This is a genomic window from Dermatophilus congolensis, assembly GCF_900187045.1.
GTDB classification, from domain to species: domain Bacteria; phylum Actinomycetota; class Actinomycetes; order Actinomycetales; family Dermatophilaceae; genus Dermatophilus; species Dermatophilus congolensis.
Genome location: NZ_LT906453.1, coordinates 2,360,789 through 2,476,131, shown reverse-complemented (window position 1 = coordinate 2,476,131; position 115,343 = coordinate 2,360,789). Strand labels below are relative to the sequence as shown.

At 60.0% G+C, this 115,343-nt stretch carries 105 protein-coding genes, 4 tRNA genes and 1 pseudogene (2 of these 110 running past the window's edge); 85 read left to right on the top strand and 25 right to left on the bottom strand.

The genetic code is table 11. From position 1 onward, the window contains the following. On the top strand, window positions 1-129 hold the 3' portion of the coding sequence (locus CKV89_RS10790; RefSeq protein WP_028326674.1) for a hypothetical protein. The gene continues 57 nt to the left of window position 1, outside the view; only the last 129 of its 186 coding nucleotides appear in the window; its start codon lies beyond the left edge, outside the window; it ends in the stop codon at window positions 127-129. Window positions 130-274: 145 nt separating this feature from the next. After that, window positions 275-739, top strand: coding sequence for a hypothetical protein (locus CKV89_RS10785; RefSeq protein WP_028326673.1), 465 nt, complete (start codon window positions 275-277; stop codon window positions 737-739). 141 nt (window positions 740-880) lie between these two features. Here the strand turns inward: CKV89_RS10785 and CKV89_RS10780 are convergent. Continuing rightward, window positions 881-953: transfer RNA gene (locus CKV89_RS10780), tRNA-Arg, on the bottom strand. Between the two features lie 35 nt (window positions 954-988). Continuing rightward, the gene (locus tag CKV89_RS11980) at window positions 989-1,972 is read right to left on the bottom strand and encodes a MinD/ParA family ATP-binding protein (RefSeq protein ID WP_154657581.1); all 984 of its coding nucleotides are present in this window, start codon (window positions 1,970-1,972) and stop codon (window positions 989-991) included. Between the two features lie 283 nt (window positions 1,973-2,255). On the opposite strand from CKV89_RS11980, the gene CKV89_RS10765 reads away from it, so the two are divergent. After that, window positions 2,256-6,170, top strand: coding sequence for an ATP-binding protein (locus CKV89_RS10765; protein WP_051277198.1), 3,915 nt, complete (start codon window positions 2,256-2,258; stop codon window positions 6,168-6,170). A gap of 297 nt (window positions 6,171-6,467) precedes the next feature. Here CKV89_RS10765 and mscL read toward each other — a convergent pair whose 3' ends face one another. Both mscL and CKV89_RS10755 read right to left on the bottom strand, forming a co-directional pair. Further along, window positions 6,468-6,872: a large conductance mechanosensitive channel protein MscL gene (gene mscL, locus CKV89_RS10760; RefSeq protein ID WP_028326669.1), complete on the bottom strand. Its 405-nt coding sequence runs from the start codon at window positions 6,870-6,872 to the stop codon at window positions 6,468-6,470. A gap of 156 nt (window positions 6,873-7,028) precedes the next feature. Beyond that, window positions 7,029-7,601 (bottom strand): SAF domain-containing protein, encoded by a 573-nt coding sequence (locus CKV89_RS10755; protein WP_154657580.1) that lies wholly within the window; start codon window positions 7,599-7,601, stop codon window positions 7,029-7,031. A gap of 53 nt (window positions 7,602-7,654) precedes the next feature. Here CKV89_RS10755 and CKV89_RS12620 point away from each other — a divergent pair, with 53 nt between their 5' ends. After that, window positions 7,655-7,840, top strand: a complete 186-nt coding sequence (locus CKV89_RS12620; RefSeq protein WP_051277196.1) for a hypothetical protein — start codon at window positions 7,655-7,657, stop codon at window positions 7,838-7,840. A 14-nt stretch (window positions 7,841-7,854) separates the two neighbouring features. Here the strand turns inward: CKV89_RS12620 and CKV89_RS12615 are convergent. Next, window positions 7,855-7,995, bottom strand: a pseudogene (locus tag CKV89_RS12615) (FmdB family zinc ribbon protein); the annotation flags it as partial. A gap of 132 nt (window positions 7,996-8,127) precedes the next feature. Here CKV89_RS12615 and CKV89_RS10745 point away from each other — a divergent pair. From CKV89_RS10745 to CKV89_RS11975, 6 genes are all read left to right on the top strand, one after another. Next, window positions 8,128-9,381, top strand: coding sequence for a molybdopterin molybdotransferase MoeA (locus CKV89_RS10745; protein WP_161626186.1), 1,254 nt, complete (start codon window positions 8,128-8,130; stop codon window positions 9,379-9,381). Then, a complete protein-coding gene (gene moaC / locus CKV89_RS10740; protein WP_028326666.1) occupies window positions 9,378-9,872 on the top strand; it encodes a cyclic pyranopterin monophosphate synthase MoaC in 495 nt (164 codons plus the stop codon). The genes CKV89_RS10745 and moaC overlap by 4 nt, the downstream gene beginning before the upstream one ends. Further along, entirely contained in the window at window positions 9,869-10,471 is a 603-nt protein-coding gene (locus CKV89_RS10735) for a MogA/MoaB family molybdenum cofactor biosynthesis protein (protein WP_324603341.1), read from the top strand. Before moaC ends, CKV89_RS10735 begins: the two co-directional genes overlap by 4 nt. Before the next feature lie 513 nt (window positions 10,472-10,984). Beyond that, entirely contained in the window at window positions 10,985-11,641 is a 657-nt protein-coding gene (locus CKV89_RS10730; protein ID WP_154657579.1) for a hypothetical protein, read from the top strand. Window positions 11,642-11,695: 54 nt separating this feature from the next. After that, window positions 11,696-11,771, top strand: a tRNA-Ala gene (locus CKV89_RS10725). Between the two features lie 126 nt (window positions 11,772-11,897). Then, window positions 11,898-12,377 (top strand): hypothetical protein, encoded by a 480-nt coding sequence (locus CKV89_RS11975; protein WP_154657578.1) that lies wholly within the window; start codon window positions 11,898-11,900, stop codon window positions 12,375-12,377. A gap of 5 nt (window positions 12,378-12,382) precedes the next feature. On the opposite strand, the gene CKV89_RS10720 is transcribed toward CKV89_RS11975, so the two are convergent. Beyond that, complete coding sequence (locus CKV89_RS10720) at window positions 12,383-13,975, bottom strand: dolichyl-phosphate-mannose--protein mannosyltransferase (protein ID WP_028326663.1); 1,593 nt, start codon at window positions 13,973-13,975, stop codon at window positions 12,383-12,385. An 82-nt stretch (window positions 13,976-14,057) separates the two neighbouring features. Between CKV89_RS10720 and rsmI the strand changes: the two genes are divergently transcribed. The 10 genes from rsmI to CKV89_RS10670 all read left to right on the top strand — a co-directional run bounded on the left by rsmI (window position 14,058) and on the right by CKV89_RS10670 (window position 26,449). Beyond that, window positions 14,058-14,888, top strand: coding sequence for a 16S rRNA (cytidine(1402)-2'-O)-methyltransferase (gene rsmI, locus CKV89_RS10715; protein ID WP_028326662.1), 831 nt, complete (start codon window positions 14,058-14,060; stop codon window positions 14,886-14,888). 300 nt (window positions 14,889-15,188) lie between these two features. Continuing rightward, window positions 15,189-15,887, top strand: a complete 699-nt coding sequence (locus CKV89_RS10710) for a succinate dehydrogenase cytochrome b subunit (protein WP_028326661.1) — start codon at window positions 15,189-15,191, stop codon at window positions 15,885-15,887. Window positions 15,888-15,904: 17 nt separating this feature from the next. Next, a complete protein-coding gene (locus CKV89_RS10705) occupies window positions 15,905-17,920 on the top strand; it encodes a fumarate reductase/succinate dehydrogenase flavoprotein subunit (RefSeq protein ID WP_028326660.1) in 2,016 nt (671 codons plus the stop codon). Continuing rightward, on the top strand, window positions 17,917-18,675 hold the full coding sequence (locus CKV89_RS10700) for a succinate dehydrogenase/fumarate reductase iron-sulfur subunit (protein WP_028326659.1): 759 nt from the start codon (window positions 17,917-17,919) through the stop codon (window positions 18,673-18,675). The genes CKV89_RS10705 and CKV89_RS10700 overlap by 4 nt, the downstream gene beginning before the upstream one ends. Before the next feature lie 290 nt (window positions 18,676-18,965). After that, window positions 18,966-19,829: a hypothetical protein gene (locus tag CKV89_RS10695; RefSeq protein WP_154657577.1), complete on the top strand. Its 864-nt coding sequence runs from the start codon at window positions 18,966-18,968 to the stop codon at window positions 19,827-19,829. A 154-nt stretch (window positions 19,830-19,983) separates the two neighbouring features. Continuing rightward, window positions 19,984-21,843 (top strand): methionine--tRNA ligase, encoded by a 1,860-nt coding sequence (gene metG / locus CKV89_RS10690; protein ID WP_028326657.1) that lies wholly within the window; start codon window positions 19,984-19,986, stop codon window positions 21,841-21,843. Window positions 21,844-21,881: 38 nt separating this feature from the next. Beyond that, a complete protein-coding gene (locus CKV89_RS10685) occupies window positions 21,882-22,706 on the top strand; it encodes a TatD family hydrolase (protein WP_051277385.1) in 825 nt (274 codons plus the stop codon). Further along, window positions 22,703-23,617 carry a 16S rRNA (adenine(1518)-N(6)/adenine(1519)-N(6))-dimethyltransferase RsmA gene (rsmA, locus tag CKV89_RS10680; RefSeq protein WP_084440867.1) on the top strand — a complete coding sequence of 305 codons (915 nt, stop codon included), beginning with the start codon at window positions 22,703-22,705 and terminating at the stop codon, window positions 23,615-23,617. Before CKV89_RS10685 ends, rsmA begins: the two co-directional genes overlap by 4 nt. Before the next feature lie 73 nt (window positions 23,618-23,690). Beyond that, window positions 23,691-24,614: a 4-(cytidine 5'-diphospho)-2-C-methyl-D-erythritol kinase gene (locus CKV89_RS10675; RefSeq protein WP_028326655.1), complete on the top strand. Its 924-nt coding sequence runs from the start codon at window positions 23,691-23,693 to the stop codon at window positions 24,612-24,614. Window positions 24,615-24,625: 11 nt separating this feature from the next. Then, window positions 24,626-26,449: an ABC-F family ATP-binding cassette domain-containing protein gene (locus tag CKV89_RS10670; RefSeq protein ID WP_028326654.1), complete on the top strand. Its 1,824-nt coding sequence runs from the start codon at window positions 24,626-24,628 to the stop codon at window positions 26,447-26,449. Window positions 26,450-26,504: 55 nt separating this feature from the next. On the opposite strand, the gene CKV89_RS10665 is transcribed toward CKV89_RS10670, so the two are convergent. Further along, window positions 26,505-27,017 carry a MarR family winged helix-turn-helix transcriptional regulator gene (locus CKV89_RS10665; RefSeq protein ID WP_028326653.1) on the bottom strand — a complete coding sequence of 171 codons (513 nt, stop codon included), beginning with the start codon at window positions 27,015-27,017 and terminating at the stop codon, window positions 26,505-26,507. After that, window positions 27,014-27,658 (bottom strand): TetR/AcrR family transcriptional regulator, encoded by a 645-nt coding sequence (locus CKV89_RS10660; protein WP_034400701.1) that lies wholly within the window; start codon window positions 27,656-27,658, stop codon window positions 27,014-27,016. The genes CKV89_RS10665 and CKV89_RS10660 overlap by 4 nt, the downstream gene beginning before the upstream one ends. Window positions 27,659-27,814: 156 nt before the next feature. On the opposite strand from CKV89_RS10660, the gene CKV89_RS10655 reads away from it, so the two are divergent. The 11 genes from CKV89_RS10655 to CKV89_RS10615 all read left to right on the top strand — a co-directional run bounded on the left by CKV89_RS10655 (window position 27,815) and on the right by CKV89_RS10615 (window position 36,726). Continuing rightward, window positions 27,815-27,896: transfer RNA gene (locus CKV89_RS10655), tRNA-Gln, on the top strand. Window positions 27,897-28,078: 182 nt separating this feature from the next. Continuing rightward, complete coding sequence (locus CKV89_RS12570; protein ID WP_269148689.1) at window positions 28,079-28,897, top strand: BCCT family transporter; 819 nt, start codon at window positions 28,079-28,081, stop codon at window positions 28,895-28,897. Next, entirely contained in the window at window positions 28,839-29,882 is a 1,044-nt protein-coding gene (locus CKV89_RS12090; RefSeq protein ID WP_407919576.1) for a BCCT family transporter, read from the top strand. The genes CKV89_RS12570 and CKV89_RS12090 overlap by 59 nt, the downstream gene beginning before the upstream one ends. 302 nt (window positions 29,883-30,184) lie before the next feature. Next, window positions 30,185-31,291, top strand: a complete 1,107-nt coding sequence (locus tag CKV89_RS10645; RefSeq protein WP_084440866.1) for a bifunctional UDP-N-acetylglucosamine diphosphorylase/glucosamine-1-phosphate N-acetyltransferase GlmU — start codon at window positions 30,185-30,187, stop codon at window positions 31,289-31,291. Further along, entirely contained in the window at window positions 31,288-32,268 is a 981-nt protein-coding gene (locus CKV89_RS10640; RefSeq protein WP_028326651.1) for a ribose-phosphate diphosphokinase, read from the top strand. The genes CKV89_RS10645 and CKV89_RS10640 overlap by 4 nt, the downstream gene beginning before the upstream one ends. A gap of 215 nt (window positions 32,269-32,483) precedes the next feature. Then, window positions 32,484-33,119 (top strand): 50S ribosomal protein L25/general stress protein Ctc, encoded by a 636-nt coding sequence (locus tag CKV89_RS10635; RefSeq protein ID WP_028326650.1) that lies wholly within the window; start codon window positions 32,484-32,486, stop codon window positions 33,117-33,119. Window positions 33,120-33,237: 118 nt separating this feature from the next. Next, a complete protein-coding gene (gene pth, locus CKV89_RS10630; protein ID WP_028326649.1) occupies window positions 33,238-33,831 on the top strand; it encodes an aminoacyl-tRNA hydrolase in 594 nt (197 codons plus the stop codon). A gap of 378 nt (window positions 33,832-34,209) precedes the next feature. Then, window positions 34,210-35,151 carry a nucleoside-diphosphate sugar epimerase/dehydratase gene (locus CKV89_RS12365; protein ID WP_231935388.1) on the top strand — a complete coding sequence of 314 codons (942 nt, stop codon included), beginning with the start codon at window positions 34,210-34,212 and terminating at the stop codon, window positions 35,149-35,151. Further along, window positions 35,090-35,770, top strand: coding sequence for a sugar transferase (locus tag CKV89_RS12360; RefSeq protein WP_231935387.1), 681 nt, complete (start codon window positions 35,090-35,092; stop codon window positions 35,768-35,770). The genes CKV89_RS12365 and CKV89_RS12360 overlap by 62 nt, the downstream gene beginning before the upstream one ends. A gap of 502 nt (window positions 35,771-36,272) precedes the next feature. Further along, on the top strand, window positions 36,273-36,551 hold the full coding sequence (locus CKV89_RS10620; RefSeq protein WP_034400434.1) for an ArsR/SmtB family transcription factor: 279 nt from the start codon (window positions 36,273-36,275) through the stop codon (window positions 36,549-36,551). A 22-nt stretch (window positions 36,552-36,573) separates the two neighbouring features. Next, window positions 36,574-36,726 (top strand): hypothetical protein, encoded by a 153-nt coding sequence (locus CKV89_RS10615; protein ID WP_034400433.1) that lies wholly within the window; start codon window positions 36,574-36,576, stop codon window positions 36,724-36,726. 74 nt (window positions 36,727-36,800) lie between these two features. On the opposite strand, the gene CKV89_RS10610 is transcribed toward CKV89_RS10615, so the two are convergent. The 4 genes from CKV89_RS10610 to CKV89_RS10595 form a co-directional block, all read right to left on the bottom strand. Continuing rightward, a complete protein-coding gene (locus tag CKV89_RS10610; protein WP_161626185.1) occupies window positions 36,801-38,669 on the bottom strand; it encodes an asparagine synthase-related protein in 1,869 nt (622 codons plus the stop codon). A gap of 18 nt (window positions 38,670-38,687) precedes the next feature. Then, window positions 38,688-38,936, bottom strand: a complete 249-nt coding sequence (locus tag CKV89_RS10605) for a hypothetical protein (RefSeq protein WP_034400432.1) — start codon at window positions 38,934-38,936, stop codon at window positions 38,688-38,690. A gap of 87 nt (window positions 38,937-39,023) precedes the next feature. Then, on the bottom strand, window positions 39,024-39,971 hold the full coding sequence (nadE, locus tag CKV89_RS10600; RefSeq protein WP_028326645.1) for an NAD(+) synthase: 948 nt from the start codon (window positions 39,969-39,971) through the stop codon (window positions 39,024-39,026). After that, window positions 39,968-41,203: an AMP-binding protein gene (locus CKV89_RS10595; RefSeq protein WP_161626184.1), complete on the bottom strand. Its 1,236-nt coding sequence runs from the start codon at window positions 41,201-41,203 to the stop codon at window positions 39,968-39,970. Before CKV89_RS10595 ends, nadE begins: the two co-directional genes overlap by 4 nt. Before the next feature lie 375 nt (window positions 41,204-41,578). On the opposite strand from CKV89_RS10595, the gene mfd reads away from it, so the two are divergent. The 5 genes from mfd (at window position 41,579) to CKV89_RS10570 (ending at window position 48,194) form a co-directional block, all read left to right on the top strand. Next, window positions 41,579-45,226, top strand: coding sequence for a transcription-repair coupling factor (gene mfd, locus CKV89_RS10590; RefSeq protein ID WP_028326643.1), 3,648 nt, complete (start codon window positions 41,579-41,581; stop codon window positions 45,224-45,226). A gap of 147 nt (window positions 45,227-45,373) precedes the next feature. Then, complete coding sequence (locus tag CKV89_RS10585; protein WP_028326642.1) at window positions 45,374-45,712, top strand: PadR family transcriptional regulator; 339 nt, start codon at window positions 45,374-45,376, stop codon at window positions 45,710-45,712. After that, complete coding sequence (locus CKV89_RS10580) at window positions 45,709-46,443, top strand: hypothetical protein (protein WP_028326641.1); 735 nt, start codon at window positions 45,709-45,711, stop codon at window positions 46,441-46,443. Before CKV89_RS10585 ends, CKV89_RS10580 begins: the two co-directional genes overlap by 4 nt. A gap of 132 nt (window positions 46,444-46,575) precedes the next feature. Further along, window positions 46,576-46,941: an ArsC/Spx/MgsR family protein gene (locus CKV89_RS10575; protein WP_034400430.1), complete on the top strand. Its 366-nt coding sequence runs from the start codon at window positions 46,576-46,578 to the stop codon at window positions 46,939-46,941. A 107-nt stretch (window positions 46,942-47,048) separates the two neighbouring features. Next, window positions 47,049-48,194: a hypothetical protein gene (locus tag CKV89_RS10570; protein ID WP_154657576.1), complete on the top strand. Its 1,146-nt coding sequence runs from the start codon at window positions 47,049-47,051 to the stop codon at window positions 48,192-48,194. 119 nt (window positions 48,195-48,313) lie between these two features. Here CKV89_RS10570 and CKV89_RS10565 read toward each other — a convergent pair whose 3' ends face one another. Continuing rightward, window positions 48,314-48,577 carry a metal-sensitive transcriptional regulator gene (locus CKV89_RS10565; RefSeq protein ID WP_028326638.1) on the bottom strand — a complete coding sequence of 88 codons (264 nt, stop codon included), beginning with the start codon at window positions 48,575-48,577 and terminating at the stop codon, window positions 48,314-48,316. A 377-nt stretch (window positions 48,578-48,954) separates the two neighbouring features. Between CKV89_RS10565 and CKV89_RS10560 the strand changes: the two genes are divergently transcribed. From CKV89_RS10560 to CKV89_RS10545, 4 genes are all read left to right on the top strand, one after another. Then, entirely contained in the window at window positions 48,955-50,595 is a 1,641-nt protein-coding gene (locus CKV89_RS10560) for an FAD-dependent oxidoreductase (RefSeq protein WP_028326637.1), read from the top strand. 193 nt (window positions 50,596-50,788) lie between these two features. Beyond that, the gene (locus CKV89_RS10555; protein WP_028326636.1) at window positions 50,789-52,072 is read left to right on the top strand and encodes a M20 metallopeptidase family protein; all 1,284 of its coding nucleotides are present in this window, start codon (window positions 50,789-50,791) and stop codon (window positions 52,070-52,072) included. A 223-nt stretch (window positions 52,073-52,295) separates the two neighbouring features. Further along, the gene (locus CKV89_RS10550; protein ID WP_028326635.1) at window positions 52,296-52,811 is read left to right on the top strand and encodes a hypothetical protein; all 516 of its coding nucleotides are present in this window, start codon (window positions 52,296-52,298) and stop codon (window positions 52,809-52,811) included. Beyond that, entirely contained in the window at window positions 52,811-53,968 is a 1,158-nt protein-coding gene (locus CKV89_RS10545) for an SGNH/GDSL hydrolase family protein (RefSeq protein ID WP_028326634.1), read from the top strand. The genes CKV89_RS10550 and CKV89_RS10545 overlap by 1 nt, the downstream gene beginning before the upstream one ends. Window positions 53,969-53,980: 12 nt before the next feature. Here the strand turns inward: CKV89_RS10545 and CKV89_RS10540 are convergent, their stop codons facing one another. From CKV89_RS10540 to CKV89_RS10515, 7 genes are all read right to left on the bottom strand, one after another. After that, complete coding sequence (locus CKV89_RS10540) at window positions 53,981-54,895, bottom strand: family 1 glycosylhydrolase (RefSeq protein WP_231935505.1); 915 nt, start codon at window positions 54,893-54,895, stop codon at window positions 53,981-53,983. Between the two features lie 52 nt (window positions 54,896-54,947). Further along, on the bottom strand, window positions 54,948-56,471 hold the full coding sequence (locus tag CKV89_RS12355; RefSeq protein ID WP_028326632.1) for an O-antigen polymerase: 1,524 nt from the start codon (window positions 56,469-56,471) through the stop codon (window positions 54,948-54,950). A 13-nt stretch (window positions 56,472-56,484) separates the two neighbouring features. Further along, the gene (locus CKV89_RS12045) at window positions 56,485-57,732 is read right to left on the bottom strand and encodes a YveK family protein (protein ID WP_028326631.1); all 1,248 of its coding nucleotides are present in this window, start codon (window positions 57,730-57,732) and stop codon (window positions 56,485-56,487) included. Between the two features lie 111 nt (window positions 57,733-57,843). Beyond that, on the bottom strand, window positions 57,844-58,962 hold the full coding sequence (locus CKV89_RS10530) for a glycosyltransferase (protein ID WP_034400429.1): 1,119 nt from the start codon (window positions 58,960-58,962) through the stop codon (window positions 57,844-57,846). After that, on the bottom strand, window positions 58,959-59,531 hold the full coding sequence (locus CKV89_RS10525; protein ID WP_051277190.1) for a DapH/DapD/GlmU-related protein: 573 nt from the start codon (window positions 59,529-59,531) through the stop codon (window positions 58,959-58,961). Before CKV89_RS10525 ends, CKV89_RS10530 begins: the two co-directional genes overlap by 4 nt. Continuing rightward, window positions 59,528-60,559: a GDP-mannose 4,6-dehydratase gene (gmd, locus tag CKV89_RS10520; protein WP_028326630.1), complete on the bottom strand. Its 1,032-nt coding sequence runs from the start codon at window positions 60,557-60,559 to the stop codon at window positions 59,528-59,530. The genes CKV89_RS10525 and gmd overlap by 4 nt, the downstream gene beginning before the upstream one ends. A 72-nt stretch (window positions 60,560-60,631) precedes the next feature. Beyond that, on the bottom strand, window positions 60,632-61,237 hold the full coding sequence (locus tag CKV89_RS10515; protein WP_051277188.1) for an acyltransferase: 606 nt from the start codon (window positions 61,235-61,237) through the stop codon (window positions 60,632-60,634). Between the two features lie 358 nt (window positions 61,238-61,595). Between CKV89_RS10515 and CKV89_RS11965 the strand changes: the two genes are divergently transcribed. The 16 genes from CKV89_RS11965 to CKV89_RS10410 all read left to right on the top strand — a co-directional run bounded on the left by CKV89_RS11965 (window position 61,596) and on the right by CKV89_RS10410 (window position 78,705). Continuing rightward, on the top strand, window positions 61,596-63,437 hold the full coding sequence (locus tag CKV89_RS11965) for an alpha/beta hydrolase family protein (RefSeq protein WP_154657575.1): 1,842 nt from the start codon (window positions 61,596-61,598) through the stop codon (window positions 63,435-63,437). A gap of 51 nt (window positions 63,438-63,488) precedes the next feature. Then, a complete protein-coding gene (locus tag CKV89_RS10490) occupies window positions 63,489-64,799 on the top strand; it encodes a glycosyltransferase family 4 protein (RefSeq protein WP_051277186.1) in 1,311 nt (436 codons plus the stop codon). Then, a complete protein-coding gene (locus CKV89_RS10485) occupies window positions 64,796-66,055 on the top strand; it encodes a lipopolysaccharide biosynthesis protein (protein ID WP_028326625.1) in 1,260 nt (419 codons plus the stop codon). The genes CKV89_RS10490 and CKV89_RS10485 overlap by 4 nt, the downstream gene beginning before the upstream one ends. 77 nt (window positions 66,056-66,132) lie before the next feature. Next, window positions 66,133-67,050, top strand: a complete 918-nt coding sequence (locus tag CKV89_RS10480) for a glycosyltransferase family 2 protein (protein ID WP_084440865.1) — start codon at window positions 66,133-66,135, stop codon at window positions 67,048-67,050. Window positions 67,051-67,082: 32 nt separating this feature from the next. Further along, entirely contained in the window at window positions 67,083-67,718 is a 636-nt protein-coding gene (locus CKV89_RS10475) for a rhomboid family intramembrane serine protease (protein ID WP_231935386.1), read from the top strand. Between the two features lie 207 nt (window positions 67,719-67,925). Beyond that, window positions 67,926-68,495 (top strand): hypothetical protein, encoded by a 570-nt coding sequence (locus tag CKV89_RS10470; RefSeq protein WP_154657574.1) that lies wholly within the window; start codon window positions 67,926-67,928, stop codon window positions 68,493-68,495. Between the two features lie 5 nt (window positions 68,496-68,500). Further along, on the top strand, window positions 68,501-69,214 hold the full coding sequence (locus CKV89_RS10465; protein WP_084440864.1) for a MazG family protein: 714 nt from the start codon (window positions 68,501-68,503) through the stop codon (window positions 69,212-69,214). Window positions 69,215-69,329: 115 nt separating this feature from the next. Then, on the top strand, window positions 69,330-70,610 hold the full coding sequence (gene eno / locus CKV89_RS10460) for a phosphopyruvate hydratase (RefSeq protein ID WP_028326623.1): 1,281 nt from the start codon (window positions 69,330-69,332) through the stop codon (window positions 70,608-70,610). A gap of 31 nt (window positions 70,611-70,641) precedes the next feature. Beyond that, window positions 70,642-71,364 (top strand): FtsB family cell division protein, encoded by a 723-nt coding sequence (locus CKV89_RS10455; protein WP_084440863.1) that lies wholly within the window; start codon window positions 70,642-70,644, stop codon window positions 71,362-71,364. A gap of 141 nt (window positions 71,365-71,505) precedes the next feature. After that, window positions 71,506-72,054 (top strand): DUF501 domain-containing protein, encoded by a 549-nt coding sequence (locus tag CKV89_RS10450; RefSeq protein WP_084440933.1) that lies wholly within the window; start codon window positions 71,506-71,508, stop codon window positions 72,052-72,054. Window positions 72,055-72,075: 21 nt separating this feature from the next. Further along, window positions 72,076-73,044 (top strand): Ppx/GppA phosphatase family protein, encoded by a 969-nt coding sequence (locus CKV89_RS10445; RefSeq protein ID WP_028326621.1) that lies wholly within the window; start codon window positions 72,076-72,078, stop codon window positions 73,042-73,044. 51 nt (window positions 73,045-73,095) lie between these two features. Next, window positions 73,096-73,168, top strand: a tRNA-Leu gene (locus tag CKV89_RS10440). Between the two features lie 212 nt (window positions 73,169-73,380). Beyond that, on the top strand, window positions 73,381-74,244 hold the full coding sequence (locus CKV89_RS10435) for a Bax inhibitor-1/YccA family protein (RefSeq protein ID WP_028326620.1): 864 nt from the start codon (window positions 73,381-73,383) through the stop codon (window positions 74,242-74,244). Window positions 74,245-74,455: 211 nt separating this feature from the next. Further along, window positions 74,456-74,605 (top strand): hypothetical protein, encoded by a 150-nt coding sequence (locus tag CKV89_RS11960; protein ID WP_169714604.1) that lies wholly within the window; start codon window positions 74,456-74,458, stop codon window positions 74,603-74,605. A gap of 311 nt (window positions 74,606-74,916) precedes the next feature. Further along, window positions 74,917-77,655: a hypothetical protein gene (locus CKV89_RS11955; protein ID WP_034400425.1), complete on the top strand. Its 2,739-nt coding sequence runs from the start codon at window positions 74,917-74,919 to the stop codon at window positions 77,653-77,655. A 123-nt stretch (window positions 77,656-77,778) separates the two neighbouring features. Further along, window positions 77,779-78,705: a hypothetical protein gene (locus CKV89_RS10410; protein ID WP_154657572.1), complete on the top strand. Its 927-nt coding sequence runs from the start codon at window positions 77,779-77,781 to the stop codon at window positions 78,703-78,705. A 66-nt stretch (window positions 78,706-78,771) separates the two neighbouring features. Here CKV89_RS10410 and msrA read toward each other — a convergent pair whose 3' ends face one another. The 3 genes from msrA to CKV89_RS10395 all read right to left on the bottom strand — a co-directional run bounded on the left by msrA (window position 78,772) and on the right by CKV89_RS10395 (window position 81,041). Further along, complete coding sequence (gene msrA, locus CKV89_RS10405) at window positions 78,772-79,497, bottom strand: peptide-methionine (S)-S-oxide reductase MsrA (protein WP_034400424.1); 726 nt, start codon at window positions 79,495-79,497, stop codon at window positions 78,772-78,774. Between the two features lie 144 nt (window positions 79,498-79,641). Continuing rightward, window positions 79,642-80,139, bottom strand: a complete 498-nt coding sequence (gene greA, locus CKV89_RS10400) for a transcription elongation factor GreA (protein ID WP_028326615.1) — start codon at window positions 80,137-80,139, stop codon at window positions 79,642-79,644. Window positions 80,140-80,576: 437 nt separating this feature from the next. Next, window positions 80,577-81,041 carry a DUF4307 domain-containing protein gene (locus CKV89_RS10395; protein WP_028326614.1) on the bottom strand — a complete coding sequence of 155 codons (465 nt, stop codon included), beginning with the start codon at window positions 81,039-81,041 and terminating at the stop codon, window positions 80,577-80,579. 243 nt (window positions 81,042-81,284) lie between these two features. Between CKV89_RS10395 and mca the strand changes: the two genes are divergently transcribed. Genes mca through mptB form a run of 4 tightly spaced genes read left to right on the top strand, consistent with a single transcriptional unit; the run spans window position 81,285 to window position 85,029 of the window. Beyond that, complete coding sequence (mca, locus tag CKV89_RS10390; protein WP_028326613.1) at window positions 81,285-82,223, top strand: mycothiol conjugate amidase Mca; 939 nt, start codon at window positions 81,285-81,287, stop codon at window positions 82,221-82,223. After that, a complete protein-coding gene (locus tag CKV89_RS10385; RefSeq protein ID WP_028326612.1) occupies window positions 82,223-82,477 on the top strand; it encodes a hypothetical protein in 255 nt (84 codons plus the stop codon). Before mca ends, CKV89_RS10385 begins: the two co-directional genes overlap by 1 nt. Before the next feature lie 39 nt (window positions 82,478-82,516). After that, entirely contained in the window at window positions 82,517-83,278 is a 762-nt protein-coding gene (locus CKV89_RS10380) for an isoprenyl transferase (RefSeq protein WP_028326611.1), read from the top strand. A 32-nt stretch (window positions 83,279-83,310) separates the two neighbouring features. Beyond that, window positions 83,311-85,029 (top strand): polyprenol phosphomannose-dependent alpha 1,6 mannosyltransferase MptB, encoded by a 1,719-nt coding sequence (gene mptB / locus CKV89_RS10375; protein ID WP_154657571.1) that lies wholly within the window; start codon window positions 83,311-83,313, stop codon window positions 85,027-85,029. Window positions 85,030-85,103: 74 nt separating this feature from the next. Here mptB and coaA read toward each other — a convergent pair whose 3' ends face one another. After that, the gene (coaA, locus tag CKV89_RS10370) at window positions 85,104-86,012 is read right to left on the bottom strand and encodes a type I pantothenate kinase (RefSeq protein WP_324603340.1); all 909 of its coding nucleotides are present in this window, start codon (window positions 86,010-86,012) and stop codon (window positions 85,104-85,106) included. A gap of 150 nt (window positions 86,013-86,162) precedes the next feature. Here coaA and glmS point away from each other — a divergent pair, with 150 nt between their 5' ends. From glmS to menD, 10 genes are all read left to right on the top strand, one after another. After that, window positions 86,163-88,016, top strand: a complete 1,854-nt coding sequence (glmS, locus tag CKV89_RS10365) for a glutamine--fructose-6-phosphate transaminase (isomerizing) (protein ID WP_028326609.1) — start codon at window positions 86,163-86,165, stop codon at window positions 88,014-88,016. Window positions 88,017-88,020: 4 nt separating this feature from the next. Continuing rightward, window positions 88,021-88,371, top strand: a complete 351-nt coding sequence (locus CKV89_RS10360) for a holo-ACP synthase (protein WP_028326608.1) — start codon at window positions 88,021-88,023, stop codon at window positions 88,369-88,371. Window positions 88,372-88,476: 105 nt separating this feature from the next. Further along, a complete protein-coding gene (locus CKV89_RS10355) occupies window positions 88,477-89,295 on the top strand; it encodes a DUF4352 domain-containing protein (protein WP_084440862.1) in 819 nt (272 codons plus the stop codon). A 104-nt stretch (window positions 89,296-89,399) separates the two neighbouring features. Then, on the top strand, window positions 89,400-91,061 hold the full coding sequence (locus CKV89_RS10350) for an NAD(P)H-hydrate dehydratase (RefSeq protein WP_051277177.1): 1,662 nt from the start codon (window positions 89,400-89,402) through the stop codon (window positions 91,059-91,061). A gap of 77 nt (window positions 91,062-91,138) precedes the next feature. Next, on the top strand, window positions 91,139-91,642 hold the full coding sequence (gene tsaE / locus CKV89_RS10345; RefSeq protein ID WP_028326606.1) for a tRNA (adenosine(37)-N6)-threonylcarbamoyltransferase complex ATPase subunit type 1 TsaE: 504 nt from the start codon (window positions 91,139-91,141) through the stop codon (window positions 91,640-91,642). A 14-nt stretch (window positions 91,643-91,656) separates the two neighbouring features. After that, entirely contained in the window at window positions 91,657-92,385 is a 729-nt protein-coding gene (gene tsaB, locus CKV89_RS10340) for a tRNA (adenosine(37)-N6)-threonylcarbamoyltransferase complex dimerization subunit type 1 TsaB (protein ID WP_028326605.1), read from the top strand. Beyond that, window positions 92,382-92,873 carry a GNAT family N-acetyltransferase gene (locus CKV89_RS10335; protein ID WP_034400423.1) on the top strand — a complete coding sequence of 164 codons (492 nt, stop codon included), beginning with the start codon at window positions 92,382-92,384 and terminating at the stop codon, window positions 92,871-92,873. Before tsaB ends, CKV89_RS10335 begins: the two co-directional genes overlap by 4 nt. Beyond that, window positions 92,870-93,922: a tRNA (adenosine(37)-N6)-threonylcarbamoyltransferase complex transferase subunit TsaD gene (gene tsaD / locus CKV89_RS10330; RefSeq protein WP_028326603.1), complete on the top strand. Its 1,053-nt coding sequence runs from the start codon at window positions 92,870-92,872 to the stop codon at window positions 93,920-93,922. Before CKV89_RS10335 ends, tsaD begins: the two co-directional genes overlap by 4 nt. Continuing rightward, window positions 93,922-95,583 (top strand): glycoside hydrolase family 3 protein, encoded by a 1,662-nt coding sequence (locus CKV89_RS10325; protein WP_051277176.1) that lies wholly within the window; start codon window positions 93,922-93,924, stop codon window positions 95,581-95,583. The genes tsaD and CKV89_RS10325 overlap by 1 nt, the downstream gene beginning before the upstream one ends. After that, the gene (menD, locus tag CKV89_RS10320) at window positions 95,580-97,316 is read left to right on the top strand and encodes a 2-succinyl-5-enolpyruvyl-6-hydroxy-3-cyclohexene-1-carboxylic-acid synthase (RefSeq protein ID WP_084440861.1); all 1,737 of its coding nucleotides are present in this window, start codon (window positions 95,580-95,582) and stop codon (window positions 97,314-97,316) included. The genes CKV89_RS10325 and menD overlap by 4 nt, the downstream gene beginning before the upstream one ends. 11 nt (window positions 97,317-97,327) lie before the next feature. Here the strand turns inward: menD and CKV89_RS10315 are convergent, their stop codons facing one another. Beyond that, window positions 97,328-98,608, bottom strand: a complete 1,281-nt coding sequence (locus CKV89_RS10315; protein ID WP_231935385.1) for an isochorismate synthase — start codon at window positions 98,606-98,608, stop codon at window positions 97,328-97,330. Between the two features lie 208 nt (window positions 98,609-98,816). Between CKV89_RS10315 and CKV89_RS10310 the strand changes: the two genes are divergently transcribed. From CKV89_RS10310 to CKV89_RS10240, 15 genes are all read left to right on the top strand, one after another. Continuing rightward, on the top strand, window positions 98,817-99,509 hold the full coding sequence (locus tag CKV89_RS10310; protein ID WP_084440860.1) for a demethylmenaquinone methyltransferase: 693 nt from the start codon (window positions 98,817-98,819) through the stop codon (window positions 99,507-99,509). Window positions 99,510-99,612: 103 nt separating this feature from the next. Continuing rightward, window positions 99,613-100,923, top strand: a complete 1,311-nt coding sequence (locus CKV89_RS10305) for a geranylgeranyl reductase family protein (RefSeq protein ID WP_197697050.1) — start codon at window positions 99,613-99,615, stop codon at window positions 100,921-100,923. 186 nt (window positions 100,924-101,109) lie between these two features. Beyond that, window positions 101,110-101,469 (top strand): NADH-quinone oxidoreductase subunit A, encoded by a 360-nt coding sequence (locus CKV89_RS10300; protein WP_028326598.1) that lies wholly within the window; start codon window positions 101,110-101,112, stop codon window positions 101,467-101,469. 19 nt (window positions 101,470-101,488) lie between these two features. After that, a complete protein-coding gene (locus tag CKV89_RS10295; RefSeq protein ID WP_034400681.1) occupies window positions 101,489-102,064 on the top strand; it encodes an NADH-quinone oxidoreductase subunit B in 576 nt (191 codons plus the stop codon). Continuing rightward, entirely contained in the window at window positions 102,061-102,798 is a 738-nt protein-coding gene (locus CKV89_RS10290) for an NADH-quinone oxidoreductase subunit C (RefSeq protein ID WP_028326596.1), read from the top strand. The genes CKV89_RS10295 and CKV89_RS10290 overlap by 4 nt, the downstream gene beginning before the upstream one ends. Further along, window positions 102,798-104,171, top strand: coding sequence for an NADH-quinone oxidoreductase subunit D (locus CKV89_RS10285; RefSeq protein ID WP_084440859.1), 1,374 nt, complete (start codon window positions 102,798-102,800; stop codon window positions 104,169-104,171). The genes CKV89_RS10290 and CKV89_RS10285 overlap by 1 nt, the downstream gene beginning before the upstream one ends. Then, the gene (nuoE, locus tag CKV89_RS10280) at window positions 104,168-104,896 is read left to right on the top strand and encodes an NADH-quinone oxidoreductase subunit NuoE (RefSeq protein ID WP_051277174.1); all 729 of its coding nucleotides are present in this window, start codon (window positions 104,168-104,170) and stop codon (window positions 104,894-104,896) included. Before CKV89_RS10285 ends, nuoE begins: the two co-directional genes overlap by 4 nt. Further along, window positions 104,893-106,206 (top strand): NADH-quinone oxidoreductase subunit NuoF, encoded by a 1,314-nt coding sequence (gene nuoF / locus CKV89_RS10275; RefSeq protein ID WP_028326594.1) that lies wholly within the window; start codon window positions 104,893-104,895, stop codon window positions 106,204-106,206. Before nuoE ends, nuoF begins: the two co-directional genes overlap by 4 nt. After that, complete coding sequence (locus tag CKV89_RS10270; protein WP_028326593.1) at window positions 106,203-108,689, top strand: NADH-quinone oxidoreductase subunit G; 2,487 nt, start codon at window positions 106,203-106,205, stop codon at window positions 108,687-108,689. Before nuoF ends, CKV89_RS10270 begins: the two co-directional genes overlap by 4 nt. 5 nt (window positions 108,690-108,694) lie before the next feature. Then, entirely contained in the window at window positions 108,695-110,062 is a 1,368-nt protein-coding gene (gene nuoH / locus CKV89_RS10265) for an NADH-quinone oxidoreductase subunit NuoH (RefSeq protein WP_034400677.1), read from the top strand. 2 nt (window positions 110,063-110,064) lie between these two features. Further along, on the top strand, window positions 110,065-110,823 hold the full coding sequence (gene nuoI, locus CKV89_RS10260) for an NADH-quinone oxidoreductase subunit NuoI (protein WP_231935384.1): 759 nt from the start codon (window positions 110,065-110,067) through the stop codon (window positions 110,821-110,823). Next, window positions 110,820-111,578: an NADH-quinone oxidoreductase subunit J gene (locus CKV89_RS10255; protein ID WP_028326592.1), complete on the top strand. Its 759-nt coding sequence runs from the start codon at window positions 110,820-110,822 to the stop codon at window positions 111,576-111,578. Before nuoI ends, CKV89_RS10255 begins: the two co-directional genes overlap by 4 nt. Then, window positions 111,575-111,874: an NADH-quinone oxidoreductase subunit NuoK gene (gene nuoK / locus CKV89_RS10250; protein WP_028326591.1), complete on the top strand. Its 300-nt coding sequence runs from the start codon at window positions 111,575-111,577 to the stop codon at window positions 111,872-111,874. Before CKV89_RS10255 ends, nuoK begins: the two co-directional genes overlap by 4 nt. A 12-nt stretch (window positions 111,875-111,886) precedes the next feature. Further along, entirely contained in the window at window positions 111,887-113,833 is a 1,947-nt protein-coding gene (gene nuoL / locus CKV89_RS10245) for an NADH-quinone oxidoreductase subunit L (protein ID WP_407919575.1), read from the top strand. Then, window positions 113,833-115,343, top strand: partial view of an NADH-quinone oxidoreductase subunit M gene (locus CKV89_RS10240; RefSeq protein ID WP_028326589.1) — the 5' portion only. It continues 13 nt past the right edge of the window; the window shows 1,511 of its 1,524 coding nt (coding positions 1-1,511); the start codon lies at window positions 113,833-113,835; its stop codon lies off the right edge, out of view. The genes nuoL and CKV89_RS10240 overlap by 1 nt, the downstream gene beginning before the upstream one ends.

The window sequence follows — 115,343 nt, the reverse complement described above, 5'->3', positions numbered from 1 at the left end:
ATCGTTTCAGTGTTCTTCGCCGTCGCCTACCTGGTATGCGGGTTACTTCTCCACTCGGCCGCTGATCGTGAACCCTCCAAAAGACTTGCTGCCTCGACCACGATCGCTCACGACGTGCGCGAAGGTTAACTGATGAGGCGAGATAGGCGCTCGCACTGTTTCATTGGGGGAGAAACGTGTATGAGTTGTGCTGGTCCCTAGCCTGTGGCTGGGTGTTGGTTCCTGTGTGCGCAGTGCCCTGCGCCTTGCGAGATAAGTAACGGATGGTGAAGTGATGCGGGATGAGATGCCGGATGAAGTGCTGGCAGGTTTTGTCGAACGTGTGGAGAGCGGGGATGTTGCTGGCGTAGTGGCACACCTGATCTCGGCTGCGCCTGAAGACTGGGGAAATGGGTGCAACTGGGATTGGAAAGAGGCCAATGGTGAGCGTTTCGACAAGTTCATCCAAACCGTGCTCGCCGCTTCTGGTGCGAAGCTCTCACCCGAGCTGGTATCAGAGCTTTTGGGGCACTATGAGACTGTGCTGGTCGATCAGCCGGATGCGACAGATCGCGGGCTTGTGATGTTTGGCCGCTACCTTGCAGCGAGGGTGGATGAGATAACTGAATATGTCACGGTCAATATAGTTGACGTCTCTAAATCGCCGGACGCTAGCTGGCCTACAGCGGATTTGGAAGAAATCGCGCGAGACAGCGCGAAGCTTTCCAAACGCCTCTCGCAGAGACCAACGGCCAACTGATCGCGAAGTGACTGGCCTCCCTGCCCGTCAACGCCGCGGAGGCTGTCACGGGACGCCCGTGCGCCATAGCAAGGCTTTAGAACCTTTAGAAGATAGACAAGCCGTGACGTCATATACGCCCTGACCAGTAGATTTAATCTGCGCCCCCGGCAAGATTCGAACTTGCGACACCCGCTTTAGGAGAGCGGTGCTCTATCCCCTGAGCTACGAGGGCAAATGGCCTGCAAAGACCACGACCACGCTAGTCTCTCATGACTGCAGCACCAGATCCGAACCTGTGGACGCTGCGTGGTCATTGCTTTGCTGCGTCGCGAATCGCCGCGACACCGCTTCAGCAATATTTAAAAACGCCTCACGCGTTTTGGGCTTCAAATGCTCCCAATCGATCTGCCCACCATCAGCCATATGCGGATCTGCGGGCACCACGATCAGTTCCGAACGAGCAGCCAAATGACGCTGCACCGACTTCTTATCCACGTGCGAAGACACGATGTCTTTCGACGTCAACACCACCACGCAGTTATCAGCCAGGTGCACAAACCCACTGTCACGCAACCACTGGATCGACTCCATCGCACGCCGCGCCCCCGTCACCGACCACGCAGCCGGAATCACCACCGTCGTCGCATGCCGCAAAATTCCACTCATCAACGGATGCGTCACCCCGGTGCCGCAGTCCACATGTACATTCGAATAAAACCGCTGCACCGTCCCCAAGATCCGCTCAAAATCCTGAGACGACAACGAATCACCCAACACAGGGTTCGGCTCACCAGGCAACACCACCAGCCGCCCAGCCGACACCGTGAACTGCGCCAAATCCTCTACCGAGTGCACGCTCTCGATGTTGCGCGCCAATTCCGTAATGCCCGATAATTTTTTACCAACAAGACGTTCCGAAAGATCACCGGCATCAGGGTTGGCATCAATCGCCAACACCGGGTCCGGGCGCAAATTCGCCAACGCAGTCGCCACCGCAGCCGTCGTCGACGTCTTCGAAATCCCACCCTTCAAGCAGAAGTACGCCGTCACATGCTTGCCATTTAACGCCGCACCGATCTGCGCCTCCCGAGCACGGCGACGCTGCTCGGCACTCGAAACCCCCGGATTCCAGCGCCCATCAGTTACCCGGTAAGCAACCCCCCTCCACCCCGTGCGAGGCACAGGAGGAGCAGGACGCAACATATGGGCGTCGATGTGCTGATCCGGCGAAATAGATGATTCCGAAGGCATGTACCGAACTTTCCTAGCGAAGACAGTGGACGACGGTTCGCGTGATATGTGGGACCTTGCCGTTAACTTCAACATTGTCAAGGAGATTCACGCAATCGTCCAGAACGACCGCCCCACACCGCAGCATCCCTAAAACCCACCCGACACGCCCTGCACCATCACCCCGACTACCCCACCGGCACCCCCGCTCACACAGCACCCACACAGCAACACACACACCACGACAACAACCAGTACCCATACGTTCCAAAGAGAAACCCCCGCCAGTGGATAGGATTTCAGCGTGAGTTCAACGCCTAACGAGCCCAACGGCACCGGCACCTCCCCCGACAACACCCACGTCGCCCAGGCCCCCGCCCGCGACACCCTCAACGACCACACCGAAACCGGCCGCCCCGGCCGCGCCAACCGCGTCGCTACCGCCGTGCGCCGCTGGCAACGCGAACTCTCCGAACTTGGCGGCCCCAACACCCTCCTCTGGCACAAAGACTCCGTCGAAAGCGACCTCGAACTCACCACCGCCCACCCCGGCGGAGTCTCCATGCTCATGGCCGGCCGCGCCACTCGCCTCTCCGACCTTGTCCGCGAGCGCAGCGCATTCCTTCAAGCCTGCCGCACCGTAGAACTCATCCGCGGAAAAGCCATCGAACTCGAAGAAGAACGCGGCCTACGCACCTGCTTCATGGCCATCGGCATGGCCACCTGGAACGTACCCGGCGCCCAGCAGCGCGCCTGCGCCCCCGTTCTCATCCGCTCCTGCACCCTGCACCCCGTCGATCCCGCCCACCGCGACTACGACATCGACCTGGGAGATGATCTCGACCTCAACCCCGTCCTCGTCAACTATCTCGCTAGCCGCGGCATCACCATCGACCCCGAAAACATCGTCGACCTCGCCTACACTTCGCAACGCTTCGACCCTCAACCGGTCTTCCGTGAAATCCAACGACTCGGAGCGGAACTCGATGACCTCAAAGTCATCGACCGCAAAGTCGTCAGCACTTTCTCGCCAGCCAAACTGCCCATGATCGCCGACCTACGCGACCTGGGCGACACCCTCGTGGACCACGACGTCATCGCCGCCCTCGCCGGAGACACCCAAGCTGGCGCGCTCCTAGCCAACGACGACGTCACCGACAACCACGGCGACATCACTGCCGTGCGCGAACTCCTTGTCCTAGACGCCGACTCCCACCAAGAAAACGCCATCAACGCTGTCCGTGCAGGCGTATCCCTAGCCATTACCGGCGCACCTGGCACCGGCCGCACCCAAACCGTCGCCAACATCGTTGCCGGAGCCCTCGCCGTCGGTAAACGCGTCCTCGTCGTGGCGAACAAGCGTACAGCGCTGGTCGACCTACATAAACGGCTCAACCAATGCGAACTTGGCGGCTTCGTCCTGGACTTTCCCGACGGAGCCCACTCACCTGCAGAACCCAGCCGCGCCTACGTCGACTCCATCTCCACCCAAACCAACGACGACGAACCCGACATCACCGACCTCACCAAACGCCACGAGCACTACCGAGCCCGCCTCGCCGCGCACCGCGAACACCTCCACGCCCCCCGAACCCCCTGGGGCGTCAGCATCTTCGACGCACTCAGTGCCCGTACCCGCCTAGCTCGACGCAGCATCCCACCCACCTCAACCGTGCGCCTGCCCGCCGAGGTCCTCAACCACATGGACCGCGCCACCTGCGAAACCGCAGGGGCAACACTCAAACAAGCAGCGCTAGCAGGTGCCTGGACACACGGCCCCCAAGACCCCTGGGCGGGGGCCCGCGTCACCGAACAAACCCAGGTCGATAGCCTCACCACCCTCGTGCGTGACCTGGCCGGTAAACGCTTCACCAACGACACCACCCGACTAGACGCCATATTCGCCGACGTCGGCCTACCTGCCGCCACCTGCCCTGCTGACTGGGCCGAAGCTCTCGCCGTCCTCACCTCAGCCCGCCGCACCATGGGCATATTTTCCGAGGACGTCTACACCGCAGACCTTGACTCGCTTGTTGACGCCACTGCCGACCGAGAACAACGCGAACGTGCAGGAATCACCCTGGGCTGGTGGGCCCGCAACTCCCTGACCCGCCGCGCCAAAGATCTACTACGCGAAAACCAAAACAGCCACATCAAACTCCACGACCCCCTCGTCAGCGCCCGCGACGAACGCACCCGCTGGCAAACACTCGGCGGACGAGGCGGGCCACGCATCCCCGACGCACTCGACGAAGCAATCCGCCTCTGGAACGGGCTCGCTTCGGACATCGCCCGACTCGAAGAAGTCCTCGCAGCCAGCCGTGAAGGCGCAGATCTCCTACACCAGCCGGTCCCGCAGGTGGGTGACCGGCTCACGCGCCTCGCCGAACACACCGACCGGCTCACCATCTTGCCCACCGTCACGCCACTACTGGACGAACTCACCCGCCTGGGCCTGCAACCCCTCGTCGATGATCTCGCCAACCGCAACGTCAAACCCGACGATGCCGTCGAAGAACTCGAACACGTTTGGTGGGAGTCAATCCTCGAAACTCTCGGTAACGAACCCACACATGAGGAAACCATCGCCGAGGCACTCGCCGAGTACATCCGCCTCGACCAGCAGTACATCCGCACTGGTGGGCGTCGCGTCGCGGCACGCGCCACCAGCCGTATGAAGCACGCCAAAGTTGTCTACGCAGACCAAGCTGCCTACCTCGCTTCACAAGCACGCCAAGTCAGCCACCACGACCGGCCTCGCGACCTACTCACGTACACCGCTGACGCGCTCTTGGCTGCCCGCCCCATCTGGACGATGAGTCCCCTCGTCGTCGGTGCCACCGTTCCGCCCGGGCAATGGTTTGACCTGGTCATCATCGAAGGTGCCGAGCAAATCACCACAGCTGAATCCATCTCCGCTATCGCACGAGCTGGACAAGTCGTTCTTGTTGGTGACACCCATGGCCTGCCCCCGGCCCCCTTCTCTCTCACCGCATCCACCCCGGCACGTGGCGACATGGTTGCTACCAGCCAACACGCGGAGTCTGTCCTTAGCCAGCTCGCCTCGGTCCTGCCTCAGCATCGACTCGGTTGGCAATATGGATGCGACGATGAACGTATTTTCGGGTTCGCTAACCTGCACGAATACAACGAGGAGTTCGTCACCTTCGCGAGTACCCGCTCGGATCGGCCTATCGATTTGGTCACCGTCAGCGCCCCGGAAGAGCACCCTGGAGACACCAGCACTGCCTTCAGCCGCGATCTCACTCGCCTTGAAGTCGCCGAAGTCGTCCGCCTGGCCCTTGAACATGCCAGGAACACGCCAGAACTCAGTCTCGGTATCGCTACGGTCAGCGCTGAGCACACCGTGCATATCCTCAGCGAACTGCGTCACCGACTCACCGATGAGCCTGACCCGGTTGTTCTGGCCTTCTTCGAGGCGCAAGAACATTCCACCGCAGGCCCTGAAGGTGAACCGTTCTACGTCAAAAACCTTGAACGCGTACCCGGAGACATGCGTGACCGCATGATTTTCGCTATTGGTACCGCTGCTGGCCAAGACGGGCGAGCTTTGCACCGGGCAGGCCCGCTGGGCCTCGACGGAGGCGAACGTCGCATCAACTGTGTTGTTGCTGCAGCACGTTCCCGCTTGACCGTAGTCACCTCACTGACTGCCAGTGACCTCGACGGCGGACGCATGACAAGTCGGGGAGCCCGTGCCCTGCACGACCTCATTGCCTATGCAGACTCCGGGGGCGATCGTGAGGTGCTGCGTCGCCAAGTCGGTGGACACGCCTCCAACGTCACCCCACTGCGTACTATCCGACGCAGCGATGACGCCATCCTCGGCGAATTCGCGCTCCAGCTCCGCAAAGAGGGACTTGTTGTGCATGAGCGCCTCGGCAGCTCGTGTGCGCCACTGGACCTGGCTGTTGAAGATCCGTACGTGCCAGGACGCATCGTTGTTGCGATCGAGTCCGATGGGCGCCGATACGCGGACATGACTTCCACCCGTGAGCGAGAACGTTTGCGTGGTGAACAGTTCGACGCGATGGGATGGGAATATGTGCGTGTGTGGAGCGAAGATCTTGCTGAAAAGCCAAGTGCTGACGTTGCTCGTGTGATCGAAGCGATCCGCACTGCCGATGCCCGAGCTGGCCGGGTGGCTGGCCGGTCGGCGCGCAACCGTTCTACCGGAACCTCGAGCGACCTATGGTGACCTCTTCCACACCGCCAGATCCCTCAAGCACAGGAACAGATAAGCGCAGTATCAAAAAAGTAGGACGACGCCGCGCAGTGAGCTCTCCACCTGGCGAAGTCACCCCGATCATCGACCCCACCACGGATGATCAAGACGCACCCGTGGTCGATACTTCTCGCCTCGATGAGCGGGAGAAATGGATACTTTCACAGCGCCCCCCGCATTGGGGTTAAAAGCTGTTGTGTTGGAGGAGGGGGCCACCTAATGGGTGGCCCCCTCCTCCAACACAACAGTAACGCTGCAAGAAGCCTCTATTTATGCCTGGCGGCGCTGAGCGGCGAGCTCGTCACGGATTTCGCGTAGAAGAGCGATGTCTTCGGAGACAACCTCGGGCTCGGGCTCAACACCCTTGGCGCGACGCTCAGCGAGTTTGTTCATCGGAAGAACGAAGATGAAGTAGACAACTGCCGCAGTGATGATGAACACCACGAACGCGTTGATGATGGTCGAGAAGTTAATGAAGGTGGCGGCGGCTTTGTCCGAGCGCAGCGAGAAGCCCAGGCCGCTGGACTGCGGTGCTCCGACAGCGTTGATGATCGGGGTGACGATCGAAGACACGAACGTGTCCACAACCTTCTGGAACGCGGAGCCAACGACCACGGCAACCGCGAGCTCGATGACGTTTCCGCGGAGAATGAAGTCCTTGAAGCCTTGGAACATGAAAACCTCTGTCTAATTTTCGGGGAGTGAAATGGGCTCGAGCCTCGTGTGAGAAGAGAGCCAGGGTGAAGGTGAAACGTACCTGTGTACGTTCTGTTACCCAGCTGATCATATCTGTGTGCTTGTAAGGCAATGCACTACGGGTATGGCTGCGGTTCAGCGACTCCGGATGGCTAGAGTAACTGCGCCGCCGTCATGAGTTGCGGTGCCGAGCGTGGCCATGAGCTGGGGTGCCCGGTCAGCGGGGACATCAAGGATTGCTCCAGCGGTTTTGGTGTCGCTGTCCCCGGTGGGCGTGTCGACCTGAAGAACAGGCACGTCAGCGGCGATGACAGCGCCGTTGCTGGGGGAGTGGATGTCAACGTGGCTTCCGGCGCGAAGCCGGGAGGCTGTGACAACTTCCCCAGAGGTGATGGGAGCCGTAAGCACGTTACCGGAAGCCAGATATTCACGCGTAATAGCGTTGGCGGCAGGGGTGAGCAGGGAAGCTTCGATGGGAACGGAGCGGACATCGTTCTCGGTGAGTTGTTCACCGGCTTCCATATCGCGGATAGCTACCCAAGCGCTAGCTTCTGCCCCGCGTGTGAGCCCCAGAACAGTAGTGAACAGCCACACAGCAATGATGGTGAGCAGTCCCGCGAGAGCTTTGCGCAGGAGCGCGCGTCGGTAGAGCGACCGGCGGGAGGGGATGGCGCGTGTGCTTGGGTGCTGCGGAGATGGCAGAGGCATGTCGGCACGGTAGGTCGCCTCGGGAGGTGTGTTGGCGGTGCGGAGTGCGTGTTGTGGACAACTCTGCACCGCCGTGCCGGGTTGTTAGCGGTCAGCTCTTGCTGCTGGTGGATGACGTTAATGATGCAGTTGAAGAGCTGGTGGAGTCAGAAGAAGAGGTGCTGGAACTCGATGTTGAGCTGCTTGTTGAGCTGCTCGATGAGGTGTTTGTGGAGGTGGAGCGGGAATCGTTCTTGTAGAAACCCGACCCTTTGAAGACGATCCCCACAGACGAAAACACTTTGCGCAGGTTGCCGCCGCATTCGGGGCACTCGGTAAGGGCATCGTCAGTGAAGGACTGGTGAGCTTCAAAAGCGTGGTCGCAGTTCTTGCACTGGTAGGGGTACGTGGGCATGGTTTCTCCAGGTTTGAGGCGGCCCCGGCGCTTGTGAGAAGCGCCCCAGGCCGCTATTCGTGCTTTTGCTCCCATGTTCTCAACATGGGAGGCGGCGTGGTTAATCCGATGGTCGAGATTAGGGTGGTGAGCATGCTGAGCGTCGCTGAATACCGTTCTCGTGTGTTGTCCCATGTGCAGGTGGCGCCTGCAGTGGAGTTGCCGCTGCGAGGTGCGGTGGGGCGAGTGCTGGCGGAGCCGTTGGTCAGTGCGGTGGATTTGCCTGGGTTTGATAACTCGGCGATGGATGGGTACGCAGTGCGGGCTGGTGATGTCGCGGACGCTGGGGAACAAACGCCCGTGTTTTTGCCGGTGCAGGCAGATATCGCGGCTGGTTCGCGTGAGCGGGTGTCGCTGGCTGCGGGGACGGCGATGCGCATCATGACGGGGGCTGCGATGCCGCAGGGCGCGGATGCGGTGGTGCAGCTGGAGCACACTGATGGTGGAGTTGATCGTGTCCGGGTGGATATGCCAGTTGCTGTTGGTCGGCATGTACGTCGCCGGGGTGAGGACGTTCGTGCTGGGGAGGTTGTGGTCCCTGCTGGGCGTGTTTTGGGGGCGCGGGAACTGGCGTTGGGTGCAGCGGCGGGATGTGTTTCGGCTTGGGTGTACCCGTTGCCGAAGGTGTTGATTCTTTCCACGGGTGATGAGTTGGTGCCGCTGGGGCAGGTGCCTGGTTTTGGTGAGGTCGTGGACAGCAATGGGGTGATGCTGGAGGCGTTGCTGGGTTCCTGGGGGATCGAGTCGGTGCATATCAGTGGGGTGAAAGACACGGTGGAGGAAGTGTTGGGGGCGATTGATCGGGGGGTTGCTCAGGGGTGCTCTGTGGTGATTTCTACTGGTGGGGTCTCGATGGGTGCTTATGACGCAGTGAAGGCTGCGTTGGCGGATCGGGGAGTGCGGTTTGAGAAGGTGGCGATGATGCCGGGTAAGCCGCAGGGATTTGGTCGTCTTGCGCTGGAGGATGTTGAGGCTGGGGTGCCGGTGTTTACGTTGCCGGGCAATCCGGTGAGCGCTTATGTGTCTTTTTGTGTGTTTGTGTTGCCTGCCTTGCAGGCGATGGCAGGGGCTGAGCCGTGTGGCGTTCCTGTTGAGGTGGTGCAGGTGGTGGGGCAGTGCCCGCAGCCTCGGGATCGTACGCAGTTTGTGCGGGTGCGGTTGGAGCGAGATGGGGCTGGTTGTGCTGTTGCGACGGTGTTGCCTGGTCAGGGGTCGCATATGTTGCAGGCTTTAGCTGATGCCGATGGGCTTATGGAGATTCCTGCTGTTTCTGATGGTGGTGCGGTTGGGGTCTCGACGTATCGTTGCTTGGTTTTGATGGATGCCAGATTGGGAGGGCAGGTATGAGTGATCAGGGGCAGGATGCCAAGGGTTTGACGCATATTCGCGCTGATGGGTCGGCTCACATGGTTGATGTTTCGGCTAAGCCGGTGACGGCTCGGTCGGCGTCGGCAGCTGGTTCGGTGGTGTTGAGCGCGGCAGCGATTCAGGCGCTTCGGTGCGGTGAGGTGCCTAAGGGTGATGCGTTGGCGGTGGCGCGTATCGCGGGGATTCAGGCGGCTAAACGCACTCCTGATCTTGTGCCGTTGGCGCATCCTGTGGCTGTGCATGCGGTGGAGGTGGATTTGTCTGTTGCTCAGGATCGGGTGGACATCGCGGCGACTGTTCGCACAGCTGATCGCACCGGCATTGAGATGGAGGCTTTGACGTGTGTGACGGTTGCGGCGTTGACGTTGATTGACATGGTGAAAGCTGTTGATAAGCACGGTCGGATCACGGATGTGCGGGTCACTGCTAAATCGGGTGGTCGTTCGGGTGATTGGTGTGAATCACAGTGAGTGCTGTTGAGGGTTTGGGGGCGGTTGGTGTGCCGGGTCAGGCAGGGCAGGCTGAGCGGCCTCATGGTGCTGGTGGGGTAGTGGTTCCTGATCCTTTTGTGGGGCGGGCGGCGGCTCGCTCTTCTTTCGCTGATGGTGCTTCTGCTTGTGTGATCACCTGCTCGGATCGAGCTAGTTCGGGTGAGTATGAGGATGTTTCTGGCCGGATTTTGTGTGAGCGGCTTACTGCGTGGGGGTTTGAGGTAGCTGCTGTTCTCGTTGGTGATGGTGAGCCTGTTCGGGATGCTGTGGGTGCTGCTGTTCGGGCGGGGGTGCGGGTTGTGTTGACCAGCGGAGGTACGGGGGTTGCTTCGCGTGATCTGACTCCGGAGATGACCGAGGCGTTCATTGATCGCCCGTTGCCGGGGGTTGCTGAGGCGATCCGAGCGGTGGGAATTGCTCGTGGTGTGCCTACGTCGATGCTTAGTCGTGGGTGTGCGGGGATGGCTGGGGAGTCTTTTGTGGTGAATCTTCCGGGGTCTTCTGGTGCGACTCGGGATGCTCTTGATGTTTTGGCGGATGTGCTTCCGCATGTTCTTGTTCAAACGGGCAGTGTTTGAGCTGGATTGAATTTGGTTTGGGGTGAGTTTCGTTGCTTTTGTGGGGTGTGGGGGAGATTGCGATAAATCCATTTTCGATTTGATCTATGGCTGTCATTGATGCTTCTGGGGAAAAGTGCGCTAAAACGCGACTCGGCTGGATTTTTCCTGTGGATTCTCTGTGCTTAAGGGTTGCCAAGAGCATCGGATTCCATAGTTGTAATCACAGCGTTGTAACTTTTCCGTCAACACGCCGAATTCGGCGGATTGGGGCAGGTCACATGCCTATAAGGTTGGAGTGTGTCGCCGAGCAGCCTGATCTTCGTGGCCGTCGTGGCGTCGTGGGTTATTTATTTCGTGGTCCACGTCGCTCGCCGACGGGAGCAATTGGCGACCGCTCGTAATGTCGACCGCTTCTCAAATCAGATGCGTGTCTTGCAGCGTCGGGCGGTGGCCAGCGCTGATGTGGGCCCTTCCGTAAGACTGAAATCCGCGTCTTCTGGAATAGGTCGTCCACTTGTCGCGGGTGCCTCTATGCGTACGGCTCCTGTAGGGGGCCGCACCGTGGTGGAGGCGATCCATGTCGACTCCGAGTCGGATCGTCAAAGTGCCGCCCATGTGCGTGCTCGTGAGATCCGTCGCAACCAGGTCCGTGCAGTGTTCCTCCTTGGGTCTTTGGTTGCCTTCCTCGTCACTGTGCCGATGGCCATACTTGGGATGGTTTCTGGTCTCATTCCGGTGAGTGCTTTCGGAGTAGCTGTATTGACGTTCGTGCGGATGCGTGCGGCCGTTCTGGCTCGCCACTCTGCGCGTACACGAGCAGCGGCTGCGCGTAGCCGCGAATACGAGCGAAATGTGCGTTACCGCGCTGAAGTTGCACATGAGGCACGGCCCGCTGCCCGGACCATGCCGGTGGCTCAAGAGTTCGTTGATGTTCGCGATCACCGAACCTGCGATGCTCCCGCGGTGCAGACAGGTACGTCTGTGCCGTCCCAGCTGGCAGTCGATCCGCTTTTCGCTGATGGTGGCTGGGAGCCCAAGCCGGTTCCACCTCCCACGTACACGATGAAAGCTAAGGCTCGTCGTCCGGCGGCGCCGAAGCCTGTCGCACCTCCAGCTCCCGTCGAATTTGATTACGGTGACGCGTATTACGACGACGGTGAGGGGCAGTCGAGGGTCTTGGGGGCCTGATCGATTCCGATTCGGTGTTGGCGATCAGGTGGTGCTATGGTCGGTTTCGCACCTGGGGCTGTGGCGCAGTTGGTAGCGCACCTCGTTCGCAACGAGGGGGTCAGGGGTTCGAATCCCCTCAGCTCCACCACATATGTAAAAGGGTCTTTGATCAGTTGATCAAAGACCCTTTTACATATGTCAGAACAATTCCTCGTGTGCGTCGATGTGTCTCAGAAGAAACAGAAACTGCGCCTGTGCATGTCACGCTGGCGAGATGGACGAGGACATCTTCGGGGCACCCATAGCCGTAGAGGACGAGTTACGTCCGCCAGAGTCGTGGCCAGGAGCTGCCGGGCAAAAATCGGTAGCCCCGGACGTACCAACGTGGCCCAGTGGCCCTATCCATCTCGCACCAGAAGGCAACAAAACTCGGCAGCGACGCCAAGCAAAGAAGGCACCCAACCCCACTCCTGGCGGGTCCTGGCCAGGGGCCGAACCTTCGACCGTGGACAAACCCTCCGCGGCTCAACCACAGCCTGAAACCCGGCGTTCCCGCAAGCAGGTAACCAAACGCTCTAATGATCTGCGCGGTCGTGCTGCGCTCTCCTGGGCCTTCCTGCTTCTTCTTGCGGGCGCGGCCTTAGTGGCGTGGGTTGTGCTAGATGATCGGGCACGCATCCTTCAATTGGTGGGTTCGCTGCTACTCCTTATTACTGCAGCGGTAGTAGGTCTCATCGCGCTGCGGCGCCGCTGATCTCCTTAAATCCAGGAGGGGAACCACATTCGGGCTCGCCAGCTCTCGTACGGAATGACTTCAGCAGCTAGTACCGGGTAGAAGAACACGAAAACGGCTGCAGCCAGAACCACGTACATGCTTACAGCGATCAGGCCGCTACGGCGACGTCCTGGTGATGCCGTTGCTGGGCCAATCGCCAATCCGAGGCAGTACACCACTCCCAACACCACGAACGGCAAAAAAGCCACCGAGTAAAAGGTGTAAATAGTGCGGTCCTGCAGAGTAAACCAAGGCAGGTAACCGCCGGCATAGCCGGCAAGAATCGCTCCCGCCCGCCAATCACGCCGCCACGCCCACATGATGAAAAGCACAGCAATAGACAACGCTCCAGCCCACCAGATCACGGGATTTCCGAGATTAGTGATCGCTGCGCTGCAATTATCCGTTGTGCAACCAGGTTGACCATTGTGGTAGCTCTGGTAATAGAAAGAGGTTGGGCGCCCCTGCACAATCCATGACCACGGATTGCTCATGTAATCGTGCTTGGTGTGCAATCCGCGATGAAATTCGTACATCTGCACGTGGTAGTGCCATAGAGAACGAAGAGCATCTGGTACAAAACTAAAAGTCTTTGCCACGGGGTTCTCATCAGCCCAATGCCGGTCAAACCCGCTGTCTGTGAGGAACCAGCCAGTCCACGTTGTGACATATGTAACGACCGTTGCGCCGACCATAGTGACTGCCGCCTGAGGTGCTTCGATAAGCATCGCTGCGAACCACCATCGACGAATCCCCGCAGAGCGACGGGCACCCATATCCCAAAAAACAGTCAACAGGCCGAACGCGACAAGAAAATACAGACCTGACCACTTCACTCCTGTGGCCAATCCCAAACTCACCCCAGCCACAAGACGCCACGGGCGCAGGCCAAGCCACGGGCCAAAACGCAACCGTGGGTCATCTGCCCGCATGCCTTCGGCTCGCCACGTCCCCACAATTTCGGCGAGGCGTTCACGCGAACGGTCACGATCAATAAGCAGCGCACCGAATGCCGCAAGGGCAAAAAACATGACGAATACGTCGAGTAGGCCAGTGCGGGAGTGCACAAAATGCTGACCGTCGAAAGCCATGAGTACACCAGCGATGAGCCCCAGGCTCGTTGAACCGAAAAGACGGCGCCCGATTCGTATGATCATCAGAATCGACAACGTGCCAAAAACTGCAGAGGCGATACGCCAGCTGAATGGGTTTTCAACACCAAACGCCCACTGGCCAAAACCAATAAGCCACTTCCCGACCGGCGGGTGGACTACAAAATCTGCCACCGGGCCAAACACATCCGGAGTCCCGGCAGCGAAAACCTCGTCGACCTTTGGAGAGGCATTGGCAGAAGCGAGAGAGTTCTCGACACGACGTTCGTGCCCATAGAGGATCATCGACCAGCCCTGCTTGACGTAGTACGTCTCGTCAAAGACAAGGGTGTTGGGGTGTGCGAGCCCGACGACGCGGATGATTCCGGCCCACAGAGTGATCGCGATGGCTGCTATCCAGTCACGAAGAAGGTTCGGGGGTCGATGACCGAGTAGTCGTTGGCGCAGCATAGTGATCTCGGCCATGTGTACATGGTAGGGGGACGTAGCTGAAGCAGCTCTGCACAAGGCTGCTTCAGGTGCTGTGAGCGCCTGGCAGGATCAGAGTATGAGTGGAACTTTGTTTCTAGCGGCAACCCCTATCGGTAACGACGGTGATGCGTCATTAAGGCTGCGCGAACTGCTGCAGTCAGCTCCCGTTATCGCCGCAGAAGACACCCGCCGCTTGACGCGTTTGTGTGAACGTTTAGGTATCCGATACGCCGGCGAAGCGGTCAGCTTCCACGAACACAACGAGGCGTCAAAGGCCCCGGAATTAGTAGAACGCCTGAAAGCCGGAGTGGATGTCTTGTTGGTGACAGACGCTGGCATGCCTTCGGTGAGTGACCCCGGATACCGGCTCGTAGTAGAGGCAGTGCAAGCGCAGGTGACAGTGACATGCCTGCCCGGGCCGAGCGCTGCGTTAACTGCTCTTGCAGTTTCAGGACTTCCAGTGGACAGGTTCTGCTTTGAAGGTTTCTTGCCTCGCAAAGCAGGCCCTCGAGCCGCCGCGCTCGAACAGGTCACGCAGGAACGTCGCACGTTGATCTATTTCGAAGCGCCTCACCGTACAGCGGCGACTTTGGCGGCGATGCTGCAGGCCTTTGGCGCCGATCGTTCAGCGGCAGTGTGTCGTGAGCTAACGAAAACGTACGAAGAAGTGGTGCGTGGCACGTTGGCTGAGCTAGTTGAGTGGGCCAAAGGTGAAATCCGGGGCGAGATTGTCATCGTGGTTGCTGGGGCTTGCGAAGTGGAGCAGGCAGTGGACTTCGAGAGCGCGGTGGAAGAAGTTGCTGCGCGAGTGGCAGCCGGTGAGAAATTGACCACTGTGACGGCAACTGTGGCGAAAGCCACGGGACACTCTCGTAAAGAGTTGTACAACGCATTTGTGGCGAAGTAACGGCGCATTTTACGTACGGCTTGGCTTTTTGGAGGCCGAAATGGTGAGGATTGTCACCGCACTGCAGTGCTGTCTACCCATTTTTCACGGAGAAGTTTTTTTATTTTCGTGACCTGTGTTCATGGATCAGGCTGTCCTGACCTTTCAAGGTCCTTCAGGGGTCTAGCATCAATCGTGATGGCGTCCACGCATCGCACATTCTGTCCCTGCTGGGGCAGCGGCCCAAGCGCACCCGTGTGATTCGTGAGCGCAGTATCGAAAACCCGACATAGCTTCCGCGTGACAAGGCAGGATCTTTCCGTGGCTACTAATACCCTCACAAAACCGACGTCCCCCGGTCGGTCGACCATCGGGCTCAAGCTCATGATGGCCGTCTCGGGTCTTTTCTTTGTTTTCTTTGTGCTGATGCACATGTACGGAAACTTGAAGATTCTCGCCGGACATGAGCTTTTCAATGAATATGCGCACCACCTGCGCACCATGTTCATGCCCATCCTCCCTTATTCAGGGTTCTTGTGGCTCTTCCGCATTGTTCTTCTTGTTGCTGTAATTGCGCACATTTACTCAGCTGTCACGTTGTGGAAGCGAGCTAAAGCTGCGCGCGGAACCCGGTACGCGGTGAACAAGTCCGCTGCTGCGAGTGCCTCTTCGAAGGCGATGCGTTGGGGTGGTATTGCGCTGCTGCTGTTCTTGATCTGGCACTTGCTGCAATTCACGATCGTGCAGTTCAACGTTGGTCCGTTGCCAGCTGCTGACCCAGCGTCGTTGGTGGTCTCGAGCTTCCAGGTGTGGTGGGTGACGCTTATTTACATCGGGGCGATGGTGGCGCTGGGGCTGCATCTGCATCACGGCACCTGGTCGGCCTGTCAGACGCTCGGTTTCACGAACACCGCCAAGGCGCGTGCTTGGGCTAAGGGCATTGGTTTGTTCGTTGCGGTGGTTGTGGTGGTTGGGTTCCTCATCCCACCGCTGGCCATCCAGTTCGGTCTGATCCACTGAGGGGACTGCTAGACATCATGACTACGACTTCCACACATGGAGAGCTCGTCGACGGCCTGTACTACGTCGGTGAGCCAGTCAAGGACACGAAGGCTCCGAGCGGTCCGATTCAGGGGCGTTGGGCGCAGCGTAAATTCGACGCGAAGCTGGTGAACCCGTCCAACCGGCGAAAGATGAGCGTCATCGTTGTTGGTACAGGGCTGGCTGGAGCTGCTGCTGCTGCCACGCTCGGTGAAGCTGGCTACGTCGTTAAGGCTTTCTGCTATCAGGACTCCCCGCGGCGAGCGCACTCGATTGCTGCTCAAGGTGGTATGAACGCGGCGAAGAACTATAAAGAGGATGGCGACTCGATCTATCGCCTCTTCTACGACACGGTTAAAGGTGGTGACTATCGCGCCCGTGAGTCGAACGTGTACCGCCTGGCTGAGGTGAGCGCGAACATCATTGACCAGTGTGTTGCGCAGGGTGTCCCGTTCGCTCGCGAATATGGCGGTTTGCTCGATAACCGTTCGTTCGGTGGTGTGCAGGTTTCGCGCACGTTCTACGCCCGCGGTCAGACAGGGCAACAGCTGCTCATCGGTGCCTATCAGGCGCTGGAGCGTCAGGTCGGTGCGGGAACTGTGACGATGTACTCTCGCCACGAAATGGTTGAGCTCGTGGTCGCCGACGGGCGGGCGCGCGGAATCATCGTGCGTGACATGGTCACTGGTGAAATTGAGACCCACGTAGCGGACGCTGTCGTTTTGGCTTCAGGTGGCTACGGCAACGTGTTCTTCCTGTCCACGAACGCGATGGGTTGCAATGTCACGGCTACGTGGCGTGCACACCGTAAGGGTGGCTACTTCGCGAACCCGTGCTACACGCAGATCCACCCGACCTGTATTCCGCAGCACGGTGACAAACAGTCCAAGCTCACGTTGATGAGTGAGTCCTTGCGTAATGACGGCCGTATCTGGGTGCCTAAACGTAAAGAGGACTGCGATAAAGACCCTCGGCAGATTCCTGAGCAGGACCGGGACTACTACCTGGAGCGTATCTACCCTGCGTTCGGAAACCTTGTGCCGCGTGACATCGCTTCGCGTCAGGCCAAGTACATGTGTGACGAAGGCCGCGGTGTTGGCCCAGCTATCGCTGAAATTGACCCCAGCACCGGCACTGAGACCATGGTTCGCCGTGGGGTGTACCTCGACTTCTCCGAGGCTATCGGTCGGATGGGGCGCGCTGCCGTAGAGGCTAAGTACGGCAACCTTTTCGACATGTACGAGCGGATCACGGGCGATAACCCGTATGAAGTTCCGATGCGTATCTACCCAGCTGTCCACTACACCATGGGTGGCATGTGGGTGGACTACGACCTGGAGTCCTCCATCCCGGGATTGTTTGTTACTGGGGAGGCGAACTTCTCTGATCACGGCGCTAACCGGCTTGGTGCTTCAGCGTTGATGCAGGGCTTGTCTGATGGGTACTTCGTCTTGCCCAACACAATCCGCGACTACCTTGCGGCCGCGCCGTTTGAGCCGCTGGGTGAAGATCACCCGGCAGTTACTGAGGCCCGTAAGTCGGTACAGGATCGAATCAATTACTTCCTCAACTCCAATGGCACTCGTTCAGTGGACAGCTACCACAAAGAACTCGGCCAGATCATGTGGGAGTACTGCGGAATGTCTCGCAGTGAAGAGGGCCTGCGTAAGGCGATTGATTTGATTCGCCAGCTGCGCAAGGAGTTCTGGAGCAATCTACGTGTGCTTGGCAAGGCCGATGAGCTGAACCAGTCTTTGGAGAAGGCAGGCCGTGTGGCTGACTTCCTCGAGCTGGGGGAGCTTATGTGTATCGATGCTCTGCATCGTCGTGAGTCTTGTGGTGGTCACTTCCGTGAGGAATCGCAGACCGAAGACGGTGAGGCGTTGCGTCACGATGACGAGTTCGCATATGTCGCGGCGTGGGAATGGAATGGCGAGGGCAACCCACCGATCCTGCATAAGGAAGACCTCGTGTACGAGTTCATCGAGATGAAGCAGCGGAGCTACAAGTGAGAATCAACCTGAAGATCTGGCGTCAGGCCGGCCCCACCGCTCAGGGGGCGCTGCATGACTATGTTGTTGATGACATCAGCGAGGACATGTCGTTCCTGGAAATGCTCGATGTGCTCAATGAAGAGTTGAATGATCGTGGTGAAGAACCGATCGCGTTCGACTCTGACTGCCGTGAAGGTATTTGCGGCATGTGTGGTTTGGTCATTAACGGCCGCCCTCACGGTAATGATGGTGGTGCTACCCGCACCAACACGACAACGTGCCAGCTACATATGCGTAGCTTCCGCGACGGCGAGACGATCACGATTGAGCCGTGGCGAGCCAATGCGTTCCCGGTGATTAAAGACTTGATCGTGGACCGCACGGCTTTCGACCGCATTATTGCCTCGGGCGGCTTCATTTCGGTTAACACCGGTGCTGCTCCAGAGGCGCACTCGGTGCCTGTGCCGAAGAAAGATGCTGATCGATCCTTCGAATCGGCTGCGTGCATTGGCTGTGCTGCGTGTGTGGCTGCATGTCCGAACGCGGCAGGCATGCTCTTCCTTGGCGCGAAGGTGACGCACTTGGGATTGCTTCCACAGGGGCAGCCAGAGCGTTGGGATCGGGTGCAGGCCATGGTTGCCACGCATGACAGCGAAGGGTTTGGGGGGTGCACCAACATCGGTGAGTGTTCGGCTGCATGCCCGAAGGACATCCCGATGGATGTTATCTCGCGACTCAATACAGATCTGCGGAAATCTTTCTTGCATATCTGATCACGGTTATCCGTTGTTTACAGCAACGAGATAAGCGAATTGGTTAGGGGCGTCCCGGTTTTCCGGGGCGCTCTTTCCTTTTAGGTGGGGAGCGTCTGTGTATTGGAATGTACTCGTGCCCAAAACGTCACCGATTTACCTATCTGAGCGATGGGGTACCTAGACACAATGGGTATATACGGCGGTGAGAGAGCGTCGTGGTTATTGGGCGCCAGGCCCCAAAACGTCGATCGTGTTTAGAGGAGGTTGAAATGTTCGGTAAGGACAGGTCGCGACAGGTTGGTATAGCTATGTCGGTCATGGTGGCAGCATGCATGGGTGCAGGTTTGCCTGCCCCGGCATCAGCGGCCGGACCCGCAGCCCCAACGCTGGCAGACTGCGGTGGACAAGCCGTATTTGTGGATTCCTCCGGGCGGGTCAACACCTACGACGTGGCGGGAGAAGATGCGGGGGCAAAAGTTACCTTGCGCGGAAGTGACGGCAAGCTCAGTCACCGTCCTGCGGCATTCACGTTCGCTGCTGAAGCTGGCGATATTGCGGCCGGAGTACGGGTTCACTTTGCAGTGACTCCTAGTGGCCGTATGCAGCGCATATTGGTCACGACTGCCAGTGAGCATGGTTATCGAGCAAAAATGCAGGTGAAAACCATCGGCCGTGGATTCGCGCCGACCGCTCTGGCGGCACAGGTAGATCCGCTAGAAGACAATGCAGGTTTTGTTTACACCGCAGATAAGAATGGCGTCATTCGTCGATACAGCTACTCCGATGTCAAAGGGCTAGGCGGCGAAGAAGTGGTAGCAAACAAAGCAGGTGCGATCACTGATTTGTCTTTTGGTCGCTACGTAGAGCAGCCCGGTAAAGACGGGACCACGACAACAGTCGCTGACGTCCTTACTGCCATGAACTCTGCTACAGGGGATCTGAGCGAAATCACGGTTCCCTACGCGTCAGGTAAAGCCACCACGAACGTGCTGAAAACTGGATTTGCCGGATACCAGTCGGTGCGTCGGCTGCAGTGCCCAGAAGACAAGGGCGGGTTCATCGCCTTTGACCGTAGCGGCAGCGCGACAGTTTTCGCCGACGAAAATATCCACGATGGCTTGGGCACAGATATCCGCCGGGTCGGCCAAGCCAGCGGCCGCATAAAGGCCTAACAGCGGCAACGAGTAGATCTGCCTGCCACAACGGGCAGATCTACTCGTCCCAGCACACTAGAGCGGTTGAAGGACACACCCAGAACGGCGTTTATGGCATGCACTGGCGTGAACTCGGTGAAGAGGACACCTCATACCGCTCTAGACTCGTGACATGACCAAGGTGCTTTCCGCTGTCGCATGGCCGTACGCCAACGGCCCCCGCCATATCGGGCACGTCGCCGGTTTCGGTGTGCCTTCCGACGTTTTCAGTCGGTACATGCGCATGGCTGGGCATGACGTCCTCATGGTCAGCGGTACGGACGAACACGGCACCCCGATTCTCGTCGGCGCAGATGCCGCGGGAGTCTCAGCCCGCGAATTGGCAGACACAAATAACCGAGTAATCGTCGAAGACTTGACGAAACTTGGTTTGTCTTACGACCTGTTCACCCGCACCACCACCCGTAACCACTACGCCGTTGTTCAGGAAATGTTCCGCGTAGTGCACGCCAACGGGTACATGGTCGAAAAAACCACGAAAGGGGCAATCAGCCCCAGCACAGGCCGCACCCTGCCCGACCGGTACATCGAAGGCACCTGCCCTATCTGTGGCGCCACCGACGCCCGCGGTGACCAGTGCGACAACTGCGGTAACCAGCTCGACCCGACGGACCTGATCAACCCCCGCAGCAAAATCAACGGCGAAACACCAGAATTCGTCGAATCTCAACATTTCTTCCTTGACCTGCCTGCTCTGGCCACAGCCCTGGGGGCATGGCTAGACGAACGTGAAGCTTCCGGCACCTGGCGAACCAACGTGATTCGTTTCTCTCAAGGGCTACTCAAAGACATGAAGCCCCGAGCAATGAGCCGCGACATCGACTGGGGTATCCCGATTCCGCTAGAAGACTGGCGTGAACAGAACACCAAACGTCTCTACGTCTGGTTTGACGCGGTCATCGGATACCTATCGGCCTCTATCGAATGGGCACGGCGTATCGGCGACCCCGAGCGGTGGCGCGAATGGTGGAACGACCCACAGACTTTGTCCTACTACTTCCAAGGCAAAGACAACATCACGTTCCACTCCCAGATCTGGCCTGCTGAACTTCTCGGCTACAACGGTGCCGGGGACAACGGTGGTGAACCAGGCACTTTCGGGAAATTGAACCTGCCCACCGAGGTTGTAGCCAGCGAGTTCATGACCATGGAGGGCAAGCGTTTCTCCTCCAGCCGTGGCGTGGTCATCTATGTGCGCGACCTGCTTTCTCGCTACCAGCCTGACGCACTGCGCTACTTCATCTCTGCAGCTGGCCCGGAGACCAGCGACTCGGACTTCACCTGGTCAGAATTCGTCCAACGCACCAACTCCGAATTGGTGGCTGGATGGGGAAACCTGGTTAACCGGACCGCCAGCATGATTGCTAAAAACTTCGGCGAGATTCCCCCGCTAGGTGAGCTGGAGCCTGTGGATGAGGTAATCCTTTCCCAGGTTCGGGAGGCCTTCGACACCGTCGGTGATCTCATCGCCCGCCATAAGCAACGCGCTGCTATCGGTGAGGCAATGCATGTGGTCGGTGAAGTGAACGCCTACGTCTCGGCAACTGAGCCGTTCAAACTCAAGAGCGAAGAGCAACGTCCTCGCTTGGAGACGGTGCTGCACGTTCTCGCCCAGTGCGTCAGTGACCTCAACCTCATCCTTTCTCCGTTCTTGCCGCACAGCTCCAATGCAGTGCATGCAGTGCTCGGCGGTGATGGCACTTTGACTCCCATGCCACGCATGGAGGAAGTAAGCGACCTGGATGCGCCGCTGGAGGGCCTGCTCACCGATGTTGAAGGAGCATCTGCTGAACTGACAACGTTCCCGATCATCACCGGTGACTACTCAAACTTCCCGAAGTGGGAATCCACCCCGGTTGTGGCGGGTACACCTGTGGCTAAACCAAAGCCCGTGTTCGTCAAGCTGGACACCGCAGTGGTAGACGAGGAACTAGCTCGTCTCAACGGTGACCCCAAGGACGAGTCCGAGTGACTAACTCAACGTCAGGTCGGGCATCTCGCCCAGTGAAGATGCCCGACCCCTTGCCAATACCTGTGGTGGACAACCACTGCCATCTCGACATGGCGCGTGAGGGCCAGAGCCCTCGCGCGGTGGAGGAAATCCTCGCCGAAGCTGCCCGCTTCGGCGTGGATAGAGTTGTCCACGTCGGCTGCTCGCTAGCTGATTCGCAAGTTGCAGTGCAGCTGGCGCAGGAGCACCCTGCGCTGGTTGCAGCAGTTGCTCTGCACCCGAATAAGGCACCCATTTTGGCTCAAGCGGGCACGCTCGAGACCTCGCTAGAACAGATTGAGCAACTAGCTCGCCACCAGCGTGTTCGTGCAGTCGGAGAGACCGGTCTGGACTACTTCCGCACTGGACCTGAAGGCATTCAGGCACAGCACCGTTCTTTCCGTGAGCACATCGCTATCGCTAAACGCGTGGGCAAGCCGATGCAGATCCATGACCGGGACGCGCATGAAGACGTGCTGCGTGTTCTCGCCCAGGAAGGCGCCCCAGATGTGACGGTGTTCCACTGTTTTTCTGGTGACGTACAGATGGCCCGGGAATGCGTAGCGCGAGGGTATTACCTGTCATTTGCCGGAACAATCACATTTAAAAATGCCCATGAACTGCGGCAAGCTCTAGCGGTCGTGCCGTTAGAACAGATTCTTGTCGAGACTGACGCCCCGTATTTGACCCCAACACCAAACCGTGGCGCCACCAACGCGCCCTCGCTCATGCCTTTCACGGTGCGCACTATTGCCGAGGTGTTGAGAGTCAGCACGGCTGAGGTGTGTGAGGTCACAGCAGCGAACGCAGAACGGCTGTACGGTCCGTGGGAGGAGGTCGCATGAGCGGCGGGCATCCGGGAGCAGATGGCACCGCTGGAGCGGGATACACTCCCACCCATGAGGGGGTACAGCTACTTGGTGCTGGCGCTATTCGTGAACTTGCCTCGGCGGTGGGAGTTAACCCCACCAAACAGCTGGGACAGAATTTCGTCATTGACGGGAACACTGTTCGCCGGATCGTGGCGACTGCAGGAGTGGGCGCCGATGATGTGGTGGTTGAGGTGGGGCCAGGTCTTGGGTCGTTGACTCTAGCGCTGCTGGAGCACGTGGATTCGGTGACGGCGGTAGAGATCGACCCCGTCCTTGCTGAAGCTCTTCCTGGGACGGTGGAACGCTTCGCGCCTTCACGAGCGCATGCTTTGCGGCTGGTGCAAGCCGATGCGATGCGTGTCACTGAATTACCGCAGCCGCAACCGACAGCTCTGGTTGCGAACTTGCCCTACAACGTTTCGGTGCCAGTGCTGCTCAATTTTTTCGAGCGGTTCCCCACTCTCAAGCGTGTGCTGGTGATGGTGCAGTTGGAGGTCGCTGAGCGTCTTTCAGCTGCACCAGGTTCCAAGGTGTACGGGGTGCCCAGTGTGAAAACAGCCTGGTATGGCACGGCCCGGCTTGCTGGCACTGTGGGAAAGAACGTGTTTTGGCCCGCTCCGCGCGTGGAGTCCGGGTTGGTTGAGGTGGTGCGCCATAAGCCTGCAAGCACAGACGTGCCACGTTCAGAGGTGTTCGCCTGTATCGATGCTGCTTTCGCGCAGCGCCGTAAGGCCTTGCGGGGTGCGTTGGCGACGTGGGCGGGTGGAACGGCCTCTTCGGAGGCGTTTTTGCGTGCGGCCGGGATTGACCCCACCACGCGTGGTGAACGCCTCACGATCGAAGACTTCACGCGGATCGCTCAAACGAAGATAGCCGCACAGTGATGCTCTTCGCCTCAGCGTTGTGGCGTTGATGTGCCGGGCAGGGAAGGTAGCGGTGAACACGTAGGGTTGGTGTATGCAGCCGAACCCCACTCCCACGAGTGTGACAGTGCGGGTCCCAGCCAAGATCAATCTGGAGTTGATTGTGGGGCCGCGCCGCGATGACGGGTACCACGATCTATCGACTACGTTTCATGCCGTTGGGGTGTTTGACGAGGTCACACTGATCGATGCCGATGAATGGTCAGTGGAGGTAAGAGGACCGTATGCGCAGCTGTTAGGTGATCCCGCGGACAATCTTGCGCTGCGGGCTGCGCAGCGGGTCGCTGAGTATGCCGAGGTGGAAGCAGCCTGCCGCATGGTTATTGACAAGCGCATCCCCGTGGCTGCGGGGATGGCTGGCGGGTCCGCGGATGCGGCCGCTGCCCTCATCGGTGCGAATGCGCTGTGGTGCTGCGGCCTTGAAGATGAGGCTCTGCACATCCTCGCGGCGGAGTTAGGCAGTGACGTTAACTTCGCACTTGTTGGCGGGACAGCGATTGGGTCTGGGCGGGGCGAGAACGTTGTCCCGGTGCTCAGCGAGGGCAGCTACGAGTGGGTTTTCGTGGTCAGCCAGGAGGGGCTTTCGACACCGTCGGTGTTCGGCGAGCTTGACCGTATCCGCGCTGACCGGCAGATTCCTACACCGGTGCCTTCAGAGGCGCTCGCTGCTGCGTTGCGCGCGGGGGATGTGGATGCTTTGGCGGCTGCGGTGCATAACGATATGGAAGAAGCTGCGCTTTCTTTACGGCCTGATTTGGCTGGTGTTATTGATGCGGGGCGTCAGGCTGGCGCGCTCGTTGGTTTTGTTTCCGGGTCTGGTCCCACGGTTGTGTTCCTTGCCCGTGATCTTGGGCATGCGCGTGAGCTTACCCATGCCCTTACTTCCGCTGGTGTTGGGGATCAGGTGCTGCGCGCATCTGGCTCGGTTCACGGCGCCCATCTCATTGCAGGAGAGTGAAACTCGCACACATGAATCAGCCTTCGAATCTAGTTTCGGTGGAGAAAGCTTCTGTCACCCTTGGTCTTCAGGTGCTTCTCGATGATGTTTCTCTGGGCATTCTTGATGGGGATCGCATCGGGGTGGTGGGGCGCAACGGTGGCGGCAAATCGACGTTGATGCGGGTCATCGCCGGCAAGCTTGCTGTTGACTCTGGCCGTATTACGCGCAACAACGATCTGACTGTTGGGATGCTTGATCAGGCTGATGTTCTGGACCCTCAGGCTACGGTTCGTGATGTTGTTCTTGGTGATTTGCCTGAGCATGAGTGGGCCGGCAGCGGGCGTATCCGGGATGTGCTTGTAGGGCTGTTGGGTGGTTTGGATGCGGCAGCCATGGGTGGGTGGGATGCCGTGGTGGGGCCGATGTCAGGTGGTGAGCGGCGTAGGTTGGCGCTTGCGCGTCTTCTTGTCGCGGATCCGGATTTGTTGCTGTTGGATGAGCCGACTAACCACCTTGATGTGGAGGGTGTGGCGTGGTTGGCCAATCATCTTGCGGTGCATCGTCCGCGTTCGGGGTCGGCGCTGGTGGTGGTGACACACGATCGCTGGTTCCTTGATGCGGTGAGCACGATGACGTGGGAGGTGGTGGGTGGTCATGTCGATATTTATGAGGGTGGTTATGCGGCTTTTGTGTTGAGTAAGGCTGAGCGGGAGCGGGCAGCTGCGGTGGCTGCCCAGAAACGTGACAACCTGCTGCGTAAGGAACTTGCTTGGTTGAGGCGTGGGGCGCCTGCGCGTACGAGTAAGCCGAAGTTCCGGCTTGATGCTGCTTCGGAGTTGATTGCTGATGAGCCGCCGCCTCGTGATGAGGTGAAGTTGACGCGTTTTGCTGCTACGCGTCTGGGTAAAGACGTGGTTGATCTGGAGAACGCCTCGTTGGGGTTTGGTGATCGCCCGATTTTGGATAACGTCACGTGGCGGTTAGCGCCGGGGGCGCGTATCGGCATTGTTGGGGTCAATGGTGCGGGTAAGTCCACGTTGATGCGTGTGGTCAGTGGGGATGTACCGCTCGATGGTGGTAAGCGTAAGCAGGGTAAGACGGTGGTGTTCGGGTATCTCAGTCAGGAGGTACGTGAGCTGGATCGGTTAGCTGATGCGCGTGTGGTTGAGGCTGTTGCTGAGGTGCGGCAGTACATCCAGTTGGGTGATAAGGAGATCAGCGCTAGTCAGCTTGCGCAGCGGCTTGGTTTTAGTCCTACGCGGCAGCGTGATCGGGTGGGGGAGTTGTCTGGTGGTGAGCGGCGGCGGTTGCAGTTGACGCGCTTGTTGATGACGGAGCCGAATGTTCTGATTCTTGATGAGCCGACGAATGATCTGGATATCGAGACGCTGACCAGTTTGGAAGATCTTCTTGATGGGTGGGTCGGGACGCTTCTTGTGGTGAGCCACGACCGGTATTTGTTGGAGCGGGTTACTGACAGCCAGGTGGCGTTGTATGGCGATGGGAAGATCAGGGATTTGCCTGGTGGGGTGGAGGAGTATTTGCGTCGCCGGGAGGAGATGGAGCGTTCTGAGGCTGCGCGTGCGCAGCGCGGGGCTGCTCCGGTTGAGGTGACGGAGGATGTTCCTGCTGTTTCGGGTGCGCAGGCGCGGGAGATCCGTAAGGAGATGAGCAAGATCGAGCGCCGTCTGGGGCGTATTGCGCAGGAGAAAGAAAAGATTCACGACCAGATGGCGGTGAAGGCTACGGATGTGGGGGCGTTGGCTGAGCTCGCGTCGGCGTTGCGTGCCTTGGAGGATGAGGAGTTGAGTTTGGAGGAGCGGTGGTTGGAGGTTTCTGAGTTGGTGCAGTGAGGGGTGTTGTGTGGCGGATGTCTGGGTGGGGGATGGCCGCCACACATGGGGTGGGTTAGTCGAAGCTGAGCAGCATGTGGCGTAGGTGGTTGATGAGTTCGTTGCGTTCGGTGTTGCCTAGTGCGGCTAGGAGGTCGTTTTCGCGGTCGATGAGGGCTGTGAGGGTGTTTTCGGCTGCGTCTTTGCCTGCGGTGGTCAGGCGGATGCGCATGCTTCGGCCGTCGTGAGGGTCGCGGTGGCGGGTGACGAGTCCGCGTTTTTCTAGTCGGGCGATGCGGTTTGTCATGGTGCCGCTGGTGGAGAGGGTGTCGTGGACGAGTTCTCCTGGGGACATTTCGAAGGGGGCTCCTGCGCGGCGTAGTGCGGAGAGGACGTCGAATTCCCAGGGTTCGAGGTTGTTGGCTTCGAATGCGCTGCGGCGCGCGAATTCTAGGTGTCGGCTTAGGCGTGAGATTCGTGAGAGTACGTGCAAAGGGGTGGCGTCGAGGTTAGGTAGTTCTCGTTCCCAGGCTGCGACGATGCGGTCGACTTCGTCGTGGTGGGCAGATGGGGGGTCCTGGGGGGTCACGATTGGTGGTCCGTGGTGTCGGGGGTGTGGCGGTGTTCTCGGACGTGGACGGTCAAGGTGGGGTCGGGTTCGAGTCCGGTCATGCCGTTCCAGGCGAGGTTGATGATGTGGGTGGCGACGTCTTCTTTTTTGAATTTTCCGTTGTCGAGCCACCATTGGCCGGTGAGGGCGACCATGCCGACGAGCATTTGTGCGTACATGGGGGCCATGCGGGGCTCTAGGCCTGCGGAGCGGAATTTTGCTGCGAGGAGATGTTCGACTTGGCTGGCGACGTCGGAGATGAGTGAGGCGAAGGATCCGGTGGATTGTCCGGTGGGGGAGTCTCGGACGAGGATGCGGAATCCGTCGGTTGAGGTATCGATGTAGTCGAGCAGGGCTAGGGCGGCGAGTTCGATGAGGGCGCGGGAGCCCATGTCGGGGGTGGTGAGGGCGGTGGTGATGGTGTCGAGGAGGGCACGGATTTCTCGGTCGACGACGACGGCGTAGAGGCCTTCTTTTCCGCCGAAGTGTTCGTAGACGACGGGTTTGCTGACGTTTGCGCGAGAAGCAATTTCTTCGACTGTGGTGCCTTCGAACCCGTGGTCGGCGAAGAGGGCACGGCCGATGCCGATGAGCTGTTCACGGCGTTCTTTGCCGGTCATGCGGTTGCGGGAGGGGCGTGTGGGGCGTTCGGGAGGCACGGATCCTATTGTGCCAATTTGCTGGTGATGCGTGGTCCTCGACGAGCCGTGGTGCCCATGTTGGTTCGAGCATGCCCTGATGTGGCGTAGGCTAGGGGCGGTTTCACACGAGACCGCTCCCCGGTTGGTCTGCTGGTAGGGCCCGCCTGACTTTGAATCAGGACAAGCGACGTAGGTTCGATTCCTACCCGGGGAACCATTTATTGCGCATTAACTGCTGTCCTTCTGGGGCGGTTGTGTTTCCGCCGGTGACGCGTATGTGCGTCAGTGATATTCGTCTCTGCGAAGTTATTTATTTTCACTGAATCAGGCGACGCGAAATGTGTGTTATCCATGCTCGCTTGTTGGGTGTGGTGCGTTTTCCTCGGTAGTTTCACTTGTATGACCGATAAAGAAAATCCGCCATCAGCTGATGCCCCGGATCCCGTCGGCGAAGATAAAGGCCAGTTCGTGGGGCCGACGACGAGTGCTATGCAGGAACTCGCCACAATCCTCTCGAGCGACCGTGAATTAACACCAGAAGACCTGCGTGAAAAGCCGGTCGAGCTTGAGTCTGAGCGTGCTGATGCACCAATTGACTACAGCGTGATCATCCCTGCCTCGGTGCTTATTGCGATCGTGGTTGCGTGGGGTTTGTTGTCAGGTGAGACGTTCTCGGCTGCTGCGAAGGTTGCTTTTTCTTGGGTTCTAGACAACCTGGGATGGGCCTTCGTGTTCTTCGGCACGGTGTTCGTGGCTTTCGTGCTCACCATCGCCTTTGGGCGTTTCGGCAACATTCGTCTCGGTTCGATGGATGAGCAGCCGGAATTCCGCACGAGTTCATGGATCGCGATGATGTTCGCGGCGGGTATGGGTATCGGTCTGATGTTCTACGGAGCTTCTGAGCCGTTGTCTTTCTATCGCGATGGCGTTCCAGGGCATGCCAAGCAAGAGGTCGGGACCGCTATGGCTACGGCGATGTTCCACTGGACGTTGCATCCGTGGGCGGTCTACGCGATTGTCGGTCTGGCCATCGCTTACTCCACGTACCGTGTGGGGCGTAAGCAGCTCATCTCGGCAGCTTTTACTCCGTTTAGTGGGGGAGAAGCATGCGAACGGGTTGTTTGGTCGCTGCATCGACATTCTGTCGATCTTTGCGACGGTGTTCGGTACTGCTTGCTCGCTTGGGTTAGGAGCATTGCAGATCCGTGCCGGTCTTGAGGCCTCAGGGTTGGTTCACAACCCGGGGAATGGCCTCATCGTCACGATCGTGGCGATTCTCACTTTGGCGTTCATGATGTCTGCGTTTTCCGGCGTGGGTCGGGGGATTCAAATCCTCTCGAACATCAACATGATTCTTGCTGCTGTGCTCGCCCTTTTTGTTTTCGCTTTTGGGCCGACAGTGACGCAACTCAACTTGCTGCCAGGGTCGATTGGTTCGTATTTGAGCCAATTTTTCGAGATGGCAAGTCGAACAGCGGCTTCTGCAAATGGCACCGCCGGTAAATGGCTATCCTCGTGGTCAATCTTCTACTGGGCGTGGTGGATTAGCTGGTCACCTTTCGTTGGTATGTTCCTTGCGCGTATTTCGCGTGGTCGAACCATTAAAGAGTTCTGCTTGGGTGTGATGCTTGTTCCTGCGGGGCTTTCAACAGTCTGGTTCGCGATTTTTGGTGGCACGGCCATCGTCATGGAGCAGACCGGAAAGTCGATCTACGGCGACGGGAATGCTGAGCAGCAGTTGTTCAACCTTCTGCACCAGTTCCCCGGGGGCACTGCAGCTGGGTTTGTTGCGATTTTGCTGCTTGCCACGTTCTTCATCACCTCGGCTGATTCTGCGTCCACAGTGATGGGGTCGATGTCCCAGAACGGTCGTGGCGACGCAGCACCGTGGCTTTCTGCACTGTGGGGTCTGCTCACGGCCTTGGTTGGCATCACCCTGCTTCTTGCTGGTGGTGATGATGCGCTTAACAGCGTGCAGAGCGTCACGATCGTGGCATCGACCCCCTTCCTATTTGTGATCGTGGGGTTGATGTTCGCGATTGTTAAGGGGCTTCAGCGCGATGTGATTTATCTGGATCTGCGTGAGCGTGAGCGGTTTGGACGTCAGCTTGCTCTGGAGCGGCGTCTACACCGTGAAGCGGACGAGCGTGAGGAACGCCGTCGCCGCGCTAAGCAAAAACAGCAGCAGCGCCGTAGCCGCTGATGTGACTAGCGTTTGGGTGGGGCCTTGCATGGTGTGCGCAGGGCCCCATCGGCGTATAGAGGTGCCCACGCACCTGTGAACGAATTTCTTAGTGTTCGCTCGCGATACTTCGTTGTCGGAAGTCGTGTGGAGGTTCTCAGGACACCGCAGACACGTACGGACGAGTATTGTTGCGATCGGATCACGGCCGCAGATCGCTCGATGCGTGCACGGTCGTGGACGCTATATGCGTGCAGCGTTGATCTTTTGCTCGCTATGGCACTGCCCACAAGCCGCTTCAGCCTCCCGGAGACGAACTGATCGTGACCATCCACAGGCCCGCCGCTGTTGTTGTCCTCGCTGCGGGCGAGGGCACTCGTATGAAGTCCGCAGTCCCCAAGGTCTTGCATGCCATCGGTGGGCGTACGCTCCTCGGTCACGCGATCAAGGCAGCTGAGGGGCTTGAACCTGAGCATCTTGCTGTAGTTGTTCGACACAAGCGTGAACTTGTGGCTGCGCACGTATCGCAGGTTGCTCCGCAGGCCGTTGTTGCTGATCAGGATGAGGTCAAAGGCACTGGTCGGGCCGCTGAGTGCGGTCTGGAAAAACTTCCAGCTGATCTATCAGGCACAGTTGTTGTCACCTACGGGGATGTGCCGATGCTGGCCAGCGAAACCCTCGCTGCTCTCGTTGCTGAGCATGAGACGAACGGTAACGGCGTCACGGTGATGACAGCTCATGTCCCTGACCCGCACGGTTATGGACGGATTCTGCGTGATGAGACCGGGGCTGTCACCGGAATCGTCGAGCAAAAAGATGCCACCGCTGAGCAAGCACTCATCACGGAAATCAACTCCGGCATTTATGCCTTTGACGGTGAGCTGTTGCGCTCTGCTCTGAGCCAGGTAGGTACGGATAACGCGCAAGGCGAGAAATACCTCACCGACGTACTCGCCATCGCCAGGGACCGTGGCCGTCGCGTCGCAGCTCATGTCATTGATGATTTGTGGCAGACCGAAGGGGTCAACGACCGGGTGCAGCTCGCACGCATGGGCGCAGAGCTCAACCGACGTGTCTGTGAAAAGTGGATGCGTCAGGGCGTGACCATCATTGACCCCGCCAGCACATGGATCGATGTTGATGTCTTTATCGGCGTGGACACGATCATTCGCCCGAATGTGCAGCTGCTAGGGGAAACAACCATCGGGGCAGATGCAACCGTTGGTCCAGAAGCAACCATCAGTGACTCGGCAGTCGGCGACGGTACCCACGTGCGCCGTTGCGAGATCGACGCTGCCACCATTGGTTCTGCCGTGACAGTTGGGCCTTATGTCCAGATTCGTGCAGGCAGTGACATCCCAGACGGCACAGCCATCACTTCTTTCACCACCCACCCACACATCACAGATCAGCAGGAGAATTGTCGATGAACGCGATGACGCGTCCCAACCAGAAAAACCTGTTGGTGATGTCGGGGCGATCGCACCCCGAGCTCGCTGAAGAGATTGCTGACTGCCTGGACATCGATCTCGTGCCAACTACCGCGTACGAGTTCGCTAACTCGGAAATCTACGTCCGGTTTGATGAGTCAGTCCGTGGCTCGGATGCCTTTGTTGTGCAGAGCCACACTGCTCCTATCAACAAATGGATCATGGAACACCTCATCATGATCGATGCGTTGAAGCGTGCTTCGGCTAAACGCATCACTGCGGTGGTGCCGTTCTATGGGTACGCCCGTCAAGACAAGAAGCACCGTGGCCGTGAACCTATTTCGGCTCGTCTGATGGCTGACCTGTTTAAAGCTGCGGGTGCTGACCGCCTTATTTGTGTTGATTTGCACACCGCGCAGACGCAGGGTTTCTTCAACGGCCCGGTCGACCACCTACAGGCCATGCCGATGCTCTCTGACTACGTTTTTGAGCGTTACGGGCACGAGAACCTTGCGATTGTTAGCCCCGATGCTGGGCGTATCAAGGTTGCTGAGCAGTGGAGCAAGAAGCTCGGTGGCGCACCGTTGGCGTTCATTCACAAAACACGCGACATCACGCGCCCGAACCAGTCACATGCCAACCGCGTTGTTGGTGAGGTTGAGGGGCGCCTGTGCATTCTTGTCGATGACATGATCGACTCCGGTGGCACGATCTGTCAGGCCGCTGCGGCGCTGATGGAGCACGGTGCTGCGGGTGTGGTTATTGCTGCTACACACGGTATTTTCTCGGACCCGGCCATTGAACGTCTCAAGGCGAGCGTGGCACGCGAGGTGATTGTGACCAACACCTTGCCTATTCCTGCAGAGCGTCGTTTCGACAAGCTCACAGTGTTGTCCATTGCGCCGCTGGTCAGCCAAGCTATCCGTGAAGTTTTTGAGGATGGGTCAGTTACCAGCCTGTTTGAGGTAGAGGGCTGAGAACCCCTAAACTCGTGTAGTTACCTCGGCGAGGGCCGCTGGTGACGTGCAGCTCCGATCTCCCACCGTCCACCCAACACATTGGGTAGGACGGCGCGGGATCGGAGAGGTGCGTCCCGGCTGGCCGTTATCGACGCGGTGTCCCTGCTGTATGTGTGGACTTTCCCGTGTCTTGTCGAGAACTGTCCATCATTGACCCGCAGTCAGGAGACACCATGTCCGACAGCATTCGTATTGAGGCTGAAGCTCGCAGCCAGTTCGGTAAAGGCGCTGCCCGTTCCATCCGTCGCGCTAGCAAAATCCCCGCCGTGATCTACGGCGGCGGCGAAGCCCCGGTGCACGTTGTCCTTCCCGGGCACGACACCATGATGGCCACCAAGACCGCTAACGCTTTGTTGACCGTTGTGCTTGATGGTCAGGAGCACCTCTGCCTGGTCAAGGACATTCAGCGTTTCCCGATCCGTCCCGAGATCGTTCACGTTGACCTCGTTCGCGTAAAGAAGGGCGAGAAGGTTTCCGTTGACGTGTCCATCACTGTCACCGGTGAAGCTGCACCAGAGACCTACGTTGACCTTGACGCCAACACCCTCACCGTTCTCGCTCCGGCCACGGATATCCCCGAAAACGTGGAGATCGACGTGACTGACGCTGCCGTTGGCACCCAGATCTTCGCTAAGGACATCAAGCTGCCCGCAGGCGTTGAGCTTGAGACCGACGCTGAGACCCTCGTTGTCAACGTCACCGCTGCCACCACCGCTGAGCAGCTCGAGGCCGAGCTCGAAGAGGCTGAAGCCGAAGCTGGTATCGAGAAAGACGAGCCCGAAGCCGCTGAGGACGACAAGCAGGAGTGACCCTGTTGTCAGCGTTCTAGCGTGCATGCGCTTCATGCTGAGCGCGGGGGTGAAAGCATCATGGTGCTTTCACCCCCGCGCTTTCTTTCTCCCAGGGGTGGGCCCGTAGCCTGTGGGAATGGACGCTTTTCTTGTGGTGGGACTCGGTAATCCGGGTACGCAATATGCCGGCAATCGGCACAACGCCGGTGCAATGGTGATCACAGAGTTAGCTGCGCGTTCGCATGCGAACCTCAAGCGGCACAAAGCTCGTGCGCATGTGGCAGATGTGCGTTTAGGGGTGGCGGCAGGTGGGGAACCTGGGCCTAAGGCTGTTTTGGCTCAACCAATGTCATTTATGAACCTCTCGGGTGGGCCAGTCAGTGCCTTGCTGCAGTACTACTCGATCCCGCTTGAGCACTTGATCGTCGTGCATGACGAACTGGACATTCCTTTCGGTGATGTGCGCATCAAAAAGGGTGGGGGAGAGGGGGGCCACAATGGCTTGCGATCTATCAGCGCTGCGGTAGGTAGTAAGGATTACGTGCGTGTGCGAGTAGGTGTGGGGCGCCCGCCGGGCAGGCAGGATCCGGCTGACTATGTTCTGAAGAACTTCAGCTCTTCAGAAAAAGTTGAGGCAGAAGTCATGGTTGCGCGTGCTGCAGATGCTGTGGAAATGCTCGCTGAACGCGGAGTTGTAGCAACTCAGCAGGTTTTTCACGCCGCTTCGTAATGCAGGTCCTCGGCATCTAAACAAGGTGTCGAGGATCAGTAATTTGTATGGATGCTTTACCTGCCCGCGGAGAGTCTGCTGCGCGAAACTCAAGAATTCTGCAAAGGTGGCACAAGAGTAGGCAATTGAGTTGCCGAGGAGATTACCGTGGAAGTGGTAGCCGAATCTTTTCAACAGGGACACGGCACCACACCGCATGAGAAAATTGGCGTTACAAAGCTCTGGGGGAGCAATGGTCGATGATGCGATATCGCGATATCGGCCTGCGGGGCTGTCAGGGGAGACGCACATGACGTCGGGGGCAGTGTCGGATCGTGTGCGCACAGCTGTGTGCCTATTTTTCGAACCCAGTTCCTCAACATGTGGAGAGAACGAAAAGTGACTGTCGAGAACCGATCAACCAGGGGGTGGCATCGGTCCGGTCGCCGGACTTCGGCGAAGACCGAGAGTGAGACCGCTCGCCTCGTACTGCGCGACGAATCCGACATCCCGTTTGCGCCGTCTTTAGGCCCGGTCAATGCCCCCGCACATGCTCCCGGTGGGGAGTGGGCTCGTGCGTATTTATTGCGCTTGGTTGCAGGTGATTTTGTGATTGGTGCTGCTGGCGCAGTGGCAGCATCGGTTACGCGGTTTGGTTCGGAAGTTACAGCTGGCTACTGGATGGCAACTGTTGCGATTCCGTTCGTATGGGTACTCGCATTGGTGATGGCAAACGCATACGAGCGGCGGTTCCTCGGCGTGAGCACCGAAGAGTATCGGTCGGTGGGGCGAGCCACGGTCGGTTTGCTGTCAGTGCTGGCAATCGGCGCCTTCGCGAGCAACTATCCATTGGCACGCATGTGGGTGTTCCTTATGCTGCCGCTGTTGTTTGCTGGTGGATTAGCTGCTCGTTGGGTGATGCGTCGTTGGCTTGTGCGTCATCGACGTGTTGGTGAACTGATGCAGCGCACGATTGTTGTGGGGCGCGCTGATGCTGCGGCTAATCTCATTCGCTCTATTAAATCTGAGCCTGGGCAAGGACTGCGGCCGGTTGCAGTATGTGCTACCGGATTCGACGCTGAGTGGGACACGACAACTTCACTGGAGGGCGTGCCGGTGATGGGGCGTCCACGTGATGCACTTGCTGCTGCTGATTTGTATGACGCTGAGGTGGTGGTAGTGGCAAGCCACCCAGATCTGGCTGGAAAGTCCTTGCGGCGGTTGGCGTGGGCACTGGAAGAACGTGGCATTGAGCTGATTGTCTCGCCTGGATTGCTGGATGTTGCTGGTCCGCGTTTGTCTATACCGTCCCTCGACAAACCTTTCCCTGCTTCACATTGAACGTCCGGCGGCTGCGCGACGCTCAGCGATTCTTAAAGGGTTTATGGACTGTAGTTTGGCGGCTCTTTTGCTTTTCCTGCTGTCTCCACTGATGGTTGTGATTGCGGTTGCGATCAAGATCAGTGACCCTGGGCCGGTGTTTTTCCGGCAGCAGCGGGTGGGGGTGCGCGGCAAGTTCTTTTGGATTTTCAAATTCCGCACGATGGTTGTCGATGCTGAGAAGCGGCTCGAAGCCCTGGAAGCGCGTAGTGACGGCAATGGTGTGCTGTTCAAGATGAAGGATGACCCCCGTATCACGAAGATTGGTCATTTCCTTCGCCGATACTCCCTTGATGAGTTGCCGCAGCTCATTAACGTTCTTATTGGCGATATGTCGCTGGTGGGGCCGCGGCCGCCATTGGCTCGCGAGGTGGAGCAGTATGAGCCAGATGCGTTGCGACGACTGCATGTCAAGCCTGGAATGACGGGGCTGTGGCAGGTGAGCGGCCGTTCTGATTTGTCATGGGAAGAGTCATTGCGGCTTGATCTTCGGTACGTCGATAACTGGTCACCGATGGGTGATTTGCATATTTTGTTCCGCACCTTCTCGGCGGTGTTTACCAGTAGCGGCGCTTACTAGCCGGGTGGCAGGAGCTTCTGTGCGCATGTAGCTGCGTTGAGCGGTGTGGTTCAGGTGGCAGGAGGCATCCTGTATGTCGTCGGTTGTGGTCACGGTGCGGTGATCGGTATTCGGCGATCTATTCCGGTTGCTCAGTGGTATTTGGGCAGCTGGCTATTGTGCTCCTGTTTCGTGAGGCGTGCATGTTCTGATGAGGGCATGGCTCTGCTGCGTGGGACTGGATTGGTGTGGACGCATGGCATGTATTTCAGGTGTCACAGTGATTCGGTGCTTGTGAGACGCAGTTCACAATTTTGACGGGTCGGCTTGTGGGCGGATACGAAACCCTGAATGCCTCTGCTGGGTAAGAAGTTTCCTTTACGTGGACGCTTTGGTGAGTCTATGCAGGCTTTGTGTTCGTGCATCGATGACGGACTAGGTCGCGTCAGGACGGAAGCGATAGCAACGGATAGATGCATTGCAATATTTAAATATGTGTGTCAGGCTGGAAAGGCAACACGGAATGAAGCACATCGATCGTGCCGCGGACTTGTTCAAAGCACTCGGTCACCAGGCAAGACTCCACATCATGGTCGTTCTCCTGGAAAAACCCCGCTCCGTTGGGGAAATCACCGAGGCAGTAGACCTGTCCCAGCCGATGGCCTCACAGCACCTGCGCACTCTACGAGAAGCCGGTCTCGTCACAGCCGCGCGAGAAGGGCGCGAGGTGATCTATTCCGTGAGTGATGAACATATCGGGCATGTCCTCGCCGACGCGCTCGAGCACGTCCAAGAAGAGTGATCACCCCCACCAGGAGACAGCCATGACCGACGAGCACAAGATCCACCACACCATCGCCGAGCACAAGCACGGTGAAGACTGCGGCCACGAAGCCGTCAAGCACGAGGACCACGTGGACTACCTTCACGACGGTCACAAGCACGCCGAGCACGGCGACCACTACGACGAGCACTGAGCACACTCTCACTCGTAAAAGGTGTGGCCTTTCCCATAAAACGGGAAAGGCCACACCTTTTACGTACACCGCGTTCAATCCGCGGCCAACACACCTAAACTCGCAGCCAACAAAAACACCATCGACTCCGACTCCGAACACGTGCCAGCACCCACCGCACGATCAAACCGATCAATCACCCCATCGGTATTAATCAACGCATCCGGACACTGCGTCACCAAACGACGCATATGCGCAGTCGCCTCACTGTCACGCAACACAAACGAGGCATCCACTCGGAAAGCAGACTTCGGGAAACCCAACCCAGCTATCGCAGGGCGCTGGGCCGCAAGGCGGCGCAACAAAGACCGAACCGGCACCTTCCCATCCCGGATCGACACAAACGAAGCCGGATCCCGACGCAACGCATACCGCGCAACCGGCGTCGCCAAATACGCAGGGCGAAGCTCCACGCCCTCCTCCATCCAGGCATGGTCACCCTGGACAGTCAAAAGATACGAGCCAAGCAAATCCCGCAAATCAACCTGACGACGGTCCTCTAACCCAAAGCCCTCCGGCAGCACGGCAGCAGCATCAAAAGCCGTCCGCAACTGCGGGCCAAACAACTCCGCTACCGGCTTCATAATGTCCGCGCGACGACTACCAGCACTGCTCGACAACGCGATCACTGCACGCCAATACGACCTCGCCCATCGCGGACCACGATCGCCACCAAACTCAGGCTCACCAAACTCATCCCACGGCAAACGCTTCGGATCACCAAAAGCACCCGCCCGAGCAGCCAAGATGCGATAAGAGTCGTAACCTCCAAACAACTCATCAGCACCCTCACCAGAAAGCACCCCACGGATACCCTCACTCGCCGCCCGGCGCGCCAAACTCATCATGCCTATCGGGCCCATTCGCACCAACGGAACCCGACGAGTACGTACATACTCCTCAAGCAACGTCACCGCAGCACGAGGACGCAGCATGTGATGAACCAGGTCATAGCCAATAGCCTCGGCAACCTCGACCTGGCGGCCGCGCACAATCTCATCGCCCTCCAGGAACAAAGCCAACCCAGTACGCGCACCCTCATCATGAGCAAGCGTGGCAATGATCGTGGAATCAATACCACCGGAAATAAGCGCCACGATCTCACTCGTAGACCTCATCCGAGCAGCCACCGAATCCCGCATCAACTGCTCAAATTCAGCAAGATCAGCCTCAGACAAAGGCGAAGCATCAAGCTCCTGCCCCTGCGCAGTCACCGCCTCATGCGCTGCCCCGATACGCGCCGAAGGCACAGGTGCCGCCCGATGATCAGCCCACATCCACCGACGCACAGGCGCATCACCCTGCAACTGCACAACCTGCCCCGGCATCACCTGATCAACACCAGCGAACGGAGTACGACCATGCGTCGGCGCCCAATCATGAAGAATCGAAGCAACACCCGACACATCCAAGCCATCCACACCACCGGAAAAGCCGCCAGAAATCTCTGACAACGCCTCCAATGCAGACGCCAAATATGTCGCACCATCCCGCCGCATCACATACAACGGCGAAATCCCAAACCGGTCACGCAACGCCAACACCGGAGCATCAGCCCCCACACGCACCACGGCCGCGAACTGGCCATCAATACGCCGAGCAAACTCCGGACCCTCAGCTCGAACCCCCGCCAGCAGCACTTCGATCTCACTGGCACCAGGCAGCCCAAGCACATCCTGCAACTCAGACAAGTTAAACAACTCACCATTAAAAACAGCCATCCCGCCGTCTTCAGTGAGCAACGGCTGCTGCGATGCGCCCTCCTCCCAGTGGATCAAACGCGTACTCACAGCAGCCAGGCCGCCCTCGACGTGACGAGCTGTCGTGTCCGGGCCCCGGCGCGACAATGCCGCATCTACACCAGGGCTCGGAACCACTTCAGCAGCCGCGTCGCGGACGGCCAATGCAAAACCGCACATACGTCAGAGCCGCTCGTAAGCAGCCTTCATGACCTCCAAGTTGCGGAAGTCCGTGGCCTGCGCTTGCTCAAGAGCCTCTTCATCCACGCCCGCATCCGCGAACGTCTCCAAAATCACCACAATGGACAACGAATCGAGCAAACCATCTTCAGCAAGATCACTCGAGTCACGAACAGCCTGCTCATCATGTGCATAAAAAACGTTGTCCATGAGGTCGGCCTCGACCTCGCTCCAGGGCTTCTTCTCACTCATCAATCAATCACTTTCTTTTACACAAACCACGAAAACATCGATCAAAAACCCAGAGCCAGAATCCAGCCCTAGGGAAAACTCAGACGATCAGGAGTGATCCCACACCCGACTACGAATCTGCAGGTAACGCAACGAAGCGCGCAGTCCCACAGCAGCCTGACGCAGTGAAGCCACTGACCATCCCGGCAACTCATCTACCAACGGCTGCAACGACGCATCATCTGCCAAATCCGCATCAGACATGGTCACAACAGCTGTTAAAACCCCAGCCGGCAGCGCGTAGTAGTAATCCTCCTGAGACTGCTCCAACGCGTACGTATCCGTCGTGGGAGTGCGGTCAATAATTGACTGCGGCACACCCAACTCACGCGCAAGCTCGTACACCTCTTCCTTCGCGCAGTCACCAATCGCGCAAATATCGGCAGCATCGTCCCCGTACTTGACCACAAAACCACTACGCAGCTCATCGCCATTACTGGCACCAACAACCGCATAGTTGAGCCGCTCAGCCTCCGCATACGCAAACAACATACGAGTACGCTGCTTGCGGTTCTGGTAGGCAATGATCGCGCGCAAATCATCCGCGCTCATCCGCAGCGTCTTCTCCGCCTTACCATTACGCGGACCAATCACCACCTGGTAAACCAAAGCACCCAAACGACGCGCCATTGTCGGCGAGGCATTCACCGCATACGCCTGCGTCTGCGGGTCATAATCCGGCTCATACTTGCGGATAATGTCCGCAACTTCATCCTGGCTGAACTGCGCCTCAATCGTCTCAGCGATAGAACGCTCAATAAGCTCCACCCCCGCGCTCTGCGCAGCCTCCTGCACATACCGCTTCGTCTCTGGACCCGTTGCGCGATCCGGCAGATACAACGCCTTCACCCGATCCGCGCCCAAAGCCCGCGCAGCCAAATGCAGCACTGTGCTGGAATCCACTCCACCAGACAGCTGCACCAGGGCACCCTTTTTACTCATCTCACCGAGCTGCCCCACGATCCAGTCGAGGCGATCCTGCAGATTGGAACTCACTTGCCACTCTCCTTGAGCGTCAGTTCGCGGACGAACCTGATATCGAACAAGCCCGCAAGCTTGCCGAATTCGGAATGAAGAGCGCGACGGATCGGACCCGCCCGCTCAGGAGTCTCAGGACCAGGAACAATCTCGACGACAGGAATGTCGTCCCCCGAAACCGTGCCAGGCCTGCTACGAATTTTCAGAACCAGCGGCTGCGCCGCCGCAGCGACAATCTCAGACACCCGCCGAAGATCCACCTTCGTCCCCGCCACATTCAAAACTGAATCAGCCCGCCCCGCATGCCGCACCGACCCATCCGCAGCCACCACCGCCACATCCGAGGTCACTACCTCCTCAGCACCAGGACCAGCAGCCACCGAGGTATACGGCGCTCGCAGGACCCTATCCATCGCGAACTTGCTCGCGACCACCAACCGCCCTACCTCGTCAGCATCCTCGTGCTCTTTAAAAGCCACGCGCATGCTCACACCCGGCAACGCCGAGCCCACCATGCCCTCAATAAAATCAGCAGGGTCGCCATCCCATACAGAAATCCGTGGCCCCATCTCGGCCTGCCCATACATATTGGTCAGCCGCAACCGCGGAAAACGCTCTGCAAGACGAGCCACGCTTGTTGCCGAAATACGACCGCCAGCAACGAAAATTCGCGTTACACGCTGCGGATCCACATCCGCTGAAAGTAACAACGGCATGTGCTGCGGCAACGCATAAATCGCGATATCCCGCACCTGATCCGGTACCTCAGCATCGGCTTGCGTTACCGCCGCGCTCAGGCCAGGAAGCCCCCACACCGCATCCGCGAATGTCACAGGAACGCCAGAGACCAAATGTGAATCAACAATCGACAGGCCATAAGCGAACCGTGGGGGAGGCAACGCCACATAAATCTGCGAATCACTCAAATCCAAAGAAGAAGCAATCACGCGGGCGTGCTCAATAAGCGTTTCCTTCTTGTACACCACGCATGAGGGCGACCCCGTCGAACCGGAGGTGTGGAAGGCCACCAAAGACTCCAACGGTGGTAATGCCTGCTCGCCCTCACCGGTTGACCCCACCACCGAATCTAAGCGCTGCTGATGAGAAGATAAATCTGTGACAAAAAGGGGGTTTCGAGACTGCTCGCGCAGGCAATCCATCACGCGTTCCAGGCCCTCGTATGCTTCGATAGGGCGCACTAAAACCGAGCCGCCTGCAGTGAATTCGCGGGCATAGTTGGATAATGCCACCGAAACTTCCGTCTCAGTGTGGCGTACCAGTACAGACGCATCTTCCCGCATGAACCCCATGTAATTCCCCCCAAAAGCAACGGATCGCGTTCCGTTGTCCCTTCAACTGTATCCACTGGAAAGTCGGTAACACGTGAGTGTGGGTGGCTGGAAAAACACGCTACTTACGGGTAGCTCTGACACACAAGCAAAAGCGTAAATACACCAAATGGGGAATAAGGCCACAGCCACACAAACCAGCCCCACAACACCCCACCCCCCCTACAGTCTGCCCAACACAAGCCACCACCTCGAACCCCACACCCAAGCGACCTATCGTTGAAGACAACACAAACCGCCCCCACGCCACCACACCACCGCGATGGAGCTCCACACATGACCCTCACCGCCGTCGTAGACCACCTCCGCCGAGACCGAGGAGTCACCCAAGCACTCGAAGCCTTCACCCAAGGCGAACCCTTCGTCGATATCACCATCGCCCCCGGTGCACGCCCCGCCCTCCTGGCGGCCCTCGCCCACGCCCCTGAACGCACTGGCCCACTCGTAGCCGTCACCGCCACCACCCGCGCCGCCAACGACCTCAACGACGCCCTCCATGCCTACCTGCCCAACGCATCCATCACCCAATTCCCCAGCTGGGAAACCCTTCCCCACGAACGACTCAGCCCCCGAAGCGACACCGTAGGCACCCGACTCTCCGTACTGCGCCGCCTCGAAAACCCCGACCCCGACGGTCCCCACGGCCCTATCGACATCGTCATCGTCCCCATCCGATCCCTCCTGCAACCCATCGCTACCGGCCTGGCCAACCTCGCCCCCGTCTACCTCCACTGGGGAGAAGGACGCCCCCTCACCGACGTCGTCGACGCCCTTACCGCCGCCGCCTACACCCGCACTGACCTCGTTGAACGACGCGGCGAATTCGCCGTTCGCGGAGGCGTTCTCGACGTCTTCCCACCCACCGAACAACACCCCATCCGCATCGAATTCTTCGGCGACGAAATCGAAGACTTGCGCTACTTCAAAGTCGCCGACCAACGCAGCTTCCCCGCCGTCAGTGACGCAGCCCGCCCCGCCGCCATCAAAGCAGGCATGGTCCCCGCCCACCTATGGGCACCGCCCTGCCGCGAACTCCTCCTGACCGACACCGTCAAACAACGCGCCCTAGACCTAGCCAACAAACTCCCCGGCATCACCGACATGGTCGAAAAAATCGCCGAAGGCATCGGCGTCGAAGGCATGGAATCCCTCACCCCCGCCCTCGTTGACGGCATGGAAACCTTCCTCGATGTCCTCCACCGCGTCGGCGGAGCCCACATCCTCCTGCTCGACCCCGAAAAAATCCGCACCCGCGCCCATGACCTCGTCGCCACCAGCGAAGAATTCCTCGACGCCAGCTGGTCATCAGCATCAGGCGGCGGCAACGCCCCCATCGACCTGCGCGGCATACTCGACCAAGCCAGCTACCACTCCCTAGCCCACACCCGCACCGCCGCACAGCACGCCAACATCCCCTGGTGGACCCTCACCTCCTTCACCAACGACCCCGACACCGCCACTACCGTCGAAGACAACTTTGGCGACGACGCCAACACCACCTACCTACGCACTGACACCCACGAAACCCCCGACTACCACGGCGACATACCCAAAGCCACAACAGACCTCGCCACCTGGACCCACGAAAACAAACTCATCGTCGTCACCACCGCAGGCAAAGGCCTAGCCGAACGACTCTCCGAAGTCCTCACCAACGCAGACATCCCCGTCCACATCGACGCCTCCGGAACCGACAACCGCACCGGCCTAGTCCACGTCACCAAAGCAGACATCACCGAAGGCTTCACTGCACCCAGCGCCGGCATCGTCCTCATCAGCGAAACAGACCTCATCAGCGGCAAAGGGCGCCGCGCCACCGGCGGCACCACCAAAGACATGCGCAAAATGCCCTCCCGACGCCGCCGCCAAGTCGACCCCCTCTCCCTTAAACCCGGCGACCACGTCGTCCACGAACAACACGGCGTCGGACGATTCATTGAAATGACCCAACGCACCGTCCAAGGCGCAACCCGCGAATACCTCCTCATCGAATACGCACCCAGCAAACGCGGCGGCCCCGCAGACCGCCTCTTCGTACCCACCGACCAACTCGACCAAGTGACCGCCTATGTCGGCAACGACGCACCCAACCTCAACAAACTCGGCGGCTCAGACTGGAGCAAAACCAAAACCCGCGCCAAAAAGCACGTCAAACAAATCGCCGGAGAACTCGTCCGTCTCTACAGCGCCCGCATGGCAACCAAAGGCCACGCCTTCGGCCCAGACACCCCCTGGCAACGCGAACTCGAAGACGCCTTCGCCTACGTCGAAACCCCCGACCAACTCTCCAGCATCGACGAAGTCAAAGACGACATGGAAAAAGAAATCCCCATGGACCGTCTCATCTCCGGCGACGTCGGCTACGGAAAAACCGAAATCGCAGTCCGCGCCGCCTTCAAAGCCATCCAGGACGGCAAACAAGTCGCCGTCCTCGTACCCACCACCCTCCTAGTCCAACAACACTTCCAAACCTTCACCGAGCGCTACGCCCAATTCCCCGTCAACGTCAAAGCACTTTCCCGATTCCAAAACAAAAAAGAGTCCGACGAAACCATCGCCGGACTCGCCGACGGAAAAGTCGACCTCGTCATCGGAACTCACCGACTCCTCTCCTCCACCGTGCGCTTCAAAGACCTCGGCCTCGTCATCATCGACGAAGAACAACGCTTCGGCGTCGAACACAAAGAACAACTCAAAGCCATGCGCACCAACGTCGACGTCCTAGCCATGTCCGCCACCCCCATCCCACGCACCCTCGAAATGGCCGTCACCGGAATCCGCGAAATGAGCACCCTCGCAACCCCACCCGAAGAACGCCACCCCGTGCTCACCTTCGTCGGCCCCTACAACGACAAACAAGTCGCCGCAGCTATCCGCCGCGAACTCCTGCGCGAAGGCCAAGTCTTCTACGTCCACAACAGAGTCTCTGACATCGAAAAAGTCGCAGCCCACATCCGCGAACTCGTCCCCGAAGCCAGAGTCGAAACCGCCCACGGCCAAATGGGCGAAGCACGACTAGAAAAAGTCGTCGTCGACTTCTGGGAAAAAGAATTCGACGTCCTCGTCTGCACCACCATCGTCGAAACCGGACTCGACATCTCCAACGCCAACACACTCATCCTCGACCGCGCCGACAACTTCGGGCTCTCCCAACTCCACCAACTCCGCGGACGCGTCGGACGAGGCCGCGAACGCGCCTACGCCTACTTCATGTACCCCACCGGCAAACCCCTCACCGAAACCGCCCACGACCGACTCGCCACCATCGCCGCAAACACCGACCTCGGCGCCGGCATGCAAGTAGCCATGAAAGACCTCGAAATGCGAGGAGCAGGAAACCTCCTCGGCGGTGAACAAGCCGGACATATCGACGGCGTCGGATTTGACCTCTACGTCAGACTCGTCGGAGAAGCAGTTGCCGAATTCAAAACCGGCGAAATGGACGAAGCCCCCCGCGAAGTCAAAATCGAACTACCCGTCGACGCCCACATACCCCACAACTACGTCGCCGAAGAACGCCTACGCCTCGAAGCCTACAAACGCCTCGCCGCCGTCACCGACGACATCGAACTCACGGCACTCATCGAAGAAATTGTTGACCGCTACGGCCCCTACCCCGAACCCGTCGCAAACCTCATCGAAGTCGCCAAACTCCGCACCGTCGCCAAACGCGCCGGAATCAGCGACATCGGCATCCAAGGCAACATGATCCGATTCGGCCCCGTCGACCTCAAAGACAGCCAACAACTCCGCCTCACCCGCATGTACAAAGGCACCACCATCAAAGCAGCCGTCCGACAAATCCTCGTCCGACGCCCCATGACTGCACCCATCGGAGGAACGCCCCTCAAAAACAAAGAAATCCTCGCCTGGACCACCGAACTCATTCAGCAAATCTTCCTCGACGCCCCCACTAGCCGCTAAACCACCGCTGCCCTTTGAAAACGACTCAGACAACCTCAAAGGGCAGCGAAACCACACAACACACATTCGGCTCCCTTTGAGGTGCTGCAAGGAGCGACTAAGCCGCTCTAGATAGACAGACCTACTAGGTAGTCATACTATCTAGATATGGCCGATCAACCCTGGCCGAGCGAATGGCTCCGCGGACTGCTGTCACTAGCGGTGCGAAGAACCCTTCTCGAAGGCCCCACCTACGGGTACGCAATCTCCACCGCCCTGGCAGAAGCCGGATTCGGTGACGTCAAAGGCGGCACCCTTTATCCCCTCCTCAGTCGCCTCGAAGCCTCAGGCGACATCACCAGCGAATGGCGCCAAGGCGACAACGGTCCCGGCCGCAAATACTTCCGCCTCACCCCCGATGGCGAATCCCGCTTCCAGCAAGAAGCCACCAAATGGGCCGAATTCGCCCAACATACAACCCGCTTCATCAACAAGGAGGCCACATGAGCACCACCGATGCAGACAAACAATGGATCGATGACTTCGTCACCGAACTGCGACTTCATGGCGTCAATGGCACAGCCATCGGCGACGCCCTAGCAACTGCCACCTCATATGCCACAGAATCCGCAGAAAGCCTCACCGACGCCTTCGGAGACCCCCGCACCTACGCCCGGGAATTGCGATTTCGCCCTGACCAAATGGACACAAACACCCTCAGAAGCTGGATGCCTATCATTGCACCCATGGCGTGCGGCATCCTTGCCGTAGCTATAGGGCCAGAAACCGCGCGCGCAGCAAAACTCAACAGCGATGTAATCGTCACATGGGGGCATCTGACCGGGTTTTCCCTCCTGGCGCTCCTCATCCTCGCCACCGCAGCCCTAACTCAACCTCTACGCATCATCATCGAGCACCCCATACTTGCCACCCTCGTTCTCAGCGGCTTCTTTGCCGGTATTGCTGCCCTCATGGTCATCCTCAACAACCCCGCGTTCGATATCCCGATCGCTATTGCTGCCGTCCTCACCGTGGCGATGCTCGTCACGCAAATCACACTCGAACTGCGCAATCGCACAGCAGTAGCTGACCCAGTCATCAACCCCCTCACTAACAAAGACCACTTCGATGACGGCACCCCCAGTGCGCGCAGAATCAACCACGCCCTACGTCTCCAGCCCTGGATCTACACCCTCGCCACTGCAGCCCTGGTTGCCCTGAACTGGGCCACTGCCTAAACGGCATCTATCAGGCACAAAACCGCGAGCTCACCACAGAGGCCACAAAGCCGGAAACCTCAAAGGCACACCACAGCCCCTGACAGGCCAGATCCTTGAACCAATCAACAACAACAAGGTAAAGACGTGACTATGGAAAACACGATCCTGCACAACCCCCGCTGCTCCACATCCCGCCCCGCACTGGCAGAACTAGAAAACGCCGGCATCAAACACGACATCGTCCGCTATCTCGACACCCCACTCAACAAGCAGCAAACCCTAGACCTCCTCAGCAAACTCGAAGACGCACCCGCCGACCTCATCCGCCGCGACAACACCTTCACCCAGCTCGGTCTAAGTGACAACGACATCGACACCGCCCAAAAAGTCGCTGCCCTCATCGCCAAGCACCCCGCCCTCATGCAACGACCTGTCCTCATTGCCGCTAACCGGGCAATCATCGGACGCCCCAAAGACCGCGTACCCGCATTCATCGCCGAAATAACACAGCCCTGATCTAATCACCTGTCGCCTTAGACGCAGATAGAGGAGATGGCGGTTACCCTACGAACATTAGGGAAAACCTTCCGCGGCTGCATAGCCATCTTTCTAAGGAAAAACTAATGAGGCGGTACGAAATTAAGAGACCGCTGACACCTAATGTGCTCATTCAATCGTGTGGACTGGCATTGATACTGTCTGGTTGCGGTGTCGCCCAAACAGGAGGACCTAAGCCAGCAACAGTGGGAATAACAACAGTCACCTCGCCAATAGATGAAGGCAAAAGGAGAACGCAGCTTCAACTGCTTGACGACACTGGAGCGCTGGTCGACTCAATCGACATGAATAAAGGCGTATCGCCACCCATAGCTACCTCAGGAAAAACTGTATGGGCTGCTAGCGATGAGGCGCTATTCAGCTGGACAAAAGGGCAGAAGAAACAGATCCCCTACCCTGTCCCTTCAGCTCGACCCGTGGGACTTTGGGAACGACGCGGGGGAGGGGGCACAGTACTTCTAGATCTCGGAGCCAAAGGCGACCTGGAGTCATACAGACATTTAATTCTTGAAATAGATGGCAGCGGAAAAATCATTTCGCAGATCAATCTCAAAGCGATGGTATGGGCCGCTGGTATCTGCTCAGATGAGATGGTTCTAGTGACGTCTACAGCCAACGGGAACCCTGGGGGGATTCCGTATCAAATCACTCGCATCTCTCGAGTAGACAACGAAGCCCCCAGAAAAACTCCCCTGCGACTGCAGAACGGGGTTAATGTTGAACCTGGAGAACTCGTTTGTCGAAACAACAGGGCTGCCGTTGCCGCCAGTCGATCTGAAAAAGGCGGAAAACGGCAGGAACAGGGAGCGGTAATAATCGAACTTGAAAACGTCAAAGCGGCCTATATATCGATTAAAGATATGCAAGGGAATTTGTACCTAGGTAAGGGCTTAGGTGGAAAAGGTGCCGCGTGGACTACTGAAGGAATTATCCGTCCTGAATGCGACGGCCGACTGGGGAAAACTGATCCACTTACAGGAAAAACCTCTTTCAGTCACCCGTTAATTAAAGAAGTCAACGCATCATCCAACATCACCATCAGGGAAGACAAGGTATTTGTTGTTGATTGGCCCGAAGGGGAAAGCCCCTCCCTGTCTGTACTTGACGTGAACTCACTGCACCCAAGGCAGCCAACCGTAAACCTGGAAGGAATCTCCTCGGTTGGGTGGTTCATTGGACGCGCCGTTGGGTCATCTATCACTCTCCGATAGAACCGCGTCACGGCCGAAGCAAGGCTCGCTGGCGCAAGGGAGGGGAGATGAGGATCAGAGTGCTCCGTGTTTTACGGCCAGCTCTTCAAAAACAACAGGGGTAGATGCGCCGGAAGCGGTCAGGCTAGGGAGAGGAAAAGCTTCTCCAAGGCGGCGAAATCAGCTTCACGATCAGGGTTTTCTTGGCTCATGCATTTCTGAAGCCCAGTGGTGATGATGGTGAACCCGGCCCGGTCAAGAGCACTACTGCATGCAGACAACTGAGTCACGATGTCTTTGCAGTCTCGCCCCTCCTCAATCATGCGGATCACCGCAGCGAGCTGACCATGAGCCCGACGCAGGCGCTTAAGAGCAGGGTCCAATTCAGCAGGTTCGAGGATCAAAACAGCCCCTTACAGATGCAACAGAAATGACACCGGTACCACTGCAAAGTACCCCAATGGGTATCGAATGTAGATACCCCGCGGCCCTCGCGCTGACCTGACCAGTCACCGCCCTAAAAGACGCGCAATAAGACTGCTGCTAGTGCTGGTAGGGGGGTGGCCGTTGCACCATTGGTCAGCAGGGACAGTGTGCTTCACAGCTTCAATGTGTTGACCGCAACCAGCCCATGTGGTTTTTCCGCAGGTTTTACAGGTGACAGATCGGCACATGCGCTACTCCTCGGTAAGTATGTCAATGCGCTTGATGTGGTTAAGGAGAGGGGGATGTGTCCTAAGCGACACCCCTAAGATATACCCCGGGGGGTATACTTTCTAGTATGGATATCGTCATCGTGGGCGGCGTCGCCGCCGGAATGTCTACAGCCGCCCGTCTGCGCCGACTCGAAGAAACAGCCACCATCACCGTCATCGAAAAAAGCAACCACGTATCCTTCGCCAACTGCGGCCTGCCCTACCACGTAGGCGGCATCATCGAGGAACGCACGGCACTGCTACTACAAACCCCCCAAACCCTCACCACCAGATTCAACATCAACGTACGCACACGCACCGAAGCCACCGCCATTAACCGCGATGCCAAAACACTGCACATCCGCGACCTCACCACAGGCAACGAAACAGACCTGCCCTACGACGCACTCGTCCTCGCACCCGGGGCAACCCCAATCCGCCCACCCATCCCCGGAATCGAACGAGCAAAAACGCTACGCAACATCGAAGACACCGACGCCATCATCGACGCAGCCGCCAAAGCACAAACCGCCATCGTCATCGGAGGCGGCTTCATCGGAGTCGAAATGGCAGAAAACCTCCTCCACCGCGGACTCAAAGTCACCCTCATCGAAGCATCACCCCAAGTCATGCCACCCATCGACAAAGAAATGGTGGCCCAAGTACACCAAACAATCACCGATGCCGGAATCACGCTACGCCTATCCACCACAGTGACCGCCATCAGCGAAAACCACGTCGAACTCCACAACGGCGAACAACTCACCGCCGACCTCGTCATCACCGCCATCGGCGTCCGGCCCGAATCACACCTCGCAGCACAAGCCGGACTACAACTCGGCGAACACGGAGGCATCATCGTCGATGACCACTACCGAACCAGCGACCCATCCATCTACGCCGCCGGCGACGCCGCACAAAAGAAAGACGCCATCACCGGCACGGACACCCTCATACCACTGGCCAATACCGCCAACCTCCAAGGACGCCGCATCGCCGACACCATCACCGGACGTGACGTCCCCAACCGGCCAGTACTCGGCACCGCCATCGTCGGCATCCTCGGCCTGCAAGTCGCAACCGTTGGCTGGAACGAAAAACGCCTCATCGCAGCCGGACGGCAATACCGAGCAATCCACACACACCCCACCACACACGCCAACTACTACCCAGGAGCAAACTCACTCGCCCTCAAACTCCTCATCGACCCACACACCGACACCATCCTCGGTGCACAAGCCATCGGAAAAGACGGCGCAGACAAACGCATCGACATCATCGCCACAGCCATGCAAGCCGGACTACACGCCTGCGACCTCGCCGAACTAGAACTGGCCTACGCGCCACAATTCGGATCAGCAAAAGACCCCATCAACATGCTCGGATTCATCGCAGAAAATCGGGCCACCGGCGTCGAAAAAACCATTCAATGGCACGAACTAGCCACTGCCCAACATGATGGCGCCACACTCATCGACGTTCGCACCCCCACCGAATTCACCGCCGGAGCAATCCCCGGCGCAATCAACGTCCCCCTCGACGAACTCCGCGAACGCCTCACCGAAATCCCCCAAAACAACGTCATCGTTCACTGCGCCGTCGGAATCCGCGGCCACATCGCAAGCCGCATCCTCACAGCTGCCGGATACCACGTCCGCAACCTCGACGGCGGCTACCGCACCTGGGCAGCCGGAACCACAACTCACCCCACCCCCAAGCAAAACTAGGCCAATAACACCCCGCCTCCATGTGTCCTACCTCTCTAGCCATAATCGAAACAGCATGGTGACATGCTGATAGAACGATCGACGTCGTTGCCCATGTGACACACGTGGGAGCCTCCGCTCCGTCTCAGTCTTACGGCCTCAAACCGTTCCGCACCAGCCATGCTCACGGCTGAACTTGCCCCCAAGGAGAGTCATGAAGACACCGTCGGACCTGAGCGCAGCAGTCGACGCCATCGCGGGTGACGTCATCAAGTGGCGCCACCACGTTCACGCCAACCCCGAATTATCAAACCGTGAAGTAAACACAGCCAAGTACATCGTCGACCATCTCACCACCCTGAACCTGGACGAGATTCACACCGACGTCGCTGGCCACGGCGTGATTGGAGTGCTGAACGGTGCCCAGAAAGGGCAGCGCACCATCCTGCTGCGAGCTGACATCGACGCGCTACCCGTTCCCGACGAATCCGGTGTAGATTTCGCCTCCACCGTCATCGACGAGCACTACCCAGGCGGACCATTCCCCGTCTCCCACGCCTGCGGACACGACTGCCACACCGCAATGCTCATGGGCGCAGCATCAGTTCTGGCCAAGCACCGCGACGAACTGCCCGGCCGCGTCCTATTCGTCTTCCAACCAGCCGAAGAAGGCCCGCCCGTCGATGAGGAGGGCGGCGCTCGCAGCATGCTCGAGTCCGGCATCTTCGAGCAGTACTCGCCGACGATGGCGTTCGGGATGCACGTGCAGCCCTTCCCCAAGGGCGTCGTGGCTATGCGTGAAGGCAACCAGTTCGGCGCATCATGCCTGGTGAAAATCACCCTCACCGGAGAACAAGTACACGGCTCGACGCCATGGGCAGGAATCGACCCGATGCCCGCGGTCGGTGCCATCCTCACCGGCATCGGGCAGATCTACCGCCAAGTCGACGCATTCGACCCCTTCACCGTCTCCATCGGACACATCGAAGACGTAGGGCGGTTCAACATCATCGGTCAGCGGGTGACGTTGTGGGGCACAATCCGCTCACACCGTGAAGCCACAATGAGCGACGTACAGGAACGGGTGCGCACTCTCGCCGAAGGCGCAGCGAAGGCCAACAACTGCCAGGTCAACGTGGAGTACCTGCAGGATGTGCCAGCGGTGACGAACACGCCCGAGTGGGTGGCAGCAGCCCGACCCACGATCGAACGCGTTGTCGGCAGCGCCAACGTCATCCCCGCGCCCCCAACCCTCGGATACGACGACGTCTCCGAGTTCGTCAAAGCGTTCGGCGGCCTCTACATCGGCCTCGGCGTGCAAGACACAGCATTCACCGAAGACGGCGAGCTATACATCCCCGAAGACGGCCGCGGCGGCGTACCCAACCACAACCCCCGCTTCTACGCCGACGACGACACCCTCGCCACAGGCGTCAAACTCATGGTCGAATGCGCCCGCGACCACCTCACCGGACAGCTAATGCCAGGACAAGGCTGACTCTCTCGTGGGGAAGGGCACGCTCGATCCGATCTGATCTGCCTAGAGCGCCCTAGCACAACGCGCCCACCTCACATGTAGTCAGCGCCACAACCGAATCTGGCGACCGTTGCGTGGAACACCGCAGCAGTGGGACACCCAAAAACCAGTAGCGTCAGAACACCACACCCGTCGAGACTCGGTGCACACCACCTCGACCACGACGAGGAACGGTGACAACCCCATGACCCCACACGCCAGGCCCCACCGGAGCAAAACACCACTGGCCATCGCTGCAGCCGCGCTCCTGCTCACCACCGCCTGCGCCGCCCCTCACGAGGCAGGCCCCGTCCCACCACTGCCCAGCGCCATCAGCTCCGCCGCAGCCAGCACTATCGCTCAATTACCCCCACCGCCAGCCAACAGCAACGAAAAAAACACCAAAGCACGCCACACCATCACCGCCTTCGCCGACGCAGCACAACGCGCCCTCATCACCCCCAACCCACCTCAAGCCAACCAATGCCACGACGCCGCCGAACTCATCGATAAGGCAGCAACACCACAAGAACTCCTCACCGCCGCAGTCACCCTCAACGACCCCGACCTGCGCTCCCTCACCCTTGCCGCCCGCACCCACATCGGCACCTACCTCAGCCGTTGCGCTGCAGGAAACCCACCATCACCCCAAGCAGCACACAACGCCCTGGCCCTCCTACGCGCTCGCCTTGACACCACAGCTCGCACGGGAGAGAAGTAATGCCCCGACACACACGCCGCACCGCCGCTGCTGCGCTGATCAGCGCAGCCCTTCTGACCTGCCTTACCGCCGCGCCAACCGCCTCAGCAAAACCCACTAACGGTGAACCCACCTGGGCTGCCCTTGGCGACAGCATCAGCAGCGGCTACGGCATCACCAGCGTCAGCCCCACCCCTTCGGCGTGGGGAGCGCAGTGTGGCCGCGCCGACGGAGCTACAAGCAACGAGGCAGCAATGCCAGTCATCGCCCAAAAACAACTGGCGTCTTCAGGCATCAGCTACCGGCAAGCCTTCACCGCCTGCGCCGGCGCAACCACCGATGACTGGGCGATCCAACTCGCGGAGGCGTACCGCCAGCTCGGTGTGAAAATCAACACGCCCATCGAACCAGGCACCCCTACTCGCAACTCTGCACTGGTTAAAGAACTCGATGCTATTGCCGCCAGCGGTAACCGATTCGATCTGATAACCATGACTTTCGGCGCGAACAACGCTGCCTTGGGGGCACTGGGCGAACTATGCATGGACACTAAAAATGTCCAAGGCGAAGCCCTGGATTGGGATTCACCAGGCTGGGGAAGCTGCGATGTTCCACCCGAACAAGCCACAAAGATTCTCGACACCCTCACTCAAGGCAACGCATCGGTACCTCTACCTGCTGGGCAGGTGCCGCTGTGGTCACCTAACCCTGACCAGGGAGAGGTGGAGCCGCTGCTTTCTGCGCTAGCGCGGTTCGTCAAGCCTGGAGGGCGGATCCTCATCATGGGGTACCCACAGATCATCACTGACCCGAACCACAGCTCACTGGCGCAACGCTGGAACAAAATACCTGGCTTGTACGCCACAGCTGGCAGCTGCAATGGCATGCCCCCCGAGTCGATGAAACGTGTGCGAGAGACCATCACGGAACTGAACACCGGCATCCAAAAGTCAGCAGAAAAGGCGCAGACAGCGTTGTCTCACAATGGTGTGACGATCGGATATGTCGATATGAATACCGCTTTAGGGTTCGAATCAGCAGGTGCTTTCCACGGTGTGTGCAGTCAGGATCCGTGGGTGAATGATCCGTTCACTCAATATGGCCCGTTGCATCCCAACGCGCAGGGGCATGGGCAGGCGGGGAAGGCTTTAGCTGAGCTGCTGCGCTCTGGTAAGTGACCTGGCGGGGAGCTAGTGGTGTTTCGTGAGCAGCTCTTCGAAAGTTTGGCGGGTGCCTTTGGGGTTTCCTTCGTGCGTGAGTAGCCCGAATGCTCCTTCGCGGCCAGCGTTGCGGCGGTCGCGCAGGGTGTACCAAAACAGCGGGCCGAGTTTGTTGGCGTATGCCAGTTCATTCCAGGCCTGAGCGCCTTCGCGCATGAGCCGGGCGGCTTCGTCGTCGGTGACGTGTCCTTCGCCAGTAGGTACACCGACTTCAGTGCCCCAGATCTGGAGTTTGGTGTGACCGTGAGTGTCGAGTAGTTCCCGCAGTGGTTTGACGTACTCCATCTCGCCGGCGGCGCCGTTACGCATATCTGAGTAGGGGTGCAGCGCGACACCATCGACATGGGTGAGGGCTGGGGAGGTGGCCAAGGCATGCCACCAGTCCATGGTGGGTACATCTGGTGAGCCTGGTGCTGCTCCGCCAGTGCCGCCGGCGATGATCATGCATGTAGGGCAGGTGGCTCTGAGCGTGTCGGCAGTTTTGGTGAGTACGGGTGCGTATGCTGCCGGGTCGGGGTGAGGGGCCCATGAGCGGTCGACGTTGGGTTCGTTCCAGATTTCCCAGGCGTGGACTTTGCCTGCGTAGCGGGTGGCTGCGGTGGCGGCGTAGTTGGTGAAGCCAGTGAGTTGGTCAGGTGTGGTCAGACCGGCTGTCCAGGAGCTGCCAGGTGGCCGCTGGTGGGGAGCGACGGTTCCTAGGACTGCGAGGATGCGTAGTCCGCGGCTGTTGGCTTCGTTGACGACGCGGTCGTAGGGGTCCCAGTGGTAGTCCTCGGGTTCCCATTGAACGTGGGTCCAGGGAATGTCGAAGCGGATCCAGGTGGCGCCGGAGTTTTTGACGGTGTCGAGGTCAGCGGCGAGACGTTCGGAGGGGACGTAGGCCAGTTCGCTTCCGGGGATCGCGATTCCGGAGAGTTTCCCTGCCCCTGGGGTGCTGTTACTGGGGGGTGTCGGGGTGGGGCTGGGTGGTTCGTGGCGGGCGTACCAGATCGTGATCGCGGCGATGAGTGCCGTGATCAGGAGTATGGCGATCGTGATTCGGGTGCGTGTGGGTTGGGCCATGGTTTCCGTCTGGTTGGTTCGGTGCGCGCTGGGGTAGAGCAGAAGCAGGGATATAAGTGTCGGTGACTAGGCGTGTGTGGGTGGTGTCGTACCAGCGGCAGAACGTTTCGAGGGTGGCCAGACCGATGAGAGGGGCGCCGGTCATGATGATGAGGGGAGTGGTTGCTCCTGACTGGGCGGTGACGGTTTGGAAGAGCAGGATGGCGGCGATGTAAATGAGTAGAGCGCGGCCTAATTCGGTGCGGCAGTGTCGGTAGGTGTCGGCGATGAGTGAGGTGACTAGGCCGAGGATGAGGTAGCCGATGGCGACGCCGATGTAGCCGTGGTTAATGAATAGTTCGGCGGTCATGCCGGGAACGGTGAAGATAAGTTCTTCGCTGCCGGAGAACCACCAGCCGCTGTATTGGACGATGGAGCGCCATGTTTGGGTGGGGACGCCAGCGAAGTGTAGGAGCGCTGCAGGCACGGTGAGGAACCCTGACATGAGGGTTTCGCCGTTGAGGTAGTTATGTTCGGTGGCGAAGCGGGCTGCCCAGGCCACCATGGAGAACCTGCCCCATTGCCAGTCCAGGAGCGCAGGGACGTCGAAGCTGGTGACGCCAGCTCGGCTGATGGTTTGGTTATAGATGACGGCTAGAGCCCCGCCGGCTCCGGCGATGAGTAGCGGGGTGCGTAGTCCTCGGATCCAGGGTAGGACGAGGATGAGCAGGGGTAGGGAGAAGACGACGATGTCGACGCGGCCTCCGGTCCAGCTGGAGTTGACGGCGATGATGCCGGTGCAGGCGGCCATGATGAGGGCGTTGCGCATGTCTGCGGCGGGGTTTTTGCGTCGGGTGATGCTCCAGAGCGCTAGGAGAAGAACGCCCCAGGGCATCCAGGAGGCGAGGAAGGCGTAGCGGGCCATGCCTCCGTCGACGCCGATGACGCGTTCTCCAGCGCTGTTGGCTAGGTGGCCGCGGATGCGGATGCTGCCGATCGCGGCGGCTGTGGTGAGGGTGAGGCCGGCGGTGAGGGTGAGGATGGGGTGGGAGGTGGCCATTGAGTAGGTGGCGCTGTTGGTGGGGGTGTTGTTGCGGCGCCAGCGGATGAGCAGGCCGATGGTTAGTGCGCTCAGGGCTAGGGGAGTGGTCAGAGCTGCTTGGAGGAGGCCGGTGTCGTTGCTGTAGGGGTTGTTGGGTATGGCTTCGTAGAAGCCACGTGAGGTGGACAGTGTGCCGGTGAGGTGGATGAGGCCGGAGACGACGTAGGTGATGGCGAAGTCGATGACGAGCCAGGTGCGTAGGCGCAGTCCGTCGTGGCCGCGTTTGTATAGGTGCGCGGCAATGAGGATGGAGGCGATGCCTGTAAGGGTTAGGACGGTTAGGGCGAGGTGGATGAGGTTGATAGGGCCGGGCGTCACGGTGGGTGGGGGGTTAGTGGTGGTCGGGGGTGTCAGTGGCGAGGATGTAGATGAGGTTTTCGTCGCTGGGGTGGAGTGCGGCGAGGGTGGCGTTGAGGTCGTTTTTGTGGGTGGTGAGGGGGACGACGAGGAGGGTGGTGTTGGCGGTGGCGGTCAGGAGTTGGCTATGTGCGCTGGCTGGGTGTGGGGGTGTGGCCAGGAGGATGAGTTCGTAGTTGTTGGCCAGTTCGGTGAGGTTTGCTGGCGTGGTGGTTTGGGTTTCGCCGGTGGTGGTGAGGGTGGTGATGGTGATTTCGGGTGTGTTGTCGCTGTTGCCGGTGATAAGGGTGGTGATGGTGGCTGGGGGCAGGGAGGTTGTGTCGATGATGGCGGCGGTGGCGCCGATGCGGTGGGCGGCTTGGGCGAGGGCGAGTGCGGTGGAGTAGGTGTTGGTGGTGGGGTTGGGGCTGGTGATGAGGGTGATGGGGGCGTGGTTGGTGCTGTGTTCGCCGATGAGAAGGCCGGCGGTGCGTTCGTAGGTGGGGTTGGTTGTTTCGGGTGTGGCTGGTTGGGGTGTGCGGCGTAGGAGGCTGCGTAGTGAGCGGTGGGGGATGGTGCTCAGGAGGCGGGTGTGGGGGATGCGGCGTAGGTCGTTGGTGACGCGGATGCGTTGGTCGAGGCCGCCGAAGAGGATTGCGGTGATGAATGCGGTGATGAGCGCGGCGGCGATGGCGATGGCGGCGCGTAGGGGCCAGGTGAGGCCGGTGGGTTTTTCGGGGGTTTGGGCTTCGGCCAGGGGGGATGCGGAGATGGTTTGTTGGGTGCGGTGGCCGTCGCTTTGTGTGGGGGCGGTTTTTTGGACGGTGGCGGCTAGTTGTCGGGTGAGGGTGTTGGCGATGCTGGCTGCTTCGGTGGGGTTTTCTCGGGTGACGGTGATGTCGAGGATCACGGTCATGGTGGGGTTGGTGACGTTGATGCTTTTGGCGAGGGTGGCGGGTGTTTCGCCGGTGAGGTGGAGTTGTTGGATGACGGGGTTGAGGACGTTGGGTGAGGTGGCGACGCGTACGTAGGAGGCCATCTCGCGTTGGAGATAGGTGGCGGCTTGGTTGAGTTCTGTGGCTGAGTTACCGCCGGTTGCTGCGAACAGCAGTGAGGTGGTTGCGCCGTAGGTGGGTTGGGTGATGAGCCCTTGGGCCATGACGGCGGCGAACACGAGGGCGCCGATGATGGTGTGTAGGAGGGGTCGGCGTGTGAGGAGGCTCAGGTATTCGCGGACGAACAAGGGTGGGCTCCGTTTCCGTGGCCGTCGTCGTGGGTGGGGGGTGAGGTTGATTCTCCATGACGAGTGGATGTGGTTGCCAACCGAGGGTGTGATGGGTGCTGGGAGTGGGTGTTATGGCTGGGTGATGGTGGTGTAGAGCTTTTCGAGGTGGGTGGCGACGGTGGTGATGTCGAGGTGGTTGCGGGCGGTCGCGTATGCGCCGGCGGCTGCGTTTGTGCGGGCGGTGGTGTCGGTGAGGAGGTGGTGTATGGCGGTGGTGAGGTGGTCTGGGCCGGGTTGGATGACGGTTCCGGCGTTGCCGTTGGCGATGGTTTCGGCCAGGCCGCATGTGTTGGTGATGATGGTGGGTGTGCCTAGGGCGAGGGCTTCTAGGACGCTCATGGGGTAGGGCTCGTTGACGCTGGGGAGGACATAGATGTCGGCGGCGGCGATGGCGTCGCGGGTGGTTTCGGGGGGAATGGGGCCGTCCCAGATGATGCGGTCGGGGTGGCCGGATGCGGCGATGGCGTCGCGGACTGCGGTGCCTTGTCCTTCGTCTGGTCCGATGAGTCGGAAGGTGATGTGGGGGAATTGGGGTGCGAGTCGGCGTGCGGCTTCGATGAAGTCCAGGGGGCGTTTGCGTTCGTGGATGCGGGCGAGGAAAAGGACCTCTTGTGGGGTTGTGCGTGGGGGTGGGGGTGCTTCGGGGGTGTGGATGCCGTTTCGGAGGAATTCGATGTTGATGTTGGCGTCGAGGTTGATGAGGCCGTCGCGTTCTTCGGGGGTGAGGTAGAGGATGCGGGAGGCGTGGCGTAGGGCGGGGAGAGTGGAGATTTTGTCGAGGGCATGGATGGGGGTTTTGTGGGTGGGCATTACCATGCCGTGGGTTTGGAGGACGTAGGGGGTTTTGGTGCCGCGCATGGCTAGGGCTGCGGGCATGGTGACGAAGTCGCGGCCGAGGTGGATGTGGACGATGTCGGCGTTTTTGGCTGCGGTGTGTAGCCAGATGGCGAGTTCAGGTGCGGCTAGTGCGCGTAGGGAGCCATGTCGGCTGGGGGTGTGGGCGCGGAAGAGTTTGGTGGGTACGCCGTTGATGTTGTTGGGGGGTGTGTCATAGCCGCGGGTTCCGGCGGCGATGGTGACGTCGTGGCCTAGGTGTGTGAGTGCGGTTGCGTGTTCGATGGCTACGCGGGTGGGGCCGCCGTATTCGCCTTGGGGTGAGATGAGTCCGACGACGTGGATGATTTTCATCGGGTGCTCTCTTCCGTGGTGTGTGGTGTGTGGTGGATGGGTAGTGGGGCCAGGACGCGGGTGTTGGGTGGGACGTTTTTGGTGACGAGTGTGGTGGCGCCGATGGTGGCGCCGGTGCCGATGGTGACGCCGCGCAGGATGGTGGCGCGGGTGGCGATCCAGGCGCCGTCTTCGATGGTGATGGGGGCGTTGTCGAATTCGAAGGCGGGGTCGTTGGCGTGGTGGCTGCCAGTGCAGAGCATGGCTTCTTGGCTGATGACGACGTTGGATCCGATGGTGACGGGTTCGAGGTTGAGGATCCAGGCGCCGACGCCGATCCAGGTGTGTTCGCCGATGGTGAGTTTCCAGGGCCAGTGGATGCGGACGTTGTGGCGGATGAGTACGTGGGGGGCGATGGTGGCGCCGAAGGCGCGCAGGATGGTGGCGCGGAGTTTGGGTGGGCAGAGTATTGATCGGGTGATGGTGTCGCCGATGGTGACCCAGGCGGCGATTTTGAGGGGGTGTGCGCCTTTGTCGTAGCCGCGTCCTGTGAAGGTGGAGAGTTTGCGGGTGGTTGTGGGGGTGCTCATGCGCCGAAGTTGGCCTTTCCGGCGTCGATGGGGCCGGTGTGGCCGTGGGGGCGTTTGAGGAGTTCGATGTCGGCGTCGACCATGATTTTGGCGAGGTCGTGGGCGTGTGTGGTGGCTTTCCAGCCAAGGTTTTTGTGGGCTTTGCTGGCGTCGCCGATGAGGGAATCGACTTCGGTGGGGCGTAGGTAGCGTTCGTCGAATTTGACGTATTTTTCCCAGTCGAGGTTGACGTGGGTGAAGGCAGCGGCGAGGAATTCGCGGACGGTGCAGGGGGTGCCGGTGGCGAGGACGTAGTCGTCGGGCTGGTCTGCTTGGAGCATGCGCCACATGCCTTCGACGTATTCGGGTGCGTATCCCCAGTCGCGGATGGCGTCGATGTTGCCCATGTAGAGGTCTTTTTGCAGTCCGAGGGTGATGGCGGCGACGGCGCGGGTGATTTTTCGGGTGACGAAGGTTTCGCCGCGGCGGGGGGACTCGTGGTTGAAGAGGATGCCGTTGGTGGCGAACATGCCGTAGCCCTCGCGGTAGTTGCGGGTCATCCAGTAGGAGTAGACCTTGGCGGCGCCGTAGGGGGAGCGGGGGTAGAAGGCGGTTTCTTCGTTTTGGGGTGGGGGTGTGGCTCCGAACATTTCGGAGGTGGAGGCTTGGTAGTAGCGGCAGTCTAGGCCGATCATGCGGATGGCTTCGAGGAGGCGGGTGGTGCCGATTCCGGTGACGTCTCCGGTGTATTCGGGTTCGTCGAAGGAGACGCGGACGTGGGATTGGGCGGCGAGGTTGTAGACCTCGTGGGGGCGGATGGTGTCCAGGAGGGTGACGAGTCGGGAGCCGTCGGAGAGGTCGGCGTAGTGGAGTTTGAGGCGTGCTGAGTCTTCGTGTGGGTCTTGGTAGAGGTGGTCGATGCGGTCGGTGTTGAAGGTGGATGCGCGGCGGATGAGTCCGTGGACTTCGTAGCCTTTGGATAGGAGGAGTTCGGCGAGGTAGGAGCCGTCTTGGCCGGTGATGCCGGTGATGAGGGCTTTTTTGGTCATGGGGTCTCCTTGGGTTGTGGTTGAGGGGTTTGGGTCCAGGATAGGTTTTGGGTGTTTGCGGGGGTGTGGTGCTTAGTTGTCGTAGTTGTAGATTTCTTTGGCTGGTACTCCGGAGACGACGGCGCCGTTGCGGCAGGGGCGCATGAGGACGGCGCCTGCGGAGGCGATGGATCCGCGTCCCATGCGTACTCCTGCGTGGATTTGAGCTCCGGATGCGATGGCGGCGCCGTCGCCGATGATGACTTTGCGGGTGGTGTGGGATCCGGTGCGTTGTTCGGCGGGGCCGATTTTGTGGGTAGAGGTGATGATCATGACGCGTGGGCCGATGCCGACGCGTTCTCCGATGTGGATGCCGCCGCGGGCGTCTGCATAGAAGCCTTCGTTGATGTAGGTGTAGCGGCCTACGTAGACGTTGGAGTTGGTGAATCGGCAGTGGGGGCTGATTCCGTTGGTGTTGATGTTCATGCCTGCTTTGTTGAGCATGATGCGGCGTAGGCGCCCTGGTACGAGGGGGGAGGCAGATAGGCAGTTCACCCAGAAGTTCCATGCCATGTGGGTACCTAGGGCGATGATGCGGTTGCGCAGGCAGCCGGGTGTGCGTGTGTGGGCGGTGCGTTGGAGGCCTTCGGGGTAGATGGTGGGGTCATGGTCGGGGGCGGGCACCGACTGTGTGGTCATGGGGGCTCTCCGTTCTGGGTGGTGCGGCGGGCCTGGCGGATGTGTTTTGTGTTGTGTCGATTCTTGGTTGCAGCGCTGCCCACGGCAAGGTTAAGGGCGGTGTGGCTTGCATAGTGGCAGGGTGCGTGGGGGGCTGCTCGGGGGCGCGTCGTGTGGGGTGGGTTCGTGGTTCTGTGCATCGGTCGGCAGGGGAAGGTGGAGGCGTTGTTAGTGTTGTCCAAGTCGAACGTCCATACGTGGGGTGTTGCGTTGGGTCTGTGACTGGGTGTTGCGGTGTTGTGGGGCATGTGCCTGGCGGTCTGGTGGGGGAGCCTTGGGGTGCTGTGTCAGTGATTGTGTCCTTTAGAGGGGGAGACCAATGAGCACGTTCCTTCAGGGGTGTGACCCTGTGGTCGATGTACGCGCGGGTTCACCGGTGGTGCCGGAGTCTGCGGTGATTCGGGAGAACGGCGTGGGTGATGATGGACGGGTGTTCAGTACGTCACGGTTGACGTGGTTGACGACGACGTCGGGACGTCCGGTGTTAGCGCGGGTGGATGAGCCAGCTGGGGGGCAGGCTCGGGGCGCAGTGGTGGTGGTTCCTTCAGTTGGTCGTGAGACGACGGTGCCTTTCCGGCGGCTGCGGGCGTTGGCGGTGCGTGCTGCTGATGCGGGGTTTGTGGCGGTGTCGTTGTTTTTGGGTGGGGATGGGGAATCCCCGGATGTTCCTGCGGATCTGGATTTGGTGTCGGTGTGGGGTGAGGAGGTCGAGGCTGCGGTAGCTGCGGCGGGGGCTGCAGTGCCTGACCGTCCGGTGAGTGTGGTGGGGTGGCGTTTGGGTGGAGCGTTGGCGTTTGCGCATGTGCAGGCGGTTGCTGCTGCTGAAGAGGGTGTCGTGGTCACGCCAGTGACGGGGTCGGTGGTGTTGTGGGAGCCGGTATCGGGGGCGTCGTTTTTGCGGCAGCACCAGAATTTGCGGAAGTTTGCTTCGCCGGTGGAGGTGGTGGATGAGGGTGTGGAGTTGTGTGGGTATCACTTCTCGGAGGGGCATGCGGCCTCGTTGAAGGGGTTGAAGGCTCCTCGTCGTGCTGGTGAGGGTGATGGTTTTGAGATTGTGCGGGAGCCAGATCCGAAGGCTGTGTTGCAGTTGACGTTGGGGTCTCCGCATTTTGTGCAGACGCGGGTTGAGGATGCTGATGCGTTGGTGGGGCGGTTGGCTTCGGGGGTTGAGGGACCGTTTATGCCGGTTCCTCAGGTGCGGGATGCGCGGTGGGAGGATGCTTCTGGGCGGGTGGTGGAGGAGTCGATTGTGCTGGTGGGGCCGGATTTGTTGCCGGGTGTGTTGACGTCTTCGCCGGAAGCTGGGGTGCATGGTGCCGTGTTGTACACGGCGATTGGCAGTGAGTTGCGTGCAGGGCCGGGCAACGCGTGGACGGCTGCGGCGCGAGCGTTGGCTCCGCATGGTGTTCTTGGTTTGCGGATGGATCGTCGTGAGTTGGGGGAGACCACGGATGTGAGGTATCCGGGGGAGCCGTTCCCGTATACGGAGACGAGTGTGGAGGATGTTCTTCACGGTGCTGCGTGGTTGCGTCAGCGTGGTGGGGTTGATGTGTTTGGGGTGGGGGCGTGTTCGGGGGCGTGGTCGGTGTTGCGCGCGGCTGCCTCGGAGGGGGCTTTTAACGGGGTGGTCGCGGTCAATCCGGTGCATTGGGATCCGGATTCGTCGAATTATGACGAGGCCTTTTATGCCAAGACATACCGTTCAGAGGGTGCGTTTTCGCAGGTGTTGTCGGCGGCGGGGGACGGCGCGGAAGAAGAAGATGACGCGCAGTCCTCGGATACGGCTAGCTCTCGTGGTGGGATGCGTATGTGGTTCCACGAGTTCTTGCACGACATGGCGATTCGTTTTCCTCGTTTGCGGGGTTTGCTGCGAGGAGATAGGCGTACGGACCGGGTGGCGGCGTTGTTGACTCCGGTGGATCGTCGCACGGTCACGGTGCTGGCTCTGGGGCTATCGGAGGCTGCTGTTTTCCGGGCTAAGGGTGGCCCGATGTTTATGCGGACCCCGCGGTTGGATGGGCGATTCCGGTTGCAGGTTGATGAGCGGATTGATCACAGCTTGTTCGCGCAGACGAGCCGTCAGGTTGTGTTTGACGCGGTGCAGTCGTTGCTCGTGGAGCGGGATGTTCTTCGGCGTCCTGTAGAAGATACGGCGCTCTGAGCTGCCTTTTTCCTGTTTGTTGAGTATGTAGATCCATTGTCTGGAGTGTTCATGAAGATTCTCGTGGTCGCGGTTAACTATGACCCCGAACCAACCGGTATTGCGCCGTATGTGGCTGGGTTGGCGCGTGGGCTGCGGGCCCAGGGGCATGATGCGCGAGTGATCACGGGTATTCCGCACTACCCCCAGTGGCGTAACTACACCGGGTTTCGCCGGTGGCGTCGGGATGAGGTGATTGATGGCGTTCCTGTGCGTCGGGTGCGGCATGTGGTTCCAGCTGGGGGCATTGGCGTGGGGCGGATCCTGTTGGAGCTGTCTTTTGCTGCCGGGGTGTTGGGGTCTTCGTGGGGACGTCCAGATGTGGTGTTGACGGTTTCCCCGCCGCTGCTTGCTTCGGCGGCGGTGGTAGCCAAGGCCAAGCTGTTGGGTGTGCCGAGTGCGCTGTGGAGTCAGGACCTGTACACGCGGGGAATGGCTGAGCTAGATGCGGCGGGTTCGTGGAAGGTGCGGGTGGCCAAGGGCCTCGAGGGCGCGGTGTACCGGGCAGCTGATGGGGTGGTGGCTATTGGGGAGCGGTTCCGTACGTTCGCGGTTTCGGAGTTGGGCGTGCCTGCTGAGCGGGTTTCGGTACATGGGAACTGGTCACATGTGCAGGCCGCTAGTAGCCAGGATGGTCAGCGTTTCCGGGAGCGGATGGGCTGGGGTAATCGGCCAGTGTTTATGCACTCGGGGGCAATGGGGAACAAGCAGGGGCTGGAGGTGGTGGTTGAGGCAGCCAAGGTTGCTCAGTCACGTCAGTCGCAGGCGCTGTTTGTGCTGACTGGTGATGGCAGTGAACGGGCTCGGCTGGAAGAGCTGGCGGGGGACTGCGCGAATATTTCTTTTGTGGATCCGTTGCCTGATGATGATTTTCGGGCGGCTTTGGCGGCTGCGGATGTCCTTGTTCTTAATGAGAAGCCAGGCGTAGCCGAGATGGCTGTACCCAGCAAACTTTCTACATATTTCAATGCGGGTAAGCCGGTTGTTGCGGCTGTGTATGCGTTGGGGACGGCTGCTGGTCTTGTTGAACGGGCAGGCGCTGGTGTGGTGGTTGCCCCGGGTGCTGCTGCAGATCTTTTGGAGGCTGCCGAAGGTCTTGTTGCAGACCCTGCGCGGGCTGCAGAGCTTGGCGTGGCGGGGCGAGAGTTCGCTCAGACGCATTTGGGGGAGGGCACAGCAGTGCGGGGCATCATGCAGTATCTGGCCAGTGTTGCTGGAGTGAAGCTTAGCGATCAGGCTGATGTAGCGGCGGTAGGTACTGATGGTCCTGCGCAGGCCAGCCAGTCCAGTGAAGGCACCGATAAGGCTGCTTCGCGCTCATGAACACGGTGATCCAGCTGGCGTGGGCAACTCTGGAGCGGGTTTTCCCACGCGTTGCTTCCGCAGTGGTGATTGTGGCTTTTGCTGCGTTCACTGATCCGGGTGCTGTCGGTGTGTACAGCTGGGTTGCTCTCACTTACACGCTTTATCAGGCTGTCGCTGAGAGCGCTTTGCGTAATCAGGCTGTTGTTTCTGTTTCTAACCCGCGGCATGTTCGTTCTGTTCGGCGTACCGCCCATAGCTCGGCGTTATTGGGGTCGTTCGCGATCCTTGCGGTGCTTGTTGGTTTGTGGTTCACCAATGGTCAAGACCTAGGTGGCTACATTTTGGGGCTTGTTCCTTTTTTGGTGGTGCCGTTTATCACTACTGCCGGGATTGTTCCGGTTGCCCGGCTGCAGTACTTGCAGGAGTGGCACAAGCTTGCTCGCTATCAGCTCTTGGCTGCCGTGGTGGGGCTTTCCTTGTCGTTCGTGGTGGTGTGGCTGACGCGTTCTTCGGTGGCGATGGCGGTGCATTTGCTTGCCACGGAGTCGACGTTCTTGTTCTTGGTGCATCGTGCGCACGCACGGATTGACATCACGCCCCAGGAGGGCGGGCGCCATCCCCGTAAGGGCATGCGCTCTCTGGTCACGCTCAGTGCTTTGGGGTGGGGGCAAGGCCAGTTGGAGCGGGTGTTCGTGGGTGGTTTCGCTGGGGTTGGCAACCTCGGTACGTATTCCACTGCTGTGACGATGGGGCGTAGCCCGGGGGAAGCGTTGTCGGCTGCGACGTCGAACTTTCTTCGGGCGCGTATCTCTGCGGAGAAGGACACCGCTAAGCATCCGGCACTTATTCGGCGGATTACGTTGCTGGCTGTGCTGGCTACTACGGCGGCGGTGGGGGTGGTTCTTGCGCTGGTGGAGTGGGTTCTTGATCCCATTCTTGGCGATGCGTGGAATGTCACTCTTGCTGCGGTGCCCACGCTGGCGGTGGCGACTATTCCGTATTCGATTTCGTTGGCGTTGCAGATCATGGCTATTTATTACGAGCGTCCGCGGGCCTCTATCGTTCCGGCCGTGATGGCGTTGGCGTGTGCGCCTCTTATTGGTTGGGTTGCTCTCGAATCGATTGAGGCTGCCGCTTATGTTGTTGTTGGTAAAGAGCTTTTGGTGCTGCTGGTCACGTATGCGTTGTCGCGTATTAAGGGTGCCGCGTTGCCCGTGATTGTCGCGGTCTCCTGTACAGCAATTGCTCTACCAGTTGTGAATGTTCTTATGTAAGAAGCTTTTTCAACTCGTAGGGTTGTGAACGAGTGCACCTAGCTCGCCGACCGTCCCTTCACCTGAATGCGAAGAATATGCCTCGTCTGACAGTCCTTATGCCAGTCCGAAACGGTCAGCGTTACCTGCCCACAGCGCTCTCCAGCCTGGCCACTACCCTGCCTCGCGACGCACACGTGCACATCATGGACGATGGGTCCAGCGACTCCACGCCCGCCCTGCTCGCCGCCGCCGCCGAACGCGACAACCGCTTCATCATTCACCGCCACGACCACGGCCACGGCGTGGCTAACAGCCTGAACGAACTCGCCCGCGCCAGCGACAGCGATTACATCGCCCGCATGGACGCCGACGACATCGTCATGGTGGGCCGATGGAACCTCAGCCGCCTGGCCCTACGAAACGCCGACTTCGTTTTCACCACCTCCCTACACATCAACGCCACCGGCAACATCACCGGCGTAGACCAGCCCGGTCGATTCTCCGCCGCCGCCACCCCCTTCCACCTTCTCCTGGGCTCCATGCTTGTCCACCCCTCGGTGACAATGCGCCGCAGCGCCTTCGATGCACTCGGCGGATACACCGACGTTCCCGCCGAAGACTACGAACTCTGGCTGCGCGCCGCCGCCAACGGATACCGCCTCGTGCGCACCGCCCTGCCCGGACTCAAATACCGCCGCCACGACGAACAAGTCACCGCAACTAGTCCTTGGAGTAACCCTGACCCCGATTCCCCCATGTTCACCGCATACGGGAGCCTGCTGGACTACACCCTCGGCCATCGACAAGAAGGCTGGCGCGCCGTTTTCGCCTCCGCCTTGGGGCGCACCCCACTCACTCCTGAAGAAACCACATGGACCCACGCCATGCAGCAAGACATCATCGACACCGTCCAACGTCAGCTCAACCCTCATGACGCCGCTCTAGTTATGTGGCGCGCCCGCCGCGAATGGCGCCGAGCTGATCAACGCAGCACCCAGAACCACAACGCCTAACCGTCCCCACCACATACGGCAGGCTGGAAGGCATGAGCCGCGCCGTTACCACGCGCCCCAAACGCACAACCATGCGCCCCAAACGCACACCTGCCTGCTTAGCCACCCGGCTACTACAGCTCTTCCTTCTCGTTGGGCTCATGTGGGCCTGCGAAATCGTTGACCAGGTTGCGGCCGCTGACCTGGACCAATTCGGTATCCAGCCGCGCAGCCTCAGCCACTGGTATGGCATTCTTCTGAGCCCATTTCTGCATGCTGGGTTCGCCCACCTCATAACCAACACCGGCATCCTGCTCACACTCGGGATCCTCGTGGCACTCATCACCAGCCAGTTCTTCGCCGTCACCGCTTCCATCATCGTTCTCGGCGGAGCAGGCGTATGGCTCTTCGGTCCTGCTGGAACAGTCCACGTCGGCGCCAGCGGCCTCATCTATGGCTATGCCGCTTTCCTTATCGTTTTCGGTTTCTCAGCTCGTCGGCTTGCTCCCACAATCGTGGGGATCATCGTCGCCTGCATCTACGGGGGGATGGCCTGGGGCGTACTGCCAAACCAGATGGGCATCTCCTGGCAGGCACACCTATTCGGAGCTATCGCAGGCGTATACGTGGCCCGTCACCTAGGGCACCGTCTGCGCAGCAACAAAAAAACCCCAAAACGTTTCTTCTAACCAAGCACTGCGCACAGAATCCGCCGCACTAATGCGGGAGTCGCCTCGATACGAGCCGCTGTCTCAGGGCATGATGTAACGAGCGAAACGGATCGACCATGCAACCGGCAACACGTCCGCGCCACACCACGGGCACCACCGCCCACTATCGACGGACTCCGGGAGCTCCCAGCCGAATCCAGTCACGAAAGCAAAAGAGGTTAGACCGTGAAGAGCACATCGTCGTTCATGCGCGCCGCCCGCCTGCGTGGCGGCAAGGCCGCCGCGGTTATAGCCCTAGGCCTTGCAGCCCTAGGGCTAGCCGGCTGCGGCACCGCAGGATCACCCGGCGTGGCAGCCGTCGCCAACGGCACCGTGATCAGTGAAAAAAACATCGACGATGTCATGACCGACCTCACCAAGGCCGGAGCTGGCGCCCAAATCAAACGCGCCGACATCGTCCAAATCTTGGCCCTTCGCCCCATGGTCCTTGAGGTCGGTAAAAAACACGGCGCAGTGATCGGTGAAGACGTCATCCGCACCGCCCTTGCCAAACAGCTTCCTGACGTCTCTCAAACCACGATCCAGATGCAACAGGTGCAGGCCATCGGCCGCAAACTCGGCCAAAGCCAAGGAAACCAAGGCGGGGCCATCAACCAAGAACTCCAAAAAGCCTTCGCCAGCGCCGACATCTCCGTCAGCCCTCGCTACGGCGGCTATGACCCCAAACGTGGCTTCCTGCCGGCTCAACCAGCCTGGATCCAACCTGCGCAGCAGGCGATGCCGCAGCCGCGATAAAACACATGGGTTCCACCAGCAGCCAGCAACACCCCACTGACGCCGAACAACTCACCGGCATTACCGGACTCATTGAAGTCATGGACCGGCTCCGCTCACCTGGCGGCTGCCCGTGGGATGCCGCACAAACACACAACTCACTGGCCAAGTTCGCTGTCGAAGAAGCCTACGAACTCGCCGACGCCATTGACAGCGGCGATAGAGAAGAACTTGTCGATGAACTCGGTGACGTGCTCTTCCAAGTGGTTTTTCATGCCCGCCTAGGCCATGAACACAACCAGTCATTCACCATCGACGACATCGCTGATCGCACCATCGCCAAACTCCGCCGCCGCCACCCCCACGTGTTCGGTGATGTCGACACCGATGACCCAGCACGCATCGAAGCGAACTGGGATGCGATCAAAGCAGCCGAAAAACCGGAGAGACGTTCACCACTTGACGGCATCCCCGCATCCCTCGCACCGTTGGAACGAGCGGCCAAGATCGCCAACCGGCACCGCAGGGCAGGTCACCTCAATACAGTACGATCCGCCCTAGCTGACCAGCCCGAAGACGATTACGGCACTCGCCTATTCGCCTTGGTCCTCGAAGCGGTCGACGCTGGCGTGGACCCAGGAACAGCCCTGCTGGCCACTGTGAATCGCGTCACCACGTCGTTGCGCGATAGGCAAGAACAGGGACCATCCGACCCGTTGGAATCCACAGATACCGACTAGGGTCAGTAAAGAACGGCCCACACAACCGGTAACCCGTGGCGAACCACAACACGGCCCGGCCGCAGCGGCCGCACACCATCTACAGCCAAATCGAACATCCATCGAAGGAGAGATTGTGGCAACCATCGAGGAAATCGGCGCACGCGAGATTCTGGACTCCCGCGGCAACCCCACGGTCGAGGTCGAGGTCCTCCTCGACGACGGCACCACCTCCCGCGCAGCCGTTCCCAGCGGCGCTTCCACCGGAGCTTTCGAGGCAGTGGAACGCCGCGACGGCGACAAGGGCCGGTACCTGGGCAAAGGTGTCGAAGAAGCCGTTGACGCGGTTCTCGAAGACATCACCCCTCGTCTGCTCGGCCACGACGCTTCTGACCAGCGCCTCGTCGACGCCGAAATGATCGCCCTCGACGGCACTGATAACAAAGGCAAGCTCGGCGCCAACGCTATCCTCGGCGTCTCCTTGGCCGTGGCGCGTGCCGCCGCCGACTCCGCTGGCCTACCGCTGTTCCGTTACGTTGGCGGCCCCAACGCCCACGTTCTTCCCGTCCCGATGATGAACATCCTCAATGGCGGATCCCACGCGGACTCCAACGTCGACATCCAGGAGTTCATGATCGCCCCGATCGGCGCCTCTAGCTTCAAAGAAGCTCTGCGCTGGGGTGCTGAGGTGTACCACTCCCTCAAGAGCGTCCTCAAAGAGCGCGGCCTGGCCACTGGTCTTGGCGACGAAGGTGGATTCGCCCCCAACCTCGAAAGCAACGCTGCCGCGCTTGACCTGATCGTCGAGGCGATCAAGAAGGCTGGCTACACCCCAGGCACCGACATCGCTCTGGCTCTGGATGTTGCCTCCAGCGAGTTCTACAAGGACGGCGCATACCAGTTCGAAGGTGGCAGCAAGTCCGCCGAAGAAATGGTCGCCTACTACGCAGACCTGGTTGCCAACTACCCACTGGTTTCCATCGAGGACCCGCTGAACGAAGAAGACTGGGACGGCTGGAAGCACATGACCGATGAGCTTGGCGACAAGGTCCAGCTCGTTGGTGATGACCTGTTCGTCACCAACCCCGAGCGCCTTGCTAAAGGTATCGCAACCAACACGGCTAACGCCCTGCTGGTCAAGGTGAACCAGATCGGCTCGCTCACCGAAACCCTTGACGCTGTCGCAATGGCGCAGAGCAACGGCTACCGCTGCATGATGAGCCACCGTTCTGGTGAAACCGAAGACACCACCATTGCCGACCTTGCAGTGGCAACGAACTGCGGTCAGATCAAGACTGGTGCACCGGCACGCTCGGAGCGAGTTGCTAAATACAACCAGTTGCTGCGCATTGAAGAGCTGCTCGATGACGCTGCTGTCTACGCAGGTGCCGGCGCTTTCCCGCGTTTCAAGGGATGACGGACATTTCCTAGGCGATTAGCCTGCCTCTATGGCATCTGCGACTCGTCGTCCCAGAGGCGCGTCGGGCTCCTCTGCCCGTCGCGCCTCTGGCGTGTCCTCCTCTCGGCGTCCTATGGGGCGAAGTGGCTCCGCAGCGGGGCACCGCGACCCTTCACGCCCACGCACCGCAGCAGCCGGGCCAAGCACCTACGTTTCTTCCACGCGACGGCTGGGCCGCTCATCGACCAAACGAGTGGCTGTGCTGGCTGCGACGGTAGTGATGCTTTTGCTCATGCTGGTGCCTACTGTCCGCGCATATGTCGCGCAGAAGGCACAGTTAGCTTCTCTGCAGCAGGAAGCCTCTGACCGGCAGAAAAACATCAATACTCTGCAAGGAGAGCTCAAGCGTTGGGATGACCAGACATACGTGGAACAACAGGCACGTGAACGCCTCAAGTTTGTGAAGCCAGGAGAGACGCGTTACATCGTGCTTGGCGCCGAAGGGCTGACCACGAAAGAGACCACAGGTGCTGGTGCTGTTGTGCGGCCAGATGAATCAGGTGGCGGTAGCTGGTACGACCGAGTCTGGGCATCCATGGACGCCAGTGATTCACTCTCGCCCAAGGACGCAAACGCGCCGTTGGCGCCGATTTCTCCCGGGGTGGCTACTCGCACTGATCCGGCAGGAACCCCGACAGGTAAGGCAGGGACTGGCTCTTCTAGCAGCACAGTTCAAGATCCAGGACGTGAGAACGCTAACCATGGCTACTGAGGTCGCAGGCACTCACGGTAGGCTCTCGGAGGCCGTAAAGCCTTACCAGCCGCGTGGCGGCGTTCCACGATTTTGAACCGGAGTAGCGTGAACACCAGCGACCCAACCACCCCCGATGTTTCTTTGCCACATGCGCCTGGATTGCCCACTCCCAGTGCGCAGGTGCTTGCCGAGCTTGGCGTGGAGCAGGCCAGCCCTGAAGACATCGCCGCGATTGAGTCTCAGTTGGGCAGGTTGCCGCGTGGTGTTGTGGGGGTAGCTTCTCGCTGCCCCTGCGGACACCCGAATGTGGTGGCGACCATGCCACGCCTGCCTGATGGCACGCCTTTTCCCACTACCTTCTATGCCACCTGCCCAACTCTTACTGGCGCAATTGGCACGCTTGAGGCCAACGGTGTCATGGCTGAAATGACCGAGCGCCTGAGCGAAGATCCTGAACTGGCAGCGGCATACCGGGCTGCTTACGAGGATTACCTCGCGCGGCGTTCTCGGCTGGGGCACGTTCCTGAAATTGAAGGGATCGCTGCTGGTGGAATGCCTGAACGGGTGAAGTGTCTTCACGTGTTGGTGGGGCATTCATTGAGCGCAGGGCCAGGGGTAAACCCGTTCGGAGATGAAGCAATCGATGCATTGAAGGACATGTGGCCGACAGGGCCTTGCGTACCTGTCGCTGAAGATCAGCAGCAGTGACCAAGCCCTGAGGAGGAAGCCATGCGTGTTGCGGGAATCGACTGCGGAACTAACTCGATCCGTCTGCTGATTGCTGATGGCAGCATCGGTGAAGACGACAGCGTCAACATGACTGACGTGGTGCGCCGGATGGAAGTGGTGCGTCTAGGACATGGCGTGGATGCCACAGGAATGATTGCGCCTGAGGCGATGCAGCGAACCTTGACGATGGTGCATGAGTATGCCCAGCAGTGTGAGGTTCTCGGGGTTGAGGCAATCCGCTTTGTAGCGACTTCAGCTACCCGGGATGCCAGCAATGCCGATGAATTTGTTGCCGGGGTCCGTGAAGCCTTCGGCGAACGAAATGTGACTCCCGAGGTGCTTAGCGGCACTGAAGAAGCCGCTCTTTCCTTCCTCGGATCTACCGGCGAGGTGGCAGCCTCTGGAGCGCGAGCGCCTTTCCTTGTGGTGGATCTGGGTGGGGGATCAACGGAATTTGTTCGCGGTGGTGAGGGCGAAAATGCCACCCGCGCCGTGAAGCAGATCAGTGTCAATATGGGCTGTGTTCGCATGACCGAACGCCATTTCCGTTCTGTCGCAACAACATCCGAAGAGATAGCTGCTGCGACGAAAGATATCGATGCGCTCCTGGACACAGTCGACGATGAGGTAGGGCTCGAAGGTATCGGCTCTGTTATCGGACTGGCTGGCACCATCACCACCGTCACAGCTCACGCCCTGGGACTAACGAAATATGATTCCGAAGCTATCCATCTGCACAGCCTGAGCGTCGAACAAACCCTGGCTTCTTGCCATGCCCTCATCACCGCTACCCGGGAAGAGCGCGCTACGATGCCATTCATGCACCCTGGCCGCGTTGATGTCATCGTCGCTGGCGCACTTGTGTGGTCCCGCATTGTGGAACGAATCAGTGAGCGGTCCGGGATCAACCACGTGATCACCAGCGAACACGACATCCTTGACGGAATCGCTGCCAGTCTTCTGCGATGACACGAGACGGAAGTGCCAACTCCGGTTAAGGTCATCCGAGGGCGCGCAAATGCCCCCGTAGCCCAACGGCAGAGGCAGGCCACTTAAAATGGCTTCAGTGCGGGTTCGAGTCCCGCCGGGGGTACATCGTCGCGAGGCTCTTCCATCACCGGAAGAGCCTCGTTTCGCACCCAAAGGCATACGCAGAAACGTCGTTCAATCGCTGCTCATGTCAGGGAACACAACAGCCAATGAAGACGTTGACACAACACAAGGATTTGCCCGGCGCATCACAGACAAGGCCGGAGCAGCCCTTGCGCCCCTCACTCACACACCTCATACGAAGGGACCCTTTACATGAGTAACCCGATCTTCGACCGCATCGACAAGGATGTGAGCCGAGGCGGGTACGCCGGCTTCGGCAACCGCGGACCCGCATCCCCGAGCTCGTTCGGACAATTCGGCAGCCAGCCACAGTACGGGCAAATGACGCCTGATGATCTTCAGACGTTGTACGACACGCCCGCGGCATCCCCGGCCGCCAGCCACAAACTCACCGTTGACGACGTAGTGATGAAGTCGTTGCTGCTGTTCGGCATTCTGCTGTCGGTCGGCGCAGCGGCGTTCTTCCTGCTGCCAGTCAAACTCAGCGGCGTCGCGATGCTTGGTTCTATCGTGGTCACTCTCGTTCTAGGCATCATCATCGCGATGAAGCAGAACGTAAGCGTCCCGCTCATCATCGCCTACGCAGCCTTTGAAGGGCTTCTCGTTGGTGTCGTCACCCGCACCTTCGCTTTTGCCTACAGCGGGGTCGTCTCGACCGCGATCGTTGCCACTCTGGCCGTATTCGCAGCGATGTTCATCGGCTGGAAAACCGGTTTCGTGAAGGTCACTGACCGCACCCGCCGCATCTTCGGCATGGCCATCCTCGGCTACATGATCTTCGGGGTCATCAACCTCATCGCAGCCTGGGCATTCAAAGCTAACGGAGGCGCAGGCCTACTCACCTTCGGCTCCCCAATCGCGATCGGGGTTTCCCTGCTCGCCGTGGGGCTAGCTGCGTACTCCCTGGCCATGGACTTCGACTCCATCGACCGCGCCGTCGCAGCCCAGGTGCCGCAGAAGTACTCCTGGCTCTTGGCACACGGTCTCATGGTCACGGTGATCTGGCTCTACCTCGAACTGCTGCGCCTGATCGCTCAGCTACAAGGCCGCGACTGACATGAACCATCCACCCCACGACCCCGTTCCGGAGTGCGTGCGCGGTGAACTCGAGCGCCTGATCACACGCTGGGCAGCCTTGCCCTACGATCAGGCGCTCGCCTGTGTCCGGGATGCGTGGGAGCTGGCGACGAGCGTGGCTGCCAGCGACCCAACACACCGGGACACAGTGCCAGCGCTAGAAGAGTCTTGCGCAGCTACCCCGGCAGCAGTGATGCAGGTGATCACCGCGGTGATTTACGACCATTTCGCGGCGCACGCTGACGAAGACGCGCGTGGTCAAGCAGCCAGTCAGATATGCACTCAATTGAGCGAGCTGCGCAATGGATTGCCGAGCAGCATGCTGCCGCTGGGGCAGTGAGCTGTTACTGACTCTCGTCCACGTCAACTGTGCTTACGAGGTAGGGCGTGCTGTAGCTAATCGGCAGATCAGCTACAGCACGCCCTACCTTGGTCGATGAGGAAGCTGTAGAGGGGACAGATCGTCGCTTCGCGTCTGAATCTGAGCCCGGCCACGACAACTCATGGATGAGTGCGATGACGACTTCAGCAGCCCTCCCGCCTTCAGCGGACACCTATCTCGGTGGATACCCACGTCGTATGGGCGAGGGGCCAAGTGCTTCTGATATCGACCTCGCTCGCGCCCGAGTTCGCAATATGCAGGGAGCATCGGTGGCTGAAGCAATCGAGAAGATGCCTTCAGTTGCGGCGCGCCGTGACGAGCGCCGACACGCTGCTGATCGCGCCGATCGTGTCCCAGACTCCACACGTAGCGGCCCTGATGATGAACGTACCGCTGCTGCCCGTGCCGCGCAGGCTCGCGCTGCTGTTAATCGGGCGACCTATGAAGGCGTTGCCTCGGTAATCGATGAGACAGGCAACTCTGCGGCAGCGCAGGAAACAGAGAATGCTGACGCCGTAGCGGCGCGTAGCCGGGATGAGGAAAGCACCAATCGTCGGCGTGCTCTCCTTAGCGACCAGGTTGAGCGGGCTGAACGTGCAGCGCTCATGGAACGCCTTGATGCCATTCGAACGGGATTGGCTGCTTCTCGTGCTTTAGAAGTTGACGCCGCTGTGTCGGATATCGATTTAGCGAATTTGGCAGCCCGCACTATCGCCGCAGCCAACGCCACAGCACGCCCAGGGGTTGACCCCACCCAAGAGACTCTTGACGCGATGACTACGCTGACGCGAACAACAGGGGCAATTGGTCGAATTCAGCCAGATGGCACTGTTTATGTGGAGCTAGATGGGCACAGCGTTGTGGAACGTAACAGAAGCTCTGCGCTGGCTCTTGTTCCTGGTGACGCTTCGGATCAGCCTGATGCAGTCGAAGAATCAAACCAATCTGTGCCGAAAATTGTCTGGCCTTCAGGGCGGCAGGCCAACATCGGTGGGACGGTTGCGGGGCACCTAGAAGCAGTTTCGAAAACCTTGCCGGAGGTAACGCGAACGATTGCCGCGATCGCTACGGTTGCACGTGCTGAGGCGTATCTGGGAGATACAGCTATTCCGGCACTGCCCCAGGATTTGTCTGACCTTGACGTATCAGCTAGCACGTCGATCCCGACGGCAGCTGACCTCCTTGAACATGTCGCGGCATCTGTGAAGCAGAACGCTCAAGAGATGGCCCTGCAGCATGATGTCGCCACGGCAGTAACAGCGATTACCGCTGGGCCGCCAGCATCGTTCTATGCAGCGGTTATGGCTACGGCGTCAGCTTCAGGGGTGACTGGTCCAGCGCAGCTTATTGCTGAGGCGGCGCAGACCGGGGTGAGTGATCTGCAAGCTTTGCAGAGCCAGGTGCAAGCGGCGACAGCTTCAGCGGCTTCGTTGGCTACTGCCCCGTTCATTCCGGTGCATGTGGCCTCATCAGATCCGGCGTTGGTGCGGGTGAACACGCCCTGGCCTGCTGAACCGGTGCCGGAAGGCTCATCAGGGCCTACTGGTCCAGTTGCCGAGGGTGGGATTTCTTCAACATGGCCTGACCTCGACATTTTGACCACGCCGCTATCACTGGAGCTCAACGTTATTGAGGTTGCGCGGGGGGAGGTGGCGATTAGTCGCATGGGCGTGCCCGCAGCGTTTGATCTTTCTGGTGGGCAGCCGTTGATGGTTGGTATGACCATGCCTGGTGGGCAAGGTGATGCCACCGGTGCGCAGGATTTGGGTCAGGTTTCAGCAACGGTGCCACCACCGGTGACTATTGAGAATCTGGCTGGGGTGATGAACGGTCTAGCTGATGCTGCGGGACTGCCGGTGGAGACCTCGGCTCGCACCGTCGCAGACGGATACGTGCATTTGGTGGTTGAGTCGGCGGTGGGGATGCCGCGCGTCTCGTTGTCAGCTGGTGCTGGTCCAGGTAGTGAGGCCCTGGGCGGTCTCGACTGGTTTGCCCCGCGCACAGAAACCTTGGTGATGTCGAACACGCCGGGGCTTGCGTGGAGCGCGGTATCGAACACCTCAACGGTGCAGGGGCCGGTGCCGGGGCTCACCATGAGCTTGAGTCGGGCTGCAGCAGGGGAACGTGTCACGCTGCTCCTTTCCCCTGACCTGGAGGCCGCTGCTGATGCGATGGAGCATCTTGTCAGCAAGGTTGATGGGGTGGTGCAGGCGGGGATGTATGGCACTGCGGGTGTGGCGATTACGCCAGATATAGAGGTGCCTCAGCCTGCTGTTGGACAGGTCCCTGCGCAGGAGGAGCTAGCGCCGATGGGGGAGGCATCCGTTATTGATGCCGTTCGGATGCAGGCCCGGCAAGCAGGAAAACTAGCGGCGGCGTATGGGGCAGATCCACCGGTAGGGTTCTTCAGCGCGGTTCCTGCACAGCCAGAGGCGGCGGGTGCAGCTGCTGGGGCAGTAGGTGCTTCTGCTGTTCCTGAGGCAGAGGCAGCGTCGGCGCATAGTACTACCTCGAGCGACCCGACGGCCAAATCGCTGTCTGCTTTCGCTGATAACCCGAAAGTCAGTGAGCTTGTTCAGGCAATTTCAGCTGGCCTCGCTGCTATCCCTGGGGTTTCTGTACCAACTAGCGGCGTGGTCGCTCTCGATGAGGCAGATATTCAAGGCCGTGATGTGGTGGGGGTAGCGCGGCGACGTGTCGCGTTGGATAGGGCTGCGTTTGTGCAGGCTTTGGAGGAAGACCCGGCTGGCACTCGGGCTGTGGTGCGGGGCGCCGCTGCCGAGATCGCTGCTGCTGGTAGGGAGTCGTTGGATGGGCGAGTTGGGCTGTTTGCGGTGAGGTTGGCCGGAGAAACAGCGTTGGCTAGGCAAGCTCAGGCGGCTACGGCCTCGGCGCATTGGGATCGTGATGGTCGTGAGGCGGGGGAAAACCGGTTGTCGGTTGCTTTGACTGGGTTGCTGAATCGGTTGACGAATGAGTCTGCGTGGTTGCAGGGGCTTGTTGACTGAATTCTGACTGAAGTCAGGCCTGGGTGAGGGTATGTGTCGAGCTTGAGTGCAGGCACAGGACGTAGCCTTCCGGTGACTGGCGCTTATCGGATGGACGAGGGCGTGTGCGTAAGGGAGCTTTCGATGAGGTTATGCCTGGTTCTGCGGTCATATGGCGGCGAGAACGATAAGGAGCGTCCGAGCTATTTCAGTAAGGATGTGGTGGTTGCTTCGTTTGTGCGGGCTGCGGCGTTCGCGCGGGACGCGGGTGTGGATGTTGAGGTCGTGTTCGCTAACGATGGGCCTATTCCTCAGCCGCGGTTGGCGGTGATGGAGCGCCATGGGCGGGTGATGTTCACTGATGGTGGTCCGGTGGGGTTGTTGGGCAGTTACCGGTTTGCATTGGATTTGCCGGACCGGTTGGCGCTGTCCGATGGGGATGTGATCGCTTTTATTGAGGATGACTACCTGTTGACGCAGGATGCGTTTGTTGTGTTGGCGCGAGCGGCAGAGGAGTTGCCGAAGGTGTCGTCGTTTGCGTTGACGGGTAAGCGCCCGCCGGTGGCAACGGATGCGGCTGCGCGGGCTAGGTATGCGATGCCGCGTGGGTGGAAGGCTCAGCCGGATGAGCAGGTGGGGGAGGACTTGTGGGTGAACGTGATGTCAACGACCAGCACGTTTGCGGCGCGGGTGGGGGTGTTGCGTGCTGATCGGGATATTCACGAGTTGGCGATGCGGCCGTTCCGGAATCGTTTTTTGGATCACGAGTTGTGTTTGATCAGTCAGGGGGTGGTGCCTTATCACGGGCGGGAGTTCGTGTTTGGGTTGGGGAAGGATTTTGTGCCGGGGATCCGTGGGGTGGTGCGTGCGGCGGTGTTGCTTCCGTTCCGGTTTTTGATGAATGCGCGTGCTCGTAAGCAGCAGACTCCGCATTATTTGTTCGCGGTGGTTCCAGATCGCGCGGCGCATTTGGAGGTGGGGGAGGTGCCTGGGTCTCAGGATTGGGCTGCTGAGGCGCAGGCGGTGAAGGACTGGGGGATTGAGCACGAGGCGTTGCCGGTTTCTCGCTGAGGGCTTTTGTGTTGAGTGAGGGGGTAGCCAGTAGTTTGGCTGCCCCCTCACGGATGGTGGTGGGGTTTAGTTTTCGACGCGGCAGGTGAATCCGTTGGGGCCGTGGTTGCAGTAGCCCGCGGGGTTTTTGTGCAGGTACTGCTGGTGGTATTCCTCGGCGTAGTAGAAGGGGCCTGCTGGGCCTTCGAAACCGGTGGGTGGGTAGTCGTGGGGGTCGTCGATAGGTGCGGGGGCGTTGTCGTTGCTGGGAGCAAAGGGGCGGATTTCGGTGGTGGCTAGGCCGGCGTTTGCGCGGTCTAGCTCGTGCTGGAAGGCTGCGCGGGTGCGTAGAGCGGCGTCGCATTGATCTTCGGTGGTCCAGTAGATGGCGGATCGATATTGGGTTCCGACGTCGTTGCCTTGTCGGTTGGCGGTGGTGGGGTTGTGGTTTTCCCAGAACACCGTGAGGAGTTCTATCGGTGTTGTGGCTGTGGGGTCGTAGGCCACGAGGACTGTTTCTGTATGGCCGGTGCGGCCAGTGCAGGTTTCTTCGTAGGTGGGGTTGGGTGTGTAGCCTCCGGCGTACCCGACAGCTGTGGTGATGACTCCGGGGAGTTTCCAGAAGATTCGTTCTACGCCCCAGAAACACCCCATTGCTAGGTAGATCACTTCGGTTCCGTCGGGGAAGGTATACATCGAGGTGCCGGTGACTACGTTGTGTTCGGGGATGTCAGGCAGTGGGCTGGTGCGTCCGGGTAGGGCGTGTTCAGCAGAGACGACAGTCACTGGACGGGCGAAGAAAGACTCGAACATGCAGGGAGTCTGCCATGTAGGTGCGGTGGGCAAAAGAGGTGCCCCGGGTTGTTGTCACTGAATGTTTTTGGGTGGGAAAGAGTGAGGGGCTGTCTCGGTGGCCTTGTTCGGCGCCGGGACAGCCCCTCACTAGGGGGTACTTGGTCAGCCGGTGAATGGGGTGGCTTTGAGGATCTTGACAGAGATTTCTTTGCCGTTGGGGGCGGTGTAGGAGGCTTCGTCGCCGACCTTCTTGCCGATGATGGCTGCTCCGAGGGGGGAGCGGTCGGAGTAGACGTCGTATTCCAGGGCGGAGTCTGCGATTTCGCGGTTGCCTAGGAGGAACTCCACCTCGTCGCCGAACATGTCAACGACAACGATCATGCCGGGTTCGACGATGCCGTCGTCGGCTGGGGGAGCTCCGACCGTGGCGTTTTCGAGAAGGGAGGTGAGCTGGCGGATGCGGGCTTCCATCTTGCCCTGCTCTTCTTTAGCCGCGTGGTAGCCGCCGTTTTCTTTCAGGTCGCCTTCGTCGCGGGCGGCTTCGATCCGCTTGGAGATTTCGGAACGGCCTGTCGTGGAGAGCTCTTCCAGCTCCGCCTGGAGACGGTCGTAGGCGTCCTGTGTGAGGAACGGAGACGAAGACTGGTTGATGTCGGACACGAATACTCCTCGTGCGCGGTATCGGCGGGGCCGGTGCCGCTGTGGTCGTCGATCGCTGTGCGATCGGTGTGCATTGGTGGACGTTCTGGGTCAGGGCCCGCCCAGGCTTGTTCGGCAGTGCCGTGGCTGCGCGGTGCGGGACCTTCGTGTGCGAAAACGCCCTTCCGAGAGTGGTCTGTGATGCCGTCCCCGGTGTGAGGCGGGGCCTGTCATCCGTGGCGTCGATATCGACCGGCGCGTACGCCCGGACGCGTCGGGAGGCGCCAGGTTCGGAAGGGCATAGGGCCGTTTGGGTGATGCCTGTTACTGCAGTGCTGCGTCGGCTTCGTCGTGCGGCCCGAGACACCCTCGGTGGGCGTCGAGACAGCAAGTATAGACGAGTACTGTTTCGGAATCGAGATATTTTGTCCAGTTCACGTGTGGGAAAAGGGGCGTAGTTATCGGTCGGCTGGGCGGCAGGTTTTAACCAAACCGATGACTGCGGTGGTGGTGGTTCGTACGGTGGTTTGGTGTTGCGTGGTGCGTTCTTTAGCTGCGGGGATGGTGACGTTTTCGCGCCCGACTACGGCCTTGCCTACTTCCTGGGCCACGACTTCACACACCGCGGTCATTTCTGGTGGTTTTGTGACCTCAAACCGGACGGTGACAGAACTAGCGTCGTGAACGTCATAAGCCAAGTCGCGCTGTAGTGGCCAGTCGGTGGAGGCTGCTAGCCCGAACCATGTTGCGACAGCAGATCCCACAACAACAGCAGCTGCCGCCCCGGCTACCACTTTCCGTCGGGTAGGGGAGATCGACTTCCAGTACTGGCCGATGGAGCGGCCATGTTCGGCTTCTGCCTCGGCGGCGTCGTTTGCCTCACGTGTGTGTGCTGCCAGGGAGGAGTCGGGTTGTTCTGCCACATGCTCAGCCTAGTGTCCCCTGGCCCCGGCGGGCCGCGGGTGAACGCATGCCAAGTGGCGGATAATGATGGTTCGTGTGACGTTGGGCACTATCACGGTGCGGCGATGCATGTGTGGCCAGGTGGCGTGGGTGTTCACGCTGTCACGGGTGGGAATATGACCAAGTACGTAAGGCAGGCGGGCAATCGGATGGGATCGAACGCTAGGACAGGATCGACGGGCGACCGGCACGGCTATCGGCTGATGGCGGTACATGCTCACCCCGATGACGAGTCGAGTAAAGGCGCCGCAGCCACGGCCATGTATGTCCATGAGGGCGCGAATGTGCTGGTTGTCTCATGTACTGGTGGTGAGAGAGGGTCGGTGCTTAACCCTCGACTACAAGGTGACCCCGAGGTGGAACGTGACCTGGTGGGGTTGCGGCGCACCGAGATGGCAAAAGCACAAGAAGCATTAGGAGTCGATCATGCCTGGCTTGGGTTTGTTGACTCAGGTCTGCCTGAAGGTGACCCGTTGCCTCCGCTGCCGCAAGGGTGCTTTGCCACCATGCCTATGCAGGTGTGTGTGGAGGCGCTGGTGCGGTTGATTCGGCAGCATCGCCCGCACGTGATGACCACCTATGACGAGAACGGTGGCTACCCGCACCCGGACCATGTGCGTACTCACGATGTGTCAGTGGCTGCGTTCCGCGCCGCAGGGGATCCAGAACAGTTCCCGCAGGCAGGGCAGCCGTGGCAGCCGCTGAAGCTGTACTACAACCAAACCCTGAGTATGGATCGGTTGCAGGCCTTGCACACGGCGATGAAAGAACGCACAGGTCAGTCGCCGTTCGAGGAATGGATAGAAATGCGAGCCGCTCGTGGTGATGATGCGTTCCGCGCCGTCACCACCCGGGTTCCCGTTGCTGACTGGTTCGATGCCCGTGATGAAGCCCTCCGCGCCCATGCCACCCAGGTCGACCCTGACGGTTTTTGGTTCGGGATACCGCAAGAGATCGAGCGGGAGGTGTGGCCGTGGGAAGATTTCGAAATGGCGATCTCATACGTTCACACCACGGTGCTTCCAGCGGTTGAGGACGATGTATTCGCTGGGCTTCCGGAACCGGCGCAGGCTGACGCGATGGGCTCTGACTCCTCGCGCCGCCCGTCGGCTCCTCTCATCGACGATGTGAAGGAGCGCTGATGCAGGGCGCCAATCAATCCATCTCCGCCGGGCTGGGCGGGTTCTTTGCGCTGTTCCTGATGTCTGTGGCTTTGTGGGTTTTGATGCGCAGCATGCTGAAGCATCTGCGCAACGCTGATCACGCGGTCTTCGAAGAGGACACCCAGCAATCTGCTATCACTGTCACGACGAAGACATCTGCGGACACGGACGGAAACGGTTCAGACATGGCTGCCGAGCAGAGTCAGCCGAGTAAGGACGGGCGATCCCGGTGAAACCGTCAACAAGGTGTCCTCGAGAGTCACGAGGTTGAGATGGGATTGTCGTCATTTCTGTACGGCTTGTACGAGAAACGACTGTTGCGTGAGCTCGCTCACGCCACGGTGCCCAGACACGTGGGGGTAATGCTCGACGGTAATCGCCGCTGGGCCCGCGCTAAAGGCGCCGAAGCTTTCATCGGGCACCGCGCCGGAGCTGAAAACATCGCGCCGTTTTTGCGGTGGAGCGAAGAAGCTGGCGTGGAGATCGTGACTTTATGGCTGCTATCCACAGACAACCTGAATCGCTCCCCAGAAGAGCTGGAACCATTGCTGGGGATCATCGAAGACGCCGTAGACACGCTGGCTGATTCAGGGCGGTGGCGCATCAAAATCGTCGGCGCTAAAGACGTACTGCCACCAGCCACCGTGGAACGCTTGTCTACCGCAGCTGCTCGCACCGACAACGTGGAGGGCATGTTCGTCAACGTTGCTGTTGGCTACGGCGGTAAACGTGAAATTTCCGATGCAGTTCGTTCGCTGCTCAAAGAGGCAGCAGAACAAGGACGAACGATCGACGACGTCGCCCAAACTGTCTCGGCCGAAGACATCGCCGACCACTTGTACACCACAGGCCAACCCGACCCAGACCTCGTTATCCGCACCTCTGGCGAACAACGAGTCAGCGGGTTTCTGCTCTGGCAAAGCACCCACAGCGAGTTCTATTTCTGTGAGGCGTACTGGCCCGACTTCCGACGAGTCGATTTTCTGCGCGCACTGCGTTCTTACGCCGAACGCGAGCGCCGGTTCGGGGCGTAACGTCCCGGCCAGGACGTGGGGGGAATCTGCAGGTGACCAAGAACGAACCGTTGAGCCAGGGCCAAACCACTCAAGCCCACGGGCAGAGGCAGCAGCCTCGTCGAGGAATGAGGATGCGGGTGCGTGGCAGCATGCGCGCCCTCGTCAGCGATGCGCGGGCTGCGTTCGCGGTGCCCGCCGTGTGGCTGGGGCTTTTCGGGTCGGTTCTTATCGTGGTGGGATCGTTCACGCCAGCGTCACTGCCACCAGATTCTGAGTTGCCGTATTTCATCGGTTTGGGGCTGTTGCAGACCGGTGTGGGCCGCGCGGTCGCCGCCGCGGCTGTCCTGCTGGGGATGGCGTCACTGCTGTTGGCGTGGGTGGCGATGCGCCCGGGGCGTCACGGTGTGCGTGGTGGGGTGCCGCGAGCTACCTGGTGGCTGTGGTCTTTGCCGATGCTGGTGGCGCCGCCGCTGTTCAGCAGGGATGCGTATTCGTATGCGGCGCAAGGGTTGTTGGTCTCACGAGGGATGGACCCGTACAGCACTGGCCCCATCTCTGTTCCTGGGCCATTCGCTGACCAGGTTGACCCGATGTGGCTGTTCACCTCAGCGCCCTACGGTCCGCTAGCGCTACGCACCCAGCAACTTGTTGTAGAGCTTTCTTTTGACAACGCCTATTTCGCTGCGGTCGCGATGCGTGTTCCCGCGTTCATGTCAATGGCGTTGATCGCGGCGCTGCTGCCGCGCATGACCGAGCGAGTAGGAGTCTCGGTTGAGCCAGCCAGATGGATCGGCATCGCCAACCCGCTCATCCTCATTCATCTGGTGGGAGGCGCCCACAATGACGCGATGGCGATCGCGTTGATCGTGGCCGCGATGCTGCTGGCATTTGATGGGCGGTTCTGGTTCTCCTCATTCACGATCGCTGCGGCCGCCGGGTATAAACAGACAGCCTTGCTCGCCATGGTCGCGTTGGCTGGATACCTGGCCCGTCGGGCAGTAGTGGCGCGACGTATCCGTGAAATCTCTGACGGAACACCCAGCTGCGAGGAACGCGCCGCCATCGAAGCAAACCGCCACGAACCTACCGGCCCAGTGCGGGGCGCCCCCCATGACCCAGGTACACCAGGCATGGTCGAATACATTCGCGTTGCCGCTGCTGTGGGCACCGCCTCGATTGGTTTGTTCGCTCTCATCACTTTCGTGTGTGGCCTGGGATGGGGATGGGTCGAGAGCCTGTCAGTGCCGCTCATGGCCCGATCAATCCTGTCGCCTTCGACCGTCGTTGGCAGCATCGGGCAGATCATCATGCTCGGCCTGGGAAGTTCGGCAGAAACAGCCCAAATACCACTCGACACTGCACGCGCCTGCGGCATGGCCATCATGGCGATCGGGCTGATCTGGACCACGCTGTGGCTGGCCCCCCGCCGCCCAACCTTGTCCGTCGTCACCGCATTCGTCATCTTCGTTGCCTGCGGCTCGGTCGTCCACGCCTGGTACATGATCCCCGTGTTCGTGCTGCTCGGCCTAGTCCCGTTCAGCGAACGCACCTACACCGTCGCGATGTGGGTGATCGCCGTCCTCGGCGTGTACGCCGCTTTCGATTCAGCCCTGGGCAACGGGTCTATCACCATCGCGGTCACCCTCGTTGCCGCACTGGTGCTGCGCATGCGCGCCCGCGGTGTTCTTCCCCTGCCCGCTAACCTTCGTGCCCGCCTAGCCGGTCAACACCGTCACGCCCACATCGAACAAAGCCAAAAAGTCGGGTAACCACCGCCGCGGACACGCGCTCGCAACGGGGCCAGCACACCTCCGAAACCACTGTGACTGCAGCGTGCAGACACCTAAAGTTTGCGCAGCCGGACCCGCTCCACCTTGTGGTCAGCGCCTTTGGTAAGGATGAGGGTTGCGCGCTCGCGGGTGCCCAGAACGTTTTCGCGCAGATTTGGTTCGTTGATGCTGTCCCAGATCGACCCAGCTGTGGCAATCGCTTCAGCGTTAGACAGGTTGGCGTACCGGCGGAAGAAGGAATCAGGGTCGGTGAATGCTGTGTCGCGAAGCCGTAAGAAACGGTTGATGTACCAGCTCTTCAAATGCGGGATCTCTGCGTCTACGTACAAGGAGAAATCGAAATAGTCAGAGACCACCACACGTGTTTCTGCTGTTGGTGGGGCCAGAACATTAAGGCCCTCCACGATGAGAACATCTGGGCGGTGCACTTCTACATGGGTGTCCGCCACGATGTCGTAAGTCAGGTGCGAATAAACCGGGGCGCGTACCGTCTCTACCCCCGACTTCACCTGGTCAAGGAAATGAACGAGAGCGGCCTGATCGTATGACTCAGGGAAGCCCTTACGGTCCATGAGTCCTTTTTCTTGTAGAACCGCGTTGGGGTACAAAAACCCATCGGTGGTGACCAGCTCGACATTGGGTGTGCTCGGCCACCGTGACAACAACTCGCGCAGAATCCGCGCTGTCGTTGACTTGCCTACAGCAACAGAACCAGCCACACCGATCACGAACGGGTTGCGTGCCGGCTTGTGGCCGAGGAACCCCTGCATGATTCGGTGAAGGTTTCCAGCTCCCTCGGCGTAGAAACTGAGCAGCCGCGACAACGGTAGGTAGATCTCTTCGACTTCAGTCAGATCCAACCGGTCACCGACACCACGAAGACGCCGCACATCCTCATCAGTGAGGCTGCCTAGGGAATACGTACTCGACAGGCGTGCCCAGTCCTCGCGTGCGATTTCCACGAAAGGGGAAGGGACAGGCCTGGAGCCAGGTACTTGCGTTGACACCCGAACATTCTTCACCACCAAAGTGGTGAACCACTGGCGAGGTGATCACGAGGCACATCATGGACCTGCGAACAGTGGGCGCCCCCGCACTCTACGCTGGACCCTATGTGTGGAATCGTTGGCTACGTGGGCCGTGACGTTGATGGCAAAGCTCTCGACGTCGTTTTGGAAGGACTCGCCCGACTCGAGTACCGCGGATACGACTCGGCTGGAGTGGCATTCGTCACCGACGGTGTGATCAGCTCCGCGAAGAAAGCAGGAAAGCTCGCCAACCTGCGGGCCGAACTGGAAACTAGCCCATTGCCTCCCTCTGCGACGGCGATCGGGCATACACGGTGGGCGACCCACGGGGCTCCCACCGACGAAAACGCCCACCCCCACCTGGGTGGCAAAGAGGGAAAACTCGCCCTCATCCACAACGGCATCATTGAGAACTTCCACTCCCTTAAAGCTGAACTTCTCGAAGAAGGTGTCGAGTTCGCCTCCGAAACGGACACAGAGGTCGCCGCGCACCTCCTGGCCCGCGCCTACGAGAACACCCGCAACCTCACCGCCGCGATGCAACAGGTCGTCAACCGTCTAGAAGGTGCATTCACCCTGCTGGCTGAGCATGCTGACGTCCCTGGCGTGATCGTCGCAGCCCGCCGCAACTCTCCACTAGTGATCGGTCTGGGCGAGGGCGAAAACTTCCTCGGCTCTGACGTCGCTGCCTTCGTGGGCCACACAAAGCTCGCAATGGAAGTTGACCAAGACCAGATCGTCACCATCACCCCAGAGAAGGTCGAGGTCATCGACTTCACCGGACAGCCCGCCGAAGGTAAACGCTTCGAAGTCACGTGGGACGCAGCCCAAGCCGAAAAAGGTGGCTACGACTCCTACATGCTCAAAGAAATCGAAGAGCAGCCACGCGCCATCGCCGACACCCTGCGCGGCCGCACCGACGAGCACGGCGCCCTCACCCTGGACGAAATGCACGTCGCTGCCGAAAAACTCGCAGCCGTGGACCGTGTCGTCATCGTGGCTTGCGGTACCGCTTTCTACTCCGGCCTCACCGCCAAATACGCAATCGAGCATTGGACCCGTATCCCCGTCGCCGTGGAACTAGCCCACGAATTCCGGTACAGCGAACCCATCATCGACGAACACACACTCGTGGTGTCCATCAGCCAGTCCGGCGAAACAATGGACACTCTCATGGCGGTCAAACACGCCCGCGAACTGGGCGCACTCACCGTCTCTATCTGCAACACCTACGGCGCCACCATTCCCCGCGAATCTGATGCCGCGCTCTACACGCACGCTGGCCCCGAAGTTGCTGTCGCCTCCACCAAAGCCTTCACCTCCCAGATCGCAGCCTGCTACCTACTGGGCCTCTACCTGGCTCAGGAACGCGGCCACGGCGAATCAGTCAAAAAGGTGATGCGCGAACTCGAAGAAATCCCCGCCAAGATCAGCGAAGTCTTGGCCGACATGGACCGAGTACGCGAGATCGCCCGCTTCATGGCAGACACCCGCTCGGTGCTTTTCCTTGGCCGTAACGTGGGTTACCCGATCGCTCTTGAAGGTGCCCTCAAACTCAAAGAAATCGCCTACATCCACGCCGAAGGATTCGCCGCAGGTGAACTCAAGCACGGCCCCATTGCGCTGATCGAGCCAGGCCAGCCAGTGTTCATCGTTGTGCCCAGCCCCAGCACACCGCACAACCTGCACGACAAAGTGGTCTCCAACATCCAAGAGATCCGCGCCCGCGGCGCCCGCACCCTGGTCATCGCTGAAGCTGGTGACGAAGCGGTAGCACCATTCGCCGACGAGATCATCCGGGTGCCAGCCACATCGCCGCTGCTATCTCCGATGCTGACTATCTTGCCCTTGCAGGTGTTCGCGTGCGAACTGGCAACCTCCAAAGGCCTCGATGTAGACCAGCCCCGCAACCTCGCCAAGAGCGTCACCGTCGAGTAGTGACGTGATTGTCGGTATCGGTGTAGACGTATGCGGTATCGAACGGCTACAGGCAACGCTGGAGCGCACACCCGGTTTACGTGACCGTGTTTTCGCCCCAGCAGAAAAAGAACTCCCAATCGCCTCGCTAGCTGCCCGATTCGCGATGAAAGAAGCAGTCGCCAAGGCACTACTGACCCCCGGCGACATGTCATGGCTCGATGCGTGGGCTCCACGCGCCGTCGGCAAACCACCCGAACTGCACATCTCAGGCACAGTTCGTCAGCGAGCCGAGGCACTGGGAGTAACCCGATTCCACGTGTCTTTGTCACACGATGCCGGCATCGCTACCGCCTTCGTAATCGCCGAATCCTGACACCACCTGTGTGGCCCGGTACAGACCTCACCGTCAACCGGGCCACACTTTTATTTTCCTCTCATAAGAAAGTCTCTTCGGTCGATCCATGAAAAAACGGTCAGGATGACATTGATTTCATGGATGGGCGGTAGGGCAATGGGAACTAGTGTGGTGCGCAGAACTGGAGAAGTCGAAAATGGCTTCGGCACTTCTGTTCTTGTTTTGGGGATAAATACTTTTATCGCTAGCTTTATTCCGCTTTTCGGGCTTTTGTCTTTCCCTCTTGCTCTTATAGGTATTCTGTGTGCGATCGTTGGGATAGTCCGAGTCTTTAAAGGTAAGGCTTCAAACTTCGGGAGCGCTGCAGTTGGTCTTGTCTTATCTACTCTTGCTGCGGCTATATGTGTCATATGGGTTGCAATGGTTATTGCGGTTGATGCGGCGATGAGTTCTGCTGGGAATGTCGACGTGCCTGCCCCTGTGGCCTTCACTAACTCAGGGTTGCGGAGTGTCGGAATTAGGGCCTCATCTAGAACCGTGGAAGATCTGGGGAAGTCAATACAGCTAGAAGAATTTTCTGGAGCCGGGTCAGCTGTAATTACAGTGGATAAATTCGAGCCTCAAGCAAAATCGAAGGATTCGTACATGCAGCCGGATTCAGGAAATAAGTTGGTTGCCGTTCATGTAAGTATTAAAAATACTGGTAAAAAAACTTATAACAATATAAGCTGGATAGGAGCTAAAATTTATAGCAATCGAGGTCAACCCTACAGTTCTGAGGTGATGACAGATATCACGTCTGGGCCATCTCTTCCTTCAACTGTTGATCTTAAGCCTGGAGGTGATATCGATGGGTGGATAGCATTTCAGATTCCATCTAGTAATGATGCAGATTCCTTTGTTTTTGATGAAGCTGAATGGTCTCTCGTGAAGAAAGCTTGAAGCTGCACGGGTCGAAAACCTTTGCTCATAGAGCAGATACAGCAACGCACAGGATTCGGCGTTGCTTTAGATACGGCGAAAAACCGTCCTTTAGGGTTATGCCCATGGTGATGCAGGCATGGTCCGTCGAACGAGTCCGCGCAGCTGAAGAAGCCGCGAAAAAATTCCTCCCCGATGACGAACTCATGAACCGAGCCGCCCACGGCCTGGCTAACGTCCTGGCAACCCGCACCGACGAAATAGCCCAACACATCAGCCCCGGCGAAGACGTACGCATGATCGTCCTGGCCGGACCAGGTGGAAACGGCGGCGACGCCCTCTTCGCCGCAGCCTTCCTACGCCACTTCCACACCACTCGCCTGGAAGAAACCGACCCAACCCAAACCCACGTCGCCGACATCGTGCCCGTCCTGCTCACCGGTCAGGCACACCCCTCAGCGCTCCAAGCCATCCACGACGCCGGACTAACCCCCCTCGACGCCAGCACCGACGAAGGCCTGACCGCAGCCGTCCACATGATCGCCACCGCCGACATCATCGTCGATGGGCTCTTCGGCATCGGAGGACGCCTCGACCTATCCCACCACGACGAAAACACCCCACCACCTGCCGCCTGGACCCTCGTCAACGCCATCCCCGACGACGCCTACCTCATCGCCGTCGACGTCGCCAGCGGCACTGACCCAGCCGGCGAAACCGAAACCGACAACTGCGTGTGGGCCGACGAAACCGTCACCTTCTCCCTCGTCAAAGGAACCCACCTGCTCGCCGGCGAAAACGCCACCGGACTGCTCACCATCATCGACATCGGCATCGACGAATACGGACTACTCGGACTGGGAACCGACGGCGAACTCGCCAACGAAAACGAAGACCACATCGACGCCCTCCTCACCGACGGCCCGGCCACCCCCATGGCCGAACGCCTCACCTTCGATGACGTAAGCCACATGTGGCCCACCCCCGGACCCCGCGACGACAAATACTCCCGCGGCGTCGTTGGCATCATCGCCGGAGGCGAAAACTATACCGGAGCAGCAATCCTCACCGTCACAGCCGCAGTCAACACCGGCGCCGGAATGGTCCGCTACATCGGCCCCCAAACCCCCACCAACCTCATCCGCGCACACATCCCCGAAGCAGTACACGGCCCCGGAAAAGTCCAAGCATGGGTGATCGGCCCCGGCCTAGACCCCCACCCCGCCGACGACGACGAAACCGGCCACACCCACCTCACTCACGCCCGTCAAGCCCTCGACTCCAACGAACCCGCCGTCATCGACGCTGGCGGGCTCGACCTACTCACCGGCCCCCGACCCCACGCCGGAGCACGCACCCTCATCACCCCCCACGCCGGCGAACTCGCACGCCTCCTCACCCGCCTCGACCCCAGCGCCCCCACCAGCAGAGAAGACGTCGAAAACGCCCCTGTGAGCCACGCCCGCCGCGCCGCAGAACTCCTCCACGCCACCGTCCTACTCAAAGGCAACCGAACCCTAGTCGTACCCCCCACCGACAACCTGCCTATCCGCACCCAAACCAACGCACCCGCCTGGCTCGCCACCGCCGGCGCCGGCGACGTCCTCGCCGGAATCGCAGGGACACTCCTCGCCGCAGGCCTAGACCCCCTCGACGCAGGATCCCTCGCCGCCCTCGTCCACGGAGTCGCCGCCCACGACACCAACCCAGGCGGCCCCATCCGCGCACTCCACGTCGCTGAAACCCTCCCCACCACCATCGCCGCCCTCCTACGCCGCCCCAACTAACACCCCCAGGGAACGACACACCCACACCAAGCTGCATAGGCTGCACCCAACACACCACCACGGAAGGACCACGCCTCATGGAGCTCACCCACACCCTGCCCACCGCCGAAGACACCCGAAACTTCGCCCGCGAACTAGCCACCCACCTACGCCCCGGCGACCTCATCCTGCTCGTTGGAGAACTCGGCGCAGGAAAAACAACCTTCACCCAAGGACTCGGCGAAGGACTAGGCGTACGCGGACCCATCGCCTCACCGACCTACGCCATCTCCCTAGTCCACCCCAGCCTCACCAACGGCCCCGACCTCATCCACGTCGACGCCTACCGCCTGGGCGACCACGCCGAACTCGACGACCTCGACCTCGACGCCGACATGGACACCTCCGTCACCGTCATCGAATGGGGAGCAGGCATCGCCGAAGGGCTTTCCTCGGACTACCTCATCATCGAACTCAACCGAGCCGTCGGCGCCACCGAACCCCACGCCGAACACACCGATCTGGACCCCCGCACCATCTGCATCCACCCCGTCGGCACCCGATGGACAACAACCCAAATCTTCGAGCGATCCACCGACTGATCTACCCTGGTTAGGTGCTTGCTCTGGCTATCGACACCTCCACATCCGCGATCACCGCCGCCCTCCGCGACGGAGAGCACACATACCTACGCACCAGAACCGACAGTCGCGGTCACGCCGAATGGCTATCGCCCCAAATATCAGAACTATTCACCGAAGCAGGACGCACCCCCAGCGACCTGACCCACGTCATCGCCGGTGAAGGACCAGGCCCCTTCACCGGACTTCGCGTCGGCCTAGTCACCGCCGAAACCATCGCCTTGGCCACCAACGCCCAATACGTCGGCCTATGCAGCCTCGACGCACTCGCCGCCGCAGCCATCCGCCACGGCGCACTAGAGGCCAACAGCGACTTGCTCGTCGCCTCCGACGCCCGCCGTAAAGAGGTCTACTGGGCGACCTACCACTGGGCCGGCACCACCAACGAAAACCCAACACTGGCCACCAGCCTCACCCGCACTAGCGAACCCGCCGTCACCAAACCCGCCGACCTACCCCAACACCTCCGCGCCCTGCCCACTGTTGGGCGCGGACCACAACTGTTCCCCGACTTCTTCCCCCACGGCATCGGCCCACTCGACGTCGACGCACGCGACCTACTCGACCTCGCCTACGCCCACCACGATGCCGGGACCCTCCCCACCCACAATCGCGCACAACCCCTCTACCTGCGCCGCCCCGACGCCAAAGCCAACGCCACCGCACCTCTGGTCCCCGCCACTGCCAGCGAGCCCCGCGAGTGAACACAACCGTTCTACGCCCCGTACACCACCGAGACATTCCCCAACTCACCACGTTAGAAAGCCAGGTGTACGGCAAAGATGCCTGGTCGGAATCATCATGGTGGGGCGAACTCGCCGCCAGACCACAACGCGCCTACGCTATCGCCACCCCTAAAGATGACCCCGACCTCATCTGTGGATACGCAGGGCTGGACCTTGGCCGTGACAATGCCGACATCATGACCATCACCACCTCCCCCCACGCCCGAGGCACCGGAATCGCCACTCAACTCATGTCCTGGATGGTGCACACCGCCACCGCTACCACAGCCACACACATGATCCTCGAAGTCCGGTCAGACAACGACGTCGCTATCGGCCTCTACACGCGATGGGATTTCACGACCATCTCCACCCGACCGAACTATTACAAGGGAGCAGACGCCCTCATCATGCGCCGCTCCCTATCCACCTCGCCCGAAAGGGCAGGTCAGAAGGAGACCGCATGAGCAGCGCACCCCTAGTTCTGGGAATCGAAACCTCCTGCGACGAGACCGGCGTCGGGATCGTGCGCGGCGGAGAACTACTCGCCGATGAGGTCGCCAGCAGCGTCGATCAGCATGCCCGCTACGGCGGGGTTGTACCTGAAGTCGCCGCCCGCGCCCACCTGGAAGCAATGGCCCCAACCATCGCCAGAGCCTGCGAAAAATCCGGCGTACGTCTGAGCGACCTCGATGCTATCGCCGTGACCGCTGGCCCCGGTCTGGCCGGCGCCATGCTTATCGGATTGGCAGCAGCCAAAGCCCTCGCTGTTGCCGTGAACAAGCCGCTGTACGGCGTTAACCACCTGGCCGGTCACGTGGCCGTAGACGTCGTCGAGCACGGCCCCCTTCCCGAACCGATGATGGCGCTGCTGGTCTCAGGCGGACACAGCAACATCCTGCACGTCAAAGACATCACAAGCGACATCGTCCAGCTCGGACAAACCGTTGATGACGCCGCAGGTGAAGCATTCGACAAAGTTGCGCGTCTACTCGGCCTTGGATTCCCCGGTGGGCCGCACGTCGACAAAGCCGCGCAAGAAGGTGATGGCACAGCAATTGCCTTCCCACGAGGACTCACCAGCGGACGGGACATGCAGCGCCACCGCTACGACTTCTCCTTCTCGGGAGTGAAAACAGCTGTGGCTAGGTGGGTGGAGGCCAAAGTTGCCGCTGGCGAGAGTGTTCCGGTCGCCGACGTCGCAGCCAGCTTCCAGGAAGCCGTGACCGATGTTCTTACCCGCAAAGCTGTCCTGGCCTGCAAAGAACACGACGTCAAACACCTGCTCATCGGTGGCGGAGCGGCAGCAAATAGCCGACTGCGAGCACTGGCGGAAAAACGATGCGCCGAGGCAGGAATCTCGCTGCGCGTGCCCCGCCCACGCTTGTGTACCGATAACGGTGTGATGATCGCCGCGTTGGGTGCAGCGATGGTCGAACGTGGCGTGGCACCCAGCACCCTTGATATCCCAGGTGACTCCTCGCTGCCGATTGACGTTCCACAGGTGCGTGTCTGATGCGGGCTCCGCGACGTGTTCTCGCAGCTGCGGCTGCCGTGCTCGTGGGAATGTGCGGAGCGTGCGCGGGTAGCGGCGAAGTGAAAGAAGCGGTGACCACAGGACAACCCGACTCAAGCAAGTCACAACTGTCTGGTCTTCCCACAAGTGCAGAGATGGCCCAAGCACGCACCGATGTCGAAAAGTTGCCGACGCGGCGCCTGGCTGCACAGATCGTGGTGCCCAGGCGCCCAAACGACTCGGCAGAGGCTGCTCGGTTAGTGCGTGAAATGGGGTACGGCGGAATGGTGCATTTCGCTGAACACACTCCGGCCGATAAAGCCAAAGTGGTGCAGAACATCACCGAAGCCAACAAACGCATTAGCGCTGCCGTGCAAAGTGATCGCCAATGGCCTGCATTCATCGCTGTCGATCAGGAAGGTGGCCCAGTTACGCGGGTGGGGGATCCGCTGACGAGGTTTGGGGCGGTGATGGGGCTCGGTGCTGCACGTGACACAAAATTGGCGCAGCGCGTGGGGGCTTCGTCGGCAACAGAGTTGGCTGGCCTGGGATTCACAGTGGTGTTGGCACCAGATGCTGATGTGACTTCAGGTGAGCAGGATCCAACCATTGGGGTGCGTTCTGCTTCTTCTGACTCGAAGCTGGCTGCTGAGATTGTGGCTGGTTTAGCTCAGGGGTATGCCGATGGTGGCGTAGTAGCGGTGGCGAAACATTTCCCTGGTCATGGGAGTGTTCCAGCAGATACGCATCAAGGTCGAGTGCGGCAGCGGATGCCGATGTCCGTGCTGCGCGACCGGGACTTTCTGCCTTTCCAGGAGTTGGTCGATGCTGGCGTGCCGGGGGTGATGACGGCCCATATCGTGCTGGATGCGGTCGATGGCACAACGCCCTCCACGATGAGTCGCCCGGTGTTGTCAGGCTTGCTGCGCCAAGAGCTGGGGTTTCGGGGCCTGGTGGTCACTGACGCGTTGGAGATGGGCGCGATCGGTGTTGATTCCAGTGCTGCCGCGGTGCGTTCGGTATGGGCAGGGGCGGATGTGTTGTTGATGCCCTCGAATCCCAAGGCAGCTGTTGAAGGTTTGGTGAAGGCGGTGGAGTCCGGAGCGTTAGACCGCTCTCGCCTGGTGGACGCGGCGGCTCGGATGGTAGCGACGCTGCGTCATGCGCCAGTGCGTGCCACCCAGGGGCCAACGCAGCCTGGTGCGGGTAAAGAGGTTGCTGATGCTGCGGCGGCTGCTGCGATCACGCAGCTTGGTGGTAAGTGCGGTGCTCCGCTGGTCAAAGGTGGCATTGTGATCTCTGGGGGCACTGCTAGTGATCGTGCGTTGTTGGCTGAGAGCGCGAAGGCTGCAGGGTTGGCTGTGGGGTCTGGGACTGCGGTGCGTTTGATTGATTCGGTGGTTTACCGAGCGGCGGAAGAGAAGAAGCCGCATTTGGTGGCTAAAGTGACACCGCCGACCCCGGATGCGGTGACGGTGGCATTGGATGTGCCGTATGCGCTTGCTCGGGAACAGGGAGCGACTTTGGCTACTTTTGGTCGGACTCCGGCAGTAATGCGGGCGTTGGTTGAGGTGCTGGTGGGGCATAAGCCAGCGGCGGGGCGTTTGCCGGTTGCTGTAGGGACCCATGCGGTGGGTGCTGGTTGTGGAGCTTCGCAATGACAACAGTCGCGCAGCTTTTCGCAGTGGTCTTGGTCGATGAGTTAGTGCGGGCCGGGGTGCGGCATGTGGTGTTGTCTCCGGGGTCGCGGTCAGCTCCGTTGGCGTATGCGGTTCTTGATGCTGAGCGTGCTGGGCTGTTGGAGCTGCATGTGCGCACTGATGAGCGTTCGGCGGCGTTTTGTGCTTTGGGTTTAGGTAAGGCCACGGGGATGCCTGCGGTGGTGGTGACGACCTCGGGTACAGCGGTGGCGAATTTGCACCCGGCGGTATTGGAGTCGCATGAGGCGCGGGTGCCGTTGGTTGTGGTGACGGCGGATCGTCCGCATGAGTTACGTCCGACGAGGGCGAATCAGACGACGCATCAGCCAGGGATTTTTGGTGGGTCGGTGCGGCTTGCGTTGGATTTGGAGGCGCCGGTGCAGGGGGCCTCACCGATGCCGTATTGGCGTACGTGCATGGATCGCACGGTTGCGGCAGCGATGGGTGCTGTGGGTGGTGTGCCGGGGCCGGTGCATGTGAATGTTTCTTTGCGTGATCCGTTGGCGCCGGAGGCTGGTGTGCGTCCATTGGTAGGCGATGGGTTGCCACAGGAGCTGCAGGGGCGTCCTGGTGGGTCGGCGTGGACGGTGTGTGAGCCAGCGTCGTTGGTTGGTGGGGATGCGTTGCCGGAGGTGGCGCGGACGCTTGTGGTGGTGGGGGATGTTTCTGGTGATGTGCGTCAGCGGGCTTTTCAGTGGGCTGCGTTGCGGGGGCATCCGGTGTTGGCTGGACCGTTTGGGCAGGGTGCTGAGGGTGTGGTGGTGCCGCATGGGCCGTTGGTTGCTGAGACGGGGTTTGCTGCGGTAGCGGCGAATGTGCCTGATCGGGTGGTTGTGGTGGGGCGGTTGACGTTGTCGCGTGCGGTGGGTGCGTTGGTGCGTCGGTCGGGTTGTGCGGTGGCGGTTTCGGCTGATCCGGTGTGGCCTGATCCTTCTCATGTGGTGAGTTCGGTGTATTCGGTGGGTGCGTTGTCGTTGATGGCGCCGGTGTTGTCGGAGGATTTTGTGGCGGCTGCGCATGATTTTGGGCGGCGTTGGTGTGAGGCTGGGGTGGCGGTTTCGGGTGCTGTTGAGCAGGTAATTCCGGGGACGTGGCCTAGTGGTCCTGCTGTTGCGGCGTGTGTGTTGGGTGCGTTGCCGCGGGGAGCTCGGTTGTTTTGTGGCTCGTCTTCAACTGTGCGTGATGTGGCTTTTGTGGGGTCGGGTAGGAGTGATGTGGAGACGGTTGCTAGTCGTGGTTTGGCGGGGATTGATGGGTGTGTCTCGACGGCTGCTGGGATGGCGTTGGCTGATGATCGGGCTACGTTTGCGTTGGTGGGGGATTTGACGTTTGTGCATGACAGCGCTGGCTTGTCGGTGGGGCCGTTGGAGCGGTGTCCGGATCTGACGGTGCTGGTGGTTAATGATGATGGTGGCGCGATTTTTGACACGTTGGAGTATGGGTCTTCGGATGTGCGGGGTGAAGATCCGCAGGGGTTTGTGCGGTTGTTTGCTACGCCTATTGGTACGTCGGTGGAGGCGTTGGCGAGGGCGCATGGTGCTCGGTTTGTGCGTGCGAGTACCCCGGGGGAGTTGGCTGAGGTAGCCGCGCAGGTGCCGTGTGGGTTCACTGTTGTGGAGGTAGTGGTGCCGGCTATGAGGGCACGGGTGGACCGTGAGGCGTTGGTTGGCGCTGCGGATGTGGCGGTGGGGTAGGTGTTTTGGGTTTAGGGGTGGGCGTCTTGGGGTGGGGTGAAGGCGTTTTTCATGGGGAGGAGTTTGGCGTGGGATTCGTTGAGCTCTGCGGTGGGGTCGGAGGCGTCGACGATGCCGCAGCCAGCGAAGATGCGCATGTTGGTGTGGGTGGCGTCGAGGTGACCGCAGCGTAGAGCGATGCCGAATTCGCCGTCTCCGTGGGAGTCGATCCAGCCGATGGGACCGGCGTAGCGGCCTCGGTCCATGCCTTCGAGGGTGTTGATGAGGTTGTCGGCGGTGGTGCGGGGGGTTCCGCAGACGGCGGCGGAGGGGTGGAGCTGTTCGGCTAGTTCCAGGACGTTGATGTTTGTGTTGGTGTGGCCGGTGACGTCGGTGGCTAGGTGCATGACGTTGGGTAGGTCTAAGACGAAGGGGGTTTCGGGGACGGACAGGGTGTGGCAGTGGGGTTGGAGCACGTCGGTGACTGAGGTGACGGCGTAGGCGTGTTCGTGGAGGTCTTTGGGGGAGTGGGTGAGGGTGCTGGCGAGGTTGGTGTCGGTGGTGGTGTTGCCGGTGCGGCGGATGGTCCCGGCCAGGATGCGGCTGGTGGCGGTGTTGTTGTGCAGGCGGATGAGCATTTCCGGTGTGGCGCCGATGAGGCCGTCGATGGCGAAGACCCAGGTGTGGGGGTAGCTGTTGGTGAGTTGGGTGAGTAGCCATCGGGGGTCGATGGGGTGGGGGGTGGTGATGTGTTCGTCGCGGGCGAGGACGACTTTGTCGAGGTGGCCGTTGGTGATGGCGTCGATGGCTTGGGTGACGCGGTCGGTCCAGGTGGTTTCGGTGAGGGTTCCGGGGGTGTAGGTGGCTGGTCCTGGTTCGGTGATGGGTGGTGCGGGGGGTGGGGGTGTTGGTGTGGTTGGGGTGGTGGTGATGGTGGTGTGCCAGGAGATGCCGTTGTGGGTTCCGGTGATGTGTTCGGGGACGATGAGGGTGGCGCCGTGGGGGGAGTGGGGGGAGTAGGCGAAGCTACCGAAGGCGATGAGTCCGGTTCCGGGGGCTTGGATGTCATTGTCGATGGTGGCGTTGTTGGTGATGGTTTGCCACCAGGTGTTGGCGTCGGTGAAGCGGCTGTGGCCGTGGGTGGTGATGGTTGTGGCGCGTCCGTGGGCGATGAGTCCGTTTCCGTCGCGGATCCAGGCGAGGGTGGTGCGTGGGTCGGCGTCGCGTAGGGCGTTGTGCAGGTGTGTGGGCCCGTCGGTGGGGGGTAGGGCAGTGGTGGTTGCGTAGAGGCGTGGGGCGGGCGCTTGGTTCACGGTGTGCGTCACATGGGGTGAGCTTACGTTTGGGGTGGTCATGGCGTCGAGCGGTTTGTCGTTTATTGGTTGGGTTTGTGGAATTTGTTGGCGATAGCTGTGCTGTTGGGGTGGGGTTTTGGCAGGTGAGGTGTTTGTGGGGGTGGGGCAGTTGGGGTGCTGAGTGTTTTCGTCTTGTGCGGGGTGTTTCAGGTGGGAGGATGGGGGTATGGCTCGCGCGAACTTGGATAAGAAACCTGCCGATGTGGCGAAGATGTTCGATGATGTCGCGCCGCGGTATGACATTACGAACACGTTCATGACTGGTGGGATGGAGACTTTGTGGCGGCGTTCGGTGATGAAGGTTCTCGATGCTCGTCCGGGGGATCGGGTGTTGGATATCGCGGCGGGGACGGGTACGAGTAGCGCGATTTTGGCTGATGCTGGGGTGGATGTTGTTCCGGCGGATTTCTCGATGGGGATGTTGCAGCAGGGGCGTCGTCGTCGTCCGGATTTGTCGTTCACTGCTGCTGATGCGATGGCGTTGCCGTTCGCGGATGAGAGTTTTGATGCGGTGACTATTTCGTATGGCATTCGGAATGTGGTGGATCCGGATGCGGCGTTGCGGGAGTTTTTGCGGGTGACGCGTCCTGGTGGGGTGTTGGTGATTGCGGAGTTTTCTGAGCCGGTGGTTCCTGGGTTCCGTGAGCTGTACAAGTGGTATTTGGGTAAGGGGTTGCCGGCGGTTGCGGCGCGGGTGAGCTCGGATGCGGAGTCGTACATGTATCTGAGTGAGTCGATCATGTCGTGGCCTGCTCAGAGTGCGTTGGCTTCGCGGATTACCTCGGCTGGGTGGAAAGACGTGCGCTGGACGAACCTCACTGGTGGGATTGTGGCGGTGCATCGCGGGGTGAAGCGTTGATGTCTGCGTGGCTGTTATGTAGGTCGTGTAATGGTGCTCACGTGTATGTACCGCAATTCGATTGCCTGTGCGGCGAGCCGCTAGTCTCACCCGGGTGGGAGCAGTGAGTACGGCCGGTGAAAATGTTGATGTCATCGTTGTTGGGGCGGGCCCAGGGGGTTCGACCGCGGCAGCGTATTTGGCCTCGGCGGGGCTAGATGTAGTTCTGCTGGAGAAGGCAGCTTTTCCTCGGGACAAGATCTGCGGTGATGGGTTGACCCCCAGGGCGGTGCGTCAACTCATCGATTTGGGTGTGCCGACGCGGCTTGAGGATGGGTGGATTCGTAACCGCGGGTTGCGGATTATTGGTGGTGGGCATCGGTTGGAGCTGGATTGGCCTGATGATGTGCCGTCTTTTCCTTCGTATGGGTTGACGCGGGCGCGCATGAATTTTGATGAGATGCTGGCTCGCCACGCTGTGGGACGGGGTGCGCGTCTTCTAGAGCGGCATAACGTGACTGGCCCGGTGCTTGGCGCTGATGGGCGCACGGTGGTGGGTGTTGAAGCTAAGTTGATGGATGAGTCGGGGCGGGCCACGCGGGAGCGGGTGGTGTTCCGGGCGCCGGTTGTGATCGCTGCTGATGGCAATAGCAGCCGTTTGGCGATTTCGGTGGGGCGTGAGCGTCGTGATGACCGGCCGATGGGGGTGGCGGTGCGTACGTATTTCCGCACTCCTCGCCATGACGACGACTACATGGAGTCTTGGGTTGAGCTGAAGGTGAAAGAAAACCGCGACAACCCGCGTAGCCGGGACATTTTGTTGCCGGGGTATGGGTGGATTTTTCCCTTGGGAGACGGAACCGCGAATGTGGGGTTGGGGATGCTGGATTCTTCCCCAGCGTTCGGGAAAGTCGACTACAAAGATGTGATGCAGCGCTGGGTGGCCAGCATGCCTGCTGAATGGGAGTTCACTCCTGAGACGATGACGACCCCGGTGCGAGGCGCGGCGTTACCGATGGCGTTTAACCGGTCGCCGTTGTATGAGGACGGTCTGCTGCTTATCGGTGATGCCGGTGGGATGGTGAGCCCGTTCAACGGTGAAGGAATTGACTATGCGATGGAGTCTGGTCGCATGGCTGCGGAGATAGTTGCGCAAGCTATCGCGCGTCCTACCGCTGAGCAACGTAACCGGGTGCTCTCTACTTACCCTGACCGGATGAAAGCTCATCTGGGAGGGCAGTTCATGCTCGGAACATACTTCGCTGCCCTGATCGGACACCCCGAAGTGATGCGTTTCGGTATCAAATATGGGCTGCCGCGAACCTCCTTGATGAAGATCTTGTTGAAGGTCATGGCCAATATTCGTGAACCTCACGGGGGTGTACGTACCGACCGCGTCATTGAAGCTTTGACGCGATTGACGCCTTCGGCATGAAAATCCCTGTGAATCTCTAAGATAAGAGTGATGCCGCCTGCCGTCATCCGCCCAAGCTCCCGCACCCATGGAGCATGAGGACGGGTCCCAGCGACGGCCTTCCAGCCCTTGAGGCGTCACCCACTGGTACGGGTCCCGCCGTTGAAAACACTCGCCCCACCATGATCAGAGAGGGGATGGCACGCCATGAACCCTTATGTGCCGATCCTGTTCTTCTTTTTCCTCGGTATCGCGTTCGCGGCTTTTTCCGTGTTTGGGTTCCAGCTTTTAGGACCCAAGCGGTACAACGCAGCAAAGCTGCAGTCATACGAATGCGGTATTCAACCGTCACCGCACGCAGAGCAGGGTGGGCGTGTGCCGGTGAAGTTCTACACAACGGCGATGCTGTTCATCATCTTCGACGTCGAGGTGCTGTTCATGTTCCCGTTCGTGGTCGCCTTTGACCAGTTAGGGCTGTTCGCCCTCATCGAGATCGTGCTTTTCGTGGCATCGATTCTCATCACCTACGTATTCATCTGGCGCCGCGGCGGACTGGAGTGGGACTGATATGGCTAAAACTGACGGAATGACGCCCTACCGGGCATGGGCCGATTCGAAACTGCCTGCGGGCGTGCAGATCGGCAAGCTGGACCAAATCGGTGGCTTCCTGCTGAAGCACTCAATGTGGCCTGCCACGTTCGGTTTGGCTTGTTGCGCTATCGAAATGATGATGGCTGGCGCCCCGGACTACGACATCGCCCGCTACGGGATGGAGCGCTTCGGCGCCACACCACGACAGGCCGACGTGATGATCGTCGCTGGTCGCGTGAGCCAAAAATTCGCGCCCATCGTCCGCCAGGTATGGGACCAGATGCCCGAGCCGAAATGGTGCATCTCCATGGGCGTGTGCGCCAGCTCCGGTGGCATGTTCAACAACTACGCGATCGTGCAAGGCGTGGACCACATCGTCCCGGTCGATATCTACCTACCAGGATGCCCACCTCGACCCGAGATGCTCTTCGACGCGATCCTCAAACTGCACGCGCAGAGCCTGCGCACCCCGCACTTCTCCCCAGCGACTAAACGCGAACTGGCTCGCCGTATCGAAGAAGAAGCAATGGCAGCCACACCACTATCCGAACGTAAGGGGCTGTTGGCATGACGGAGAACACCCCCCACGGTGCCCTCACCGACGAGGAGAACCTCCCCACTCGCACTGAAGACCAATACGGTCCGCTCAAGCGAGGCCAACGGCAGGGCATGTTCCACGCCAGCACCGGTGACACCTCCGGGTATGGCGGGCTCATCACACCGAAACTGTTCCCCGGCCCCTCACCCCGGCCATACGGCGGCTGGTTCGACACCGTCGCCGACGCGCTCGCTGAGGCACTGCGTCAAGCAGGTGGGCCCTCGTATGAGGAAGCAATCGAAGCGGTTGTGATCGATCGCGGCGAAATGACCGTGATGGTGCGCCGCGAGCACCTGCTCGCTGTGGCCCGGCAACTCCGTGACTTTCCCGAGCTGCGGTTTGAACTGTGCGGTGGAGTCAACGGTGTCCACTTCCCGCAAGAGACGGGACGTGAACTGCACGCCGTCACCCACTTCACTTCCATCACGCATGGATGCCGCCGCATCCGGGTTGAAGTGACCTGCCCCGACAGCGACCCCCACATTCCCTCCATCGTCGAGGTGTACCCCGCCAACACCTGGCACGAGCGTGAAACCTGGGACTTCTTCGGGATCATCTTCGATGGCCACCCGGCCTTGACCCGCATCCTTATGCCCGACGACTGGCCGGGCCACCCCCAGCGGAAGGACTACCCGCTGGGCGGAATTCCTGTCGAGTACAAAGGCGCAACCACACCACCCCCAGACCAGCGGAGGTCGTACAACTGATGACCACCAACACGAGTGAAAACGCTGACGTCATGCGCGGTGATGTGCGCGCTTCAGGTGCAGCGTCCGATAACGCTGACGGTTACCTCATCAACGCAGTCGGGGGTGACTGGGACCAGCTCACCCAAGAGGCCATGGAACACAGCGACGAACGCATCGTCGTCAACATGGGCCCGCAGCACCCCTCGACTCACGGCGTGCTGCGCCTGATTCTCGAACTCGATGGCGAAACAGTCACCGAAGCCCGCGTCGGGATCGGATACCTGCACACCGGTATCGAAAAAACAATGGAGTTCCGCACCTGGACACAGGGCGTGACGCTATGCACCCGCATGGACTACCTGACCCCACTGTTCCAGGAGACGACATACTGCCTGGGCACTGAGCGGCTCCTGGGGATCGAAGACCAAATCACCGCCCGCGCCAGCGACATCCGCGTGATGATGATGGAACTCACCCGGATCAGTTCACACTTTGTTGCTGTGGCCACCGGTGGGCTAGAGCTGGGTGCCACAACGGTCATGGAAATTGGTTTCCGTGGCCGTGAATCATGCCTGCGCGTCATCGAAGCCATCACTGGTCTGCGTATGAACAACGGCTACATCCGTCCCGGTGGTGTGGCTCAAGACCTCCCCAGTAACTGGCAGGCTCTCCTTGAACGCGAATTGCCAGAGCTGATCCGCGCAGAGAAAGAGCTCGAAGACCTCACCCTGGAAAACCCCATCCTCAAGGGGCGTTACGAAAACGTCGGCGTGCTCGACCTGGCCGGATGTATGGCATTGGGCGTCACTGGCCCCATCCTGCGCTCGGCTGGATACCCACTGGACCTGCGCCGCGCTGACCCGTACTGCGGTTATGAAAACTACGACTTCGACATCTGCGTATGGGACACCGCTGACGCATACGGTCGACTGCGCGTACGACTGAACGAAATCAAAGAATCCATCAAGATTCTGCGCCAATGCATCGACCGGCTACGCGCCACCGAAGGCCAGCCAGTCATGATCGCCGATAAAAAAATCGCGTGGCCTGCACAGCTGTCGGTTGGCGCTGACGGGCAAGGCAACAGCCTGGAACACATCCGCGAAATCATGGGCGAATCGATGGAATCGCTCATCCACCACTTCAAGATCGTCACCGAAGGGTTCCGGGTGCCCGCCGGTCAGGCTTACCGGCCCGTTGAGTCACCCAAGGGCGAACTCGGCGCCTACCTGGCCTCTGACGGAGGAACCCGCCCCTACCGGGCTCACTTCCGAGACCCTGCCTTCCACAACCTGCAAGCCGCCGCGGTGATGATCGAGGGCGGATACCTGGCGGACGCCGTTGTGGCGCTGGCCTCCATTGACCCGGTGCTGGGAGGAGTGGACCGATGAGTAAAAACTGGGACCAGCCGAACTACGGCACCCAACCTGCAACGGATGACGCAAGCTGGAGCGAGGACACCCTTGCTGGGCTGCGCGCCGATGCAGCGCAAATCCTTGGCCGCTACCCGAGTAAACGATCCGCGCTTCTGCCGCTGCTGCACCTGGTGCAAAGTGTCGACGGATACGTTTCACCCGAGGGGATCCGGTTCGCGGCCGAGATGACCGAACTCACCCCCGCCGAAGTCAGCGGCGTGGCCACCTTCTACTCACAGTACAAACGCCACCCCAACGGGGAGTACACCGTTGGTGTCTGTACCAACACGCTATGCGCTGTGATGGGCGGAGACGCCATCTTCGATCGCGTTTCTGAGCACTTGGGCATCGGTCACGACGAAACCACCGAAGATGGACGCATCACTCTTGAACGAGTCGAATGCAACGCGGCCTGCGACTATGCCCCCGTGGTGATGGCCAACTGGGAGTTCATGGACGCACAAACGCCCGAATCAGCTGTGGCCATGGTTGATGACATGCGCGCCGGTAAAGAAATCCGCCCCACTCGCGGCGCCGCAAAGGTGTGTTCCTTCAAAGAAGTGTCCCGCGTTTTGGCAGGATTCCCAGATGGGCGTGCTGATGAAGGAGTCGGCGCCGGAGAGAACTCGCTACGCGGTCTGAAATATGCCAAGGAACACGGCTGGGCAGACACGACCAGCTCTAAGGAAGGACAGGCATGAGTACACAACTCACCCCCGTCCTCTCGCGATACTGGGACGAACCACAGTCGTGGACGCTGGAAACATACCAGCGACATGAGGGATATGAGGGGCTGCGTAAAGCCCTCGCACTTAGCCGTGAAGACCTCGTTCAACAGGCGAAAGATTCCGGTCTACGTGGCCGTGGGGGAGCGGGGTTCCCCACAGGTATGAAATGGGGATTCCTGCCTCCTGATGACGGCGGCCCCCGCTACCTCGTGGTCAATGCGGACGAGTCCGAGCCAGGTACCTGCAAAGACGTGCCGCTCATGATGGCCACCCCCCACGTGCTCGTGGAAGGTATGGCGATCACCTCTTACGCCATTAACTGCCACCACGCGTTTATTTACCTGCGCGGTGAGGTCGTGCACGTTTACCGGCGCCTGATGAATGCTGTGCAAGAGGCCTACGCAGCCGGGCTGCTGGGCAAAAACATCATGGGCAGCGGTTTCGATCTCGACATCACTGTGCACGCCGGTGCTGGTGCTTACATCTGTGGTGAAGAAACAGCGCTGTTGGACTCCTTGGAAGGGCGCCGCGGACAACCCCGTCTCAAGCCCCCGTTCCCTGCGGTTGCTGGTCTGTACAGCCGCCCCACCGTGGTCAACAACGTGGAGACCATCAGCCAAGTGGCACCGATTTTCCTGCATGGGGCGGACTGGTTCGCCAAGTTCGGTACAGAGAAAAGCAAAGGTGTCGGTATCTTCAGCCTCTCTGGCCACGTCACCAGGCCAGGTCAGTTCGAAGCACCGTATGGCATCACCATGCGGGAACTACTCACCATGGCAGGTGGAATCCGCGCCGGTCACGAGCTGAAGTTCTGGACTCCTGGGGGCTCCTCGACACCACTGTTCACTCCCGAGCACCTCGATGTGCCGCTGGATTATGAACAGGTCTCGGCCGCTGGATCCATGCTGGGTACCCGTGCATTGCAGGTATTCGATGAGACTGTTTCGGTAGTGAAAGCGGTCTCCCGCTGGATCGACTTCTACGCCCACGAGTCATGCGGCAAATGCACCCCCTGCCGTGAAGGCACGTACTGGCTGCAACAGATCATGACGCGCCTGGAGAAAGGGCAAGGCCAGCCCGGCGACATCGAAAAGCTCGAAGACATCGCGAGCAACATCGCTGGCCGTTCTTTCTGCGCCCTCGGCGACGCCGCCGCCACACCGGTTCTGTCCGGCATCAAACACTTCCGCGACGAGTTCGAGATGGCCATGACCACCCCGGTTGACGTCTCGTTCCCGCCGCAGCGATCCGTTCTGTTCATGAAGGAGGGCATGTCCTCATGACAGCCCAGAACACTGCAGGCGTCGAGAACGTCACTGTGACAATCGACGGCGTCGAGGTGAGCGTCCCCAAGGGGTCCCTGATTATTCGTGCAGCCGAACAAGTCGGGATTGAAATCCCACGGTTCTGCGACCACCCACTGCTTGACCCTGCCGGTGCCTGCCGTCAGTGCCTTGTTGACGTGGCCATGCCAGGCCGCGACGGCGAAGTCCGCAAAATGCCTAAACCCCAAGCCGCCTGCACCATGACGGTGATGGAGGGCATGGAAGTCCAAACCCAGCAGACCTCCCCTGTAGCCAAAAAAGCGCAGGAAGGTGTGATGGAGTTCCTGCTCATCAACCACCCGCTGGATTGCCCAGTCTGTGACAAGGGCGGGGAGTGCCCGCTGCAGAACCAGGCAATGTCTACCGGCCGGCCTGTTTCCCGGTTCACCGACATCAAACGCACTTATTCCAAACCTGTCGGTATCTCTGCACAGGTGCTGCTGGACCGCGAACGGTGCGTGCTGTGCCAACGCTGTACGCGTTTTTCTGACCAGATCGCCGGTGACCCGTTCATCGCTTTGGTTGAGCGAGGCGCGCAGCAACAGATCGGTATTTTCCAGGACCAGCCGTTCCAGTCCTACTTCTCCGGCAACACGGTGCAGATCTGCCCGGTAGGTGCTTTGACTGGTGCCATGTACCGGTTCAGGTCACGGCCGTTTGACCTGGTGTCTACGCCGAGCACATGTGAGCACTGCGCAGCTGGCTGCGCGCAGCGCACCGACCACCGTCGAGGTGTGGTGTTGCGTCGCATGGCAGCAAATGATCCGGTGGTTAATGAGGAATGGAACTGCGACAAGGGGCGCTGGGCATTCCAATACGGCGCTGCTTCAGACCGCATCGAGTACCCGCTGGTTCGTGATGCTTCTGGACAGTTGCGTGAAGCGAGCTGGCCTGAAGCGTTGGCTGTGGCAGCCGATGGGTTGTCTGCTGCGCTGGGACGCAGTGGCGCTGGGATCCTGCCCGGTGGCCGACTCACCCGCGAAGATGCCTACGCATACGGGAAATTCGCGCGAGTGGTGGCCGGCACTAATGACATCGACTTCAGAGCCAGGCAGACCAGCGAGGAGGAAAGCAATTTCCTAGCCTCCAGCATCGCTGGTCGCTGCCCAGCCGAAGGCGCCCTCACCTACACCGACCTGGAAAACGCCACCTCAGTGCTGCTGGTTGGTCTTGAACCAGAAGACGAATGCCCCATGGTTTTCCTGCGGCTGCGTAAAGCGGCCCGCAAGAAAGGCCTCAAGGTCTACTCGATCGCGCCTTTCGCCTCACGCGGCCTTGAAAAGATGTTCGGCACACTCATCGAAGCGGCCCCCGGCACTGAGGCCGAGGTGATCGAGGCGATGAGCACCGGGCACCCGGACCTAGGCAAATATGCCGACATTATGAGCAAGGACGCGATCATCCTTGTCGGTGAACGCCTCGCAGGCGTGACCGGCGCGCTATCGACAGTGCGTGCCTTCGCCGACAAAATCGGAGCCCGCCTGGCCTGGATTCCACGCCGTGCCGGAGAACGCAGCGCACTTGAAGCTGGAGCGTTGGGCTCTGTGCTTCCAGGTGGCCGCCCCATTCTGGAGAACATCGCCCGCTCCTTTGTCCAGAACGTCTGGCAGATCACGAAACTGCCAACCAACCCTGGACGCTCAACCGGCCAGATCCTCCGCGCCGCCGCTCACGGTGAACTCGATGCTCTCCTTGTTGGTGGGGTTGAGCTCGCTGACCTGCCAGAGACAGATGTGGCTCGTACCGCCATGGAACGTGCCTTCGTCGTCTCGCTGGAAATCCGCCGCAGCGACGTCACCGACCTTGCCGACGTGGTCTTCCCCGTATCGGCTATCGCAGAACGCAACGGCACCTTCGTCAACTGGGAAGGACGCCCGCGCCAAACACAGGCATCCCTGAACAGCCGACACATGGCAGACCACCGGGTGCTAGACATGCTCGCCACCGAAATGGGCCACGAAATCGGCACCGCTACTCTCGAACTGGTCCGCAACGAGCTAGCCGAGTTCGACCCGTGGAGCGGCCCCCGCGCACCATTCCCCGCCGTGGCACCCATCGGCCTGAACCGCATCCCTGCTGGCGACGCCATCCTCGCGACCTGGCGACAACTGCTCGACCTTGGCCGCATGCAGGACGGCGACCCCTTCCTCGCCGACACCGCCCGCGACACCGTCGCCCGACTATCGGCAGGAACCGCCAGCACCTTCGGAGTCACTGACGGCGACTACATCAAAATCTCCACCGACACCGGCTCCATCGAACTACCCCTCATCGTCACCGACATGGTCGACAACGTGGTCTGGGTTCCCGCTAACTCTGGCGGCTCCCAAGTCCACACCATGCTCGGCGCCAGCGCAGGAGACGTAGTCCACCTGGCCGCTGGCGAACCCAAATCCGCTGAGCCCACACCGGCCACAGCCGGAAAGGAAGGTGTGGCATGACCTCCATGCCCGGTCTCGCGCTCCAGGCCGGTGCGCTGCACGCGCTCGAACAGCCCGTGGCTGACTTCAGCGACACCCCCTTGTGGATGTCGTTCATCAAAGCTTTGATGATCTTCGTCTACTTGCTGCTGCAAGTTGTCGTCGTGATTTGGGCCGAGCGACGTGTCCTGGGTTTCATGCAGCAACGCCCCGGCCCCAACAGATTCGGGCCGCTGGGAGTACTGCAAACCCTCGCCGACGGTTTCAAACTTGTGTGGAAAGAAACCATCGTTCCCGCAGCCGCCGACAAAAAGACCTACTACCTCGCTCCCATCATCGCCGGATCCTGCTGCTTCATCGCGTTCTCTGTGATCCCGATTGGTGGCACTGTCGAGGTCTTCGGATTCACCACACCGCTACAACTGACTGACTCGGCGGTTTCCTCCCTGCTTGTCCTGGCTGCCGCTGGCATCTCTGCTTACGCATTCGTGCTAGCGGGGTGGAGCTCTGGGTCCCCATACCCCCTGTTGGGTGGTATCCGCTCCACAGCTCAGGTCGTCTCCTACGAGATCGCGATGGGGCTATCCCTCATTGCTGTGTTCCTCTACGCAGGGTCAATGTCGACCTCATCCATCGTGGCGGCGCAGCAGAACGTCTGGTTCATCATCCCGGCGATCTTCTCGTTCGTCGTGTACTCGATCACGATGGTTGGCGAAACAAACCGTCTACCCTTCGACCTTGCTGAAGGTGAAGGTGAACTCGTCGGTGGCTACCACACCGAATACGCCGGCATGGGGTTCGGGATGTTCTTCCTGGGCGAGTACGTCAACATGTTCACCGCCGCAGGACTGGCTACCACCTTGTTCCTCGGCGGGCCAGCAGCACCTCCCGGAATCGCTGCGATTGGTGACGGCTACTTCAACACTGGCTGGTGGGGAGTGCTCTGGTTCACCATCAAAATTTGGCTCTTCATCTTCTACTTCTTCTGGCTGCGTGGCTCCCTGCCCCGCGTCCGGTATGACCAATTCATGACCTTCGGGTGGAAGATCCTTATCCCCGCCACCATTCTGTGGGTCCTTGCAGTGGCGTTCCTACGCGCCGCCCAGCGCAACTTCCTCGGCGAGAACACCATGCTCGCCACCACAGTGGTGGTCGCGGTCGTTGCGGTGCTGGCACTAGGCGCTGCCTGGATGTGGGACGTCAGACGAGCCGAACAAACCCAGCGCCAAACCCCACCTGCGGAGATCGACCCCTTCGCTGGTGGATACCCCGTCCCGCCGCTGCCTGGACAGCGACTACGCGAACCCGCTCGCACCAGCACCCCGGACCCCAGCCTCACCGCTGGCACCCGCGGCACTGAAACACCCTCCGACAATCCTCGACAGGAGGCATGACCGTGGCCGACAGCACCCCCGCCCCCCGCGGATCAGGCGACGTCGCCCCATACCGGGGCCCCGAACGCGACGAGCAGGAAAGAAAAAGTCTCCTTGCCGACCTATTCGCACCCGTAGCTGGCTTCGGCGTCTCCTTCAAAACGATGTTCCACAAACGGGACACCGTGGAGTACCCCGAAGTGAAAAACACGATGCCGCCTCGGTGGCACGGCCGTCATCAGCTCAACCGCCACCCTGACGGACTCGAGAAATGCGTCGGCTGTGAACTGTGCGCGTGGGCTTGCCCCGCAGACGCGATTTTCGTTGAGGGCGCAGACAACGATGACACCCCCTTGGAAGAAGGTGGCACCGGACGGTTCTCCCCAGGAGAGCGTTACGGCCGCACTTACCAAATCAACTATCTTCGCTGCATCCTGTGCGGACTGTGCATCGAGGCTTGCCCCACCCGCGCGCTGACCATGACGACCTACTACGAGCTCGCTGACAGCAACCGCGAAGACCTCATTTACGAAAAACAAGACCTCCTCGCACCCCTGCAAGAAGGCATGCTCACAGCGCCGCACCCCATGGCTGAAGGCATGGAAGAACGCGACTACTTCCGCGGCCGCGTCACCGAAGCAACTCCCGGACAACAGCGTTGGGCTCAGGAGAACGCCGAAGCTGTGCACGAACTACGCGAACAGCGCGGAGATTTCACTCCCCGCCGCACCGCTGAGTCCGTCACCCGGCCCCTGGCCCACTTCAAGGAGGGACGGGCATGACCAGCGTCGGCGAAGCAGTCCTTTTCTGGATCGTGGCACCGCTCATGGTGATCAGCGCACTCGGGCTGATCTTCTCTAAGAGAGCGGTCTACGCTGCCCTCTCTATGGCGTTCACCATGATCCTCATGGGCGTGCTCTTCCTGGCCCAACGCGCCGATTTCCTCGGCATGGTGCAGGTGTTCGTGTACACCGGTGCCGTGATGATGCTGTTCATCTTCGTCATCATGATCGTTGGCGTCGATGCCTCCGAAACCCTGACCGAAACGCTACGCGGCCACCGCTGGATCGCCCTGGGGCTAGGGATCGCCCTCGCAGTGCTCATTTGCGGCCCCATCGCGGGAACCGCTTTGCCCATGGCCGAACCAACCGGCGACCTGGGCGGAGTGACCACCCTAGCGTTCGAATTGTTCGGCACCCACCTGCTGGCTTTCGAAATGGTCGGGGTTCTCTTGACCATCGCCGGTGTTGCTGCTCTAACCCTTTCCCACCGCGAACGTCTCGTCCCCAAACGCCACCAGCGCGACCTCATGGCTCAACGCGTCAAGGACAACCACTACGTCGCTGGGCTCCCTGCACCTGGCGTGTATGCCCGGCACAACGCCGCCGACACCCCAGCGTTGTTGCCTGACGGCACACCCAGCGAACTGTCCGTATCTCGCGTATTGCGTGCCCGCCGCCAGACGAACACCCCTGACGGTTTTGTTGAGGCAGCAAAAACCACGGGGAATGAGATCGAGGAAGGAAGCGAACGATGAGCCTCACCAACTACATCGTCCTAGCGGGCATCTTGTTCGCCATCGGCGCCGTCACCGTTCTCACCCGACGCAACGCACTCATCGCGTTCATGGGGATCGAACTCATGCTGGTGGCCGCGAACTTGGCTTTTGTCACCTTCGGGCGAAGCGTCGGTTCCTCCCAAGGCCAAACCATTGCCCTGATCGTCATGGCCGTCGCCGCCGCGGAGGTCGTGGTCGGGCTGGCCATCATCATGACAATGTTCCGTTCCCGTCGTTCGGCTTCGGTCGATGACGCCAACCTGCTGAAGCTGTAAGGAGCGAACGGCGTGCTATCCCACACTGCGATATCGATCGCACCGGCAGTCACCACGGCGGTGACGCCCGCTCAAGCGGGCCTCACCGGCTGGGCTTGGCTCCTGGTTGCGCTGCCCGCCCTTGGCGCTGCTTTGCTACTCATCGGCGGCAAAGCCACCAACTCCTTCGGCCCGCTCCTGGCAACCGCGCTGTCCTGGGCGAGCTTCCTGCTGGGAGCGGCCCTACTAGTCGACATGCTTGGGCGTCCGGGTGAACAACGAGCCGTATCAGTAGACCTGTGGAACTGGATCTCAGCTGGCACCTTCTCGCTCAATGCGGGACTGCTTGTAGATCAGCTATCGATTTCCTTTGTACTGCTCATTACCTTCGTCGGATCGCTCATCCACATTTACTCACTTGGGTACATGGCCCACGATCCCGACAAACGTAAGTTCTTCGCCTTCCTCAACCTGTTCGTCGCGGCAATGCTTACGCTCGTGTTGGCGAACTCCTACACCCTCATGTTCCTCGGATGGGAAGGAGTAGGACTGGCCTCCTACTTGCTCATCGGCTTCTGGAACTGGAACCCGCCCTACGCCTCCGCCGCGAATAAAGCTTTCATCGCCAACAGGTTCGGTGACGTGGGCATGGTGATCGCGATGATGATCATCCTGACCACCTTCGGCAACCTCGACTTCGCCACTGTCTTCGCCGGAGCAGAAAAAGCCAATGAAGGCACCTTGACCACTATCGGCTTGTTCCTGCTGCTAGGTGCCTGCGCTAAGTCGGCCCAGTTCCCGCTGCAGAGCTGGCTCGGTGACGCTATGGCAGGCCCGACCCCCGTCTCGGCGCTCATCCACGCCGCCACGATGGTCACTGCCGGTGTTTACCTCATCGTCCGAAGCCACCCAATCTTTAACTCCGCACCCACCGCACAGACCTTCGTTATTGCCGTGGGCGCGATCACCCTCACCATGGGGGCGATCATCGGATGCGCGAAAGACGACATCAAAAAAGCCCTCGCTGCTTCCACCATGAGCCAGATCGGTTACATGATGCTTGCTGCGGGTTTGGGCCCTATCGGGTACAGCTTCGCTATCTTCCACCTAATTACCCACGGCTTCTTTAAGGCCGGGATGTTCCTGGGCGCTGGGTCTGTCATGCATGGCATGGGCGACCGCGTCGACATGCGCACCTTCGGTGAGCTTGCCGGTCAGATGCGCACCACGTGGATTACTTTCCTCTGCGGTTGGCTAGCCATCATTGGATTCCCGTTGCTGTCGGGATACTGGTCCAAGGACAAGATCATCGAAGCCGCATTCATTGGCGAAGGTATCCGCCCCTGGATCATCGGCCCACTGGTGGTACTCGTTGCCGGACTTACCGCGTTTTACATGTCACGTCTGTTCTTCATGACATTCCACGGCCGTAAACGCTGGCTCAAAGATGACCACCCGCACGAATCTCCAGCCACGATGACGGTTCCCATGGTGATTCTCGCTATCGGGTCAGTCTTCCTGGGTGGGGTGTTGACTTTCTTCGGTTTCCCGCACTGGCTCGAGCCAGTTGTTGGTGCTCATGGAGCTGAACACCACCCAGTTCTTCCTGTTTCAGTGATCACCGGGATCACTTTGGTCTGTGTGGCCGCGGGTGTCTTCCTGGCATGGCGTGACTATGCAAAGAAGGATGTTCCTGCCCTCGCCCCTGAAGGCAACCTACTGACCAAGATTGCCAGCAATGACTTCTACCAAGATTCCGTGAACGATCTCGTGCTTGTTGGTCCTGGTAACGCAGTCGTCAAAGGCGCTACCGGAACAGACGACATTGTCATCTCCGGTGGCTCCAACGGGATCGGCGCTGGCCTTGCTGGACTCTCCGGCGTTGTCGCTCGACTCCAGAACGGTTACGCCCGCTCTTATGCCCTGATGATGCTTTCCGGCGTCGTCGCAATCCTCGCTGCTGTGTTGGTGGTGCTCTGATGACGACCTTTCCTTGGTTGACGACGCTGGGGCTGATCCCACTCGTCGGCGCTCTGGCCGTGGCCTTCATGGGCCGCGCAGCCTCCGGCCGGATCGTCGCTCTTGGTGTTTCTCTTGTGACACTGGCGGTTTCTGTTGGTGCTGCTCTGCAGTTCAACCCGAGCTCGCCCGAACAGTTCCAGCTCGCCGAACTCCACCCGTGGATCCCACAGTGGGGTATTAGCTACGCACTCGGCGTTGACGGTATGGCTCTGGCACTCATCGTTATGGGAGCCATTCTCGTCCCCGTGTGCATCCTCGCCGCCTGGGATGACGTTCCCGAAGGCGGCACACGCCAGAATCGCTACTTCGCCTGGATGCTGTTCCTTGAGGCGATGATTGTCGGTGTTTTCGCAGCAACCGACGTGGTGCTGTTCTACGTGTTCTTCGAAGTCATGCTGATCCCGGTGTTCTTCCTCATCGGTTCTTACGGTGGTCCTGGCCGCCGCGCAGCTGCAATGAAGTTTTTGCTGTTCTCATTGACCGGCGGACTCATCATGCTTGTCGCGGTGCTAGCGCTGTTCCCACTGGGCCCCGGCGGAGACACTGCTTTCTTGGTCTCTTCTTTGACTGGCTTGAAGCTGGATCCGGGCATCGAAATGCTGCTGTTCTGTGGCTTCTTCATCGCTTTTGCGATCAAAGCTCCTATGTGGCCGGTTCACACCTGGCTACCGGAGGCCTCCACCGAATCTCGCCCTGCTACCGCGGTGTTGCTCGTTGGTGTTCTCGACAAGGTCGGCACATTCGGAATGATCCGTTTCTGTCTGCAGATGTTCCCTGAGGCTTCTAAACAAGCAGCCCCTTATGTCATTGCGTTGGCGGTTATATCGATTCTGTATGGGGCTGTCTTGGCTGTTGGGTCGAACGACATCATGCGGTTTATTGCGTACACCTCTATCAGCCACTTCGGTTTCATCATCTTGGGCATTTTCGCTTTCACCCCGGTCGCCGGTAGCGGGGCGGTGCTCTACATGGTTAACCACGGCTTCTCCACCGCGGGGCTGTTCTTGGTCGCAGGAATGCTGATCAGTCGAGGTGGGAGCAAATACCGAGACGCATATGGGGGGTGGCAGCGGGTCACGCCTGTCTTGGCGGGAGCATTCCTTATCTCCGGGTTGAGCACGCTGGCCTTGCCTGGTCTTGGATCGTTCGTTTCTGAGTACATGGTTTTGGTTGGCTCGTACGCCACTAGCCCGATTGCTGCTGTTGTTGCAGCAACGGCGTTGATTCTTGCAGCGGTGTATGTGCTCATCACCTATCAGCGAATCTTTACCGGCGCACGGCCGACCGACCGTGCAGACGTCCCTGATCTCACTGTCCGTGAGAAATGGGTTGTTGCGCCGATCATCGTCGCTTTCTTGCTGCTGGGGTTCTATCCCAAGGTGGCTCTCGACGTTGTTAACCCTTCGGTCACCCAAACAATGTCGGTCGTAGGTGTTGCAACCTCGTCGACTACTGCACCATCGATCGG

Coding starts and splice junctions, on each gene's coding strand:
- CKV89_RS10635 (WP_028326650.1), top strand. CDS start 32,484: ATGTCCGACAGCATTCGTATTGAGGCTGAAGCTCGCAGCCAGTTCGGT.
- CKV89_RS10580 (WP_028326641.1), top strand. CDS start 45,709: ATGAGCACCACCGATGCAGACAAACAATGGATCGATGACTTCGTCACC.
- CKV89_RS10675 (WP_028326655.1), top strand. CDS start 23,691: ATGCAGCCGAACCCCACTCCCACGAGTGTGACAGTGCGGGTCCCAGCC.
- rsmI (WP_028326662.1), top strand. CDS start 14,058: ATGAGTGGAACTTTGTTTCTAGCGGCAACCCCTATCGGTAACGACGGT.
- CKV89_RS10295 (WP_034400681.1), top strand. CDS start 101,489: ATGACGCCCTACCGGGCATGGGCCGATTCGAAACTGCCTGCGGGCGTG.
- CKV89_RS10515 (WP_051277188.1), bottom strand. CDS start 61,237: ATGACCACACAGTCGGTGCCCGCCCCCGACCATGACCCCACCATCTAC.
- CKV89_RS10325 (WP_051277176.1), top strand. CDS start 93,922: ATGCGGGCTCCGCGACGTGTTCTCGCAGCTGCGGCTGCCGTGCTCGTG.
- CKV89_RS10785 (WP_028326673.1), top strand. CDS start 275: ATGCGGGATGAGATGCCGGATGAAGTGCTGGCAGGTTTTGTCGAACGT.
- CKV89_RS10555 (WP_028326636.1), top strand. CDS start 50,789: ATGAAGACACCGTCGGACCTGAGCGCAGCAGTCGACGCCATCGCGGGT.
- CKV89_RS10270 (WP_028326593.1), top strand. CDS start 106,203: ATGACAGCCCAGAACACTGCAGGCGTCGAGAACGTCACTGTGACAATC.
- CKV89_RS10525 (WP_051277190.1), bottom strand. CDS start 59,531: ATGAGCACCCCCACAACCACCCGCAAACTCTCCACCTTCACAGGACGC.
- CKV89_RS10380 (WP_028326611.1), top strand. CDS start 82,517: ATGGGATTGTCGTCATTTCTGTACGGCTTGTACGAGAAACGACTGTTG.
- CKV89_RS10560 (WP_028326637.1), top strand. CDS start 48,955: ATGGATATCGTCATCGTGGGCGGCGTCGCCGCCGGAATGTCTACAGCC.
- moaC (WP_028326666.1), top strand. CDS start 9,378: ATGAGTGATCAGGGGCAGGATGCCAAGGGTTTGACGCATATTCGCGCT.
- nuoH (WP_034400677.1), top strand. CDS start 108,695: ATGCCCGGTCTCGCGCTCCAGGCCGGTGCGCTGCACGCGCTCGAACAG.
- mfd (WP_028326643.1), top strand. CDS start 41,579: ATGACCCTCACCGCCGTCGTAGACCACCTCCGCCGAGACCGAGGAGTC.
- CKV89_RS10670 (WP_028326654.1), top strand. CDS start 24,626: ATGAATCAGCCTTCGAATCTAGTTTCGGTGGAGAAAGCTTCTGTCACC.
- glmS (WP_028326609.1), top strand. CDS start 86,163: ATGTGTGGAATCGTTGGCTACGTGGGCCGTGACGTTGATGGCAAAGCT.
- CKV89_RS10310 (WP_084440860.1), top strand. CDS start 98,817: ATGGCTCGCGCGAACTTGGATAAGAAACCTGCCGATGTGGCGAAGATG.
- CKV89_RS10385 (WP_028326612.1), top strand. CDS start 82,223: ATGCAGGGCGCCAATCAATCCATCTCCGCCGGGCTGGGCGGGTTCTTT.
- tsaD (WP_028326603.1), top strand. CDS start 92,870: ATGAGCAGCGCACCCCTAGTTCTGGGAATCGAAACCTCCTGCGACGAG.
- CKV89_RS10570 (WP_154657576.1), top strand. CDS start 47,049: ATGAGGCGGTACGAAATTAAGAGACCGCTGACACCTAATGTGCTCATT.
- CKV89_RS10755 (WP_154657580.1), bottom strand. CDS start 7,601: ATGCCTCTGCCATCTCCGCAGCACCCAAGCACACGCGCCATCCCCTCC.
- CKV89_RS11980 (WP_154657581.1), bottom strand. CDS start 1,972: ATGCCTTCGGAATCATCTATTTCGCCGGATCAGCACATCGACGCCCAT.
- CKV89_RS10435 (WP_028326620.1), top strand. CDS start 73,381: ATGAGTAACCCGATCTTCGACCGCATCGACAAGGATGTGAGCCGAGGC.
- CKV89_RS10355 (WP_084440862.1), top strand. CDS start 88,477: ATGACATTGATTTCATGGATGGGCGGTAGGGCAATGGGAACTAGTGTG.
- CKV89_RS10615 (WP_034400433.1), top strand. CDS start 36,574: ATGACCGACGAGCACAAGATCCACCACACCATCGCCGAGCACAAGCAC.
- CKV89_RS12570 (WP_269148689.1), top strand. CDS start 28,079: ATGACCGATAAAGAAAATCCGCCATCAGCTGATGCCCCGGATCCCGTC.
- nuoK (WP_028326591.1), top strand. CDS start 111,575: ATGAGCCTCACCAACTACATCGTCCTAGCGGGCATCTTGTTCGCCATC.
- menD (WP_084440861.1), top strand. CDS start 95,580: ATGACAACAGTCGCGCAGCTTTTCGCAGTGGTCTTGGTCGATGAGTTA.
- CKV89_RS11975 (WP_154657578.1), top strand. CDS start 11,898: ATGGACGAGGACATCTTCGGGGCACCCATAGCCGTAGAGGACGAGTTA.
- CKV89_RS10290 (WP_028326596.1), top strand. CDS start 102,061: ATGACGGAGAACACCCCCCACGGTGCCCTCACCGACGAGGAGAACCTC.
- CKV89_RS10300 (WP_028326598.1), top strand. CDS start 101,110: ATGAACCCTTATGTGCCGATCCTGTTCTTCTTTTTCCTCGGTATCGCG.
- nuoF (WP_028326594.1), top strand. CDS start 104,893: ATGAGTACACAACTCACCCCCGTCCTCTCGCGATACTGGGACGAACCA.
- CKV89_RS10720 (WP_028326663.1), bottom strand. CDS start 13,975: ATGGCCGAGATCACTATGCTGCGCCAACGACTACTCGGTCATCGACCC.
- CKV89_RS10465 (WP_084440864.1), top strand. CDS start 68,501: ATGGGTTCCACCAGCAGCCAGCAACACCCCACTGACGCCGAACAACTC.
- metG (WP_028326657.1), top strand. CDS start 19,984: ATGACCAAGGTGCTTTCCGCTGTCGCATGGCCGTACGCCAACGGCCCC.
- CKV89_RS10255 (WP_028326592.1), top strand. CDS start 110,820: ATGACCAGCGTCGGCGAAGCAGTCCTTTTCTGGATCGTGGCACCGCTC.
- CKV89_RS10745 (WP_161626186.1), top strand. CDS start 8,128: ATGCTGAGCGTCGCTGAATACCGTTCTCGTGTGTTGTCCCATGTGCAG.
- CKV89_RS10285 (WP_084440859.1), top strand. CDS start 102,798: ATGACCACCAACACGAGTGAAAACGCTGACGTCATGCGCGGTGATGTG.
- rsmA (WP_084440867.1), top strand. CDS start 22,703: ATGAGCGGCGGGCATCCGGGAGCAGATGGCACCGCTGGAGCGGGATAC.
- CKV89_RS10545 (WP_028326634.1), top strand. CDS start 52,811: ATGCCCCGACACACACGCCGCACCGCCGCTGCTGCGCTGATCAGCGCA.
- CKV89_RS10660 (WP_034400701.1), bottom strand. CDS start 27,658: ATGACCGGCAAAGAACGCCGTGAACAGCTCATCGGCATCGGCCGTGCC.
- CKV89_RS10350 (WP_051277177.1), top strand. CDS start 89,400: ATGGTGATGCAGGCATGGTCCGTCGAACGAGTCCGCGCAGCTGAAGAA.
- CKV89_RS10490 (WP_051277186.1), top strand. CDS start 63,489: ATGAAGATTCTCGTGGTCGCGGTTAACTATGACCCCGAACCAACCGGT.
- CKV89_RS10475 (WP_231935386.1), top strand. CDS start 67,083: ATGAGCCGCGCCGTTACCACGCGCCCCAAACGCACAACCATGCGCCCC.
- CKV89_RS10695 (WP_154657577.1), top strand. CDS start 18,966: ATGTCGGTCATGGTGGCAGCATGCATGGGTGCAGGTTTGCCTGCCCCG.
- CKV89_RS10730 (WP_154657579.1), top strand. CDS start 10,985: ATGCGTACGGCTCCTGTAGGGGGCCGCACCGTGGTGGAGGCGATCCAT.
- CKV89_RS10550 (WP_028326635.1), top strand. CDS start 52,296: ATGACCCCACACGCCAGGCCCCACCGGAGCAAAACACCACTGGCCATC.
- CKV89_RS10485 (WP_028326625.1), top strand. CDS start 64,796: ATGAACACGGTGATCCAGCTGGCGTGGGCAACTCTGGAGCGGGTTTTC.
- CKV89_RS10575 (WP_034400430.1), top strand. CDS start 46,576: ATGGAAAACACGATCCTGCACAACCCCCGCTGCTCCACATCCCGCCCC.
- msrA (WP_034400424.1), bottom strand. CDS start 79,497: ATGTTCGAGTCTTTCTTCGCCCGTCCAGTGACTGTCGTCTCTGCTGAA.
- CKV89_RS10605 (WP_034400432.1), bottom strand. CDS start 38,936: ATGAGTGAGAAGAAGCCCTGGAGCGAGGTCGAGGCCGACCTCATGGAC.
- CKV89_RS10445 (WP_028326621.1), top strand. CDS start 72,076: ATGCGTGTTGCGGGAATCGACTGCGGAACTAACTCGATCCGTCTGCTG.
- pth (WP_028326649.1), top strand. CDS start 33,238: ATGGACGCTTTTCTTGTGGTGGGACTCGGTAATCCGGGTACGCAATAT.
- CKV89_RS10640 (WP_028326651.1), top strand. CDS start 31,288: ATGAACGCGATGACGCGTCCCAACCAGAAAAACCTGTTGGTGATGTCG.
- CKV89_RS10480 (WP_084440865.1), top strand. CDS start 66,133: ATGCCTCGTCTGACAGTCCTTATGCCAGTCCGAAACGGTCAGCGTTAC.
- gmd (WP_028326630.1), bottom strand. CDS start 60,559: ATGACCAAAAAAGCCCTCATCACCGGCATCACCGGCCAAGACGGCTCC.
- nuoE (WP_051277174.1), top strand. CDS start 104,168: ATGAGTAAAAACTGGGACCAGCCGAACTACGGCACCCAACCTGCAACG.
- CKV89_RS10705 (WP_028326660.1), top strand. CDS start 15,905: ATGACTACGACTTCCACACATGGAGAGCTCGTCGACGGCCTGTACTAC.
- CKV89_RS10585 (WP_028326642.1), top strand. CDS start 45,374: ATGGCCGATCAACCCTGGCCGAGCGAATGGCTCCGCGGACTGCTGTCA.
- CKV89_RS10685 (WP_051277385.1), top strand. CDS start 21,882: ATGCCCGACCCCTTGCCAATACCTGTGGTGGACAACCACTGCCATCTC.
- CKV89_RS10410 (WP_154657572.1), top strand. CDS start 77,779: ATGAGGTTATGCCTGGTTCTGCGGTCATATGGCGGCGAGAACGATAAG.
- CKV89_RS10530 (WP_034400429.1), bottom strand. CDS start 58,962: ATGAAAATCATCCACGTCGTCGGACTCATCTCACCCCAAGGCGAATAC.
- CKV89_RS10455 (WP_084440863.1), top strand. CDS start 70,642: ATGGCATCTGCGACTCGTCGTCCCAGAGGCGCGTCGGGCTCCTCTGCC.
- CKV89_RS10620 (WP_034400434.1), top strand. CDS start 36,273: ATGAAGCACATCGATCGTGCCGCGGACTTGTTCAAAGCACTCGGTCAC.
- mca (WP_028326613.1), top strand. CDS start 81,285: ATGGCGGTACATGCTCACCCCGATGACGAGTCGAGTAAAGGCGCCGCA.
- mscL (WP_028326669.1), bottom strand. CDS start 6,872: ATGTTCCAAGGCTTCAAGGACTTCATTCTCCGCGGAAACGTCATCGAG.
- CKV89_RS11965 (WP_154657575.1), top strand. CDS start 61,596: ATGAGCACGTTCCTTCAGGGGTGTGACCCTGTGGTCGATGTACGCGCG.
- tsaE (WP_028326606.1), top strand. CDS start 91,139: ATGGAGCTCACCCACACCCTGCCCACCGCCGAAGACACCCGAAACTTC.
- CKV89_RS12360 (WP_231935387.1), top strand. CDS start 35,090: ATGTTGCTGGTCCGCGTTTGTCTATACCGTCCCTCGACAAACCTTTCC.